Annotated in this window: 117 protein-coding genes, 1 tRNA gene and 3 pseudogenes (2 of these 121 only partly in view); 84 read left to right on the plus strand and 37 right to left on the minus strand. The window is 70.4% G+C overall.

Going from position 1 to position 112,170, the window contains the following annotated elements:
• Positions 1-201: the end of a glycerophosphodiester phosphodiesterase family protein gene (locus G7070_RS07355; RefSeq protein ID WP_166233182.1), read on the plus strand. The gene continues 660 nt to the left of window position 1, outside the view; the window shows 201 of its 861 coding nt (coding positions 661-861); its start codon lies off the left edge, out of view; the stop codon is at positions 199-201.
• A gap of 218 nt (positions 202-419) precedes the next feature.
• Positions 420-917, plus strand: coding sequence for an amino-acid N-acetyltransferase (locus G7070_RS07360; protein WP_246227469.1), 498 nt, complete (start codon positions 420-422; stop codon positions 915-917).
• Positions 918-921: 4 nt separating this feature from the next.
• Here the strand turns inward: G7070_RS07360 and G7070_RS07365 are convergent, their stop codons facing one another.
• Genes G7070_RS07365 through G7070_RS07375 form a run of 3 tightly spaced genes read right to left on the minus strand, consistent with a single transcriptional unit; the run spans position 922 to position 3,325 of the window.
• Positions 922-1,581, minus strand: coding sequence for a response regulator transcription factor (locus G7070_RS07365; RefSeq protein WP_166233184.1), 660 nt, complete (start codon positions 1,579-1,581; stop codon positions 922-924).
• Positions 1,578-2,987 (minus strand): sensor histidine kinase, encoded by a 1,410-nt coding sequence (locus G7070_RS07370; RefSeq protein WP_166233186.1) that lies wholly within the window; start codon positions 2,985-2,987, stop codon positions 1,578-1,580. The genes G7070_RS07365 and G7070_RS07370 overlap by 4 nt, the downstream gene beginning before the upstream one ends.
• A 23-nt stretch (positions 2,988-3,010) precedes the next feature.
• Positions 3,011-3,325: a hypothetical protein gene (locus G7070_RS07375; protein WP_166233188.1), complete on the minus strand. Its 315-nt coding sequence runs from the start codon at positions 3,323-3,325 to the stop codon at positions 3,011-3,013.
• 144 nt (positions 3,326-3,469) lie between these two features.
• Between G7070_RS07375 and G7070_RS07380 the strand changes: the two genes are divergently transcribed.
• Together G7070_RS07380 and G7070_RS07385 are read left to right on the plus strand one after the other, a co-directional pair.
• On the plus strand, positions 3,470-4,150 hold the full coding sequence (locus tag G7070_RS07380; protein ID WP_166233190.1) for a DUF4956 domain-containing protein: 681 nt from the start codon (positions 3,470-3,472) through the stop codon (positions 4,148-4,150).
• Positions 4,147-4,944: a polyphosphate polymerase domain-containing protein gene (locus G7070_RS07385; RefSeq protein WP_166233192.1), complete on the plus strand. Its 798-nt coding sequence runs from the start codon at positions 4,147-4,149 to the stop codon at positions 4,942-4,944. The genes G7070_RS07380 and G7070_RS07385 overlap by 4 nt, the downstream gene beginning before the upstream one ends.
• A 12-nt stretch (positions 4,945-4,956) precedes the next feature.
• Here G7070_RS07385 and G7070_RS17685 read toward each other — a convergent pair whose 3' ends face one another.
• On the minus strand, positions 4,957-5,502 hold the full coding sequence (locus tag G7070_RS17685; RefSeq protein WP_246227480.1) for a GNAT family N-acetyltransferase: 546 nt from the start codon (positions 5,500-5,502) through the stop codon (positions 4,957-4,959).
• Positions 5,499-5,774: a GNAT family N-acetyltransferase gene (locus G7070_RS17690; RefSeq protein ID WP_206080004.1), complete on the minus strand. Its 276-nt coding sequence runs from the start codon at positions 5,772-5,774 to the stop codon at positions 5,499-5,501. Before G7070_RS17690 ends, G7070_RS17685 begins: the two co-directional genes overlap by 4 nt.
• Positions 5,775-5,916: 142 nt before the next feature.
• Between G7070_RS17690 and G7070_RS18520 the strand changes: the two genes are divergently transcribed.
• Genes G7070_RS18520 through G7070_RS07405 form a run of 4 tightly spaced genes read left to right on the plus strand, consistent with a single transcriptional unit; the run spans position 5,917 to position 8,867 of the window.
• Complete coding sequence (locus G7070_RS18520) at positions 5,917-6,465, plus strand: ABC transporter substrate-binding protein (RefSeq protein ID WP_246227482.1); 549 nt, start codon at positions 5,917-5,919, stop codon at positions 6,463-6,465.
• On the plus strand, positions 6,408-7,121 hold the full coding sequence (locus G7070_RS18525; protein ID WP_246227484.1) for a type 2 periplasmic-binding domain-containing protein: 714 nt from the start codon (positions 6,408-6,410) through the stop codon (positions 7,119-7,121). The genes G7070_RS18520 and G7070_RS18525 overlap by 58 nt, the downstream gene beginning before the upstream one ends.
• A gap of 4 nt (positions 7,122-7,125) precedes the next feature.
• Complete coding sequence (locus tag G7070_RS07400) at positions 7,126-8,043, plus strand: carbohydrate ABC transporter permease (protein ID WP_166233194.1); 918 nt, start codon at positions 7,126-7,128, stop codon at positions 8,041-8,043.
• The gene (locus G7070_RS07405) at positions 8,040-8,867 is read left to right on the plus strand and encodes a carbohydrate ABC transporter permease (protein WP_166233196.1); all 828 of its coding nucleotides are present in this window, start codon (positions 8,040-8,042) and stop codon (positions 8,865-8,867) included. The genes G7070_RS07400 and G7070_RS07405 overlap by 4 nt, the downstream gene beginning before the upstream one ends.
• Before the next feature lie 87 nt (positions 8,868-8,954).
• Here the strand turns inward: G7070_RS07405 and G7070_RS17695 are convergent, their stop codons facing one another.
• The 3 genes from G7070_RS17695 to G7070_RS07415 all read right to left on the minus strand — a co-directional run bounded on the left by G7070_RS17695 (position 8,955) and on the right by G7070_RS07415 (position 11,680).
• A complete protein-coding gene (locus G7070_RS17695) occupies positions 8,955-9,737 on the minus strand; it encodes an MFS transporter (protein ID WP_206080005.1) in 783 nt (260 codons plus the stop codon).
• The gene (locus tag G7070_RS17700) at positions 9,716-10,369 is read right to left on the minus strand and encodes an MFS transporter (protein WP_206080006.1); all 654 of its coding nucleotides are present in this window, start codon (positions 10,367-10,369) and stop codon (positions 9,716-9,718) included. Before G7070_RS17700 ends, G7070_RS17695 begins: the two co-directional genes overlap by 22 nt.
• A 63-nt stretch (positions 10,370-10,432) precedes the next feature.
• A complete protein-coding gene (locus tag G7070_RS07415; protein WP_166233198.1) occupies positions 10,433-11,680 on the minus strand; it encodes an FAD-binding protein in 1,248 nt (415 codons plus the stop codon).
• 108 nt (positions 11,681-11,788) lie between these two features.
• Here G7070_RS07415 and G7070_RS19195 point away from each other — a divergent pair, with 108 nt between their 5' ends.
• Genes G7070_RS19195 through G7070_RS07425 form a run of 3 tightly spaced genes read left to right on the plus strand, consistent with a single transcriptional unit; the run spans position 11,789 to position 13,946 of the window.
• On the plus strand, positions 11,789-12,073 hold the full coding sequence (locus G7070_RS19195; protein ID WP_206080007.1) for an ATP-binding cassette domain-containing protein: 285 nt from the start codon (positions 11,789-11,791) through the stop codon (positions 12,071-12,073).
• Positions 12,073-12,702, plus strand: coding sequence for an ABC transporter ATP-binding protein (locus G7070_RS19200; protein WP_250645997.1), 630 nt, complete (start codon positions 12,073-12,075; stop codon positions 12,700-12,702). Before G7070_RS19195 ends, G7070_RS19200 begins: the two co-directional genes overlap by 1 nt.
• Complete coding sequence (locus G7070_RS07425) at positions 12,699-13,946, plus strand: ABC transporter permease (protein ID WP_166233200.1); 1,248 nt, start codon at positions 12,699-12,701, stop codon at positions 13,944-13,946. Before G7070_RS19200 ends, G7070_RS07425 begins: the two co-directional genes overlap by 4 nt.
• A gap of 76 nt (positions 13,947-14,022) precedes the next feature.
• On the opposite strand, the gene G7070_RS07430 is transcribed toward G7070_RS07425, so the two are convergent.
• Positions 14,023-14,568: a YceI family protein gene (locus tag G7070_RS07430; RefSeq protein WP_166233202.1), complete on the minus strand. Its 546-nt coding sequence runs from the start codon at positions 14,566-14,568 to the stop codon at positions 14,023-14,025.
• 206 nt (positions 14,569-14,774) lie between these two features.
• Between G7070_RS07430 and G7070_RS07435 the strand changes: the two genes are divergently transcribed.
• A complete protein-coding gene (locus G7070_RS07435; protein WP_166233211.1) occupies positions 14,775-16,058 on the plus strand; it encodes a citrate synthase in 1,284 nt (427 codons plus the stop codon).
• Between the two features lie 179 nt (positions 16,059-16,237).
• On the opposite strand, the gene G7070_RS07440 is transcribed toward G7070_RS07435, so the two are convergent.
• On the minus strand, positions 16,238-16,774 hold the full coding sequence (locus tag G7070_RS07440; RefSeq protein WP_166233213.1) for a GNAT family N-acetyltransferase: 537 nt from the start codon (positions 16,772-16,774) through the stop codon (positions 16,238-16,240).
• An 83-nt stretch (positions 16,775-16,857) separates the two neighbouring features.
• Between G7070_RS07440 and G7070_RS07445 the strand changes: the two genes are divergently transcribed.
• The 4 genes from G7070_RS07445 to G7070_RS07460 all read left to right on the plus strand — a co-directional run bounded on the left by G7070_RS07445 (position 16,858) and on the right by G7070_RS07460 (position 20,318).
• Entirely contained in the window at positions 16,858-18,132 is a 1,275-nt protein-coding gene (locus G7070_RS07445) for an aminotransferase-like domain-containing protein (protein ID WP_206080009.1), read from the plus strand.
• A gap of 8 nt (positions 18,133-18,140) precedes the next feature.
• On the plus strand, positions 18,141-19,151 hold the full coding sequence (locus tag G7070_RS07450; RefSeq protein WP_431977939.1) for a D-alanine--D-alanine ligase family protein: 1,011 nt from the start codon (positions 18,141-18,143) through the stop codon (positions 19,149-19,151).
• On the plus strand, positions 19,148-19,891 hold the full coding sequence (locus tag G7070_RS07455; protein WP_166233219.1) for an SURF1 family protein: 744 nt from the start codon (positions 19,148-19,150) through the stop codon (positions 19,889-19,891). Before G7070_RS07450 ends, G7070_RS07455 begins: the two co-directional genes overlap by 4 nt.
• A gap of 76 nt (positions 19,892-19,967) precedes the next feature.
• Entirely contained in the window at positions 19,968-20,318 is a 351-nt protein-coding gene (locus G7070_RS07460; RefSeq protein WP_206080010.1) for a DUF3817 domain-containing protein, read from the plus strand.
• A gap of 343 nt (positions 20,319-20,661) precedes the next feature.
• Here G7070_RS07460 and G7070_RS07465 read toward each other — a convergent pair whose 3' ends face one another.
• The 3 genes from G7070_RS07465 to G7070_RS07475 all read right to left on the minus strand — a co-directional run bounded on the left by G7070_RS07465 (position 20,662) and on the right by G7070_RS07475 (position 23,773).
• A complete protein-coding gene (locus tag G7070_RS07465) occupies positions 20,662-21,627 on the minus strand; it encodes a ParB/RepB/Spo0J family partition protein (RefSeq protein WP_166233221.1) in 966 nt (321 codons plus the stop codon).
• 33 nt (positions 21,628-21,660) lie between these two features.
• Positions 21,661-22,524 (minus strand): ParA family protein, encoded by an 864-nt coding sequence (locus tag G7070_RS07470; RefSeq protein ID WP_166235086.1) that lies wholly within the window; start codon positions 22,522-22,524, stop codon positions 21,661-21,663.
• Positions 22,525-23,188: 664 nt separating this feature from the next.
• Positions 23,189-23,773, minus strand: a complete 585-nt coding sequence (locus G7070_RS07475) for a TetR/AcrR family transcriptional regulator (protein WP_206080011.1) — start codon at positions 23,771-23,773, stop codon at positions 23,189-23,191.
• Positions 23,774-23,827: 54 nt separating this feature from the next.
• On the opposite strand from G7070_RS07475, the gene G7070_RS07480 reads away from it, so the two are divergent.
• Positions 23,828-24,850, plus strand: coding sequence for an FAD-dependent oxidoreductase (locus G7070_RS07480; RefSeq protein ID WP_166233222.1), 1,023 nt, complete (start codon positions 23,828-23,830; stop codon positions 24,848-24,850).
• A 64-nt stretch (positions 24,851-24,914) separates the two neighbouring features.
• Here the strand turns inward: G7070_RS07480 and rsmG are convergent.
• The 5 genes and pseudogenes from rsmG to rpmH form a co-directional block, all read right to left on the minus strand.
• A pseudogene (gene rsmG, locus G7070_RS07485) lies at positions 24,915-25,555 on the minus strand (16S rRNA (guanine(527)-N(7))-methyltransferase RsmG).
• Between the two features lie 4 nt (positions 25,556-25,559).
• Positions 25,560-26,240, minus strand: coding sequence for a Jag family protein (locus tag G7070_RS07490; RefSeq protein WP_166233223.1), 681 nt, complete (start codon positions 26,238-26,240; stop codon positions 25,560-25,562).
• Positions 26,241-26,268: 28 nt separating this feature from the next.
• Entirely contained in the window at positions 26,269-27,588 is a 1,320-nt protein-coding gene (yidC, locus tag G7070_RS07495) for a membrane protein insertase YidC (RefSeq protein WP_166233224.1), read from the minus strand.
• A complete protein-coding gene (rnpA, locus tag G7070_RS07500) occupies positions 27,585-27,926 on the minus strand; it encodes a ribonuclease P protein component (RefSeq protein ID WP_166233225.1) in 342 nt (113 codons plus the stop codon). Before rnpA ends, yidC begins: the two co-directional genes overlap by 4 nt.
• 19 nt (positions 27,927-27,945) lie before the next feature.
• Entirely contained in the window at positions 27,946-28,083 is a 138-nt protein-coding gene (gene rpmH, locus G7070_RS07505) for a 50S ribosomal protein L34 (RefSeq protein WP_166233226.1), read from the minus strand.
• 323 nt (positions 28,084-28,406) lie between these two features.
• On the opposite strand from rpmH, the gene dnaA reads away from it, so the two are divergent.
• A complete protein-coding gene (gene dnaA / locus G7070_RS07510) occupies positions 28,407-29,789 on the plus strand; it encodes a chromosomal replication initiator protein DnaA (RefSeq protein WP_166233227.1) in 1,383 nt (460 codons plus the stop codon).
• 451 nt (positions 29,790-30,240) lie between these two features.
• Here the strand turns inward: dnaA and G7070_RS07515 are convergent, their stop codons facing one another.
• Positions 30,241-30,690 (minus strand): Imm61 family immunity protein, encoded by a 450-nt coding sequence (locus G7070_RS07515; RefSeq protein ID WP_166233228.1) that lies wholly within the window; start codon positions 30,688-30,690, stop codon positions 30,241-30,243.
• A gap of 84 nt (positions 30,691-30,774) precedes the next feature.
• Here G7070_RS07515 and dnaN point away from each other — a divergent pair, with 84 nt between their 5' ends.
• The 3 genes and pseudogenes from dnaN (at position 30,775) to G7070_RS07530 (ending at position 34,055) form a co-directional block, all read left to right on the plus strand.
• A complete protein-coding gene (gene dnaN / locus G7070_RS07520; RefSeq protein ID WP_206080013.1) occupies positions 30,775-31,935 on the plus strand; it encodes a DNA polymerase III subunit beta in 1,161 nt (386 codons plus the stop codon).
• 7 nt (positions 31,936-31,942) lie between these two features.
• A pseudogene (locus G7070_RS07525) lies at positions 31,943-33,307 on the plus strand (DNA replication/repair protein RecF); the annotation flags it as partial.
• 190 nt (positions 33,308-33,497) lie between these two features.
• The gene (locus G7070_RS07530) at positions 33,498-34,055 is read left to right on the plus strand and encodes a DciA family protein (protein ID WP_166233231.1); all 558 of its coding nucleotides are present in this window, start codon (positions 33,498-33,500) and stop codon (positions 34,053-34,055) included.
• A 5-nt stretch (positions 34,056-34,060) separates the two neighbouring features.
• Here G7070_RS07530 and G7070_RS07535 read toward each other — a convergent pair whose 3' ends face one another.
• The gene (locus G7070_RS07535) at positions 34,061-34,945 is read right to left on the minus strand and encodes a VOC family protein (protein WP_166233232.1); all 885 of its coding nucleotides are present in this window, start codon (positions 34,943-34,945) and stop codon (positions 34,061-34,063) included.
• A gap of 366 nt (positions 34,946-35,311) precedes the next feature.
• On the opposite strand from G7070_RS07535, the gene gyrB reads away from it, so the two are divergent.
• From gyrB to G7070_RS07550, 3 genes are all read left to right on the plus strand, one after another.
• On the plus strand, positions 35,312-37,372 hold the full coding sequence (gyrB, locus tag G7070_RS07540) for a DNA topoisomerase (ATP-hydrolyzing) subunit B (protein ID WP_206080014.1): 2,061 nt from the start codon (positions 35,312-35,314) through the stop codon (positions 37,370-37,372).
• Between the two features lie 220 nt (positions 37,373-37,592).
• Entirely contained in the window at positions 37,593-40,241 is a 2,649-nt protein-coding gene (gene gyrA / locus G7070_RS07545; protein WP_166235090.1) for a DNA gyrase subunit A, read from the plus strand.
• Entirely contained in the window at positions 40,234-40,704 is a 471-nt protein-coding gene (locus G7070_RS07550) for a DUF3566 domain-containing protein (RefSeq protein WP_166233234.1), read from the plus strand. Before gyrA ends, G7070_RS07550 begins: the two co-directional genes overlap by 8 nt.
• A 315-nt stretch (positions 40,705-41,019) precedes the next feature.
• Here the strand turns inward: G7070_RS07550 and G7070_RS07555 are convergent, their stop codons facing one another.
• On the minus strand, positions 41,020-41,670 hold the full coding sequence (locus tag G7070_RS07555; protein WP_166233235.1) for an HAD hydrolase-like protein: 651 nt from the start codon (positions 41,668-41,670) through the stop codon (positions 41,020-41,022).
• 123 nt (positions 41,671-41,793) lie between these two features.
• Between G7070_RS07555 and G7070_RS07560 the strand changes: the two genes are divergently transcribed.
• The 17 genes from G7070_RS07560 (at position 41,794) to G7070_RS07640 (ending at position 58,727) form a co-directional block, all read left to right on the plus strand.
• A tRNA-Ile gene (locus G7070_RS07560) sits at positions 41,794-41,870 on the plus strand.
• A gap of 175 nt (positions 41,871-42,045) precedes the next feature.
• On the plus strand, positions 42,046-42,336 hold the full coding sequence (locus G7070_RS07565; protein WP_166233236.1) for a hypothetical protein: 291 nt from the start codon (positions 42,046-42,048) through the stop codon (positions 42,334-42,336).
• Positions 42,333-43,778, plus strand: coding sequence for a hypothetical protein (locus tag G7070_RS07570; protein WP_166233237.1), 1,446 nt, complete (start codon positions 42,333-42,335; stop codon positions 43,776-43,778). The genes G7070_RS07565 and G7070_RS07570 overlap by 4 nt, the downstream gene beginning before the upstream one ends.
• Before the next feature lie 86 nt (positions 43,779-43,864).
• Positions 43,865-45,874, plus strand: a complete 2,010-nt coding sequence (locus tag G7070_RS07575) for a hypothetical protein (protein ID WP_166233238.1) — start codon at positions 43,865-43,867, stop codon at positions 45,872-45,874.
• Positions 45,875-45,886: 12 nt separating this feature from the next.
• Positions 45,887-46,438, plus strand: coding sequence for a hypothetical protein (locus G7070_RS07580; protein ID WP_166233239.1), 552 nt, complete (start codon positions 45,887-45,889; stop codon positions 46,436-46,438).
• 439 nt (positions 46,439-46,877) lie between these two features.
• Positions 46,878-47,339, plus strand: a complete 462-nt coding sequence (locus G7070_RS07585; RefSeq protein WP_166233240.1) for an ATP/GTP-binding protein — start codon at positions 46,878-46,880, stop codon at positions 47,337-47,339.
• 56 nt (positions 47,340-47,395) lie between these two features.
• The gene (locus G7070_RS07590) at positions 47,396-48,061 is read left to right on the plus strand and encodes an SAF domain-containing protein (protein ID WP_206080016.1); all 666 of its coding nucleotides are present in this window, start codon (positions 47,396-47,398) and stop codon (positions 48,059-48,061) included.
• A 7-nt stretch (positions 48,062-48,068) separates the two neighbouring features.
• On the plus strand, positions 48,069-48,890 hold the full coding sequence (locus G7070_RS07595; RefSeq protein WP_166233241.1) for a hypothetical protein: 822 nt from the start codon (positions 48,069-48,071) through the stop codon (positions 48,888-48,890).
• Between the two features lie 193 nt (positions 48,891-49,083).
• Positions 49,084-50,409, plus strand: a complete 1,326-nt coding sequence (locus G7070_RS07600) for a TadA family conjugal transfer-associated ATPase (protein WP_246227781.1) — start codon at positions 49,084-49,086, stop codon at positions 50,407-50,409.
• Entirely contained in the window at positions 50,406-51,311 is a 906-nt protein-coding gene (locus tag G7070_RS07605; RefSeq protein WP_166233242.1) for a type II secretion system F family protein, read from the plus strand. The genes G7070_RS07600 and G7070_RS07605 overlap by 4 nt, the downstream gene beginning before the upstream one ends.
• Positions 51,308-52,201, plus strand: coding sequence for a hypothetical protein (locus G7070_RS07610; RefSeq protein WP_246227486.1), 894 nt, complete (start codon positions 51,308-51,310; stop codon positions 52,199-52,201). Before G7070_RS07605 ends, G7070_RS07610 begins: the two co-directional genes overlap by 4 nt.
• A gap of 46 nt (positions 52,202-52,247) precedes the next feature.
• Positions 52,248-52,436: a hypothetical protein gene (locus G7070_RS07615; RefSeq protein WP_166230675.1), complete on the plus strand. Its 189-nt coding sequence runs from the start codon at positions 52,248-52,250 to the stop codon at positions 52,434-52,436.
• Between the two features lie 10 nt (positions 52,437-52,446).
• A complete protein-coding gene (locus tag G7070_RS07620) occupies positions 52,447-52,836 on the plus strand; it encodes a TadE/TadG family type IV pilus assembly protein (RefSeq protein WP_246227488.1) in 390 nt (129 codons plus the stop codon).
• Positions 52,837-52,918: 82 nt separating this feature from the next.
• The gene (locus G7070_RS07625; RefSeq protein WP_246227784.1) at positions 52,919-53,263 is read left to right on the plus strand and encodes a pilus assembly protein; all 345 of its coding nucleotides are present in this window, start codon (positions 52,919-52,921) and stop codon (positions 53,261-53,263) included.
• Positions 53,264-53,267: 4 nt separating this feature from the next.
• Positions 53,268-53,702 carry a TadE/TadG family type IV pilus assembly protein gene (locus tag G7070_RS07630; protein ID WP_166233243.1) on the plus strand — a complete coding sequence of 145 codons (435 nt, stop codon included), beginning with the start codon at positions 53,268-53,270 and terminating at the stop codon, positions 53,700-53,702.
• Positions 53,699-56,944 (plus strand): LysM peptidoglycan-binding domain-containing protein, encoded by a 3,246-nt coding sequence (locus tag G7070_RS07635; RefSeq protein WP_166233244.1) that lies wholly within the window; start codon positions 53,699-53,701, stop codon positions 56,942-56,944. Before G7070_RS07630 ends, G7070_RS07635 begins: the two co-directional genes overlap by 4 nt.
• A gap of 382 nt (positions 56,945-57,326) precedes the next feature.
• A complete protein-coding gene (locus tag G7070_RS07640; RefSeq protein ID WP_166233245.1) occupies positions 57,327-58,727 on the plus strand; it encodes a hypothetical protein in 1,401 nt (466 codons plus the stop codon).
• 120 nt (positions 58,728-58,847) lie between these two features.
• On the opposite strand, the gene G7070_RS07645 is transcribed toward G7070_RS07640, so the two are convergent.
• Positions 58,848-59,225, minus strand: a complete 378-nt coding sequence (locus G7070_RS07645) for a hypothetical protein (protein WP_166233246.1) — start codon at positions 59,223-59,225, stop codon at positions 58,848-58,850.
• Positions 59,226-59,399: 174 nt separating this feature from the next.
• Here G7070_RS07645 and G7070_RS07650 point away from each other — a divergent pair, with 174 nt between their 5' ends.
• The 10 genes from G7070_RS07650 (at position 59,400) to G7070_RS07700 (ending at position 67,291) form a co-directional block, all read left to right on the plus strand.
• Complete coding sequence (locus tag G7070_RS07650; RefSeq protein ID WP_206080017.1) at positions 59,400-59,861, plus strand: DoxX family protein; 462 nt, start codon at positions 59,400-59,402, stop codon at positions 59,859-59,861.
• Positions 59,862-60,035: 174 nt separating this feature from the next.
• Positions 60,036-60,635, plus strand: a complete 600-nt coding sequence (locus tag G7070_RS07655) for a PDDEXK family nuclease (protein WP_166233247.1) — start codon at positions 60,036-60,038, stop codon at positions 60,633-60,635.
• Positions 60,632-61,162 carry a hypothetical protein gene (locus G7070_RS07660; protein WP_166233248.1) on the plus strand — a complete coding sequence of 177 codons (531 nt, stop codon included), beginning with the start codon at positions 60,632-60,634 and terminating at the stop codon, positions 61,160-61,162. Before G7070_RS07655 ends, G7070_RS07660 begins: the two co-directional genes overlap by 4 nt.
• A gap of 259 nt (positions 61,163-61,421) precedes the next feature.
• Positions 61,422-61,769, plus strand: a complete 348-nt coding sequence (locus G7070_RS07665) for a hypothetical protein (RefSeq protein WP_166233249.1) — start codon at positions 61,422-61,424, stop codon at positions 61,767-61,769.
• A gap of 393 nt (positions 61,770-62,162) precedes the next feature.
• The gene (locus G7070_RS07670) at positions 62,163-62,384 is read left to right on the plus strand and encodes a helix-turn-helix domain-containing protein (protein ID WP_223202753.1); all 222 of its coding nucleotides are present in this window, start codon (positions 62,163-62,165) and stop codon (positions 62,382-62,384) included.
• A gap of 78 nt (positions 62,385-62,462) precedes the next feature.
• The gene (locus G7070_RS07675; RefSeq protein WP_166233251.1) at positions 62,463-62,879 is read left to right on the plus strand and encodes an ArsR/SmtB family transcription factor; all 417 of its coding nucleotides are present in this window, start codon (positions 62,463-62,465) and stop codon (positions 62,877-62,879) included.
• A gap of 41 nt (positions 62,880-62,920) precedes the next feature.
• Positions 62,921-64,873: a heavy metal translocating P-type ATPase gene (locus tag G7070_RS07680; protein WP_166235100.1), complete on the plus strand. Its 1,953-nt coding sequence runs from the start codon at positions 62,921-62,923 to the stop codon at positions 64,871-64,873.
• Positions 64,870-65,784 (plus strand): cation diffusion facilitator family transporter, encoded by a 915-nt coding sequence (locus G7070_RS07685; protein WP_166233252.1) that lies wholly within the window; start codon positions 64,870-64,872, stop codon positions 65,782-65,784. The genes G7070_RS07680 and G7070_RS07685 overlap by 4 nt, the downstream gene beginning before the upstream one ends.
• 612 nt (positions 65,785-66,396) lie before the next feature.
• Complete coding sequence (locus tag G7070_RS07695) at positions 66,397-66,777, plus strand: DUF305 domain-containing protein (RefSeq protein ID WP_206080018.1); 381 nt, start codon at positions 66,397-66,399, stop codon at positions 66,775-66,777.
• Between the two features lie 331 nt (positions 66,778-67,108).
• Positions 67,109-67,291: a hypothetical protein gene (locus G7070_RS07700; protein WP_164987540.1), complete on the plus strand. Its 183-nt coding sequence runs from the start codon at positions 67,109-67,111 to the stop codon at positions 67,289-67,291.
• A 225-nt stretch (positions 67,292-67,516) separates the two neighbouring features.
• Here the strand turns inward: G7070_RS07700 and G7070_RS07705 are convergent, their stop codons facing one another.
• On the minus strand, positions 67,517-68,644 hold the full coding sequence (locus G7070_RS07705; RefSeq protein WP_246227490.1) for a sensor histidine kinase: 1,128 nt from the start codon (positions 68,642-68,644) through the stop codon (positions 67,517-67,519).
• A complete protein-coding gene (locus G7070_RS07710) occupies positions 68,641-69,354 on the minus strand; it encodes a response regulator transcription factor (protein ID WP_166233254.1) in 714 nt (237 codons plus the stop codon). Before G7070_RS07710 ends, G7070_RS07705 begins: the two co-directional genes overlap by 4 nt.
• A gap of 352 nt (positions 69,355-69,706) precedes the next feature.
• On the opposite strand from G7070_RS07710, the gene G7070_RS07715 reads away from it, so the two are divergent.
• The 7 genes from G7070_RS07715 (at position 69,707) to G7070_RS18540 (ending at position 78,463) form a co-directional block, all read left to right on the plus strand.
• Complete coding sequence (locus G7070_RS07715; protein ID WP_166233255.1) at positions 69,707-70,534, plus strand: M23 family metallopeptidase; 828 nt, start codon at positions 69,707-69,709, stop codon at positions 70,532-70,534.
• Between the two features lie 325 nt (positions 70,535-70,859).
• The gene (locus tag G7070_RS07720; RefSeq protein WP_166233256.1) at positions 70,860-72,365 is read left to right on the plus strand and encodes a multicopper oxidase family protein; all 1,506 of its coding nucleotides are present in this window, start codon (positions 70,860-70,862) and stop codon (positions 72,363-72,365) included.
• A 104-nt stretch (positions 72,366-72,469) separates the two neighbouring features.
• Positions 72,470-72,787, plus strand: a complete 318-nt coding sequence (locus G7070_RS07725) for a hypothetical protein (protein WP_166230678.1) — start codon at positions 72,470-72,472, stop codon at positions 72,785-72,787.
• 42 nt (positions 72,788-72,829) lie between these two features.
• Positions 72,830-75,274, plus strand: a complete 2,445-nt coding sequence (locus tag G7070_RS07730; RefSeq protein ID WP_166233257.1) for a heavy metal translocating P-type ATPase — start codon at positions 72,830-72,832, stop codon at positions 75,272-75,274.
• A 103-nt stretch (positions 75,275-75,377) separates the two neighbouring features.
• Positions 75,378-78,023, plus strand: a complete 2,646-nt coding sequence (locus G7070_RS07735) for a heavy metal translocating P-type ATPase (RefSeq protein ID WP_166233258.1) — start codon at positions 75,378-75,380, stop codon at positions 78,021-78,023.
• Positions 77,938-78,147 (plus strand): YHS domain-containing protein, encoded by a 210-nt coding sequence (locus tag G7070_RS07740; protein ID WP_166233259.1) that lies wholly within the window; start codon positions 77,938-77,940, stop codon positions 78,145-78,147. Before G7070_RS07735 ends, G7070_RS07740 begins: the two co-directional genes overlap by 86 nt.
• Before the next feature lie 112 nt (positions 78,148-78,259).
• Positions 78,260-78,463: a metal-sensitive transcriptional regulator gene (locus G7070_RS18540; RefSeq protein ID WP_246227497.1), complete on the plus strand. Its 204-nt coding sequence runs from the start codon at positions 78,260-78,262 to the stop codon at positions 78,461-78,463.
• Between the two features lie 101 nt (positions 78,464-78,564).
• Here the strand turns inward: G7070_RS18540 and G7070_RS07750 are convergent, their stop codons facing one another.
• Positions 78,565-79,164, minus strand: coding sequence for a DUF305 domain-containing protein (locus G7070_RS07750; protein WP_165490022.1), 600 nt, complete (start codon positions 79,162-79,164; stop codon positions 78,565-78,567).
• 258 nt (positions 79,165-79,422) lie between these two features.
• On the opposite strand from G7070_RS07750, the gene G7070_RS07755 reads away from it, so the two are divergent.
• The 9 genes from G7070_RS07755 to G7070_RS07795 all read left to right on the plus strand — a co-directional run bounded on the left by G7070_RS07755 (position 79,423) and on the right by G7070_RS07795 (position 86,803).
• Positions 79,423-80,187 carry a prolipoprotein diacylglyceryl transferase gene (locus G7070_RS07755; protein ID WP_431977940.1) on the plus strand — a complete coding sequence of 255 codons (765 nt, stop codon included), beginning with the start codon at positions 79,423-79,425 and terminating at the stop codon, positions 80,185-80,187.
• A 28-nt stretch (positions 80,188-80,215) separates the two neighbouring features.
• The gene (gene lnt, locus G7070_RS07760; RefSeq protein WP_246227502.1) at positions 80,216-81,799 is read left to right on the plus strand and encodes an apolipoprotein N-acyltransferase; all 1,584 of its coding nucleotides are present in this window, start codon (positions 80,216-80,218) and stop codon (positions 81,797-81,799) included.
• 46 nt (positions 81,800-81,845) lie between these two features.
• Positions 81,846-82,307, plus strand: coding sequence for a hypothetical protein (locus G7070_RS17710; protein WP_051208216.1), 462 nt, complete (start codon positions 81,846-81,848; stop codon positions 82,305-82,307).
• A gap of 184 nt (positions 82,308-82,491) precedes the next feature.
• Complete coding sequence (locus G7070_RS07770) at positions 82,492-83,667, plus strand: YibE/F family protein (RefSeq protein ID WP_246227786.1); 1,176 nt, start codon at positions 82,492-82,494, stop codon at positions 83,665-83,667.
• 100 nt (positions 83,668-83,767) lie between these two features.
• Entirely contained in the window at positions 83,768-84,388 is a 621-nt protein-coding gene (locus tag G7070_RS07775; RefSeq protein ID WP_129459424.1) for a DUF305 domain-containing protein, read from the plus strand.
• Between the two features lie 139 nt (positions 84,389-84,527).
• Positions 84,528-84,842 carry a glutaredoxin family protein gene (locus G7070_RS07780; protein ID WP_246227504.1) on the plus strand — a complete coding sequence of 105 codons (315 nt, stop codon included), beginning with the start codon at positions 84,528-84,530 and terminating at the stop codon, positions 84,840-84,842.
• Positions 84,842-85,819: a cytochrome c biogenesis CcdA family protein gene (locus G7070_RS07785; protein WP_166233265.1), complete on the plus strand. Its 978-nt coding sequence runs from the start codon at positions 84,842-84,844 to the stop codon at positions 85,817-85,819. Before G7070_RS07780 ends, G7070_RS07785 begins: the two co-directional genes overlap by 1 nt.
• Positions 85,820-85,824: 5 nt before the next feature.
• A complete protein-coding gene (locus tag G7070_RS07790) occupies positions 85,825-86,445 on the plus strand; it encodes a peroxiredoxin family protein (protein WP_166233266.1) in 621 nt (206 codons plus the stop codon).
• A 112-nt stretch (positions 86,446-86,557) separates the two neighbouring features.
• Entirely contained in the window at positions 86,558-86,803 is a 246-nt protein-coding gene (locus tag G7070_RS07795) for an SHOCT domain-containing protein (protein WP_206080019.1), read from the plus strand.
• 31 nt (positions 86,804-86,834) lie between these two features.
• Here the strand turns inward: G7070_RS07795 and G7070_RS07800 are convergent, their stop codons facing one another.
• Positions 86,835-88,049 (minus strand): IS110 family RNA-guided transposase, encoded by a 1,215-nt coding sequence (locus G7070_RS07800; RefSeq protein ID WP_166233267.1) that lies wholly within the window; start codon positions 88,047-88,049, stop codon positions 86,835-86,837.
• 281 nt (positions 88,050-88,330) lie between these two features.
• On the opposite strand from G7070_RS07800, the gene G7070_RS07805 reads away from it, so the two are divergent.
• From G7070_RS07805 to G7070_RS07830, 6 genes are all read left to right on the plus strand, one after another.
• On the plus strand, positions 88,331-88,609 hold the full coding sequence (locus tag G7070_RS07805; RefSeq protein WP_166233268.1) for a heavy-metal-associated domain-containing protein: 279 nt from the start codon (positions 88,331-88,333) through the stop codon (positions 88,607-88,609).
• Between the two features lie 136 nt (positions 88,610-88,745).
• Complete coding sequence (locus tag G7070_RS07810) at positions 88,746-89,144, plus strand: cation efflux transmembrane domain-containing protein (protein WP_246227514.1); 399 nt, start codon at positions 88,746-88,748, stop codon at positions 89,142-89,144.
• Positions 89,145-89,329: 185 nt separating this feature from the next.
• Positions 89,330-89,626: a hypothetical protein gene (locus G7070_RS07815; RefSeq protein WP_166233269.1), complete on the plus strand. Its 297-nt coding sequence runs from the start codon at positions 89,330-89,332 to the stop codon at positions 89,624-89,626.
• A 272-nt stretch (positions 89,627-89,898) separates the two neighbouring features.
• The gene (locus G7070_RS07820; protein ID WP_166233267.1) at positions 89,899-91,113 is read left to right on the plus strand and encodes an IS110 family RNA-guided transposase; all 1,215 of its coding nucleotides are present in this window, start codon (positions 89,899-89,901) and stop codon (positions 91,111-91,113) included.
• Positions 91,114-91,326: 213 nt separating this feature from the next.
• Positions 91,327-92,418, plus strand: a complete 1,092-nt coding sequence (locus tag G7070_RS07825) for a hypothetical protein (RefSeq protein WP_348981492.1) — start codon at positions 91,327-91,329, stop codon at positions 92,416-92,418.
• A 181-nt stretch (positions 92,419-92,599) separates the two neighbouring features.
• On the plus strand, positions 92,600-93,004 hold the full coding sequence (locus tag G7070_RS07830; RefSeq protein ID WP_166233271.1) for a 4'-phosphopantetheinyl transferase family protein: 405 nt from the start codon (positions 92,600-92,602) through the stop codon (positions 93,002-93,004).
• Here G7070_RS07830 and G7070_RS07835 read toward each other — a convergent pair.
• Positions 92,988-93,641 (minus strand): hypothetical protein, encoded by a 654-nt coding sequence (locus G7070_RS07835; protein ID WP_166233272.1) that lies wholly within the window; start codon positions 93,639-93,641, stop codon positions 92,988-92,990. The two genes, G7070_RS07830 and G7070_RS07835, sit on opposite strands and share 17 nt — an antisense overlap.
• A 48-nt stretch (positions 93,642-93,689) precedes the next feature.
• Complete coding sequence (locus G7070_RS07840; RefSeq protein WP_166233273.1) at positions 93,690-94,649, minus strand: HoxN/HupN/NixA family nickel/cobalt transporter; 960 nt, start codon at positions 94,647-94,649, stop codon at positions 93,690-93,692.
• Between the two features lie 149 nt (positions 94,650-94,798).
• On the opposite strand from G7070_RS07840, the gene G7070_RS07845 reads away from it, so the two are divergent.
• The 3 genes from G7070_RS07845 (at position 94,799) to G7070_RS07855 (ending at position 96,680) form a co-directional block, all read left to right on the plus strand.
• Positions 94,799-95,185, plus strand: a complete 387-nt coding sequence (locus G7070_RS07845) for a GntR family transcriptional regulator (protein WP_166233274.1) — start codon at positions 94,799-94,801, stop codon at positions 95,183-95,185.
• Between the two features lie 65 nt (positions 95,186-95,250).
• Positions 95,251-96,039 carry an ABC transporter ATP-binding protein gene (locus G7070_RS07850; RefSeq protein WP_166233275.1) on the plus strand — a complete coding sequence of 263 codons (789 nt, stop codon included), beginning with the start codon at positions 95,251-95,253 and terminating at the stop codon, positions 96,037-96,039.
• Positions 96,036-96,680, plus strand: coding sequence for an ABC-2 transporter permease (locus G7070_RS07855; RefSeq protein WP_166233276.1), 645 nt, complete (start codon positions 96,036-96,038; stop codon positions 96,678-96,680). The genes G7070_RS07850 and G7070_RS07855 overlap by 4 nt, the downstream gene beginning before the upstream one ends.
• 16 nt (positions 96,681-96,696) lie before the next feature.
• On the opposite strand, the gene G7070_RS19410 is transcribed toward G7070_RS07855, so the two are convergent.
• Together G7070_RS19410 and G7070_RS19845 are read right to left on the minus strand one after the other, a co-directional pair.
• Positions 96,697-96,819, minus strand: coding sequence for a hypothetical protein (locus tag G7070_RS19410; protein ID WP_284690959.1), 123 nt, complete (start codon positions 96,817-96,819; stop codon positions 96,697-96,699).
• Positions 96,820-96,887: 68 nt separating this feature from the next.
• Positions 96,888-97,397: pseudogene (locus G7070_RS19845) on the minus strand (aspartate/glutamate racemase family protein); the annotation flags it as partial.
• Between the two features lie 99 nt (positions 97,398-97,496).
• Here G7070_RS19845 and G7070_RS07865 point away from each other — a divergent pair.
• From G7070_RS07865 to G7070_RS07880, 4 genes are all read left to right on the plus strand, one after another.
• Positions 97,497-98,378 carry a LysR family transcriptional regulator gene (locus G7070_RS07865; RefSeq protein ID WP_166233277.1) on the plus strand — a complete coding sequence of 294 codons (882 nt, stop codon included), beginning with the start codon at positions 97,497-97,499 and terminating at the stop codon, positions 98,376-98,378.
• Positions 98,379-98,570: 192 nt separating this feature from the next.
• Positions 98,571-99,779 carry a hypothetical protein gene (locus G7070_RS07870; RefSeq protein ID WP_166233278.1) on the plus strand — a complete coding sequence of 403 codons (1,209 nt, stop codon included), beginning with the start codon at positions 98,571-98,573 and terminating at the stop codon, positions 99,777-99,779.
• A gap of 25 nt (positions 99,780-99,804) precedes the next feature.
• Positions 99,805-100,236 (plus strand): DUF6325 family protein, encoded by a 432-nt coding sequence (locus G7070_RS07875; protein WP_166233279.1) that lies wholly within the window; start codon positions 99,805-99,807, stop codon positions 100,234-100,236.
• A gap of 24 nt (positions 100,237-100,260) precedes the next feature.
• Positions 100,261-100,584: an SHOCT domain-containing protein gene (locus G7070_RS07880; RefSeq protein WP_166233280.1), complete on the plus strand. Its 324-nt coding sequence runs from the start codon at positions 100,261-100,263 to the stop codon at positions 100,582-100,584.
• A 17-nt stretch (positions 100,585-100,601) separates the two neighbouring features.
• On the opposite strand, the gene G7070_RS07885 is transcribed toward G7070_RS07880, so the two are convergent.
• On the minus strand, positions 100,602-100,832 hold the full coding sequence (locus tag G7070_RS07885; protein ID WP_166233281.1) for a LapA family protein: 231 nt from the start codon (positions 100,830-100,832) through the stop codon (positions 100,602-100,604).
• Between the two features lie 171 nt (positions 100,833-101,003).
• Here G7070_RS07885 and G7070_RS07890 point away from each other — a divergent pair, with 171 nt between their 5' ends.
• The 3 genes from G7070_RS07890 to G7070_RS07900 are packed head-to-tail and all read left to right on the plus strand — an operon-like array spanning position 101,004 to position 104,862.
• A complete protein-coding gene (locus tag G7070_RS07890; RefSeq protein ID WP_166233282.1) occupies positions 101,004-101,486 on the plus strand; it encodes a DUF1269 domain-containing protein in 483 nt (160 codons plus the stop codon).
• A 4-nt stretch (positions 101,487-101,490) separates the two neighbouring features.
• On the plus strand, positions 101,491-102,468 hold the full coding sequence (gene glsA / locus G7070_RS07895; protein ID WP_166233283.1) for a glutaminase A: 978 nt from the start codon (positions 101,491-101,493) through the stop codon (positions 102,466-102,468).
• 12 nt (positions 102,469-102,480) lie between these two features.
• Positions 102,481-104,862: a P-type ATPase actuator domain-containing protein gene (locus tag G7070_RS07900; protein WP_166233284.1), complete on the plus strand. Its 2,382-nt coding sequence runs from the start codon at positions 102,481-102,483 to the stop codon at positions 104,860-104,862.
• Positions 104,863-104,898: 36 nt separating this feature from the next.
• Here G7070_RS07900 and G7070_RS07905 read toward each other — a convergent pair whose 3' ends face one another.
• From G7070_RS07905 to G7070_RS07920, 5 genes are all read right to left on the minus strand, one after another.
• Positions 104,899-105,639 carry an META domain-containing protein gene (locus G7070_RS07905; protein WP_166233285.1) on the minus strand — a complete coding sequence of 247 codons (741 nt, stop codon included), beginning with the start codon at positions 105,637-105,639 and terminating at the stop codon, positions 104,899-104,901.
• 123 nt (positions 105,640-105,762) lie between these two features.
• Complete coding sequence (locus tag G7070_RS07910) at positions 105,763-106,764, minus strand: S1C family serine protease (protein ID WP_166233286.1); 1,002 nt, start codon at positions 106,762-106,764, stop codon at positions 105,763-105,765.
• A gap of 42 nt (positions 106,765-106,806) precedes the next feature.
• Positions 106,807-108,300 (minus strand): AbgT family transporter, encoded by a 1,494-nt coding sequence (locus G7070_RS07915; RefSeq protein ID WP_206080020.1) that lies wholly within the window; start codon positions 108,298-108,300, stop codon positions 106,807-106,809.
• Positions 108,213-108,461 (minus strand): AbgT family transporter, encoded by a 249-nt coding sequence (locus G7070_RS19205; protein WP_206080021.1) that lies wholly within the window; start codon positions 108,459-108,461, stop codon positions 108,213-108,215. Before G7070_RS19205 ends, G7070_RS07915 begins: the two co-directional genes overlap by 88 nt.
• The gene (locus tag G7070_RS07920; RefSeq protein WP_166233287.1) at positions 108,458-109,951 is read right to left on the minus strand and encodes a leucyl aminopeptidase family protein; all 1,494 of its coding nucleotides are present in this window, start codon (positions 109,949-109,951) and stop codon (positions 108,458-108,460) included. The genes G7070_RS19205 and G7070_RS07920 overlap by 4 nt, the downstream gene beginning before the upstream one ends.
• 132 nt (positions 109,952-110,083) lie before the next feature.
• Here G7070_RS07920 and G7070_RS07925 point away from each other — a divergent pair, with 132 nt between their 5' ends.
• Complete coding sequence (locus tag G7070_RS07925; RefSeq protein ID WP_206080022.1) at positions 110,084-111,646, plus strand: SLC13 family permease; 1,563 nt, start codon at positions 110,084-110,086, stop codon at positions 111,644-111,646.
• A gap of 7 nt (positions 111,647-111,653) precedes the next feature.
• Here G7070_RS07925 and G7070_RS18550 read toward each other — a convergent pair whose 3' ends face one another.
• Positions 111,654-112,170, minus strand: partial view of a helix-turn-helix transcriptional regulator gene (locus G7070_RS18550; protein ID WP_284690966.1) — the end only. 956 nt of this gene lie beyond the right edge of the window; 517 of the gene's 1,473 nt are visible here — the last part of the coding sequence; the start codon falls outside the window, past its right edge — the gene reads right to left on this strand; the stop codon is at positions 111,654-111,656.

Consider the following 112,170-nt stretch of genomic DNA (forward strand, 5'->3'; position numbering starts at 1 on the left):
CTGCGCCGCCAGGGCCTGCTCACGTGGGTCAACAGCGAGACCATGACCACCGGCGTCCCGCTGTTCGCCGACCACGACGACGAGCGGGCCGTCGCGGAGAGCCCGTCGGCGGCCTGGTCGCGCATCCTCGACCTCGGCGTGGACGCCGTGCAGACCGAGTACCCGTGGCTGCTGCACGACCTGCGGGAACTCCGATCGTGACGCTCACGCCCGAAAGCCCGGCCGGCCCGGACTCACCGCGCCGCCCGCCCCGCTCGGGGCGGCGACCCGCGCCATCCTCGCGGTGGCCGGCATCATCGCCGGCCTGTGCCTGCTGGGCGGCGTGCTGCTGGTGGCGGCGGCCTTCTTCCTCATCTAGGGACCCGCCCGGCCGCCGTCCTCAGGGGCGCGCTCCCGGGGTGGCGTTTAGGCTGTCACAGGTGACGATCAGCATCCGCCCCGCCCGCACCTCCGACGTCCGCGCCATGCAGGACCTCATGACGCCCTACGTGCGCCGCCGCATCGTGCTGGGCAAGGAGACCGTCGCGCTCTACGAGATGATCCAGGAGTTCCTGGTCGCCGAGAGCGAGGGCGAGGTCGTCGGCTTCGGCGCCCTGCACGTGATGTGGGAGGACCTCGGAGAGATCCGCACCCTGGTGGTCAGCCCCGACGCCGGCGGCCAGGGCATCGGCCGCCGCCTCGTCGCCGCCCTGGAGGCGCGCGCCGTCGACCTCGGCCTGTCGCGACTGTTCTGCCTCACGTTCGAGGTGGAGTTCTTCGCCCGCAACGGCTTCGCGCCCATCGGCGAACACGTGGTGGCCCCCGACGTCTACGCCCAACTGGTGCGCAGCCCCGACGAGGGCATCGCCGAGTTCCTCGACCTCGCCCACGTCAAGCCGAACACCCTGGGCAACACCCGGATGCTCAAGCACCTGTGAGCGCTCAGGGCACCATCCGGTAGCCCACCCCGCGCACCGTCTCGATGCGGCGGTCCCCCACCTTGGCGCGCAGGTAGCGCACGTACACGTCGACCACGTTGGAACCCGGGTCGAAGTCGAACCCCCACACCCGGCTGAGCAGCTGCTCGCGACTCAGGACCTGGTCGGGATGCCGCATCAGCGTCTCCAGCAGGCCGAACTCGCGTGCGGTCAGCTCCACCTGCCGCCCAGACGCCTCCGCGCGGCGCGTCCGCAGGTCCAGCGAGAGGTCCCCGCAGCGCAGCACCGTCTCCTCGGGCTTCGCCGCCGCGCGCAGCCGCAGCCGGACGCGGGCCAGCAGTTCGTCGAACGAGAAGGGCTTGCGCATGTAGTCGTCGGCGCCGCCCTCGAGGCCCGCGACGGTGTCGTCGACCTCGCCGCGCGCGGTCAGGATGATGACGGGGATGTCGTGGCCCTCGGCCCGCAGCCGACGCAGCACCGCGAAGCCGTCCAGGTCGGGCAGCCCGATGTCGAGGATCATCAGGTCGAAGTCGCCGCCGCTGGCCAGCGCGTAGGCGGCGATGCCGTCGGTGGCGAGCTCGGTGGTGAACCCGCTGCGACGCAGCCCCTTGTCCAGGAAGGACGCGATGCGCTCCTCGTCCTCGGCGATCAGGATGCGGTTCACAGCGGTGCCTCCTCGGACGGGTCGACCGGCCGCAGCGGCAGGTCGAGGGTGAAGGTCGCGCCCGCCCCGGGCGCGCTGGTCAGGTCGACGTGGCCGTCGTGCGCCTGCGCGATGCTGCTGACGATCGACAGCCCCAGCCCGGTGCCGGTGCGGCGGGCCTCGCCGGCACCACGCGTCCGGCGATCGAAGATGCGCTCGGCGTCCTCGCGGGTCACGCCGGTGCCCTCGTCGCGCACCCACAGCCGCAGCCGGTCGCCCTCGACGAGCGACCCGATCCCGATCGTCTGGCCGGGCCCGGTGTGGGCCGCCGCGTTCGAGATGAGCTGCATCAGGGCCTGCGTGAGCCGTTGCTCGTCGCCCAGGAACGTCGCGTCCGCCACGTGGTCGATCACCCAACGGCGGTCCGCCAGCGGACGCGCCTTCGCCATCACCTCGGCGACCAGGTCGGCCGGGTGGACGCGGTCGAGCCGCACGAACCCGGGCTCCTCGGACTGCGCGAGCACCGACAGGTCGCCCACCAGCCGGTCCATCCGCTCGATCTCGTCGATGACCAGGCCCAGGGTCTCGCGCTGTTCGGCGGGGTCGTCGCCCATCAACTCCAGGTGGCCACGCATGATCGTCAGCGGGGTGCGCAGCTCGTGGCCGACGTCGTGCAGGAACTCGCGCTGCCCCACGAAGGCGGTCTCGAGCCGGTCGAGCATCGCGTTCACGGTGGCGGCGAGCGCGGCCACGTCGTCCTGCCCCGTCACCTCGATGCGTCCCGACAGATCGGACTCGCTGATGGACTGGGCAGTGGTGCGCACCTGCCGGATCGGCGCGAGGATCCGGCCGGCGATGAACCAGTTGGCCAGCGTCGCGAGCACCAGCGCCAGTCCGCCGACCACGGCGAGGATCCAGGTCGCCTCCACGGCGTGCCGGCGCTCGTCGGCGGTGAACTTCGCGATGACGAACGTCGCCGCGCGCGGGTCCGCCGGCACCTCCACCGGCATGGCCGCGACGTAGGCCTGGCCCACGGGGGCGTCGACCATCCGGTCCCGCGGCAGGCGCTCCGCCGCGGCCCAGGCGACCACCTCCGGTTGCAGGTCGAGCCGCGTGGGCGGCTGATACGGGCTGCGCCGGGCGGCCGCGCCGTCGATCACGGTGAAGAAGGTCTCGTCGGCGTCGGGGACGTTGGTGCGCAGGTAGGCGGTCAGCAGGGCGTCCACGTCGGTGTACGCGCTTCCCGTGGCGGGGTCGACCGCCGTGCCGACGTAGGCGCGCAGCTTGGTCGCCTCGTGCCCGAGTTCCTCGGCCACGCGGGCGTCGCCGCGGTTGAACAGGACGGCCGCGACGATGGCCACCGAGCCGGCCAACGCGAGCGCCAGCGAGAAGCTCATCAGCCCCACCAGGCGGGCCCGCGCGCTCACGGGCGGGGAATCGGATCGGGTCATCAGTCGTCCGGGTCGTCCGGGTCGTCGACGCCGTCGTCGTCGCAGTCGTCGTCGTCATCGTCGCCCGCCACGCACACGGACCCGGCGCCCGCCGGCTGAGCCCCGGACGCGGCGGGCGACGGCTCGGTGGCCGTCGGCTCCGGCGTGGGGTTCGTCATGGGCGCGACCGGGGCCGCCGGGGCGCTCGGCGCCACCACGGCCTCGCCCAGCGCCGGGCTCACCGGACGGACGAGCAGGGTGGTCACCGCCCACACCAGGGCGATCGCCAGGGGCACCAGGAGGAGCACCGGCAGGGGGACGCGGAGCTTCGGCATGGTTCCACTGTGCCCGACGCGTCCGCCCGATCGCCCCCCGGAAGGGTGAGAGTCCTCTCATGTGGGTGAGACCACTCTCACCGTGCACTCATGAGCCGCTCACCTCGGCGCACCAGGGTGGAGACACGACCGAGAGGAGCCCCCATGCTCACCCTGACCGCCCTGGTGGCCATCACCACCGACCTGATCGCCGCCGTCGTCCTGGCGGTGGTGCTGTACTACCGCCGGCATCGCCGCCGCGACCTGATGTTCGCCTTCCTCGCGCTCAACGTGGGCGTGCTCGCCGTGGCGACGGCGCTCGGCTCCGCGCAGGGCACGGGGGTGGGGCTCGGCCTGGGCCTGTTCGGCGTGCTCTCGATCATCCGGCTGCGCTCCGACCCCATCAGCCAGGCGGAGGTCGCCTACTACTTCTGCGCCCTCGCGCTGGGCCTGATCGCCGGCCTCGCGCCGGTGGCCTGGTGGCTCACCCCGCTGTTCGCGGCGCTGCTGCTGACCGTCGTCTACGTCGCCGACCACCCGCGCTGGTCGCGCCGGGTCCGCACCCTCACGCTCACCCTCGACGTCGCGGTGCGGGACGCCGACCGCCTGGAGGCCATCGTCGGCCAGGTGGTGAACGGCCGGGTGACGCGCGCGGACGTCCGCGAGCTCGACCTCGTCCGCGACCTGACGCTGGTCGACGTGTGGTTCGAGCCGCACGAGAGCCCCGCCCGCCAGGTTCGCACCCCCGCGTCCCCGTCCCTGCCCGCGCCGTTCCCGCAGCGCACCGCCGCCTCGGTGGAGCAGGCCCGCGGCTGGACGCCGAGCCGGGCGGGGGCCACCCGATGACCGGCGGCGGCCCGCAGGGCCGGGTCGGGCGCGACGGCGCCGCGCTGGCGGGGCTGGCCGCCCCGCTGGCCCCGCTCAGCCTCGCGGAGGTGACCGAGTCCGCCGCGCTCCAGACCCGCGTCGATCGCAAGTACCTGATCCCCACGGCGACGCTCACCCGCCTGGTGGCGGGCCTGGGGCCCGGCCTGGGCGTCCTGGCCATCGACGGGCGCCGGGTCTTCGGCTACGAGTCGATCTACTTCGACACTCCCGACTTCGGCATGTTCCGCGATCACGTGCAGGGCCGCCGGCTCCGCACCAAGGTCCGGACGCGCCGCTACGTCGACTCGGGCCTGACGATGCTCGAGGTCAAGGAGAAGGGCGGGCGCGGGCAGACGGTCAAGCACCGGACGCCGTGGTCGGGCGCCGACCTCGACCGGCTCGTCGGGCGCGACGACGGCCGCGGCTTCGTGGACGCCGTCCTGGCGCCCCGGCACCGTGCCGACGACCTGCGGCCGGCCCTGGTCAGCCGCTACCGCCGCACCACGTTCGTCGACCCGGACGCCGGCCTGCGGCTGACCTGCGACGTCGACCTGTCCTTCGACGGGTCCGGACGCTCGGTGCAGGTGCCGGCGGGCCGCGTCCTGGTCGAGACGAAGTCGGCCACGGGGCGCAGCGAGGCCGACCGGCTGCTGCACCGGCTCGGGCAGCGCGAGATCCCGATCAGCAAGTACTGCGCGGGCGTGGCGCTGACCGCCGGGCTGCCCGCGAACCGCTGGCACCGGACGCTGACCCGCTACCTGGCGGCCGCCTGACCCGGCGGCGGCCTACAACGGGGGCTCGGAGCCCAGCGGCAGGGCGGCCAGCGCGGCGAGCGCGTGGTCGTCGACCCGCTGCACGGTCCACTCGTCCATCGCGAACGCGCCCAGCGAGCGGTAGAAGTCCAGCGACGGGGTGTTCCAGTCCAGCACCGTCCACTCGAAGCGGGAGTAGCCGCGCTCGATGGCCAGGCGGGCCAGCGTGATGAGCAGGTCGCGCCCGAAGCCGCGGCCGCGGTGCTCGGGCTCGATGAACAGGTCCTCCAGGTACAGGCCGTTGCGCCCGGTCCAGGTGGAGTAGTTCAGGAACCACAGCGCCATCCCCACGACCCGGCCGTCCTCCTCGACCACGTGGCCGAAGACGCTGGGGTGGTCGCCGAACATCACCCGCGTCAGGTCGTCGGGGACCGCCACGACGGCGTCCGGCTCCTTCTCGTACTCGGCCAGCGCGCAGATCAGGCGGTGCAGGTCGGGGACGTCGCCGGGCTCCGCGAGCCGGATGCGCACGGCCGAGTCGCCCGGTCGGTCCACCGCCGGGCTCGACTCCGCGCTCACGCGACCAGGTCCTGGTACTCGGGGTGCCGGGCGATCCAGCCCGCCACGTACGGGCACTCGGGCACGATCGTGACGCCCTCCGCGCGCGCCTCGTCCAGGGCGGCCCGGACGAGTTCGCCGGCCAGACCGCGGCCCTCGAACGCCTTCGCCACCTCGGTGTGGGGCAGCACCCACACGCCGTCGCCGGCTTCGTAATCGAGCTGACCGGCCATTTCGCCGTCGACCCAGACCTCGAACCGGTTCTCCTCGGGATTCCTCAACACGTCGGCCATGGGTCCAACCTAGCCCGTGACCACGCCCGTTAGCGTCTGCGTCAACCTCGTCCGTTTCAACTAAACTCCGCCGCATGGCACTCACTCGACGCACCCTGTTCGCGGTGGGCGGCGGCCTCGCCGCCACGACCGCGCTCGCCGCGTGCGGCTCCAACACCGGCCGCACCCCGCCCCCACCGCCGGTGGGGACACCTCCAAGCCGACGATCTCCAGCTGGTACCACCAGTACGGCGAGGACGGCGTCGAGTCGGCACTGCGCACCTGGGCCGGCGAGTACCCCAGCGCGAAGGTCGACGTGAACTGGGTGATGTCGGACTACGAGAAGGCCCTGTCGGCGGCGCTGCTCACGCCCACGGCCCCCGACGTGTTCGAGAACGCCAACGGCCCGACCCTGGACATGATCAAGTCCGGCCAGGTCACCGACCTCACCGACGTGGTGGGCTCGGCCCGGGCGCAGTTCACCCCGCCGGTGCTGGCGCGGATGACCTACCAGGACAAGATCTGGGCGGTCCCGCAGACCGTCGACATGCAGCTGCTCTACTACCGCAAGTCGGCGCTCGCCGCGAAGGGCCTGCAGCCCCCACCACGCTCGAGGAGCTCACCCACGTCGCCAACAGCGTCGCGACCCCCGAGATGGGCGGCTTCTTCGCCGGCCAGGACGGCGGCATCGGCGTGCTGGGGCTGCTCCTGATGTGGGCCGCCGGGCTGAGCGAGATGAACCCCGAGTTCACCAAGGCCACCTTCAACGACCCGGCGCTGTACGCGTCGGTGGCCGAGTTCAAGAAGCTGTTCGACTCCCCCGGCATGGTGAAGTCCGCCTCCGCCGACTGGTCGGACGCCTCCCCCTTCATCAACGGCGAGACCGCGATGCAGTGGGGCGGCCTGTGGGACCTGACCAAGGTGACCGCGGCGCACGGCGACGACGTCGGCGTACTGCCCTTCCCGGGCTCCGGCGCGACCGGCAAGCAGGTCGTGCCGTTCGGCGCGTTCAGCGCCTGCGTCTCGGCCAAGAGCGCCAACGTCACCGTCGCGAAGAACTTCGTCAAGTGGCTGTGGGTCGACTCCGACGACAAGCAGGTCGAGTTCAGCGACGCGTTCGGCGTCCACATCCCCGCCAAGCCGGCCCTCTACGACAAGGCGACCAAGGTGGCCTCGGGCCCGGGCGCGGACGCCGCGGCGTTCGTCACCGATCTCGGCCGCTCCAACGCCCTGTTCTGGACGTCGGCCTCCGGCGAGGCGTACTCCACGGCCCTGTCGAACGTGGTGAAGAACGGCGCCGATCCCGCGGCCGAGTTCACCGCGGCGTCCGACAAGGTGGACGCCGAGCTCAAGCGCGTCAACGGCTAGCCCCGTGCCCGGCCCGCGCGCGGGCACGACGCTCGCCCGCAGCAACCGGCGGTGGTTCTGGGTCTTCGTGGCCCCGTTCCTCGTCGGTCTGCTGGTGTTCGTGTACGTCCCCCTGCTGTGGAGCCTGGCGCTGTCGCTGTTCGACGCCCGCAACACCGTCACGCCGACGCGGTTCGTCGGGCTGGACAACTACGCCTACCTGCTCAGCGACCGGCTGTTCCTGTCCTCGCTGGGCACGTTCATCGTGTTCGCGCTGTTCATCGTGCCGGTCACGTTCGCGTGCTCGCTCGCGCTGGCCCTGCTGCTGCAGCGGATCACGGTGCTGCGGGCGTTCTTCCGGTCGGTGTTCTTCATCCCCACCGCGGTCAGCTACGTCATCGCCGCGATGGTGTGGCGGATGTCGTTCTTCAACGGGGCCCGATTCGGGCTGGTGAACACGCTGCTGGTCGCCGTGGGACAGCAGCCCGTGAACTGGCTCGGCGGGGAGAACGACTGGTACTGGTTCGTCCTGGTGTCGCTGCGGCTGTGGCTGCAGGTCGGCTTCTACATGATCCTGTTCATCGCCGGGCTGAACCAGATCGACCCCCAGCTCTACGAGGCGGCGGCGCTCGACGGCGCGGGCGCCTGGAAGCGGTTCTGGTACGTCACGTTCCCGCTTCTGCGGCCCACGGCCGTCGCGGTCTCGATGCTGCTGCTGTTCAACGCCTTCCAGGCCTTCGACGAGTTCTACAACACCCTCAATACCGCGGGCGGCTACCCGCCGTACGCCCGGCCGCCGCTGGTGTACCTGTACCTGATCACGTTCGGCGGCGGCAGCCAGGACCTCGGCGTCGGCTCGGCCGGCACCATGATCCTCACCCTGGTGATCCTGGTGTTCTCGTTCCTGCAGAACCGGCTGCTCGCGATCGGGGCGGACAAGTGAAGCCCCGCCGCAGCGGCCAGGTCGCCGCCTACGTCGCGGCGTCGCTGCTCGCGGCGCTGTTCCTGCTGCCGTTCTACATCATCGTCCGCAACGCGTTCTCCACCCAGCAGGCGATCGTGTCGCCGCGCTGGCGCTGGTGGCCGGACGCCGTGGACGGCTCGACGCTGGCGTCCGTGCTGGGGAACCCGAACCTGGGGATCGTGCCCGCGCTGGTGAACTCGGCCGTCGTGTCGGTCGCCCAGACCGCGCTGACGGTCGTGATCTCCCTGATGGCCGGCTACGCGCTGGCGCGCTGGCGGACGCGGGCGTCCAAGGTGGTGCTCGGGCTGACGGTGTTCACCCTGATGGTCCCCGCGATGGTGACGTTCATCCCCACGTTCGTCATGGTCAGCTCGCTGGGCTGGATCAGCAGCTACCGCGGCCTGGTGGTCCCGGTGATCTTCTCGGCGTTCGCCACGTTCATGTTCCGGCAGGGCTTCCTGGACTTCCCGCGCGAGCTCGAGGAGGCCGCCGCGATCGACGGCGCGAACACGTGGACGACGTTCTGGCGCATCGTCGTCCCCAACGCGATGGGCACGGTGGCGGCCGTGGGCACGATCACCTTCATCGGCGCCTGGAACGCCTTCCTGTGGCCGCTGCTGATCGCGCAGGACCCGCAGATGCGCACCATCCAGGTGGTGCTGAGCCAGTTCATGACCAGCCAGGGGACGCGCTACCCCGAGATGTTCACCGGCGCGCTGATCGGCATCGTCCCGGCGCTGCTCGTCTTCGTCTTCCTGCAGCGCTGGCTGGTCCAGGGCGTGGAGCAGTCTGGCCTGAAGTGAGCCCGCCCGGGTGGGAATCTCCCGGCCCGGTGCCGCCGACGCGCCGCCGCTCCACGGCGGGGGCCCACCCGCGGCGTCCGGCTGGAGTCAGGGCCGAGCATCGGACGCGGCCCCGCCGGGCGTGCCGGGGCCGGGCAGCCCGAACCAGCTGATCACCCCGCCCAGACCCAGCGCCGCCGCGCACCACAGCATGGCCGCGTGGTGGGCGGCGGTCAGCGCCACCGGGTCCGCGTAGGCGCGGCCGCTCAGCCCCACGACCGCGGGGAGCGCCGCGACGGCCAGCAGCGACCCGGCGCGCGCGACCGCGTTGTTGACCCCGCTCGCCGTGCCGGACATCGTCTGGGGCGCGGCCGCGAGCACCGTCGCGGTGAGCGGCGCCACCAGCAGCGCCAGCCCCAGCGCGAACAGCGTCAGGCCCGGCAGGACGCCCCGCACGTAGGTGGTGCCCGGCCCGATCCCGGACAGCAGCGCGACCCCCACCGCGCACAGCAGCGGGCCGACCGTCATGGGGATCCGGGGCCCGATCCGCTGCGAGAGCGCGCCGGCCCGGGACGAGAGCAGCATCAGCGCCAGCGTCACCGGGAGCGTCGCGACGCCGGCGATCAGCGGCGACCAGCCGACCGAGATCTGCAGTTGCAGCGCCAGCATGAAGAAGACGGCGCCCATGGCCCCGTAGACCAGGAACGTCATGAGGTTCGACGTCGTGAACGTGCGGTCGGAGAAGAGCCGCAGCGGCACCAGCGGCGTCGCCGCCGCGCGCTGCCGCAGGACGAAGCCGACGGCCGCGGCGACGCCGATCCCGCCCGCGATCCAGCTCTCGCCGCCGCCCGCCGCGGTCAGGGCGTACGTCACGGCGGCCAGCGCCACCACCGACAGCAGCGCGCCGGCCAGGTCGAACCGCTCCCCGCCTCGGGGTTGGACGACTCGGGCGCGAACTTCAGGCAGACGACGATCACGACGACGCACAGCGGCACGTTGAGCCAGAAGATCGACGGCCAGCCCGCGTGCTCCAGCAGCCAGCCGCCCACGAACGGGCCCACCGCCGACGCGATCCCCGAGACCCCCGACCACGTCCCGATGGCCGCGGCGCGGTCCTCGGGGGCGAACCCCGCCTGGATGATCGCCAGGGCGCCCGGGGTCACCAGCGCCGCCCCGACTCCCTGCAGGATGCGGAAGGCGATCAGCCAGCCCACCCCCGGCGCCAGGGCGCACAGCGCCGACCCGACCGCGAAGACCACCATGCCCGCGAGGTAGACCCGGCGCCGCCCCAGCCGGTCGCCGAGCGCTCCCCCGACGAGCACGAGCGACGCCAGCGCCACCAGGTAGCCGTTCACGACCCATTGCAGGGCGTCGAGCTCGGCGTTCAGGTCGTCCCCGATGGTCTTCAGGGCGATGTTCACCACCGAGCCGTCCAGGATGCTGATGCCCGAGCCGAGGGTGAGCGCGGCGAGCGTCAGGCGTCCCGCCCGCTCGGAGCGCCGCAGCGGTGCCGGGGTGGTCATGGGCCCATCGTCTCTCCGCTGGCGCCCGCGCACCATCCCCGCGGACGCCTCGGGGCGGTCCCGTCAGCGGGGCTCGCGCAGCCCGACCCGGATCACGTGGTCGTTGACGAAGCGTCCGGCCGGGTCGACGCGCTCGAACACCGCCCTGGCGTCGGCCAGCCGGGGCACGACCCGCTCCAGCCCCGGCCGGTCGAACAGGTGCAGCTTGCCCCAGTGCGGCCGGGCGGCGTACGGCTCCAGCGCCGCCTCGACGCCCACCAGGGCCGCCCGCACGGCGGCGTCCCGGTTCTGCCAGGTGAAGTGGAGGGCGACGCTGTCCCGCTCGTACGCGGGGCTGAGCCACAGCCCGTCGGCGGCCGCGGTGCGGATCTCGCTCACGATGAGGTGCTCGCGGAACCCGTCGGCGACCGCCCGGACGGCCGCGAGCGCGGCCGGGGCGTCGGCGCGCGCGACGAAGTACTCCGATTGCAACTCGCCGCCCCACGAGGGTTCGGCGTCCGCCCGGAAGTGCGGCACCCGCAGGTACCAGGGCCCGGCGACGCCGAGTCGGGTGATGTTGTCGCCGCTGCCGATCGGGGAGACCGCGTCCGGGGACCGGCGGGCGTCCAGCACCGCGTCGGGGACCGGCGACGTCTCGTCCGCGACCCGGCGCTTCACCCACAGCTGGCCCGCGCCGTCGGCCTCCCAGCGCGTGAACAGCGAGACGCTCTCGGCGAACGAGGTCACCGCGTCCAGGTCGGTCAGTAGCGCGTCCCAGCTGAGCCCGTGGTACACGTCCTGCCGCACCAGGTGGCGCGGCACCACGTCGAGCGTCAGGTCGGTCACGACGCCGAACGCGCCGACCCCGACGGCCAGGGCGGCGAAGTCGGCGTCGCCGCGCGCGACCTCGTGCAGGATCCCGTCCGCGTCCAGGAAGCGCAGCGAGCGGACCGCCGTCGTCAGGACGCCCAGGCGGTCCCCCGAGCCGTGGGTGGCGGTCTGCGTGGCCCCGCCGACGTTGATGTGCGGCAGCGAACCCATGTTGTGCAGGGCCCGGCCCGCGGCGTCGAGGTCCTCGACGATCGCGGCGTACCGGGTGCCGGCGGTGACCAGCGCGGTGCCCGCGTCCGGATCGATGATCGCCGGCGCCTCCGTTCCGGTGACGTCGATGAGGGTGCCCGCGGTGTCCGGGAGGTCGGTGAAGGAGTGCCGGGTGCCGAGCGCGTGCACGGGGCCCGGACGCCGCAGCACGGCCCTGATCTCCCCCACGTCGCGGACCCGCACCAGCGCCGGCGCCGTGTACCGGTGCGATCCCGCCCAGTTCTGCTCCATGCCGGTCCCTTCCTCCGAGGTGGCACGACCCTAGCGGCACGTCCGGGCGCCGCGCCGCCGTGACTGCGGCCCTGGGTCGGCGGCGGGAGGGGGTGGTTGGATGGACGCATGACCGCCCCAGTGATCGACGTGCGCGATTTCACCATGACCTTCGGCGAGAAGGACGTGGTCCACGACCTGTCCTTCGAGGTGGCCCGCGGCGAGACCTTCGGGCTGCTCGGGAGCAACGGCTCCGGCAAGACCACGACGCTACGGGCGCTGCTGGGCATCTACACCCCCACCGCCGGCGACCTGCTCGTCAACGGCCGCCGGTTCGACCCGGCCGACAACAACTCGCTGGGGTACCTGCCCGAGGAGCGGGGCTGTACCGCAAGGAGAAGGTCATCGACGTGATGACCTACTTCGGCCAGCTCAAGGGGATGAGCCGCGGCGCGGCCACGCTGTGGTCGATGGCGTTCCTGCAGCGCGTCGGCCTGGGCGACCACGCCCGCGTCCGGCTGGACAAGCTGTCGGGCGGCCAGCAACAGAAGGTGCAGGTCGGCGTCACGGTCATGAACAACCCCGACATCATCATCCTCGACGAGCCCACCAAGGGCTTCGACCCCGTCAACCGCCGGCTGCTGCTCGACATCGTCGAGGACCAGCGCCGCGCCGGGGCCACGATCGTGATGATCACCCACCAGATGGAGGAGGTCGAGCGGCTCTGCGACCGCGTCCTGCTGCTCAAGGACGGCCGCTCGGAGGCCTACGGCACGATCGAGCAGGTCCGCGAGGCGTACGGCGGCCACGTGGTCCGGCTGCAGTACTCCGGCGAACTGCCGCCGCCCCGGGGCTGGGTCGTCACCACGCAGGAGCGCAACTACGCCGAACTCCGGCTCGCGGACGGCGTCGACGACCAGGCCGTGCTGCGCGACCTGCTGGACGCCGGCGTCGTCGTCCAGCGGTTCGACGCCACCAGCGCGAGCATGGAGCAGGTGTTCCTGACCATCTACGGGCACGCCCCCGAGGAGGCCGCCGCATGAACGCCCACAACTTCGGCACCGTCCTGGCGTTCGAGCTGCGCCGGACGCTGCTGCGCCCGGTCTACTGGCTCACCACCCTGAGCGTCCCCGTCCTGATGATCGCCATCATGGCGCTCACGATCTTCAGCAACTCCTCGGCGGCCAGCCAGGCGGAGTCCGCCGCCGAGGGCGTCACCTTCGCCTACGCGGACGCCTCCGGCATCATCGTCCCCGAGGTCGCCGCCCGCCTCGGCGGAACCCCCGCGCCGGATCCGGCCGCCGCCGCGCAGGCGGTGCGCGACGGCTCCTCCGACGCGTTCATCTCGGTCCCCGCGGACCCGACGGCCGAGCCCGTCAGCGTGGTCGCCCGCGACGACGGCCTGTTCAACTCCGGGCACTGGGGCGCGCTCGGCGAGCGGCTCGTCCAGGAGTCGGCCGCCGCCCGGATCGGGGACCCCCGGCTGGCCTCCCTCACCCGCAGCGTCCCCGTGACCCTGGAGCTGTGGAAGGACGGCCGGCTCAGCCCCGGGGTCGCGGGCGCGATCCTGCCCGGCTTCTTCCTCGTCCTGCTGTACGCGGCGATCCTGATGCTGGGCCAGCAGATGCTCAACATCACCGTGGAGGAGAAGGAGAACCGGGTCACGGAGATGATCCTGACCACGATCAAACCCAGCGTGCTGATCCTGGCCAAGGTGGTGGCCGTCATCATCGCCGGGGTCGTCCAGGTCGCGGTCTTCATGATCCCGGCGCTGGTGTGGCTGGGGGTGACCGGGGGCGCGGGGATCCCCAGCGGGCCGTCCGGGGCGGGCGCGGCGCTGCCGAGTACGCTCGTCGTGGACCCCGGGGCGATCGCGATCGCCGCCCTGCTGTTCGTGGGCGGCTTCAGCCTGTTCACCGCCCTGCTGGTGACCGTGGGCGCGATGATGCCGACCGTCAAGGACGCGAGTTCGGCGTTCGCCGCGGTGATCCTGCTCATGTTCCTGCCGCTGTACATGCTGCAGGTCATCGCGAGCGATCCGTCGGCCGTGGTCACGCAGGTGCTCACGTACTTCCCGATCACCGCGCCCATCACGGCCCAGATCCGGAACGCCACCGGGACGCTGAGCCTCCCCGAGGCCCTGATCGCGATCGTCGTGCTGTACGTCAGCGCGGGCGTCCTGTTGTGGCTGGCCGTCCGGTTGTTCGGGCAGGGGTCGATCTCCTACAACAGCCGGCTGCGGTTCTCAGCGCTGCGCGACGCGGTGCGCGGCCGCAAGACGGCCTGAGAGCACACGCACGAGGGGCCCGGTCGTGACGACCGGGCCCCTCGTGGTGTCGGCGGCGGGGTGCGCCGCTGCGCGATCAGGCCTGCTTGATGGCCGAGACCTCGAACTCGAGGACGACCTTGTCGGCGACCAGGAAGCCGCCGGTCTCCAGGGCGGCGTTCCAGGTGAGGCCGAAGTCGGAGCGCTTGATCTCGGTCGAGCCCTCGAAGCCGACGCGGGTGTTGCCGAAGGGGTCCTTGGCCTCGCCGGTGAACTCGAAGGGGACGGTGACGGGCTTGGTGACGCCGTGCACGGTCAGGTCGCCGGTCACCGAGACGGTCTCGCCGTCGACGACGAAGTCGGTGCCGGTGAAGGTGATCGTCGGGAACTTCTCGACGTCCAGGAAGTCGGCGGAGCGGACGTGGGCGTCGCGGTCGGCGTTGCGGGTGTCGAGGCTGGCGGCCTGGATCGTGACCTGCAGCGTGGAGGACTCCGGGTTCGCGCCGTCGACCGTCGCGCTGCCCTCGAACTGGCCGAAGGAACCGCGCACCTTGGTGATCATCGCGTGACGGGTCACGAAGCCGATCTCGGTGTGGGCGGGGTCGAGGACGAAGGTGCCCTTGAGCTCGTTGAGCTGGGTCATGGTGGGTGTCTCCTTGTTGGGTGTGGACGCCACCAGCGGGGTGGGGGCGTCCGGCGTGCGGTACGTCTCCAGGTTACGTCGTGATAGTTGAAGTGTCAACTAACACTTCGCCCGGTTTGGCCCTGGCTTCCCGCAGGCCTGTAGTGTGACGCGTGACTAGGACACGGTCTCTAGCTGACTACGACACGGTCTCAAGGAGGAGCTCTATGCCGGATCCCGCAACCCTGACCACGGGTGAGGAGAACCTGGAGTTGCCGTTCGTTGAAGCCACTCAGGGCAACAACGGATATGACATCAGCAAGCTTTTGGCGAAGACGGGTGACACCACCTTCGACATCGGCTTCGCCAACACGGCGGTCTGCAAGTCCGCCATCACGTACATCGACGGAGACGCCGGCGTCCTGCAGTACCGGGGTTACCCGATCGAGCAGCTCGCCGAGAAGTCCACCTTCCTGGAGACCTCGTACCTGGTGCTCTACGGGGAGCTGCCCACCACGGAGCAGCTCGCCGACTTCACCGAGAAGATCTCCCGCCACATGGTGATCGACGAGCGGCTGCGCGAGCTGTTCCGCATCTTCCCGCGCAAGTCGCACCCGATGCCGGTGCTGTCGGCCGCCATCACGGCGCTGTCGACGTTCTCGCGCGACACGATCGGCTTCGAGCCCGACACGATCGAGGCCGCCACCCACCAGCTGATGGCCAAGGTGCCGACGCTGGCGGCGTACTCGTTCAAGAACTCGACCGGCACCCCGACGCTGTTCCCGGACTACTCGTTGTCCTACATCGAGAACTTCATCCGGATGTCGTTCGGGACCGTCACCGAGCCCTACCAGTTCGACGACACGATCACCCGTGCCCTCGACGTGCTGCTGATCCTGCACGCCGACCACGAGCAGAACTGCTCGACCTCCACGGTCCGCCTCGTCGGCAGCTCGCAGGCCAACCTGTACGCGTCGGTTTCCGCCGGCGTCCACGCCCTGTCCGGCCCGCTGCACGGCGGCGCCAACCAGGCCGTCCTGGAGATGCTCAAGCAGATCCGCGACGACGGCGTGACGGTGCAGGACTACCTCGACAAGGTCAAGAACAAGTCCGACCACACCAAGCTGATGGGCTTCGGCCACCGGATCTACAAGAACTACGATCCGCGCGCCGCCATCATCAAGAAGCACGCGGACGCCATCCTCAAGGCGCGCGGCGGCTCCGACCAGCTCCTGGACATCGCCCTGGAGCTCGAGGAGGCGGCGCTGAGCGACGACTACTTCGTCGAGCGCAAGCTGTACCCGAACGTCGACTTCTACACCGGCCTGATCTACCAGGCCATGGGGTTCCCGGTCGACATGTTCACGGTGCTGTTCGCCCTGGGCCGCCTGCCCGGCTGGATCGCGCAGTGGCGCGAGATGGTCGCCGACCCGACCAACAAGATCGGGCGCCCGCGCCAGATCTACGTCGGTCACACCAAGCGCGACTACGTTCCGATGAACGAGCGCTGACCCGCAGCACACGCGAGGGCCCGGACGAGCGCTCGTCCGGGCCCTTCGCCATGCCCGACCGAGATCCGCGTCCCGGGCGGCCTTCGGTCATCGGGTTCGGAGGGTCGGTGCCCGGACGCGCCGGATGTCGCGGCGCCTCGGCGGATGCTCGGGTCCGTACCCGTCGCCCGGCGCGCGGCTCAGTGCGGGGAGGAGGGCGAGGGCGGCACGCCGCGCGTGGTGCGCCCCGCGGGTGCCGGGCGGCGGCCGTCCAGCAGCCGCCCCATCAGCGCGGACGCCGACCGCACCGCCTGCTTCACCCGGGCCGTGCGCCGCAGGTCCAGCCGCCACTGGACGCCGGGCACCGACTCCGTGAACCCCAGCGCACTCAGGAACCGCGCGGGGAGGTGCCGGCAGTCCGACGGCCCGTGCGTGCCGCCCGCGACGAGGTAGCGCAGCCGCCGCGTCCCGACGACCACCGCGGCGGCCCGCTGGACGAGCTGGCTGCCCACCAGCTCCCCCACGTCGTCGGGCCGCACCCACAGCTGGGTGATGACGACCGAGGCGACCGGGTAGAGGCCGCCCAGCTGGTCGGCGGGGCTGCAGGTGGCCAGCCCGATGACCTCGCCGTCGCGCACGACCTTGAAGCCGAACGCCGAACGAGGGGCGGGACGGCCGCACCACGGACACCGCAGTGTGGCCAGGTCGTTGCTGTCCACCGCGACGAGCGACCGCATCGCGCACCTCCTTTGGACCCGTCCCGTCCAAGTGGGAGACTGGGCGGGTGAGCTCTCTCGAACCGTCCCACCGCGATACGCGGATGGATCCGTACATCGACCAGTATGCAGACCGCACGGGGTCCATGACCGTGTCCGCAGTCCGAGCTCTCTTCTCCGTCGCCAACCGACCCGAGGTGGTCTCGCTGGCCGGCGGCATGCCCAACATCACCGACCTGCCGCTGGGCAGGCTGGGCGACTCGTTCGACAAGCTGGTGCAGACCAAGGGCGTCCAGGCCATGCAGTACGGGTCGGGCCAGGGCGAACCGTTCATGCGCGAGAAGGTCGTCGACGTCATGGCCGAGGAGCAGATCCGCGCCAACTCCGACGACGTCGTCATCACGTGCGGCTCGCAGCAGGCGCTCGACCTGGTCACGCGCATCTTCATCAACCCCGGCGACGTCGTGCTGTGCGAGGCGCCGAGCTACGTCGGCGCCCTGGGCACCTTCAACGCCTACCAGGCCGAGATCCACCACGTCGCCATGGACGAGCACGGGCTCGTGCCCTCCGCCGTGAAGGAGGCCGTCACCACGCTGCGCGCCGCGGGCAAGAGGGTGAAGTTCCTCTACACGATCCCGAACTTCAACAACCCCACGGGCATCCAGCAGCCGCTCGAGCGCCGCAGGGAACTGCTCGCCGTCGCCCACGAGCTCGACCTGCTCGTCGTCGAGGACAACCCCTACGGCCTGCTCACCATCGAGGGCGAGCCGCTGCCCGCGCTGCGCTCGATGGACCCCGACGTCATCTACCTGGGCTCGTTCTCCAAGACCTTCGCGCCCGGCTTCCGCATCGGCTGGGTGCTCGCGCCGCACGCGGTGCGCGAGCGGCTCGTGATCGCCCAGGAGGCGGCCGTGCTCAGCCCGCCGGTGTTCAGCCAGTTCGCCATCACCGACTACCTGGACAACTTCGACTGGCGCGGCCAGATCGTCGCGTTCCGGGACATGTACCGCGCCCGCCGCGACGCGATGCTGCAGGGCCTGTCGGACCACATGCCGGCCGCGGCGACGTGGACGCGTCCCACCGGCGGCTTCTTCGTGTGGCTCACGCTGCCCGAGGGCCTCGACTCCCAGGCGCTGCTCGCCCGCGCGGTGAGCGAGCGGGTCGCCTACGTCCCCGGCAACGCCTTCTACGCCGACGGCTTCGGCAGCCGCAACATGCGGCTGTCCTACTGCTTCCCCACGCCCGAACGGATCTACGAGGGCACCCGCCGGCTCGGCAAGGTGATCCGCGACGAGCTGGAGATGCGGGCGACCTTCGGGCTGCCCGCCACCGAGGTGCCCCACACGCAGGTCGGCGGCCCGGCCCCGGACCTGAGCTGAACGAGAGGATTTCCGTGTCGAACAACGTCATCGTCCTGGCAGGCGGCCTCTCCCATGAGCGGGACGTCTCGCTGCGCTCGGGACGCCGCGTCGCCCAGGCCCTGCGCGACAGCGGCCACAACGTGATCGAGGCCGACGTCAACGCGACGCTGCTGGAGACCCTGGCCTCGGTCGAGGATCCGGTCGTCTTCCCCGTGCTGCACGGCGGCGCCGGCGAGGACGGCGCGCTGCGCGAGGTGCTCGATCTGCTCGGCGTCCCCTACGTGGGCTCCAACGGACCGGCGTCCCGGGTGGCGTTCGACAAGGCCGTGAGCACCCCCATCGTCACGTACGCCGGCATCGCCACCCCCGCCCAGTCGGCGCTCCCCCACGGCATGTTCCGCGAGCTCGGCGCCGCGAACCTGGTGGACGCCCTGGCCGCGAAGATCGGCTTCCCGATGATGGTGAAGCCCGCCCGCAGCGGCTCCGCGCTCGGCAGCGCCAAGGTCGAGGACGCCGCGGGCCTCCCCTCGGCCGTCGTGGGGGCGTTCTCCTACGGCGACATCGCGATCGTGGCCGAGTTCATCGAGGGCACCGAGGTCGCCGTGTCGGTCATCGACACCGGCGACGGCCCGCAGGCGCTGCCCGCGGTCGAGATCCGGCCCAGCTCCGGCGTCTACGACTACACGGCGCGCTACACGGCCGGCGCGACCCGGTTCCTCTCCCCCGCCCCGATGGACGCCGACGTCGCCGCCGCCTGCGCGGAGATGGCGCTGACCGCCCACCGCGTCCTGGGGCTGCGGGACCTGTCCCGCACCGACATGATCGTGCGCGACGGCGTCCCCTACTTCCTGGAGGTGAACGTCGCCCCGGGCATGACCGAGACGTCGCTGCTGCCGCTGGCGATCGAGGCGTCCAGCGCGACGTTCTCCGAGGTGTGCGCCCGCCTGGTCGAGGCCGCCCGGACCCGGGCCGCCGCCGGTGTGGCGGAACCGGCGCCGCAGATCGCCACCGACGACCCGGAGGACGCTCCTGCATGAACACCCGCGCGAAGCAGGTCGGGCTGGTCACCCTCGGCGCCGTCGTGGCGGCCGTGATGATCTTCCTCGGCCTGTGGCAGATGCAGGTGTTCGTCGACAAGGGCAACCGGTCGGTGGAGGATCGCGCGGCGCAGCCGCCAGTGCCCCTCGCCGAGCACATCGCCACGACGGGTGAGATGGGCGACATCTACGGCAAGCAGGTCACCTTCACCGGTACCTTCCTGCCCGAGCAGGAGGTCCTGATCCCCACCGGGGACGGGCGGCGCGTCCTCACGGCGCTCGAGTTGACGGACGGCCGCGTCCTGCCCGTGGTGCGGGGGCTGGCCCCCGGCGAGGCCACGTTCGCCGAGCCTCCGGCCGGCACGGTGACCGAGACCGGATTGTTCCTGCCCGGCGAGGGCGACCCTGACGGGGTCGTGCCCGACGGCGTCCTGCGGACGGTGCGGATGCCGCTGCTGGCCCAGCAGTGGCCCCAGCAGCTCGTGTCGGGGTTCGTGACCCTCAACGCCGAGGAGTCCGCGGCCCAGGGGCTCGAGCACGCCCCGGTGACGCTGCCCGGCGGCGAGGGCTCGGCCCAGAACGGCGGGTACGCGTTGCAGTGGTGGGTGTTCGCGGCGTTCGCGCTCGGGATGTCCATCAAACTCGCGCATACCCTGGGTGTGCAGGATCGCAGGCGTGAAGAGGGAGAGCTCGCCGCTCCCCCGGCGCCCGCGCCGACCAAGGAGGACCAGACCGCATGAGCATGTCGCTGGACAACGCACCGCTGGAGCCCGAGGACGTCCCCGGCATCAAGGGGCGCTGCTGCGCTACCGGGTGATGGCCTGGATCGTCGGCGTCCTGCTGGTGGTGCTCGTCCTGGTCGGGATGCCGCTGAAGTACTTCGGCGACAACGACGCCGTCGTGGTGGCGACCGGCGTGCCGCACGGCTGGCTCTACATGGTGCTGCTGATCACCGCCTACGACCTCGGACGCCGCGTCAAGTGGCCCTGGGGCCGGCTGATCCTGATCGCGCTGGGCGGCACGGTGCCGTTCATGTCGTTCGTGGCCGAGCACTACGCCACCAAGGACGTGAAGACCCGCCTCGCCGCCGTGGAGACCGCCCAGGCCCAGGCGCCCGCCCCCGACGTGGTGCCCGCCCCGACGACGAGCGCTGACGCACCGCCCTGATCCTGGGAGCCGGCTTCACCGCGTTCTCCGAGCGCGGACGCGTCCCTGTGATCGCCCCTCGCGGCAAGCCGGCGCAATGACCCTCGTGGTGGTGAGCGCAGAGGCACCGGTTCCGCGCCGCTCCGCGCCGGCGTCCCGGCCGACGGCCAGATCGGGGACGGGAGGCGTCTGAACCGCGTGCCCCGCAGGGTCCCGCCATCGTGCCGAGAGGTGCCTCGATGCTCCGGGGTCGTGGTTCGGCATGCGCGGTGTCAGGCCTGCCTCTCCGGCCACGGCCCCGATCCCTCGGGTGAGGCCCTGACGGAGCCAAGAAGGAGCTTGACCGACCTATGGGTTTGTCGATTTATTCCTCTGTCGCTACTCCCTGGCGGAGCACCACCAGGATCCGGTCGAGGTCCTCTTCGCCGGCGAACTCGATCGTGATCTTGCCGCGGCTCTTGCCGATCTGGACGTTCACCCTGGTGTCCAGGCTGTCGGTCAGCGCCTGCGTGAGTGCGGACGCCCGCGGCGACGGCGCACGCGTGACCGTCCGGCGGGCGCGGGGCGTGCCATCGCGCTGCCCGAGCGCGATGATCTCCTCCACGGTCCGCACGCTCAGCCCCTCGGCGACGATCCGCTGGGCCAGGCGCTCCTGCTCGACCGGGTCCCCCACCATCAGAAGCGCCCGGGCGTGGCCCGCTGACAGGACACCGGCCGCCACACGCCGCTGCACGGGCGCCGGGAGGCGCAACAGCCGGATGGTGTTGGAGATCTGCGGGCGCGAGCGCTTGATCCGGGTGGCGAGTTCCTCCTGCGTGCAGCCGAAGTCGTCGAGCATCTGCTGATAGGCGGCCGCCTCCTCCAGGGGGTTGAGCTGCACCCGGTGGAGGTTCTCCAGGAGGGCGTCCCGCAGCAGGTCGTGGTCGGCGGTCTCCCGCACGATCGCCGGGATGACGTCCCGCCCCGCGGCCCTGGTCGCGCGCAGACGCCGCTCCCCCATCACCAGTTCGTAGCCCTCGCCCAGGGGCCGGACGACGATGGGCTGCAGCAGGCCCACCTCCTTGATGGAGTCGACCAACTCGGCGAGGTCGTCCTCGTCGAAGATCTGCCGCGGCTGCTTGGGGTTGGTGGTGATGAGCGCCAGGGGGATCTCCGCGAATGCGGATCCCTCCGGCGCTGCCACCAGCGTCTGCGGCGGCTCAGGGCTTCTGCTCTCCGCGGTCGCGGCGGGCGCGGGATCCGGGGCCGATGCTGTGGTCTCCGGCCCGGTGGGGCGGATCAGGTCGCCCAGGCCCCGGCCCAGTCCGGTGCGCTGTCGTGGTGCTGGCATGGTGGTCTCCTCTGTGGTCGTGCGGCCGGCGGGTCAGATGGTGGGGGTCACGCCGCGTTCGGCGATCTCCCCCGCCGCCTTCACGTAGGCCTGTGCGCCCACGGATGCGTACTGGTAGGTCAGGACGGTCTGCCCGAAGGACGGCGCTTCCGCGACGCGGACCGACCGCGGGATCACCGTTTCGAGCGTCTCGCGGGCGAAGTGGCGCCGAACCTCGTCGGCCACCTGCGACGCGAGCTTGGTCCGGCCATCGAACATGGTCAGGATGACGGTCGAGAGCATGAGCCCGTCGTTGAGTCGGCCCTTCACCAGGTCGATGGTCCTCAGGAGCTGCGTCACGCCTTCGAGCGCGTAGTACTCGCACTGGATGGGGATCAGAATCTCGTGGGCGGCCACGAGGGCGTTCAGGGTAAGCAGTCCCAGCGACGGCGGGCAGTCGATGAGGACGTAGTCGACGTAGTAGTCGTCGAAGAAGGCGTCCAGGGCGGACCTGAGGCGTGTTTCACGTGAAACGGCCGCCACGAGGCCGATCTCCGCGCCGGCGAGGTCGATGGTCGCGGGCAAGACCCAAAGACCCGGCACCTCCGGGCATCGCGCGACGGCATCAATCAGCGGCAGTTGATCCACAAGGACCTCGTAGGTGCCGACCGTGCCCTCGTCGTGCGGCACGTTGAGGGCCGTGGAGGCGTTGCCCTGGGGATCCACGTCGATCAGTAGGACGCGGAGCCCGCCTTGGGCGAGGCCCGCGGCGATATTGACAGCCGTGGTGGTCTTTCCCACCCCGCCCTTCTGATTCGCCACGACCATGATGCGTGGGGCATCCGGCTGGGGGAGCGACGGCGTTTCACGTGAAACATCCGCCAGGTCGTCCGGACGCTCCAGCGGTGGCAGGTCCATCGACGACGGCTCCGTCGCGCTCACATCGCTGCTTGTCGGGTCCACACGGCCTCCTTGTCGAACGAGCCCGCTCAGGATATCGCTCCGTCCGACCCGACACACATCCGCCTTCCCGGGCGTGCCACATATCTCGACCCTCCACAGCCGGCCCGGCGCTCCCGGCCCCCGTCACGCACATCCACCCAAGTACGGCGGTCGTCCTGCCCGCACCGGGGGAGCGCAAGAGGATGGCCCTTGCGCTCCCGGGGGAGGACGTCGGCTCCACACGGTTCCACAGGGGAGCGGGCCTGGCACTGCCAGCCACCCGCAGCGGTTCCGTCTCCACCCGGCTCGGAGCTGCGGGCCAGTTGGCGCAGCGAGCACACGTCTCGTTCACCTACGCCGTGGCTGGTCGGACCGCCCCACAGCCGCCGTCGTCCGCGGGCACCCGTCCTCCCGTAGGTCAGGGCGAAGCGTGCCGCCATCGAGAGCAGCGATAAGACGACGCTCGCCGAGACGTTAGATTGTTTTACGTGTATATAGCGTTGTCGACATACCGTTATATGACTTTGACGGCGTGCGACCGGCACGTCGGTGCGGGGAGTTGTCATGGGCGGGATCGAGCCCTGGCCGACGGCGATCAGGTCCCGTGCAGGGGAGTCGAGGGCGCCCTGACGGCGACCAGTCACCGCGGGGCCGTCGAAGCCTCCATGGACGCGAGCAGGGAGCGGAGCGTCGCATGGTCGTCGGGGGAGGCCTCGCTGCCGGTCAACCGGTGCAGGATCATCCCCTCGACGGTCGCCATCACCGTGGCGGCCGCGCGCGGACGCAGTTCCCCCTGCGAGGCGACTCCGAGCGCCGCGCCCAGCAGCGCTGAGCCCAGGGCCGTCAGGTCCTCGCGTCCGGCCAGCACGAGACCGCCGAGCCGCTCGTCGTCCGCGAGTTCCACGAACATCGCGTACCGCGCGCGCGTCAGCGCGCGGTTCACCGTGACCGAGCGCTCCACGTAGCGGAGCATCATCGTGGCGAGATCGTCGACCGAACGCGGGTCGGCGCCCCCCAACGCGCGAACGCTCTCCTTGTCGCGCTCCACGAGGCGCCCCAGCGTGCCCTCCAGCAGCGCCCGGCGCGTCCGGAAATGGTTCGAGGTGGTCCCCAGCGGGACGCCCGCCTCGGCGTCCACGCGGCGGTGCGTCAGCGCGCGCATGCCGTCGCGGCCGATCAGCACCAACGCGGCATCCACGACCCGCTCGCGTCGATCGCTCACCATGGGACAACACTACATCAGTAGTGTTCTTCACTACACCAGTAGTAGTCTCGCCGCATGAAGGCACAGAGTGCAGCCGTGATCGGCGGCGGGATCGGCGGGCTGACTACGGCCAACACCCTGGTGCGCGCCGGGTGGCACGTCACGGTGTACGAGCGTTCCCCGGGGCTTCCCGCCACCGGGACGGCGCTCGGGCTGTGGCTGCCTGCCCGTCGGGCGCTCGCGCGGATCGGCGTCGAGCAGGCCCTCGCCGCCATCGGCGTGGAGCAGCGCGCCGGGGAGATCCGTCGTTGGGACGGCACTGTGCTGGGCCGCGCCGGCTCGGGTCGTGCCGCCGTCCTGCTGATCTCCCGCCCGGAGCTCACCAGGGTGCTCGCCGAGGCGCTTCCCCCGGGCGTCCTCCGCCTGGGAGAGCCCGCTCCGCCGCTCGCCGACCTCGCTGAGCACGACGTGATCATCGGGGCGGACGGCATAGGGAGCCGGACGCGAGCATCGCTGTTCGGCGAACGGTCAGCCCCGCGATCGCTCCGGATGACCGCCTGGCGGGGCTGGGTTCCCGGGGAAGCCGCCACGACGTCGGAGTCGTGGGGGCCGGGGGCGCTGTTCGGCATCACGCCGCGCGACGGCGGGCTGACCAACTGGTTCGCCGCCGTCCGAACGCCCGCCGCCGCGGACCCCTCCCTGGAGGCCCTCAGAACCCGCTACCGGGGCTGGCATCCCGCGGTCCAGGACGTCCTGCGCCGTGTGGACGAGGAGTCCATGCTGGTGCACGAGCTTCTCGAGACCCCGCGGCTGCCCGCCTACGTCCGGGGTCGCGTGGCGCTGCTGGGGGACGCCGCCCACGCCATGTCGCCCAACCTGGGGCGTGGCGCCTGCGAGGCGATCGTCGACGCGGTCGTCCTCGGTGAGGAGTTGGCCCGCCACCCCGTCCCGCTGGCGCTCCGGCGCTACGACCGCAGGCGGCGCCTGCCCGACACCGCGATCGCCCGCGCCTCGCGGGTGATGGGTCGGGTCGCGACGGCCACCTCGGGCACAGGGCTGCGGGACGCCGCCCTCGGGATCACGATGCGGCTGGCCTGACGCCGCCCCAGGAGACCAAGATCCTCCGCGGACGCGAGCGGGATCACCCTCGTGTGGGCTCAGCTCAGTCCGCGATCCGGTGGCAGATGACCAGCCAGGTAGGGTCGGCGTCCGGGTAGGCGCGCTCGTCCCGGACCTCGGCGACGAGCCCGCGCTTGCGCAGGGCGCCGCGGGCCTCCTCGACCTCCTGCTCGGCCGAGGATCCCTTGAGCGCGACGATCCGGCCCTCGGGCGCCATCAGCGGTTCGCACCACTGCACGAGTCGGGGGAGTGCGGCCACGGCGCGGGACGTCACGACGTCGTAGCTGCCGTGGTGCACGAGCGGATCCCTGTCCGAGGCCTCCGCGGCGCGGCCGCGGATCACGGTCACGCGGTCGGAGAGCGCCAGTTCCTCCACCACGCCGCCGAGGAAGGTGGCGCGGCGCTGCAGCGGTTCGAGCAGCGTCACGCGCAGGTCGGGTCGGGCCAGGGCGAGCGGGATGCCCGGCAGGCCGGCGCCGCTGCCCACGTCGACGACCGTGGCGTCGGCCGGCACCTGCGGCGAGACGGCCAGGCTGTTGAGGACGTGCCGCTCCCAGACGCGCTCCACCTCGCGGGGGCCGATCAGGCCCCACTCCGCCCCCGCGTGGCGAGCAGCTCGGCGTAGGCCTCGGCGCGGCCGAGGTCCTCACCGAACAGCGCGCCCGCGATGGGCGGGGTCTCCACGGCGTCAGCCCTTGGGCAGCACGACGACGCGCCGGCGGGGCTCCTCGCCCTCGGACTCGCTGGAGAGCCCGGCGGCGGCGACCGCGTCGTGAACGATCTTGCGCTGGTAGGGGTTCATGGGGGAGAGCCGGACCGGCTCGCCGGTGCTCTCCACCTCGGAGATGGCGTCGGCGGCCAGGTCCTGCAGCGAACGGCGCTGCTTGTCCCGGTAGCCCGCGATGTCGAGCATCAGGCGGCTGCGGTGACCGGTCTCGGTCATCACGGCCAGGCGCGCGAGCTCCTGCAGGGCGTCCAGCACCTCACCGTCCTTGCCGACGAGCACCTCCGAATCGGTGATCACCGAGACGTGCGCCCGGCCCGACTCGTTGAAGGTGTCGATGTCGCCGTCCAGATCCGCGATGTCGAGGAGCTCCTCGAGGTAGTCCGCGGCGATCTCGCCCTCGTTGTTGAGGGACTCCTCGCGCTTGCTGACCCGGGGCGCGGAGCCTTCGGCCGGCTCCTCCTCGTCGCCCTCCGCAGCCTCGGCTGCCTGCTCCGAGCGCTCACCGTCGGTGGCCTCGGCCTCGGTGCCCTCGGCGTGGGGGACCTCGACCTCGGCGTCCGACGATGCGGCCTCGGCGGCCTCGACCTCGGTCACCTCGACGTCGGCGTCGACCTGCGATGCGGTCTGCACATCCTCACTCATGGTTGTCACTTCCTCGTGGGGGCCAGCCCTACTGGCCGGGCCGTGCCTGCTTGCGGTTGGCGCGCGATCCCTTGTTCGGCTGCTGCCGCTGGATCCGCTGCTTCCCCGACTCATTCGTGGGCGCGGACGCGCCCGGCTGGTCGGTGCTCGTGGACTCCTTCGACGTCGTCGAGGAGGTGTTCTGGCGGGCCACCTTGGTGGGATCGCCGGCGACGGCGGGGCCCTTCTTGCGGCGCATCTTCGCGCGGCGCTCGGCCATGATCTTGTCGGGATCCTTGCCCTTGGCGCGCGTGCGCTCCTCCCAGTCGATGAACGCGGGCGTGCCGGGCGTGGGGTTGTTGTGGATCAGGATGTACTGCTGGCCCAGCGTCCACAGGTTCGAGGCGAGCCAGTAGATCATGACGCCGATGGGGAAGTTCACGCCGGTGAACAGGTAGATGGCCGGGAAGATGTAGAGCATCATCTTCTGCTGCTGCGCCATCGGGCCGGTCAGCGCCTCGGGCGGCATGTTCTTGCGGAGCAACTGCAGCTGCGTGATGAACAGCGTCGCCGTCATGCCGATGATGAGGACCACCGCGACGAAGAACGTCGAGTTGAAGTTGGTGAGGCCGTTCACGGCCAGCGTCGCCGAGATCTCCGCGCCGAAGATCTGCGCGTGCTGCAGCGAGCTGGCCAGGTGCGGGGCCTGCTCGAAGAAGTAGCCCTTGGGCTGGCCGTGCGCCGCGCCGTTCAGCACGTAGAACAGGCCCAGGAAGATCGGCATCTGGATCAGCAGAGGCAGGCAGGAGGCGGCCGGGTTGACGCCCTCCTCCTGGTACAGCTTCATGACCTCTTGGCCGTACTTCTCGCGGTCGTTGCCGTACTTCTCCTGCAGGGCGCGCGTCTTCGGCGCGACCAGCTGCATCTGGCGCGAGCTGTTGATCTGCTTCACGAAGAGCGGGATCATCAGCATCCGGACCACGATGGTCAGGGAGACGATCGACAGCGCCCACGTCCACCCCGAGTCGGGATGCAGGATGTGGCTGTACAGCCAGTGGAAGCCGACCAGGATGCCCGACATCGCGGCGTAGATCGGCTGCATGATCGTGTCGAGAAAACCGAGGATCCCGTCAAACACGGTGCACCTTCTGAACGTCAGTGGTCGGCACGGGGTCGAAGCCCCCTGCGACCAGGGATGGCAGCGCACGAGGCGCCTCATGGTGAGCCAGGTGCCCTTGATGGCCCCGTGTCGCTGGACGGCTTCCAGCGAGTAGGCCGAACACGTGGGGTAGTACTTGCACACGTCCCCGTACAACGGGCTGATCACCGCGCGGTAGGCCTTGAGCAGGCCGATCAGGACGTACTTCATGCCGCCACGCCGAGCTTGCCGAGCGCGGAGTCCCACGCGGCGGCGAAGTCCGGCCCGAGGCGTCCGGACGCGGCGGCCGGCAGGGCCCGCACCACGACGGCGACGGGTTGCGGGGTGTGCGGCAGCCGCGCGGCGACGAGGTGCCTCAGCTGCCGCTTCACCCTGTTGCGGGTGACGGCGTCGCCGACGGCCTTGGAGACGACGAAGCCCGCCCTGGACGGCGGGTCATCGGTGCGGCGCGCGTGGACCACCAGGGTGTGCCGGCCCGCCCGGACACCATCGCGCACCACGGAACGGAACTCGTCCGAGGTGCGCAATCTGTGTTCGGGAGGCAGCACCGCTGCGGTGGGTTCGGCGTCAGCCGGCGAGGCGGACGCGGCCCTTGCGACGGCGCGCGGCCAGGATGGCGCGGCCGGCGCGGGTGCGCATGCGCAGGCGGAAACCATGGGTGCGGCTGCGACGCCGGTTGCTCGGCTGGAAAGTGCGCTTGCTCACGCCTGTTCTCCCTCATGATCACGGTTGGATCGGATCGACTGTGCCCACGGTGGACACAGGCATCGTCGAGGCGACGACTACCCAACGATACGCGGCGACGTCCGATTCGGGCAAACCGGAGCCGCCGAACGGGACAAGTCGAGGCGACACGCCGAGCGGGGGTGGAATCCGCCGGCATCATTTGCCGGGCCCTGTGGACACGGACTACCGTGGCACCCCAACAGCACATGCGGATCCGCCTTTCGCGCGGACGCGCGCTTGTCCACACCTGTGGACGACGGTTGTGGACACATATCCCTCGGGGGATTGAGGAGAGATTTTCGATGGCCGACGACGCTCTCGCCTCAGCGTGGGATCACGTCATCACCTCGGCTCCGACCCCGGTGAAGGTGTGGGTCAAGGCGGCACAGCCGCTGGCCCTGCACGAGTCCACCCTCCTGGTCGCCGTGCCCAACGACTTCAGCCGTGAGCGCATCGCCTCGCGCAACCGCGCGCTCATCGAGGACGCGCTGTCCAGCTTCTACGGCCGGCCCATCCACATCGCGGTCAGCGTCGACGCGTCGCTGGAGCCCGACGAGAACGACGCCGACACCGCCGAACCCGAGCTTCCCCTCGACGTCGCCTCGCACGGGCTGGGGGCCTCGCAGGTCGCGCCGTCGAGCCTGAACGGCGACCGGCTCAACCCCAAGTACACGTTCGAGAACTTCGTCATCGGCAGCTCGAACCGGTTCGCGCACGCCGCGGCCGTCGCCGTCGCCGAGGCCCCGGGCAAGTCGTACAACCCGCTGATGATCTACGGCCCCTCGGGGCTGGGCAAGACCCACCTGCTGCACGGCATCGGCCACTACGTGCGGCAGTACTTCCCCCAGGTGCGCGTGAAGTACGTCTCGACCGAGGAACTCACCAACGACTTCATCAACGCGATCTCGGAGAACCGCACCGTCGAGTTCCGCCGCACCTACCGCGACATCGACGTCCTGCTGATCGACGACATCCAGTTCCTGGAGAGCAAGATCCAGACCCAGGAGGAGTTCTTCCACACCTTCAACACCCTCCACAACGCGCAGAAGCAGATCGTGATGACCTCCGATCGCCCGCCGAAGGCGCTGGAGGCGCTCGAGCCGCGGCTGCGGAGCCGGTTCGAGTGGGGCCTGCTGACCGACATCCAGCCGCCCGACCTCGAGACGCGGATCGCGATCCTGCGCAAGAAGGCCGCCGCCGAGCACCTCATGGCCACGCCCGAGGTGCTGGAGTTCATCGGCGGCAAGATCGCCACGAACATCCGCGAACTGGAGGGCGCGCTGATCCGGGTGACGGCGTTCGCGTCGCTGAACCATCAGCCGGTCGACCTGCGCCTGGCCGAGGAGGTGCTGCGCGATCTGATCCCCGAGGGGGTCGAGGCGCAGATCACGCCGCCGCTGATCATGAGCCAGACGGCCAACTACTTCAACATCACCATCGACGACCTGTGCGGCCCCGCCCGCACGCACGTCCTGGTGACCGCGCGGCAGATCGCGATGTACCTGTGCCGCGAGCTGACCGACTTCTCGCTGCCGGCGATCGGACGCCTCTTCGGCGGCCGCGACCACACCACGGTCATGCACGCCAACAAGAAGATCCGCCAGCTGATGGCCGAGCGCCGCACGATCTACAACCAGGTCACCGAGCTCACGAACCGGATCAAGCAGGCCGCCTCGGCCCACTAGCCGCCCCGCCGCGCGGCAGCCTCGTCGACGGTGCCCGCTGCTTCGCTCCACCCCTGCGTCGCCGCATCCCCACAGCGACTCGACTGACCTGTGCCGCAGCCGCGTGTTCATCGACCGGTCACCCCGCCGACGCCGGGTTGGCCGGGACGCCGGCGTCCGTTCACCGCGTCCTGGCCGACGCGTCACCCACCGTTGGCCGGCCGCCGAGTTCTCCCCAGATCGCCTGTGGACAACACCGTCGTTCTGTGGACATCAAGACAGTCCCGCCGCTCACCCACAGATCCTCCCCGTGTAGTTTCGAGTTCTCCACACGATCGCCGAGGCCGAAACGCCGAGCCGACAGGCGCATTCGAGCGCTGTCCACGAGATCCACAGCCGTGATGATGACAAGGAGTAGTTACACATCTCCTTCTCTCCTAAGTCTGGCGGTGGGTACATGTGGGCAACAGGCTCACGGACGCGTCAGGCACACCGACGACAGCGTCGGCAGGTCGAAGTGCCGGGCGTGGGCGAACAAGCGGGCGTCCGGTGCGATCGCGAAGCTCGCCCGATCCGGGACGCCGACCAGCTCGGTGCCGGCGGGGCCGCGTTGCGCGGTGACGCCGACGGGGTAGCCCTCCGGATGCCACTCACCCCGGCCCTGATCGGAGCGCCAGACGGCGGCGAACTGCACCAGCAGGAAGCGGTGCGCGTCCGCCAGGGCGGCGAACCGGGCCCGCGTGACCTCCGTGCCGCGCGACCAGCGCACCACCGCGTAACCGCCCGCCTCGTCGGCGCGGAGCGACCACTCGACCTCCAGGTCGCCCCAGCCGAGCAGCGCGGGCGCGGGGCTGCGGCGCACCATCGCGACGCGGCGGGCCCACGTCTCGATGAGTTCGGCGGCGAACGACGAATCGGGCACGGCCCCTCCCCCGTGATGCTGGCGGCTGCGCGCCGTCGGTCTGGATATGATCGGACAGCAGCCAACCACGACCTGGGAGCATCAGTGAAGATTCGAGTCGAGCGCGACGTTCTGGCCGACGCCGTCCAATGGGTAGCCCGCAGCTTGCCGAACCGCCCCAGCGTCCCGATCCTCGCGGGTCTCCGCCTCGAGGCGGCGGGTGGCGACGTGGTGCTGTCGACGTTCGACTACGAGACGTCCGCGAAGGTCACCATCCCGGCCGACGTGAAGGACGAGGGCGTCGCGCTGGTCTCGGGCCGGCTGCTCGCCGACATCGCCCGCAGCCTGCCGGCCAAGCCGGTCGACCTGACCTCCGACGACACCAAGCTGGAGATCACCTGCGGCAGCGCCCGCTTCACGCTGCAGCTGCTGCCCGTGGCCGAGTACCCCGACCTGCCCTCGATGCCGGCGTCCACCGGCACCATCACGCCGGACATGTTCGCCCAGGCCGTCTCCCAGGTCGTCGTGGCGGCCGGACGCGACGAGCTGCTGCCCGTGTTCACCGGCGTCCGGCTCGAGATCGAGGGCGACACGCTGTCGCTGCTCGCGACCGACCGCTACCGGATGGCGCTGAAGGAACTCCCGTGGAACCCCGCCAAGCGCACCGACGACGCCGCCGCCCTGGTGCCCGCGCGCGTGCTGTCGGAGTCGTCGAAGTCCATGACGGCCGGCGAGAAGATCTCGCTGTCGCTGGCCGGCGGCGACGCCGGTGACGGGCTGATCGGCTTCGAGGGCGAGGGCAACAACGGCGTCCGCCAGATCACCACGCGCCTGCTGGACGGCGAGTTCCCCAAGGTGCGCCACCTCATGAACGTCCAGCCGGCGGTCACCGTCCGGGCGAACACGTCCGAGGTCGTCGCGGCGGTGAAGCGCGTCGCGCTGGTCGCCGAGCGCAACACGTCGCTGCGCATGATGATCGCCGAGGACCACATCACCTTCGAGGCCGCGACGGGCGACCAGGCCCAGGCCGTCGAGGCCGTCGAGGCGACCGTGGTGGACGAGACCGGCAACGGCCTGGCCATGAACGCGGCCGGGTTCAACCCGCACTACCTGCTGGACGCCCTCAACGCGCTCGACACCCCGTACGTGAACTTCGGCTTCACCGCGCCCGGCAAGCCCTGCCTGCTGACGCCGCTGGTCGAGATCGACGGCGAGCCGTCGACCGACTACAAGCACGTCATCATGCTCATGCGCCTGCCGCAGTGAGCGGGGCGTGTTCGTCACCCACCTCAGCCTGGCCGACTTCCGGTCCTGGCCGTTCGCCGAACTGGAGTTCGGGCCCGGCGTCACGACGCTGACCGGACGCAACGGCCAGGGCAAGACCAACCTCGTCGAGGCCGTGGAGTACCTCGCCACGCTGGGGTCGCACCGCGTCGCCTCGGACGCCCCGCTGATCCGGTTCGGGTCGCCGCGGGCGATCGTCCGGGCGCGGGTGCAGGCCGGCCTGGACGACCCGCGCGCGCTGGCGCTCGAGATCGAGCTCAACGCCGGCAAGGCCAACCGCGCGTCGCTGAACCGGGGCCCGCTCAAGCGGCCCCGCGACCTGCTCGGGGCGCTGCGGGTCGTGCTGTTCGCCCCCGACGACCTGGCGCTGGTGAAGGGTGACCCGTCGGATCGTCGGCGGTTCATCGACGAGCTCGTCACGCAGCGGTGGCCCCGGATGGCGGGGGTCCGCGCCGACTACGACCGCGTCCTGCGGCAGCGTTCGGCGCTGCTGAAGTCGCTGGGCGGCCGCCGCGGACCGGTCGGCGGAGACGTGGCGTCGACCCTCGACGTGTGGGACGAGCAGCTCGCGCGCCTCGGCGGGGAACTCCTGCACGCGCGGCTGCAGACCCTGGTCGACCTGGCCGAGCCGGTCGCCGAGGCCTACCTCGCCATCGCCCCCACCAACAACGTCGCCCGGGTCGCGTACCGGTCCAGCTCGCTGGGCCTGGATCCGCAACCCGGCGAGGGGCTGCCCATGGTGTCCGCACCGGGGGCGACCCACTCGATGGCATCCGAGGCGCCTGACGCGATGGCGTCTGACCCGATGGCTTCTGGCCTGGAGGGGCTCGAGCCGACGGCGTCTGACCCGATGGCGTCCGAGCGGCCGGCGTCCGACGGCACGGCATCCGGGTCGGCGACCGAGGCGTCGGCTCGTGGGGCGGAGCGCACGCGTCCCGCGGCCCGCGGCTCCGTGCTGGACGCCTCGCCCGACGACCTGGCGGCGGTGCTGCGGGAGCGCATGCTCGCCCGCCGGCAGGAGGAGATCGCCCGCGGCGTCACGCTCGTGGGGCCGCACCGCGACGATCTCGTGCTGTCGCTGGGGCCGTTGCCCGCCAAGGGGTACGCCTCGCACGGGGAGTCGTGGTCGTTCGCGCTGGCGCTGCGGCTGGGCGCCTACGCGATGCTGCGCGCCGACGGGGTCGAGCCCGTTCTGGTCCTGGACGACGTCTTCGCCGAGCTGGACGAGGTGCGGCGGGCGCGGCTGGCCGAGCGGATCGCCGGCGCGGAGCAGGTGCTGATCACGGCCGCGGTCGCCTCCGACGTCCCGGAGTCGCTGGCCGGGCGCCGCTACGGCATCGCCGACGGCGCGGTCACGCTGCTGGACCCGGGCGCCGCGGCCGCGCAGACTGACAACGTGACACCAGCCCCGTCGCCGGCCCCACCGAGCGGCGGACGCGGCGCGCAGACTGAAGATGCGACCGCTGGCCCGGCGCCCGCCCCACGGAGCGGCGAGGGCGGCGAGGGCGGCGCGCAGGACGAGCAGGAGGGGGAGGCGAGCCCGGATGGGGACCGACCCGACTGACCCGCGCGCTCCCGGGACGCCCGGGGAGGGCGACGAAGGCTTCGAGGAGGTCGCCTTCGAGCCGACCGGGCTCGACCTGGCCCGGCAGATCGCCGAAGCGGCCGGACGCGCGGTCCCGGTGCAGCAGCCGCGGAAGAAGAAGCCGCGCGCGCGGCGTCCGGGACGCCAGGGCGATGCCGGCCGGGGCGACCCGATGCCGCTGGGGGACGCGCTGGAGCGCGTCATCTCGGAGCGGGGCTGGTCCGCCGAGGTGAACGTGCACCTGCTGATGGGGCGGTGGGCCGAGCTGGTCGGCCCGATGGTGGCCGAGCACAGCGCGCCCGAGGCGTACGCCGACCGGGTGCTCGTGGTGCGCACGAGTTCGACGGCGTGGGCGTCCCAGCTGCGCCTGATGGCGCCCCAACTGCTCGCCAAGATGAACGCGTCGCTGGGCGACGGGACGATCAAGCGCGTCCAGATCATCGGGCCGCGGGCCCCGAGCTGGAAGCACGGCCCCCGCTCCGTGCAGGGGCGAGGGCCGCGCGACACCTACGGCTGAGCCGCTCAGGCGCTGAGCCGCACCAGGTTGCCCCACGGATCGTCGAGCTCGACCGCGGACGAGGCGTCGGTCCGCACCTGGACGCCGCGGGCGCGTGCCCGGGCCGTCAGGTCGGCGACGTCGGCGTCCGTGGGCAGCACGACGTCGACGCGTCCCAGGCCCATTCCCGGCGTCCGGAGCCCGACGCCCTCGGACTGCCAGGTGTTCATCGCCATGTGGTGGTGGTAGCCGCCCGCGGACACGAACAGGGCGCCCGGTAGCTCGGCGGTCACGTCGAAGCCGAGCGTGTCGACGTAGAAGTCCAACGCCTGGGCGGTGTCGCCCACCTTGAGGTGCACGTGGCCGACCGTGGTGCCGGCGGGCAGCGCCGCGCGGGCGCCGGGGTCGGTCTCCACGAAGTCGCGGGCCTGCGGGGTGAGGTGGTCGCGCAGGAAGCCGTTCGGGTCGATGTAGAGGGTGTCCATCCGGACGCGGCCGTCGACCCACGTCCACTGGTCGCGCGGCCGGTCGTGGTAGAGCTCGACGCCGTTGCCCTCGGGGTCGTCGAGGTAGAAGGCCTCGGAGACGAGGTGGTCGCCCGAGCCGGTGAACAGCTCGGGGCGGGCCAGCGCGAAGGACGCCAGCGTGGTCGCGAGCGCGCCGGGGGAGTCGTGCAGGATCGCGGTGTGGAACAGCCCGGCCGTCCGGCGCTCGCCGCGGGGCAGGTCGGGGCGGTGCCGCAGCGTGACCAGCACGTCGGAGCCGCGGCCCAGGTCGACCTGGTCGCCGCGCTCGGCGATCTGGTCCAGCAGCAGGACGTCGCGGTAGAAGGCGGTCATGGCGTCCAGGTCGGCCACGTCGAGGGCGACGCCGCCCATGCGGGTCGCCTCGGGCAGGGTGCTCGTGCTCATGTCACTCCAAACAGTTGATACGTCAACCATATTCCCCGAGGTGGGCTCGCGCCAGCCCCGACGCCCGTTCCGGCGGCGGGCACAACGGCGTGAGGGAGCGGTTACCGGCGGGGGCGCAGGGACGCCGTGGGCGCGCTGCAACCCCCCGGAGCCGTACCCGGGGTCGGATCACGGGGGGCGGAGACGCCCAATCGGCCTGCAAACGCGTGTGAGCGGCACTTCCGCGGCGCGACACCCCCCGCATTCGCGGTGGTCAAGTCGTGGTTTGCCCCCCGCCTCGGGTAGAATGGAGGGGTTGAGTGGTCGCCGCCCCCGCACCCCCGGTTCGCGGTGCGGCGTCCGTGTGCCAAGGGAGAAGAGAGCGCCTTGACGGCAGAGAACAGCACCGCGCACCGGACGGCCGGTTCGGCCACGACCGCGGTCGAAGAGGGCAGGTACGACGCCTCGGCCATCACCGTCCTGGAGGGCCTGGAGGCCGTCCGTAAGCGGCCCGGCATGTACATCGGATCCACCGGCGAACGCGGCCTGCACCACCTGGTGTATGAGATCGTCGACAACTCCGTCGACGAGGCGCTGGCGGGCTACGCCGACACCATCACGGTCACGCTCCTGCCCGACGACGGCGTCCGCGTCACCGACAACGGCCGCGGCTTCCCCGTCGACCTGCATCCCAAGGAGAAGATCCCGGCGGTCACGCTGGCGCTGACGGTGCTGCACGCCGGCGGCAAGTTCGGCACGGGCGGCTACAAGGTCTCCGGCGGCCTGCACGGCGTGGGCGCGTCCGTGGTCAACGCGCTGTCCGATCACCTCATCGTCGACGTCAACCGCGACGGCTACCACTGGCACCAGGCGTTCTCCCTCGGCGTCCCGGACGCCGACCTGCAGCGCCTCGACCCGCTCACCGACGAGGACGAGATCGGGACGACCGTGACGTTCTACGCCTCGCCCGACATCTTCGAGACCACGCACTACAACTGGCAGACGCTGGCCAACCGGTTCCGCGAGATGGCGTTCCTGAACAAGGGCCTGTCCATCACGCTCATCGACGAGCGTCCGGCCGGCTCCCCGAGCACCGAGGACGCCGAGAGCGGCCTGGACGAGTTCGTCGACGACACCGCCGACCACCCCGCTGAGATCACGTTCCGCTACGACGACGGCCTCATCGACTACGTGAAGTACCTCACGGGCAACAAGGAGGTCATCCACCCGACGGTCATCGCGATCGACGCCGAGTCGAAGGCCGACGAGCTGTCGCTCGAGGTCGCGATGCAGTGGAACAGCTCCTTCACCGAGGGCGTCCACACCTTCGCCAACACGATCAACACCCACGAGGGCGGCACCCACGAGGAGGGCTTCCGCGCCGCGCTGACCAACACCGTGAACCGGTGGGGCGAGACGTGGGGGATGATCAAGAAGAAGGAGGATCGTCCCTCCGGCGACGACATCCGCGAGGGGCTCACGGCGATCATCTCGGTCAAGCTGGGCAACCCGCAGTTCGAGGGCCAGACCAAGACCAAGCTGGGCAACACCGAGGCCAAGAGCTTCGTGCAGAAGGTCGTCAACGACCTGCTGGGCGACTGGTTCGAGAAGAACCCCGCCGAGGGCAAGGACATCATCCGCAAGTCCCAGGCCGCCGCGACCGCCCGGCTGGCCGCGCGCAAGGCCCGCGACATGGCCCGCAACCGCAAGGGGCTGCTCGGCTCGACGTCGCTGCCGGGCAAGCTGGCCGACTGCAGCTCCCGCAACCCCGTCGAGTGCGAGGTGTTCATCGTCGAGGGTGACTCCGCCGGAGGCTCGGCCAAGGGCGGACGCGACCCGCGCACGCAGGCGATCCTGCCGATCCGCGGCAAGATCCTGAACGTCGAGAAGGCGCGCCTGGACCGCATCCTGGCCAACAAGGAGGTCGAGGCGATCTTCAACGCGCTCGGCACCGGGTTCTCCGACGAGTTCGACATCGAGCGCCTGCGCTACTACAAGATCGTCCTGATGGCGGACGCCGACGTCGACGGCGCGCACATCCGGACGCTGCTGCTGACGCTGCTGTTCCGGTTCCTGCGTCCGCTGATCTCGGCCGGTCACGTCTACCTGGCTCAGCCGCCGCTGTTCCGGCTGCGCTGGACGAACGCGCCGCACCAGCTCGCCTACTCCGACGAGCAGCGCGACGAACTGCGCGACGTCGGCCTCGCCGAGGGCAAGAAGCTGCCGCAGGTCAACCCGATCCAGCGCTACAAGGGCCTGGGCGAGATGGACGCCGAGGACCTGTGGAACACCACCATGGATCCCGCGCAGCGCACGCTCGCGCAGGTGACCCTCGAGGACGCCGCGGCGGCGTCCGACATGTTCAGCATCCTGATGGGCGAAGACGTCGAGCAGCGCCGGAGCTTCATCCAGCGCAACGCCAAGGACGTCCGGTTCCTCGACATCTGACATCGGTCAGAGACGACACAGTGGTTAGGAAGACGACACAGTGAGCGACACGCCCAACGAACCGCCCATGGACGACGCGGACCTCCCCGTCAGCCCGGACTCGCCGCCGGACCTGCCCGAGTCGGTGAGCCACGAGATCGACAAGGACAACGCCTTCGCGCCCGACGCCGGCGAGTCGCCGGTGGCGCAGGTGGCGGCCGACAAGGCGCACCTCGCGCACATGACCGGGCGCGTCGAGGAGATCGACCTCAACGAGGAGATCCAGAAGTCCTACCTGGACTACGCGATGAGCGTCATCGTCGGCCGGGCGCTGCCCGACGTCCGCGACGGCCTCAAGCCGGTGCACCGCCGCGTCATCTACACGATGTACGACGGCGGCTACCGCCCCGACCGCGGCTGGAACAAGTGCTCGCGCGTCGTCGGCGACGTCATGGGTAAGTACCACCCGCACGGCGACACCGCGATCTACGACACCCTGGTGCGCCTGGCGCAGCCGTGGGTGATGCGGCACAAGCTCGTCGACGGCCAGGGCAACTTCGGCTCGCCCGGCAACGACGGCGCCGCCGCCATGCGGTACACCGAGTGCAAGATGAACCCGCTGGCCATGGAGATGGTCCGCGACATCGACCAGAACACCGTCGACTTCCAGCCGAACTACGACAACAAGGACACCGAGCCGGTCGTCCTGCCGGCGCGGTTCCCGAACCTGCTCGTCAACGGCTCCACCGGCATCGCGGTCGGCATGGCGACGAACATCCCGCCGCACAACCTGCGCGAGGTCAACGACGCCGTGCAGTGGATGCTGGACAACCCCGAGGCGTCCAAGGAGGAGATCCTCGAGGCGTGCATGGCGCGCATCAAGGGTCCGGACTTCCCCAACGGCGCGCTGATCGCCGGCCGCAAGGGCATCGAGGACGCCTACCGCACCGGCCGCGGCCTGGTGACGATGCGCGCGGTGATCGAGGTCGAGGAGGACGCCAAGGGGCGCACCTCGCTGGTGATCACGCAGCTGCCGCACATGTGCAACCCGGACAACCTGGCGACCAAGATCGCCGAGCTGGTGAACTCGGGGCGCCTGACCGGCATCGCCGACATCCGCGACGACAGCTCGGCGCGCACCGGGCAGCGCTTGGTGATCGTGCTCAAGCGCGACGCCCAGCCGCGCGTCGTGATGAACAACCTGTACAAGCACACGCCGCTGCAGGACACGTTCGGCTGCAACATGCTGGCCCTGGTCGACGAGGTGCCGCGCACGCTGCGCCTGGACCAGTTCCTGGGCTACTGGCTGCGCCACCAGATGCAGGTCATCGAGCGCCGGACGCAGTTCCGCCTCGACGACCTGGAGAAGAAGGCGCACCTGGACCGTGGGCTGGTCAAGGCGCTCAACATGCTCGACGAGGTCATCGCGCTGATCCGCGCGTCCCGCACCGTCGACCTGGCGCGCGACGGGCTGAAGGAGCTGCTCGACGTCGATGACGAGCAGGCGATGTACATCCTCAACGTGCAGCTGCGCCGTCTCGCGGCGATGGAGATCCAGGCGATCATCGACCGCCTGGCCGCCATGGAGCTGCAGATCGCCGACCTGAAGGACATCCTGGCCAAGCCCGAGCGGCGCCGCGCCATCATCGGCGAGGAGATGCAGGAGATCACCGACCGGTTCGGCGAGGAGCGGCGCACCCAGATCGTCGCCGCCGACGGCGACATGGCCGACGAGGACTTCATCCCCGACGAGGACATGGTCGTCACCATCACCTACGGCGGCTACGTCAAGCGGACCCGCTCGGACCAGTACCGGCTCCAGAAGCGCGGCGGCAAGGGCGTGCGCGGGGCGTCCCTGCGCAGTGACGACGAGGTGCAGCACCTGTTCACCACCACCAGCCACCACTGGCTGCTGTTCTTCACCAACTTCGGCCGGGTGTACCGGGCCAAGGTCTGGCAGCTGCCCGAGTCGTCGCGGGACGCCAAGGGCGGCCACGTCGCCGGCCTGATGAGCTTCCTGCCCGAGGAGAAGATCGCCGGCGTCCTGACCATCCGGTCCTACGCCGACAAGCCGTACCTGCTGCTCGCGACGAAGAAGGGCCTGGTCAAGAAGACCGACCTGAGCGCCTACGACAGCTCGCGGCAGGCCGGCCTGATCGCGATCAACTTCCGCGACGAGGACGACGAGCTGATCGGGGCCGGCGTCGCGTCGGCGTCCGACGACCTGCTGCTGATCTCGAAGAAGGGCCAGGCCATCCGGTTCCCGGCTTCGGACGAGCAGCTGCGTCCGATGGGGCGGGCGACGTCCGGCGTGACGGGCATGAAGTTCCGCGCCGGCGACGAACTGCTGAGCATGTCCGTGATCGACGCCGACATGCCCGAGGACGACCGCTTCGTGTTCACCGTGACCGACGGTGGGTTCGCCAAGCGGACGGCCGTGAGCGAGTACCGCATGCAGGGCCGCGGCGGCCTGGGCATCAAGGCCATGAAGCTCAACGAGGACCGCGGGTCCCTGGTGGGCGGCCTGGTCGTCAGCGAGACCGACGAGGTCATCGCGATCAAGCAGTCCGGTCAGGTGATCCGCTCGTCCGTGCAGGACGTGCCGTCGAAGGGCCGCGACACCATGGGCGTGAAGTTCGTGGGGCTGTCCAACGGTGATTCCGTCACCGTGATCGCGCTCTACCCCGAGACCGCGGTGCTGGCCGAGGCCGCCGCCGAGGGTGAGGTCGTCGAGGGCTCGGTCGTGGGGGACGTCGTGGGCGACGTCGTGGAGGGGGAGGTCGTGGAAGCGTCCGACTCATCCGAGGGTGTGACGCCGATCGACGCCGAAGCGGCTACCGTTGACCCAGTCGTCAGCGAGGGCGACGATGAGGAGGACAGCGGTGACTGACACCCAGCAGCGCACCACGTCGGGCTTGACCCTGGCGCCCGCCAAGCAGGCGTCGGCGTCCGAGCCGGATGGTCGCGTGCGCCCCAGCACCCGGACGCGGCGGGCCCGCCTGCGCATCTCGCGCGTGGACCCGTGGTCGGTGATGAAGACCTCGTTCCTGTTCTCGATCGCGCTGGGGATCATGATGTCCGTCGCGGTGTACATCGTGTGGACCCTGATGGGCGCCTCGGGCATGTTCGAGGCGATCAACCAGGCGCTCACGATGCTGTTGTCCTCTGACCAGGACCAGACCAGCGTCCGGTTGGAGGACTTCGTCAACACCAACAAGGTGATGGGGTTCACCGCGCTGTTCGCCGTGATCAACGTGGTGATCCTGACCGCGCTGGGCACGATCTTCGCGTTCCTCTACAACCTCTCCGCCAACATCCTCGGCGGCCTGGAGCTCACGCTCGCCGAGGACTGATACTCGCGCACGAAGGCCGGCCCCCTCTGGGGGCCGGCCTTTCTGCTGTCTGGGCGCCGACCCGCGAGCCGCGGTGGGTGTCCGGCTCGCTCAGGCGGGACTCGGACTGCGATCCCCGCTCGGTGACTCCGTCTTGGTCAACGCCGGGCCCGGGTTTGGAGCTCTGCGGCCTGCGCCCTGTCGTTCTGGTGCCCCGAGACGCGCCGTTGGGGAGTCGAACCCCTTGTCGTGACTCGGCGGTGCGGCACTGGTGGCACCAGAACGACACGCGTCGGCGTTGGTCGCCTTCGCTGCGCGCGGCCGGTGTCGGGTCGCTCAGGCGGCGAGTTCGGCGAGGAAGCCGCCCAGCTGGGTGGGGTTGTGGGCGATCGCCGCGGCGTCCCGCCCCTCGGCGAGAGGGCCGTACCCCCAGGTCACGAAGACGCTGCGCAGCCCCTGGTCAGTGGCGCCCTTCACGTCGTGCAGGCGGTCGCCGACCATGATCGCGCCCTCGGCGTCCACTCCCTGGTCCTTGAGCAGGCCGAGCGCCCGCCCGATCACCCAGCCCTTGCCGGCGTTCTCCTCGGTGATGTCGGCGCCGGCGATCGCCGCGAAGTAGCCGGCGATGCCCTTGGCCTCGGCGATGCGGGCCGCGAGGTCCTCGCGCTTGGAGGTGGCCACGGCGAGCGTCCAGCCGTCCTCGGTGAGGTGCCTCAGCAGGTCCTCGATGCCGGGGTACAGCGGCGCCTGGGTCATGGTCTCGACGTAGATGCCGCGGTAGGTGTCGCGGAACTCCACGGCACGGTCCACCGGGACCCCGAGCACCTGGGTGATCCCGGTGAGCAGCGGGGGACCGACGAACCCCTTGAGGGCCTGGTCGTCCGGGACGGGGAAGCCGAGCCGTGTCAGGGCCTCCTTGGCCGCGCCGATCACGGTCGGGCCGCTGTCCACGAGGGTGCCGTCGAAGTCGAAGAGTGCCACGCGCATGCGTCCACCCTAGGCGGACGCCGTTCGGTCCCCACGGCGAGCCCACCACGCAGCCGCCGGGAGGTCGGATTTTGAGGGTGGGGCTCCGAGGCGGTAACGTTCTGCTCTGCGTCCAGCACGCGCGGGCCTATAGCTCAGACGGTTAGAGCGCCGCCCTGATAAGGCGGAGGTCACTGGTTCAAGTCCAGTTAGGCCCACCACGAAAAACCCCCTCCCACTAGGGCAGGGGGTTTTTTCGTTCCTCAGCGGGGAACTCATGGGGAACTTTGAGGCGCTTGTTCCGCTCCCCTCGAGACCTCATGTCCTGCCCGGTGTCCGCCAACACCCCTCCTCGGCACTTCTGGTTGGCGAGAGCTACTGGAGGGACGGGGCGTCGTGGATGAGTCGTGGGCGCTGGGTTTGGCGTTGGGTCATGTGCGGAGCGCGGTGGCCGCGTTCGTGGCGGCAGAGGATCCGTCCGGGGAGTCGTTGTTCCTGGCGGCGGAATGCCTCGAGTTGGAGGGGTTGCTCGCCGATCTGCGTGTTGAGCCCGCGCTGGTCGATCCTGGCGTGGACGCGATCGCCTCGTTGGACGCGGCGTCCGAGGCATTGGTCGCGGCGCGGCCGGTGGTTCCGCTGGCGCTGTGGGCCGGTCTGCAGGCGGTGCGGGCGAGGGCCGCCCGATGACCACCACGGTCGGGATGCTGCTGGACGACGTCCACACCCGCGCCTGGGACCTGTGTGCGGAACTCGAGGACCGGCGTGCCGAGAATCGCTACGGCGAGCGCGGCCTGGAGGTTCTGGCGGTATGGCCCAGGTTGGCGACCGCAGCTCTCCGCGTCCTGGACGCGGTGCCACTGGAACCGGCATGGCTGGACGACATGGGGTCCGTCCGGTTGGTGTTGGGCCAAGTCGGGCGAGGGGTGCTCGAGGCCACGGCCGACAACGGTTCCGCAGCAGCGTCCCTGAAGCCCGATCCAGCGGTGGGCGAGCTGGCGCTCCGATTGGGGCTGATCGCGGACCTGCTGGTTGGCGAGAAACCGGCGCGCACCGATGTGGACCGGGCTGCTCTGGAGGGCTTACAGGCCAACGTCGTCTCGATCGTTCACGCCGTGGCCACGGTGTCCCTGCCACTCCTGCAGGACCGGGACCATCTGCAGGCGCCTCGATCGGTGCTGGCTGCTGTCAAGGCCCGCACGGAACGGTTCGCGATGATCCCCGCCGAACGACGGAGCGGCCGATACGAGGACGTGGGCGCGGTCACGTCGAAGTCGTTGGACGCTGCGATCTCGACCTGGGTGCACGCCACGGTAGACATCCTGAGCTCGCGCCGGGGGGTGAGCCAGGCGGCCCTCCAGGTCGCCGCGGGTGACGCCTTGATCCTCACCGCGACGGCAGGAACGGTCTGCGCGGCGGCCCGCCGGCTAGGACTTGTGGACGCAGACCGGGCAGCCGTGGCCACCTCGGCGCTGGGAGCGGCGCACGCCGCTTGGCGGCGGCCGGCAGCGTGGCCGGAAACGGTCCGACTGGAGGGAGTCCGTGACCCCGAACATGTCCACGCGTCGCGTCAGCTCCGGAAGCTGGTCACCGACAACCTGCGCCAGGGGCGGGACTGGTTGCCGCCCGAGCGCATGGCTGACCGGTTCGACATGGGGCTACTACTGGGCACGATGCGCCGCGGCGTTCATGGGGTAGGAAACGTGGCGTTGGCCCACTTCCAAGCTCTCGACACGCTGGTGCGTGGACGCGGCCGACTGTGGATCGCTGCATCCGCAGTCACCCAAGCGGCTTACCGCGGGCCAACGACCATTGAGGCCGCTCTCCGTCACGGTTGGGTCCAGATGCCGCTAGGCGAGCCCGCCGGTCGTGCACTCCATGCCGACGCGAAACACGCCCTCGACATGACCACGATGGCCCTTGCTGCTCTGGACCGCACCGCAGCCTCTGTCACCACCCGTCAGTCCGACGGTGGGCTGCGGTGGGACCGCGCCCGGATCGTGGCAGTCGAGACGACGGACCAGCCCGTCCTGTTCGAGACCGTTCGTTCCTCGCCCTTGGCCGGCTTCCGGGCCGAACAGCGGAACCCGATCCAGCTCGGCGGCCGTCCCGCGCCGGGACCGCGACGGTGACCCCTGCCATCCCCCCGCCGCGCAGCGACGCTCCGCGCGGGGAGGTCGACGCTTGGGTGTTGACTGGTCGGATCAGCCCGCGACGCGTGGTGCGCTCCGCAGGGGTGGATGGCGATGGTCAGCCGCTCAACAGCTACCCGCTGGTCCATCCCATCGCAGGGGCACGACCCCGGACGCCGTGGGCCGTGCACCTCGCCGACGCGACCGGTCGCTATCGACTGTTGTGCGTCGATTTGGACGCTAACGGTTCGTCCGAGGCCGCCGCCGCGGACGCCACTCAGTTCGGCGAGCTGGTGTCCGAACTGGGGATCGAGCACCTGGTGTGCGCGTCCGGACCCACGGGCGGCCGGCACGTGTGGATCGGACTGCGCGACGCACTGGACGCCGAGGCGGTCCGCGCCCTGGCGTACCTGCTGAAGGCCTGGCTGCCCTCCCTCGATGTCGCACCGCTGACCAACCCGACTTCGGGATGCGCGCGCCCCCCGGGTGCACCGCATCGCCTCGGGGGTAACTCGCAAGTGATCGCCGGATCGGTGGCGGTGCTCACCGAACCCACCGTCACCACAGGCCAGATCCACGCGCTGATGAGCCGGGTCGCCGACCACGTCCATGCAGTCGAGCCGGCGACCCAGCCGACGCGATCCCGTCCCGTTGCGGTGGTGGACGGAATGCCGTTCCTGCCCGGGACCAAGCGGGCCCTCTCAGCGTCCTGCCGAGGGCTGCTGGAGGCGACCCCGACCGGAGACCTGTCAACCGTGCTGTGGCGGGTGCTCTGCGGCGCAGCGGCGGCCCGCTGGCGGTTCAGGGACGTCTTGGCGCTCGCCGACGCGCCAGGGCTCGAGCACGCCCGCACCCTCCGCGCGGGGGCAACCCGGATGCCACGCCCGACACGCGGGCCAGCGTCCCCAACGGCGATGCTGCGCCGCCAGTGGACCCGCGCCGTCCAGGCAGTCGCCCAACTCGGCCCCGGCCAAGCCATTGAGGGCACCGATAAGGGCTTCGACACCCGCGCTGAGGTCGTCACAGAACTCGTCCGCACCGTGCAGCGTCGAGCGGACGCCACTGCCGGTCGGTGGGGCCGCTCCCGAGCGTGCCACGCGCAGCGGCGCGTCCTGGATGCGCTGTGCCTGTTCCACCTCCAAGGCGTCCGTCCCGACGAGGTCGAGGCCGACATCCGCCGCCTGGCAATGACCTGCGGCCTCGACCGCGAGACCGCCCGGCGATCCCTGCTCGCGCTGACGACCGACGGCTGGATCACCCGAACCCAGTCCGCCGCCGGGCGCCGCGGTGCTCGCTGGTCCATCGACCCGGGCGGCGCCGTCCACAGCCGCATCAGCGAGCTGCTGTCACAAGCGGACCCGCGCCCCGCTGGCACCGGCTCCGCCCTGCGCTCCGCGCTCCTCAACCAGCTCGCGGACCGGCTGAACGACAACGCACACGATGCCTTCGCCACCAACGGTGGCCTGGGCCCCGACGCCGGCACCCTCTACGGACGCTTGAGGGAACCGATGGACGCCGCGGAGTGCTCCTACCTTCTGGGGTGGTCAATCGACAAGACGACCATCATGCTTGATCGGTTGAATTCGGTCGGCCTGGTTGAGTGGCGCGAGCGATGCTGGCGGCGCGTTGACACCGCGCAGATTGACCAAGTCGCGATCGCCCTGGGAACCAACGGAGTAGGGCAGCGACGAGCCGACCTCTACGCCGTCGAGCGGACCCTGTGGGCTTGGTGGTGCACCGAAGTCGAGCAGCTGCGCACGGTGCGGTCTCAGCGTGGCTCCCAACGCGTCCGACAAGCGCGTTCATGGCCTCCCCACCCCCGACGTCACAACGGACGAGCTGACTTTGCGGCCGCTCGACGGACGCTTCGCCGCCGACCAGAAACGCTAGTGGGACTGGTGTCACTCCGTGGGACGCCCGAAGCCGCACCGATTTCGCGGCCTACATTCGGGGCACTGTCCCCCAGGACGACGCTCAACAGAACAGGACCAGGGCTCCCTGGCCGAGTCACCCCCGGCTCGAGTGAACGAAGTCGTTCAAAGAATTTTGCCCCGGGGTGTCCGCCAACGGCCCTCCTCCTTACTTCTGGTAGGTGAAGGAGAAACCCCATGGTGAACAAGAACACCCTCGGACGGGCCCTGCTCGCGCTCGCGCTAGCGCCCGTGATGGCTGCCTGCACGGCTGCGCCAGCATCGAGCCCTTCCGCATCCGTCGCTCCGACGCCGACGCAGACCGCTCCGACGCTGTCGCCGGCTGAGCAGGACCTCGCCAACGCCAAGCAGGCCGTGACGAACCTCTGGTCAGTCGTTGATCGCTTGACCAATGACCCCCAAGCATCACTGCAGGACCTCGACACCGTGGCGTCCGGTGAGGCGTTGGAGTTCTTCCGCAAGAACCTCACCGGTTACCGACTCGAGCAGCTCACCGGGTCGGGCAGTTCGGTTGTTGAGCTCCAGTCAGCCCAGCCGTCCGGGAACAACAGCCAGGGCGTTCCCACGTGGACCGTCACCGCTTGCGTCGACACGAGTGACACCAAGCTGGTGGACCCCTCCGGCAAGAACGTCACAGCACCGCCGTACCGCTTCCAGCACCGCTCGGTCGTGGTGGAAAGGTCAGGGGCCCTGCGGGTCGACCAAGACGAAGTGCTGGGCACATGCTGACCCGCGCGTTCGCGGCGATCGGGTTGGCTGTCGCATCGGTGCTTCTGGGAGCCGTCCCGGCGATCGCGGCCGGGCCGCCGGTGGACTGCGGCTCCGACGCTCAGTGGGACGGCCGCCAGTGCAAGATCACCGCCACCAACCCCGGTCGGTCTGGCAAGACACCGCTCAGCGGCGGTGGCGGAAGCGGGGAGTCGGCACCCCGAACCTGCGCCTACGGTTCGATCCCCATGCCTTGCCAAGATGCCGAATTCGGCTGGTGGTCGGATTCCAAGAGCTGCTACGTCCAGCTCACCAACCCCCAGCCACCGGCCACCGCGCCTGCCTGGGAAGGCCACACCGACGGCGCCATTTACGACTGCTCGCTCCCACGTTCAGGGGGTTTTGGCGGGCTTCAGTACAGGTTCTGGTCCGCCACCGCCCCGCGGGTCCTGATCCCGTCGTGTTGGCGCAACAGGCGATCGCGAGCATGAACTTGAGGCCGATCTCGATCGGGATCGTGCCGGAGGACCGACCGGGCTCGGTGGGTCTGGTCGGGATGCCGGTCTGGTTGTGGGCATCCAGCCCGGACGCGCAGTCGTGGGGCCCGATCACCCGCAGCGCGTCGGCGTCCGGAGTGACCGTGACCGCAACGGCCAAGGTCCAGCGGGTCCGCTGGCAGATGGGCGACGGCGCCGTGGTGGTCTGCGCCGGGCCGGGCACTGCCTATGAAGACCGGTTCGGCAAGAGCGACTCACCCACCTGCGGCTACACGTACAGCAAGCCGGGCACCTACACCGTCCAGGCCGAGACGCAGTGGTCGGTGGCATGGTCGGGCATGGGCCAATCCGGGACGATCCCCGTCACCTTGAACCAAGCGACCACGATCACGGTCGGAGAATTGCAGGTCCTCACGACGGGCTGACCGAGCCCTCCCCCTTCCGTGCACGCACCCCCACGAGAGCGAGCCACCCCATGTCAGTGACCACCCGCCCGTCCACCACCAAGCCGGCCGCCGCGCCGGCTCAGGAACCGCCGGCGCTGGCCACGCCACCGAAGTTGCGCCGACGACCCGTCGCCCTGCTGGTGTCGGTCGCCACCATCGTCCTCGGCTCGCTGGGCGGATTGTGGTTGTGGACCGCCGCCGGCCACACCACCGAAGTCCTCGCGGTTCGCACGCTGGTACATCGCGGTGAGGTGATCGACCGCGACGACCTGATGACGGTGCGGGTCAGCCTTGACCCGGCAGTCCAGACAGTGGCAGCCACCCAAGCGGACGCCGTCGCCGGCCAACGAGCCGCGCTCGACCTCGCACCCGGCGGCCTGCTCACCCCCAGCGACTTCGCCACCTCGGTGCTGCCGGCACGAGGAACCTCGGTGGTGGGCGTCGGCCTTGCGCCGGGCATGTTGCCAGCTGAGCCAATCGCGCCGGGCGACGCGGTGCGCGTCGTGCAGACCCCTGGCGCCCAGGGTGAGGTCGCCGATGCACCGGTGACAGTCTCGGCGACCGTGGTGGGCGTGCATCCGTCGGAGACGGGCGACCAGACGATCGTCGATGTGGTGGTCCCTGCGGAGGCCGCGGCGGATCTGGCGGCGCGGGCGGCCACCGGCAAGGTGGCTCTGGTGCTTGATTCCAGGGAGCGGTGAGTCGGCCATGGCGATCATCGCGTTGACGGCAGGCTCCGGCTCCCCGGGGGTGTCGACCACGACCGTGGGCCTCGCGCTGTGCTGGCCGCGTCCGGTGGTGCTGGTGGAGGCCGACCCGACGGGCGGGTCGGGGATCTTGGCCGGCTACTTCCAAGGCCAGGTCGCCCACGACGGCGGCCTGATCGAATTGGCGATGGCCCAACGTGAGGACCTGGTTGCCGCCGAGCTGCCGCACCAGCTCCTCGATCTGCCTGGCTCGCAGGCTCGGCTGCTGCCCGGCAGCCGCTCCCACGCCCAGGCAGGCAGCATGACCACCTTGTGGCCGGTGCTGTTGGATGCGTTACGGGATCTGGAGGCAACCGGACAGGACGTGTTGGTCGACGCGGGCCGCCTCGGCTTGGTCGGCTCTCCGGCCCCACTGTTGTACGGCGCGGACCTGACGTTGCTGTTGACGCGCAGCACCTTGCCCGCGGTGATCGCGGCCACGTCGTGGGCCGAGACCCTCCGCGACCAGACCGAGGCCACCGCCACCCGCGTGGGCGTGGTGGTGATTGGTGAGGGCCACCCGTACTCGGCCCGCGAGGTGTCCGACGCGCTGGGTCTGCCTTGGTGGGCACCCTGCCGTGGGACCGCCGCTCGGCCGCGGTCTTGTCCAGGGCCTGCGGCTCCTTCTCCAGGCGCGCTCCATTGCGCTCGGGGTTGTCGGCCTTGGGAGAGGCGATCCGCGTCCACGCCTCAGCAGGAGTGGGTCGTCCGGTGTCCCCGCTGGCGTGGTTGGCCCGTTCTGTTCCGCAGACTTTGGGAGGTTCCCGATGACGCTGCCCCTTGACGAGAGGCGACCCGACCCGCGGTCGTTGCCGTTGTTCGCGTCCCGCGCCCGGCGCGCTGACGCCGGTGAGGAGCACGTGGGGCGGCCGGCTCGGCCGCGATCGGCTTCCGGGCTGCATGCCGTGCCCGCCGGCGAGCCTTCGGGCACGCCCACCCCGCGCCGCGCCACGGGATCTGAGGTGGATTGGGAGTTGGTGGCCGCGTTCCGGTCACAGGCCTCGGAGTTGTTGACCAAGCAGCTCGGCGGCGATCGGCTGCACCTGGACAAGGCCGCTCAGGAGGCTTTGGGCCGCTCGATCATCGTGGAGCTGCTGGAGGCTGCGGCAGCGGACGCCGTGACCGCCGGCCGGCCATCGTGGACGCCTGTCCAGCAGGACGAGTTGGCGCAGGCGATCTTCAACGCCTTGTTCCGCATGGGTCGCCTGCAGCCCTTGATCGAGGATGACAGGATCGAGAACATCTCCATCGTCGGGTTCGACGGGGTGTGGCTTGACCTGGCCGACGGCAGCCGGGTCCCGGGACCGCCGGTCGCTGACTCGGACCAGGAGTTGACGGACTTCCTGACCTTCCTGGCGTCCCGGTCGGAAATTTCGGCTCGCCCCTTCAGCGAGGCCCAGCCAAAACTGCACCTCCAGCTGGATGACGGGTCGAGGCTGGCGGCCACCGCCTGGGTGAGCCCACGGCCGCTCGTGTTGATCCGCCGGCACCGGCTCACCGAGGTCAGCCTGCAGGACCTGGTTGATCGTCAGGCATTGTCGCCGTTGACCGCGTCGTTCCTGACCGCAGCGGTCCGGGCCAGGTTGTCGGTCGTGGTGGCGGGGGCGCAGGGGTTCGGGAAGACGACGATGGCCCGCGCCTTGTGTGGCGCATTCGACCCCAAGGAGTCGATCGCCACGCTGGAGTCGGAGTTCGAGCTGGGTCTGCACGAGATGCCGGACCGGCACAAGATCGTGTACGCGTGGCAGTCGCGGCCCGGCTCGGGGGAACGCGGCCCGGACGGTCGACAGTCGGGGGAGTTCACGCTGAATGAGGCCCTGCACGACTCGTTTCGGTTTACGGCGGGGCGCACGATCGTGGGGGAGGTCCGTGGCCCGGAGGCCTGGCTGATGGTCAAGGCGATGGAGTCCGGGTCGGGGTCGATCTCGACGACCCACAGCGTGAACGCGCGCGGTGCAATGCGAAAGCTCGTCACCTGCGCGATGGAGTTTGGGCCGCAGGTCACCCACGAGCTGGCCACCCGCAAGCTCGCCGAAACCATCAACCTGATCGTGCAGCTGGACATGGAGGTCGAGGAGTTGCCGGACGGCACCGAACGGCGCCACCGGTGGGTGTCCGAGATCGTCGCCATCAGCCCCGGCGAGAAGGACCTCGGCTACGCCACCACCACGGTGTTCGACGCCCATGAGGGCCGGGTCGCGGTCGCGCACACGCTCCCGGACGAGTTGCGGCGGCTGGAGCGTCACGGGTTCGACCTGGCTGGCTTCCTCACCGAGGCACGCTCGAGCGGTGTGATCGCATGACCGCCCTCCTCGCTGCGCTCTCCGGCGCCTTGGTGACCGCTGGCGTCCTGGGTGTCATCGCGTCACTCCGCCCCCGCCCGGTGGCCCCGCCCACCAACCCGCGCCGAACCGCTGCCCTGCGGCGGCGCGTCCGGAAGATCCCGACCCGCACCCGCGTGTTGGCGCTGGTCGGCTTCGGCGCCGGCGCGTTGGTCGCGGTGCTGTCGGGCTGGCTGGTCGCGGTGGTGGCGATCCCGCTGGCCGTGGTCGGTCTGCCCAGCCTGTTGCGGTCCCCGGCTGAGACGGCCCAGATCGAACGCCTCGAGGCGATGGCGGAGTGGACGAGGAACCTCGCCGGCGTCCTCACCGTCGGGGTCGGGTTGGAGCAGGCACTGGTCGCCACCCTGCGCTCCACCCCCGAACCGATCAAGCCGGAGGTGTCCAGGCTGGTAGCCCGGCTGCGTGCCCGCTGGTCGACCGAGGACGCCCTGCTGAAGTTCGCTGACGAGCTGGACGACGCGACCGGGGACCTGGTGGCCGCCTACCTGATCCTGGGTGCCCGGCGACGCGGCGCCGGCCTGGCCAGCGTGCTGCAGGGGTTGGCCGAGTCGGTGGCCGACGACGTCACCGCCCGCCGCAAGGTCGAAGCTGACCGGGCCAAGCCCCGCGCCACCGCCCGCAACGTCACCTTGATCACTCTGGGGGTGCTCGGGTTCCTCGCCTTCAACGGCCAGTTCATGGCCCCCTATGGCACCCCGCTGGGCCAAGCACTGCTGGCGGTGTTGCTGGGCGCGTACGCCGGCACATTGGTCTGGCTACGGCGGATGTCGGTGGGTGAGCCCCTCCCGCGGTTCCTCGGCGAAAGCCAAGGCTTCGCCGCTGAAGTCGATCTGGTGGCGGACCGTGCGGGGAGGGCGTCATGACTGGCGCCCAACTCGCCCTTGCCTCCGGCGCACTGATCACCCTCGGGCTGGTACTCGCGGTGTGGCGGCTCGTGCCCGCTGCGCCGGACCTGGGCGACGTCGTCGAGCGGCTGTCGCCCACCTACGGACGCCGCCGGCGCGGCGCCGTTGACGTGCCGGTCACCGGCGGCAAGGAGCGTGTCGGCCTCTGGGCGATGCGGAACCTGCCGGGCGGTGTGTGGGGCAGGGTGCCCAACCGGGAACTAGCGCTGCTGCGCATCAGCCTGCCGCGCTACTACGGTGAGAAGATCACCTTCGCGCTGCTCGGCTTGGTGTTCCCCAGCGTGCTGGTGTTGGTGGTGGGACTATTCGGCTTCCAGGTACCGGTGGTCGTGCCCGTGGCCGCGAGCCTCGCCCTGGCTGGGGCGTTGTGGTTCCTACCGAACCTGAACGTCCGTGACGATGCCAAACGGGGCCGGCTGGAGTTCCACCGCGCGCTGGGCGCGTACGTCGACCTGGTCGCCCTCGAACGCAACTCCGGCTCGGGGCCGAGGCAGGCGATGGAAGCGGCCGCCGGCATCGGCCACAGCTGGGTCTTCCACCGCGTCGGCGAAGAACTCGCCCGATCCCGCTGGTCCGGCCAAGCACCCTGGGACGCGCTCACCACGCTGGCTGACGAGGTCGGCGTCCCAGAACTGGCCGACCTGGCCGACATCATGCGCCTGTCCGGGAGGAGGGCGCCCAGGTGTACGCCACCCTCAGGGCTCGCTCCACGGCGCTCCGCACCGCCCTGCTCACCAACGCCCAGGGCAAGGCGAACGAGTTGTCCGAACGGATGGTGGTGCCCGGCAGCTTGCTCGGAGTCGTCTTCATCGCCCTGCTCGTCACCCCGCCCCTGCTCCGCCTGTTGACCTCCTGACCTCCCGCAACAACCCAACCCAACCGAGAGGAAACCCCATGTTGACCACCCGCCTGATGACCACGTTCCTGCTGATCAAGGCTTGGCTCGACCCGAAGCTCCGCGACGAGCGCGGCAGTGTCAGCACCGAACAGGCCGTGATCACCGCGGCAGTCGTGCTGCTGGCCATCGCGATCGGCGCCGCGATCACCGCGTACGCCCAGGGCAAGATCGCCGCCCTCGGCTGAACGCAGCATCGTGAAGGGTCCCCGGTCCTTCCGCGCCGACGAGCGCGGTTCCGCGTCGGTCGAGTTGGTCGTCCTGATGCCGCTGCTGCTGCTGATCCTCTTCAGCGGCGTCCAAGGAGCGGTGTACTACCACGCCAGCACGCTCGCGTTGGCGGCGGCCCAAGAGGGCGCCCGCGCAGCCGCGCGCGAGAACGCCACCCTCGCTGCGGGAACCTCCGCAGCGACCGCGTTCGTGACCGACACCGCTGGGGACTCCCTGAGCTCCGTCGCGATCACCGGATCACGCACGGCCGTTACCGTCACCATCACCGTCCGTGGGTCCAGCCTGAGCCTCGTACCTGGCTGGACCCCCACGGTGGAACGTTCCGCCAGTCTTCCCGTCGAACGGATCACCCGATAATGCCCAGAATGAAGCGGGACGAGCGGGGTCAGCCGCGGTCGAAGCCGTCATCGGCGTCCCCGCGCTGCTGCTGCTGGTCGGCCTGCTCGTCCTCGGTGGCCGCACCGCGATCGCCCAACAAGCCGTTCAGGCCGCCGCCGCGGACGCCGCTCGATCGGCCTCCATCGCCCGGACCCCGGCCGCAGCACGCAGCAATGCGAGCCATGCTGCCCACAGCAGCTTGGCCAACCAGGACCTCGACTGCGCCACCACTTCGGTGAGTGTCGACACCGCGGCGTTCGGCACCCCGGTGGGGACGCCGGGACAGGTGTCCACGACCGTGACCTGCGCGCTGCGACTGGACGACATCGGGCTGCCGGGACTCGGCGGCACCAAGACCATCACTGCCACCATGTCCAGCCCCTTGGACACCTACCGGGGAAGGTGACCCCATGACCGTTCGCACTCGACGTTGCCATGACGAGCGCGGCTCGGTGAGCGTCTGGCTCGCGTTGGCCGCATTGACGATGGTGTTGTGCGTCGGGATCGCCGTCGATCTCGGTGGTCACGTCCATGCCCAGCAGCGGGCCCGCAGTCTCGCCGCCCAAGCTGCCCGCACCGCCGGGGAGGAAGTCGCGGCCGCCCAAGCCGTCCGCGGCCAGACCCCGACCGTCGACGTCGCGGCCGCCAAGCAAGCTGCATCGGCCTACCTCGCTCAAGCCGGGGTCACGGGCAGCGTGGGTGTCCGGTCCGGGAACGTCCTGGAGGTCACCGTGACCGACAGCTACACCCCGATGTTCCTCACCTCGATCGGCGTGCGCTCCCTCACCGTCACCGGCCACTCCACGGCCCGACTGGTCCGCGCTGTGCAAGGCACCGAACGATGATCCGGCAACGACTCACCGGACTGGCCGCCACCGTGGGCATTGCCGTCCTGCTTGTCGGCCTGCCCGCCCTCCTGCTCCAAGTTGGCCTCGGCAACCTGCCGACCATCACCGACTGGAGCGACGTGGTTGCCCTGCTCCTGCGACGCGATGACGGCACTCTCGCGCTGGTGGTGATCAAGGCCCTCGGCTGGGTCACGTGGGCGATGCTGGCAGGACTGATCCTCTTGGAGATCGTGACCCGGATCCGCGGCGTCCAACCCCGCGATCTACCCGGCCTCCACCTGCCGCAGGTCGCCGCCCGCCAGCTCGTCGCGGCCGCGGCGGCCCTGTTCGTTGCCCTGCCAGGCCCCACGCTCGCGTATGCCGATCCCCTCCCGGCGCCCACGTCCATCGTGACCGCGCCTCCCACGCCGCAGGTCACCGCCTCCCACACGGCGCCTCACACCGTCGAGGACACCGCGCCTCCGGTTCAGACCAGGCAGCACACCGTCAAGCGCGGCGAGTCGCTGTGGTCGATCGCAGCCGCCGAACTCGGCAACGGACGCCGCTACACCGAGATCGCCGCCCTCAACACCCGCCTCCTCGACGGCAAGGGAGACGACTTCCTTCGTGCCGGCTGGGTCCTGGCCCTCCCCGTCGGCGGCACCGACTCCACCACCAACCAAGCTCCCACCGAGACCTACACGGTTCGCGAGGGCGACACCCTCAGCGAGATCGCCCACGACCACCTCGGCGACGCCCAAGCGTTCCCCAAGATCGTCGAGGCGTCCCGGACCATCACGCAACCCGGCGGCCGCCACCTCACCAACCCTGACGTCATCGACGTCGGCTGGACCTTGGCGATCCCTCAGCCGAGACCCGACACTGGCCAGAATCTGGCACCAGTTGCACCACCCACCCAACCGACGCGCGACGCGGTGACTCCGGAGCCGGTCGTGGAAGAGCCAGTCACGCACGAGCTCCCCGCGCCAGCTGAACCGGCGGTGATGCCTGCAGCATCGCCCATCCCGTCCGCCCCCGAACCGGCGCCGGTGCAGACGACCCGAGCCGTCGAGGCGGCCGACACCTCCACCGTGACCGTGGACGAGGCGGCACCCATTCCCGGCTGGCTGGTGCCCGGGCTGGTCGGTGCGGGCAGCCTCCTGGCCGGATCTCTCTGGGTGGCGTTGGGCCACCGCCGTGCCGCACAACTGCGCGCCCGGCGTCCCGGCCGGATGATCGCCACCCCGCCCCCCGCACTCGACCCGATCGACAAGACGCTGCGTACCGAAGGTGCCTCGGCCGCGCTGGACGTCGCCTTCCTCGACGAAGCACTCCGGCGCCTGGCGTCCCGTCGCGGTCGAGCCGGCGAGCCCATGCCTCACCTCGCCGCCGTGGAACAGGCCGACGACGTGATCCGGCTGCATCTCGCCGACCCGGCCGACCTACGCGAACCCTGGCGGCACGCCCCGGACCGGCTGCGCTGGGAACTCCCTATCCAGAGCGACCTCGTCGAGGTGGGTCCGCTCGACGGTGCACTACCCGCGCCCTACCCGCAGCTGGTCACCCTCGGCCTGGACGAGGGCGGCCACCGCTGGCTGTACAACCTCGAAGAGGCCGGCGTCCTTCGTGTCATCGGCGACCCCGATCGGGCACGCGACTTCGTCCGCCACGCCGCAGCTGAGCTCGCGGTCCACCCCTGGACCCGAGACGTCCACGTCGAATGCGTGGGCATCGCTGCCGAAGCCGTCGCCTTCAACCGACGACGCGTCCGCCACCACGACACGGCCGACATCACCGCTCACGTCATTGCCGACACCGTCGCCATGATCGACCGCACTCGCGAAGCCGGTCTGGACATCCACACCGGCCGCGCCACTCTGCTGGACGACCCCCTGTGGGACAGCCGGCTCCTCCTCCTGGACACAGACCGCACCGACCTCACCGAACAACTGGCCCGTCTCCTCAACGACCAACCCCGCCAGACAGGCACCGCGCTCATGATGATCGACGTCGACGGAGGTCACGAAGACATCGACGCTGAGGTGCTCCGGGTCACAGGTGACGGCCGCCTTCAGCTGCCCGGGGTCGGGCTCACGCTGACCGCCGCCGGGCTCACCGCACGGGATACGGCCGGGTGCGCCGCGATCTTCGCCCAAGCCGACGAGCCCGACGTCGAGTACCCCCAGCACCCCGAACCTGCCGAGGGATGGAGGGCCCACACCAACCAAGCAGGCCAACTGTTGCCGGAGCACATCGTCGCGCGTGACCAAGTCCCTGACGAGCCTGTCACCAACGTGCTGCCCGAGATCGATGAGGTCTACGTCGACGCCGCGGCCGTCACTCCTGACGACCTGACCGCCCTCGCCCCCCACATCCCCGAGAGCGTCCGCGAGCTGGTTGAACAAGACGACCCGACCCTCGACGACGACGTCAGCACGTGGTTCGATCCGAGCTGCGACCTGCCCAAGCTGATGCTGCTGGGTCCCCTCACCGTCCGGGTCGCCCCCACCGGGACGCCAACCGCAGCCGTGGACCGCAAACCCTACTTCAGCGAACTGCTCGCGTTCCTGGCCACCCGCCCGCACGGCGCTACCACTGAGGAAGTCGCCGACGCCATGGGCATCCCCTCCGGACGCGTCCGCAAGGACGTCCTCGCCCTCCGCACCTGGCTGGGCGTCAACCCGCGCACCGGCCGTCCGCACGTGCCCGACAGCCGCCAAACCACAGCAGCGAGCGTCCGAGGACGAGCTGCTTATCAAGTCGAAGACCTTCTGGTCGACGCGGACCTGTTCCGTCGCCTCCGCGCGCGGGGTGAGGCGCGAGGTTCTGCCGGCCTGGACGACCTTCGTCGGGCCCTGAGTCTCGTCAGCGGCACGCCATTCGGACAACTCCGCCGGAACGGTGGCACCTGGCTCAGCGAAGGGCAGCGGCTCGACCAGGTCCTCCTGTGCTCGATCGTCGACGTTACCCACCTCGTCACGACTGCCAGCCTCGCCCTGGGCGACCACGCCGCGGCCCAAAAAGCTGCCCAGCTCGCCGTCCGTGTCGCGCCAGCCGAGGAGACCGCCCAGCTGGATCTCGCCGCCGCGCTTGCGTCCCAAGGACACCATCGCGCCGCCGAACAACTGCTCCGCGAGAACGTCTTCGACCGCAGCGACGACGAAGATGAGGCCCCTACCGAGATCCCCGCCCGCACCGAACAGATCATCGACAACAACCCCAAGTGGCTCGCCCGTCGAAGCACCAGAGCGTCAGCCTGATGAGCGGGCTGCCATGGATGGGCCCTCCTACCCCTGCATCGGGACGCCGTTAGCGTCATCGCACGCACCGGCAACGCCCAAATCGGGATCACTGGATGGGCGGCGTGCGAGGTGGCCCAGATGGGGGAACGAGCAGCAGCCAGGAAGCCAGGCGCCCCTCGCGGCCGCGCTCGAATCCCGACATTCGACGCCCCCGAGCGGGATCGCCTGCCGCGTGTAGTCTCGTGGGGTCAGCGGCGCGCCCTGTGTGTTCTCCTGGGGGTGGGTAGGACCCGGGGCGCCGTCGCTGGCCACCCACGCTGACCGTCCACCATCTCGGAGAGGTGAGGATGACGTCTCCCCCGCACGGCGTTTCCGTTCGCCACGGCGAACGACGATGGCCATGCGCACGGTGATCGGCGCGGACGGCGTCCGACACCCGGTCAGCGCGGAGGTGGAGGAGTTCCTCGCCGGTCTGGATGACCTGTCGGTGCGCGAGCTTGTGCTGGTGTTGGCGTCCTACAGTCCCGAGGCCATGCGCGCGCTGCAGCTGCTGGCCACCCCCGACAACACCCACGTCGAAACCGAGCTCGTCAGGATGGTCGACGCCGCCATCTCGGGCGTCGACCTCGATTATGGCGATCCCTTCTCCTATGACGAGGACGATGATGACGGCATCACAGCCGTGGACGAGGTCCTCGACGAGTTGGAACGCCACCTCGACCAGGGCGCACACCCCATTGTCGGACAGGTGCTGGAGCACCTCCTCGCCCGGATCGGCGACCTGGGTCAGTCAAGCGACAACGCTGGCGCACTCGTGGGTGTCGCCGAGCGCGCCTGCGAACTGTATGCCCGCGCAGTGGAGGGACACCCCGACCCCACCGCGCTGGCCCGCTGGATACTCGGGTTCCGGATGGAGTACGGCTGGCCGTCCTTGACTCTGGCTACCGTCGCCCACGCCCTGGACGACCCGGCCTGGGTGGCCTACCGCGACAGGGTCGCCGCACTCGCTGGTAACGCGCCGGCGGGTGACCCGTACCGCGATGAGGTGGCGGCCATGCTGCTGGAACTGGCCGACCACGATGGGGACACCGACGCCGCTGTCACCCTGCTGTCGTGTGGACCCACCCCCTATTACGGGGAGATCGTGGGCCGGCTCCAGGCCGCCGGACAGACGGCGTTGGCCCTGCACTGGCTCGACCGTGCCGTCGCAGCCCACGCCGTCGGCCACCCATGGCAGGCCTTGCACACCACGGTTTCCGCGCCGGTCGCGACCCGCGCCTACCTGGACGCGGGGCGTCCCGACGCAGCCCTCGCGGTGGCCCGAGACCAGTTCGCCGTCGACCTCAGCGAGACCGCCTACCGCCTGTTGTGCGCGGTCGCCGACGAGTCAGGCGACCTGGCCGAACAACGCACTTGGGCCATCGAGGAGGCCACCAGCCGCGCGGGCGCCGGCGGCCACCATTTGATCTGGCTCCACCTGAGCGACGGGAACCTCACCGACGCCTGGGCAGCAGCGGACGCCCACGGTGCCGGTCAGGCCTGGCGCGAACTCGTGGACGCCTCCGAGGACGACTACCCCCTCCGCGCCGCACGGTTGTGCCTGGCCCAAGCAGAGGCGCAACTCACCACTCCGAACTCGAAGCAGTACCCGTCAATCGTCGCTCTGCTGGTGCGGGCGCGCTCCCTGTACGACAAGGCCGGGCACAACGAGGAAGCAGTCAGCCACCTCATCAGGCTGCGCGAGGCCTACCGGCGCCGACCTGCCCTCATGGCAGAACTCAACCGCGCCCACCTGCCCTGATGACCCCCCGCGCCACACCCACCAGGCTGTATTCCCGCACCAGGATCCGCGGCGTGTGTGACTCTCCCACGCGCGGCGCGGCGCGGCGCTGCGGATGCGAGTGGTCGCTGTCGTGCTCCGCTATCGCCGGCGGGCCACCTCGGCCCGGAGCGCGCGCGGCCCGAGAGTCGTCACGCCGAGGGGATCGAGCCGTGACAACAGGCCACGGTCGGCCGATGCCACCGTGACTGCGTCGCCGCTTGCCGTGTGGTCGCGGCACTGTGCGACGACTTCGTCGTCCCCCACACCTGGCGCGTGCACGGTGGTGACACCCGCAACCTCGCCCTCCGGCACGCCAGCTCCAGCGCTCCCCTCAAGCACCAGGACGACCCAGTCGAACGACAGGTCCGCGTTCTGGAGCCCAGCATGGAGCCTCGCAGCCGCCCCCGCCCGGTCACGCCACCAACCGTCGGGGACAGAACCAACGACATTCGCCCCGTCAACCACCAAGACCTTCACCGGACGATCCTTCCACCTGATCCTCCACACCAGGAGCGGCTGATCAGGTCGTTGGCCGTCACCGTGAGATCCCGCTGATCTGGCGCCTCCGAGGTCCCACAGACGGTACGTCAGGGCCCCGCCAGGCGAGTGCGGATCCATGCCGAAAGTGCCAACCACCGCGATACTTCGGGGATGGACTCCAAGTCGCCGCGCTCGGCCGAATCGCTCCAAGGCCGGTCCTCCCCGCTCAGGACCGGGGGTCGCTTTCTGCTCGGCGGGTTCTTGGCGACTGCCGGGATCGGTCACCTCACCAGCCTGCGGCAGGAGTTCCAGGCTCAGGTGCCGCCGTGGATCCCGCTGGACCCCGACTTCGTCGTCGTTGCCTCTGGCGTGGTCGAGGTCGGACTCGGGGCCGTGCTTCTCTTGGCGCCGCGTGCCCTGCGTCCGGCGCTCGGCTGGGCGACGGCGGCGTTCTTCGTGGCTGTCTTCCCGGGCAACGTCGCGCAGTACCTGACCCGTCGAGACGCCTTCGGGCTCAACAGTGACGAGGCACGACTGGTGAGGCTCTTCTTCCAGCCGGTCCTCGTGGCTTGGGCATTGTGGGCGACCGGAGCTTGGAACGCATGGCGGACCTCTCTCCGTGCGAACCGCTGACACCAACGAACGCTGCGCCCGTCGGGCAGGACCAGCCCACCAGACCCCGATCGAGTGAGGAACCGCGCGCCCGCAGCGGCAGAAGCGGTCGTTCGGAGCGGGCAAGTGGCCGTCGCTGTGACTTGGATGCCTCCGGAGGAGCTGCCGATAGAGTGCGGTCGAGAGGGAGGCCCGATGCCGCGTCGTGTGTTGGTAACGCGCTCTGAGCAGTCGTTCGACCTGATTGAAGCGCCCGCGCCGAGCGAGCACCACCTCCAGGAGGTAGTGAAGACGAGCCCCCAATTGATTCCGGCTGACGACCTCGGGCTCGACGGGGATCTCTTGGTGGTGGGCAGGGAGACGAGTCTCGCCTCGGGCTATATCGATCTGCTTTGTTTGGCGAGGTCAGGTGACCTGGTGCTTGTCGAATTCAAGACCGGCCCGCAGAACCCTGATTTCCGCCATGCCTTGGCGCAGGCGATCGACTATGGCTCGGATCTATGGCGTCTCAGCGTCGAGGACTTCGACCGCGGCGTGGTTCAACGGTATCTCGCCGGCGGGAGAGTGGACGCGGCCTTCCGCGGTGCACGAACGTTGTCCGAGGCGATCGAGCGGACCTCATGGGACCTGACCAGTGATGATCGAACGGCGCTCTTCGAACGGCTCACCGAGGTGCTCCAAACAGGCGATTTCGCCTTTGTTATCGCCGCGCAGCGATTCACCGACTCGATGAAGAACAGCCTCGACTACCTTAACGCCACCATGCGACGCGGGCGCTTCACCTCGTGGAGGTGATCCAGCTGACCGGCGCAGAGCTCATCGCACACGCCACCCAGGTCGTTGCAGCACCAGCACGCTGGAACGCTGCCCGATCAACAACAGAAGGCGCAAGGAAGGATGTCGAGGAGGCCGAGTACCTCTCCAGCATCGGAGATCCCGCATACCGCGACGCGGTTCGCAGCATCATCGCACGGTGCGAGACCCTCGGCATTGAGGTGAAGTGGCGCTCACGCGGAGCGGCGCTGCGCATCGACACACCTGATCGCCGCCAACCACTCGCGATCGGGTGGGTGCTTTCCGAAGGGAGCCATTGGCAAGCGGCGCGGTACGTCACCCTCGGCGTAGACCCGACGTCGCTGGCACAGACCCCGTCCGTCGCCAACGCCGTCCTCGCGTACGCCGAGCGTGTGAAGTCGATCCCAGGAGGGGTAGCGCCAAAGAGCGCACTCAACGCAGCAACGTTCCCTCCGGCAGTCCTGCCGGGAGTGCTTGGCGAAGTGGACGGCGCACTCACAGCGCTCGTCGAACAGCTCGGCGCCTAGCGGCAGCACCCAAGCTCCGGAGTGCGTCTGGCGCCCGTGGCGCCGGGCCGCGGTGGTGCGGGTGCGGCCAATCTCAGAAGCGGCCATGACTGGCTCCAAGCTCTCCAGGGCGGAATCTTGTACGGGAAGACTAAGCATGGATCTTGGGGATTTCGAGCCCCATCCCTTCCGAACGTTACCACATCTACACCGTTTAGCGGTATAGATTGCTGATCGTGTCTCGTCTCCCCTTGCCGCGGACCACTGAAACAATGGGCGCGTGCCTGCCTACTCCGACGCCCCGCTCCCTGTCGGGTTGGACGCGTTGGTCGGCATGGGCATGAACCGCGTCAAGCTCGCCATCGCCGTCGCGCTGGCTGAGCACGGCGGCACCCTGAGTACCCCCGGCCTGGTCGCTGCGCTGGAGGGAACCGTCGCCGGCACCACGATCGTTCGCAATCTCCATGAACTCGAAGACCACGGCTACGTCAGCGGCGACCCTCCCCTCAGGGACCGCCGACGGCGCCTCACGCGCTGGACGCTCAACAACGCCAAGCTCCACGCGGACCTACGGGCGCTCATCCAGGCCACCACACCTTCCGCCCAATCCCCGACTGCGGCAGGTTGACGGGCGGCCGGGTGCAGTTCCAATCACCGAACGGGAACCGGTGCGTGCGAGTTGGGCTACGGACGCCGCCTGCCCCCCGACGCAAACGGCCTAACTCCTTCTTCACAAGGCGTGACGTTCGCGTGAGGCCGTGCCCAGCGACAGGGCGGTTGTTGGGCACGGTCACCGGGCCAGCCGTCCGGCACAAGAACGGCCTGGCCTTGACCTTGGTGCCGTTAAGGCCTCGCGGTGCGCGCAACCCCGCTCCCACAAGGGATGACTGCTCGTCGCTCGCCCAGGAAGCGACCTGGGGAGTCATCGGAGACCGAGCCGGGGCTGCGGCCAGGAGTTCGTCGAGCTGGTCTTGTGTCCCTAGAGGCCCACGTGGGCCCAGAAAGGGACAGCGCCATGACCATGCGAACCTACGAGTCGTTGCCCACGGCCGCTGCGCGCATCGGGGTCAGCGTGAAGACCATCCGCCGCCGGATCGCCGAGGGCGTCCTCCCCGTGTACCGCTGCGGCCGCATCCTCAGGCTGGACCCAGACGACGTCGATGCCATGTTCAGCCGGTATCCCCAATGGTCGACAGCGCCGCAGGCCTCAGCGAGGGCCCGGACCGCTCAACGGGCCTCATAGCCTGGCTCGACGGAACGGGCAGCCAGTCCCGCTTGAGCACCACGCGACACTAACGATGCATGACGCTACTATCGTCACATGACGATACCGACTGGCGCTGAGAGTGCGCCCGATGGTGGCGACCTGCAGGTCGCGGCTGCCTTGTTCCACAGCCTGTCCGACCCGTCTCGGCTGGCCATCTTGCAGCACTTGATCTTCGGAGAACATCGAGTCCGCGATTTGACCGAGCACCTGGGGTTGGCGCAATCGACGGTGAGTGCCCACCTGGCGTGCTTGCGGGAGTGCGGGCTCGTGGCGTCGCGTCCACAAGGGCGGGCATCGGTCTTCTCGCTGGTGAGCGCACCGGAGTTGCTGGCGGCATTGGCTGCAGCGGAGCGACTGCTGGCTACCACCGGCCAGGGGGTGGCGTTGTGTCCGAACTACGGGGTGGGCACCACGACGAACCCCACACCGGAAGAGCTGAAGGTACATGCCACGGTCGGGGCGGACCGGTGAGCGGGCAGGAGGATCCGCACGGCGACGAGCGCGAGGAAGGCATGTCGGCGTGCGGGTGTGACGCCCCCATTGCCAAGGCGCCTAGCGACGACGACGACGCGGTGGAGCACCTGTGGCAGGTGCGCGACATCCAGTTCGGGTTGGCATCGGGCGCCCTGCTGCTGGCCGGTTTCCTGACCGGCCTGGCCGGATGGGAGACGGTCAGGCTCGTCCTCAGCTGGGTGGCGTTGCTGGTCGGCGGGTCGACGTTCGTACCGGGTGCGTTGAAGAAACTTGCCAAGGGCAAGCTGGGGGTTGGTCTACTGATGACCATCGGCGCCGTGGGCGCGACTCTCCTGGGCCAGGTCGAGGAAGCAGCGACCCTGGCGTTCCTGTTCTCCCTCAGCGAAGGCCTGGAGGACTACTCGCTGGCCAAGACCCGGCACAGCCTGCGCGCCCTGCTCGACCTGGTCCCGCGTCAGGCCACCGTGCTGCGCGACGGTGTGGAGGTCGTCGTCGATCCCGACGAGCTCGTCGTGGGCGACCTGATGGTGGTCAAGCCGGGCGAACGGCTCGCCACCGACGGCGTCATCCGCACCGGACGGACAGCCTTGGACACCTCGGCGATCACCGGCGAATCCATGCCGATCGAGGTCGGCCCCTCCGACGAGGTGTACGCCGGTGCGATCAACGGCACCGGCATCCTCGAGGTGGAGGTGACCTCGACCGCGGACAACAACTCGCTGGCCCGAATCGTGCACATCGTCGAGGCCGAGTCGTCCCGGCGCGGGACCACCCAACGGCTCGCCGACAGGATCGCGAAACCGTTGGTACCGGGGATCCTGCTTGCAGCGGCCTTGACTGTGGTCGCCGGCTTCGCCGTGGGCGACCCCGGCCTGTGGCTGCAACGAGCATTGGTCATGGTGGTCGCCGCGTCCCCCTGCGCCCTGGCCATTTCGGTGCCGGTCACCGTCGTGGCATCCATCGGGGCGGCCAGCCGGCGCGGCATCCTCGTCAAGGGTGGCGCCGCGATGGAGGTCCTCGGCAAGGTCCGCACCGTCGCCCTGGACAAGACCGGAACCCTCACCCGCAACCAACCCGTCGTCATCGAGGTGACAACCACCGGCCCGCACACCCGCGAGCAGGTGCTCGCCTGGGCCGCCGCGCTTGAGGCACGCAGCGAGCACCCCCTCGCCAAGGCCATCCTCGCCGCCACCGAAACCACCACGACCGCCGACGACGTGCAGGCGGCCGTCGGCGCCGGACTGACCGGCACCCTGGACGGGCACAGCCTAAGGTTGGGGCGTCCCGGCTGGATCGAGGCAGGCCCACTCGCCGGCGACATCGACCGGATGCAACAAGCCGGGGCCACCGCCGTCCTCGTCGAGGTCGACGGGCAGACCACCGGCGCGATCGCGGTCCGCGACGAACTCCGCCCCGAAGCCGCCCATGTCGTCGCCCACTTCCGCTCCCACGGCTACGCCGTCGCGATGCTCACCGGGGACAACACGGCCACCGCCCAGGCGCTCGCCGCCGAGGCCGGGATTACTGACGTGTACGCCGACCTGCGGCCCGAGGATAAGTCGACCATCATCCACAGGCTGCGGGAAAGGGGCCAGGTCACGGCGATGGTCGGCGATGGCGTCAACGACGCCCCCGCGCTGGCCAGCGCCGACTTGGGCGTGGCCATGGGCGCCATGGGCACCGACGTCGCCATCGAAACCGCCGACGTCGCCCTGATGGGCGACGACCTGCGCCTCCTGCCGCACGCGTTCGATCACGCCCGCTACACGCGCCGGATCATGCTGCAGAACGTGGTCCTGTCGATCGCGTTGCTCGCGGTCCTGATCCCGCTCGCCCTTTTCGGCGTCCTGGGGTTGGCGGCCGTGGTGCTGGTTCACGAGGTGGCCGAGGTGTTCGTGATCGCCAACGGTGTCCGCGCGGGCCGCACCACCCACCTGCCCACCCTCACCGCATTGGCCGACAGGCCCGCCCTGCAAGGAGCGACAGCGTGAGCACGGGCCACGACCACGCGCCGCAGGGCACCCATCGGGGCAAGTTGGCGATCGCGTTCGGGATCACTGCCACCATCCTGGTCGCCGAGCTCATCGGCGCGTGGTGGACCAACAGCCTGGCGCTGTTGGTCGACGCCGGCCACATGCTCACCGACGCCTCGGGCCTGCTGATGGCGCTCATCGCCGCAAACCTCGCCCTTCGTCCACCCACCCCCGAACGCACCTGGGGTTGGCGGCGCTCCGAAGTGCTGGCCGCTGGAGCCCAAGCCGCGGTCCTGCTCGGGGTCGGGGTGTACGCGTTCGTCGAGGGTGTTCGGCGCCTGTGGACGCCCCCGGAGGTCACCGCCGGCGGGCTGCTGGTGTTCGGCGTCGTCGGTCTGGTCGGCAACATCGTCTCGATGCTGGTACTCAGCTCGGGCCGCGGTGCGAACCTCAACATGCGCGCCGCCTTCCTTGAGGTCGTCAACGACGCCCTCGGGTCGGTGGCGGTGATCGTGAGCGCGGTCGTCATTGCGCTGACAGGGTGGACCCGGATCGACGCCCTCGCAGGCATGCTGATCGCGACCCTGATCGTGCCGCGGGCGATCACCATCCTGCGGGAGGCGGGGAGCATCCTGCTGGAGTCCACTCCTCCGGGGTTGAACCTCGAAGAGGTCCGTCGTCACATCCTGGAGGTGCCGCACGTGGTGGGGGTGCACGACCTGCACGCTTCCACCATCGCCACCGGTCTGCCGGTCCTCACCGCCCACGTTGTGGTCGAGGAGGCCTGCTTCGCCGACGGCCACGCCGCCCAGATGCTGACCGATCTCCAAGCGTGTGTGGCCGACCACTTCGACGTGAGCGTCGAGCACTCCACCTTCCAACTCGAATCACCCGACCACGCGCAACGCGAACACACCACACACAGCTAGTTCGATCCCTCAGTCCCGACCAGCGCCAGGAGCGCAATCGTGCTCCCGCCCCGCGGCATGAGAGTGCACGACTGTAACCACTACCAATCGGTCGCGAGTTCGTGGAGAAGCGTGTCCCATACGCCCGGGCGAACGGATCGTGGCGGGGTCTCGCTCAACTCTTTCGCAACCTCTTGGAACACGAACTGCGTGAGCCCGACAACTGCTGGGTGGGTAGACAGGCTGCCGGCCCCTCCCACGCGCAGCTGTTCGGTGTCCAACGGGGTGTACCTGACCACCCGATCGCTTGACCCCACCGGCCACGGAAAGGCACGCTGGGTCGTCAGGTGGAAGCCCGCCCTGAACGCCTTCGCGATCACCTTCGCAGGCAGGTTCGAGAGAGCCACTCACTAGAAACCGCCGGGCCTCACACACCGTTTATCTGACAGACCCTAGTGATCCGAAGGAGATGCCATGAGTAGCGAAGACGATCGATCCTCAGAGCGGGCGTCGCATCAGGGGACAGGCCACACTTCACACGATCGTTCGGGGAAGGCCAGTGACCCCGGCCTGGGTACTTACGTGCGTTTCGGTCTGATGATCTTGACCTCTTCAGTGGTGATGTACATCGTCATGTACCTGAACACTTACTCGATCGACCACGTCTTCTGGAGTTGGACGCGGTTCTTCATGACGATGATGTCCGCGGCGACCATGACTGTCGTCATGTTGACCTTCATGCTGGGGATGTACCGCAACCGGATGGTGAACGCGGTGATCGTGGTGGGAGCTGTCGTGGTGTTCGGTGCGGGCCTTGCCCTGGTCCGCACCCAGGCCACCGTCGGCGACGTCGCGTGGATGCGGGCGATGATCCCGCACCACTCGATCGCGATCCTCACCAGCGAGCGCGCCCACCTCGAGGATCCGCGGGTCCGTGAGTTGGCGGACTCGATCATTGAGGCGCAGCGCAAGGAAATCGAGGAGATGAAGGCCTACATCAAGGAGTTGGAGTAGGGGAACGGGCTCCCGGTGCAGGCGGCCGAGGCGACGCGCGATGCTCGGCGACGTCCCGTGCACCAGCCCGCGTGGTGATCGTGGAGGGCGATTCCGTGCACGGGCCGCAACCCGAACGCGTGGTCAGCGAGGCCGATCTGCTGGTGGGGCGCGAGTGGAGGGCTTGGAGGCCGCCAGTTGACCAGCTCTGTGAGGTGCGATCGGTGGCGGCATGGAGGGAGCTGAGGAACGCCGACAGATAGTTGGCGTGGGTCTTGCCACTGACCGGAGCGCGCGTCGGCGATTTGTGCGTTGGACCGGCCTCTCGGCGACGGGGCCGAGCACCTCCGCCGTGATCGAAGGCATCATGATATTGGTCGCTGTGGCGTTCATCCTGTGGACCTCGGTGGTGCTTTCCTCAACCCGCTCCAGTTGGAGAACGTGGGCGTCGGGCTGGCATTCGGTGGTCGCGTCCGCCGTCAACGGCGCCGTCGCCGTCGCCGTGGTCCTCATGCGAGCCGCATGCGCCGCTTGATCAGGCTGACTGCTGACGGAAATACCTGATGACCGACCTGTGGACCTCGGCCCGGAGTCGTGCCGGGTGTCATATGGAAGCGGACGTTCTGCCTACTGTCTCTTGGACGACGCGGACGGCTTGGCGTCAGCTCGCAGGCCACCCGGACGAGGGCGTGACGCCGGCGCAATGAGCGGCTGTCCGGTCAGCGTCCACAGCGGAGGAGCGGGTGTCACGGTCTTGCCCTCACCGCCCCGATTGGTGCGTTTCCCTGGGGAGGGTGAGTCGCAGGGTGGCGCCGGTGCCCTCCCCGTCGCTGGTGGCGGTGAGGCTGCCCCCGTGGGCTTCGGCGAGTGCTTTGGCGATGGTGAGCCCGATGCCGGATCCGCCCTTGTCGGCCTCCCTGGCGGCGTCGCCGCGGTAGAAGCGCTCGAAGATGTGCGCGAGTTGTTCGGCGGTCATGCCTTGGCCTGTGTCGGCGACGCTGATGGTCACGGCGTCCGGGGTCGAGGTTGACGTCACGTCGACTCGTCTCCCCTGGGGGGTGTGTCGGAGGGCGTTGGTGAGCAGGTTGCCGAGGATCTGGGCGACGCGCTGGGGGTCGGCTCGGACCGGCACGTCGTCGACTCGGACGGTGAGGGTGACGCCTTTGGTGTCGTAGGCGTGCCTGGCCTGACGGATCGCCGGCTCGACCAGATCGGTGAGCGGTTGCACGCTGGTCTGGAGTTCGATGCGTCCTTCTTCGGCTCGGGACACCTCGTCGAGGTCGCGGGCGAGCCGAGTGAGGCGTTGGGCTTGTTGCTCGACGACGGCTTGGGTGTTGTCGTCCCAGGTGAGGACACCGTCGGCGATCCCTTCGAGGTGGGCGTTGAGGGTGGCGATGGGGGTACGCATTTCGTGGGCCAGGTCGGACAGGAGGCGCCGGCGGGTGTTCTCGACGTCGCCGAGGCGGTCGGCCATGGTGTTGAACGTGTCGCCCATGGTGCTCAACTCGGGGCCGCCGCCCGTGACGGTGACCCGGGCGTCGTAGTCGCCACGGCTGAGCCGGCCGGCCGCCTGGGTCAGGAGCTCGACGGGATGGCCGATGCGGCGGGTCAGGTACCACGAGATCCCGAGGGAGGCGGCGAGCGCGACCAGCAGCCCGACGGTGAGGGAGATCATGCTGGCGTCGGCGAAGGCGCGTTCGATGTGGACGATCTCGGGAGAGTCGGGCGGGTGGCCCGTGTCCAGGAGGTGGGCGTGGAACAGCGGTGGCCCGATGATCGCGGCGGTCAGGCCGGCGCTGGCCACGATGGCGAACAGGACGATGGCCTGGGCGACGAACAGCCTGGTGCCGAGCCGCCAGGCGCCCACAGCGTGGAACGGGCGGGTCACCCTCGTCCCATTCGGTAGCCGACGCCGCGGATGGTGGTGATGTAGCGCGGTTCGGTGGGGTCGTCGTCGAGTTTCTTGCGGAGGTTGGCGACGTGGACGTCGACGACGTGTTCGTCGCCGACCCAGGCGGTGTCCCACACGGTGTCGATGAGTTGGCGGCGGCTGAGTGCGACGCGGGGTTGGGCGGACAGGACGTCGAGGATGTCGAATTCGGTGCGGGTGAGCGCGACGGGGTGGTCGGCGATCCAGACTTCGTGGCCGGCGGCGTCGATGCGCAGGTCGCCGAACACGCGGTGTTCCTCCATTGCGGGGGTGGCGGCGGGAGGGCGGCGGGGGCGCCGCAGCACGGTCTGGACGCGGGCGACGAGTTCCCGGTTGCTGAAGGGCTTGGTGAGGTAGTCGTCGGCGCCCACGGACAATCCGATGAGCCGGTCGACCTCGTCCCCGCGGGCGGTCAGGATCAGGATGTAGCAGTCCGAGAAGGTGCGGATCTGGCGGCACACCTCGATGCCGTCGAGCCCGGGCAGCCCGAGGTCGAGCACGATCACATCGGGGTCCTCGGCCCTCGCCTGGGCGACGGCGTCGGGACCGGTGTGGGCCTGAGTGACGTGGTGGCCTGCCCGGGTGAGGTAGGACGCGATGACGGCGGCGAGTGCGCGTTCGTCATCGACGACCAACACCTTGGTCGGCTGTACACCTTCGCTGTTCATGTCAGCCAGTATGGCCGCGACCCGCTGAGCACTGGTGAGCTGGGTCGGGCTCCCGGGCGGGTCTTGATGCGATCTTGAGACGATCCCGGTCGAACGGTGAGGCAACGCCGGGATGCTGAGTCAAGCCCGTGTTCGACCCGAGGCCGGCGTGCTGCCTTCGGTCTCTAGCCGGGGCCTCGTCGTGGGGCCGCACGGGGTCTTCCACAACGAGGAGTCAATTCGCGTGACGTCGTACCGTGCTGTCCGTGCCGTAGCCATGACACCCAGCCGATCCGCAGGTGAGCGCCCGCGAGGTCCTTTGCCGGGAGCTGGCCCTCGGCGTGCGGCGCCTGCTGCGCAGCGCCGTCCGACGGTGGTTGCGCTGTCCAGCCTGGGGTTGGCGGCGGCCGTGGTCGCTAGCGTGGCGGTGGTCGGTCTGGGTGCGGCCACCTCGGTGGCCGCGGTGCCGCGTCCGGACGCCGTGGGCGCCCCGCTGCCCGTGGCGGAACTGCGCGGCGTGCAGACCAGCCGCGGCGAGACTCGCGTGACCAGGCAGGGGGATGCAATGCTGCCGGAAGGCCCAGCGGTGGGCGACGCCCGCGCTGCACGCAAGGCGGTGGCGGAGCGGCAGGCTGAACTGGAAGCCACGGCGGAGGCGATCGACCGGGAGACGCAGCGGCTCTCCGATGTCGCTGCGCAGCAACGGCAGCTGGCTGCGCGGGAGGCTGAGCGGGAGGCTGAGCGGGAGGCTGAGCGGGAGGCTGAGCGGGCGAAGGCGGCCGAGGCTGCTTCGAAGGCCTTCGTGTGGCCCACCGCGGGTGGGGTGTCCAGCGGGTTCGGGTACCGCGTCCACCCGATCCTGAAGAAGCGCAAGCTGCACAACGGCGCCGACATCGGCGGGGCCTGCGGGCAGCCGATCGTGGCGGTCCGCGCCGGCGTCGTCACACGGGCGGAGCGATCAGGGTCGAATGGTGGGGCCGGCCACAATGTCCGGATCGACCACGGCCCGGTCGGCGGCGCCGAACTGGAGACGGCCTACCTGCACATGGACGACGTGGCGGTGAAGGTCGGCCAGCGGGTCGAGACCGGGCAACGGTTGGGCACGGTGGGCTCGACGGGTCTGTCGACGGCCTGCCACCTCCATCTCAGCCTCTACAAGGACGGCGCGGGCAGCGACCCGCTCGCCTACCTCACGAAGTAGTCGCGATCTTGACCGAACCTGAACCCGCGCCACACGGCGACTCCACAGCAGGCGGCCACAGTGGCAGGACGTCAGGAGAGGGGATTGCTATGGGCTGGGAGATGTGGGTCCTCATGCTCGTCGGCATGGCCGGCTTCTGGGCAGTGGTCCTGTTGGGCATCCGCGCGCTGTTCCTGGCGGGCGGAAAAACGCCTGAGCCGCGATTCCGCGATGCACCCGAGAACGACGCCACCGCCGGGCGCTCGCAGCCTCGGGCTTCGGCCGAGCCGCCGGCCCGGACCGACTCCTCCTCAACGTCTCGAATAGCACCCATCGAAAGGCACCCATGACTGGCATGTCCCGACGCACGCTCCTGCTCGGCGGACTCGGCCTCGGCGCCGCCGCCCTGACGGGCTGCACCTCCGCGCCGGCCGCCGGCCCCGTCCCCTCCGCGTCTGGCCCGATGCCGACGCTCCCGCCGGCCACCCCGAGACCCGGGCAACGGATCGTCGAGCAGGTCTTGACCGCCAAGCCTGTGACCCTCGACCTCGGCGGACCCACCGTCCCTACCTGGGCCTACGGCGACACCGCGCCCGGTCCGCTCGTGAGGGCTACCGCGGGTGACTTCCTCCGGATACGTCTTGACAACCAGTTGCCCGCGGACACCACCATCCACTGGCACGGGATCCGGCTGCACAACAAGGCCGACGGGGTGCCCGGCATGACGCAGGACCCGGTCCCGGCCGGCGGGTCGTTCACCTACGAGTTCACCGCTCCGGATCCCGGCACGTACTTCTTCCACCCGCACGTCGGCGTCCAACTCGACCGCGGCCTGTACGCCCCCCTGATCGTCGACGACCCGAACGAGCCGGGAGCCTACGACGCCGAGTGGGTGGTCGTGCTGGACGACTGGGTCGACGGCACCGGCCGCACCCCCGACGACGTCCTCGCGAAGCTGATCGCCGACGGGGGCCCTGCCCCCAGCGGCGGCATGGGCGGCATGGGTGGGATGGGGGGCATGGACCACGGCGGTCACGGTGGCGGCAACGCTCCGCAACCGTGGGGGGATGCCGGCGACGTCACCTACCCCTACTTCCTGATCAACGGACGCGTCCCCACCGCACCCGCCACGTTCGAGGCCAAGCCGGGCCAGCGCGTCAGGATCCGGCTCATCAATGCGGCGTCCGACACGATCTTCACGGTCGCGCTCGGCGGCCACCGCCTGACGGTCACCCACAGCGACGGCTTCCCCGTGGAACCGCAGGAGGTCGACGCCCTCTACCTCGGCATGGGCGAGCGCTACGACGCCCTCGTCACCCTCGACGACGGCGTGTTCCCCCTGGTGGCTCGTCCGTTCGGCAAGACCGAGGGCGGCCAGGGCTTGGCCCTGGTCAGGACCGGTTCGGGTCAGGCCCCCGGCCCCGACGTGTCGCCCGCCGAACTGGCCGGGCGCATCCTGCTGGCCACCGACCTGCGTCCCCACGAGTCGGTGAGGCTGCCTTCACGATCGCCGGACGCCACCGCGCACATGTCGTTGGAGGGGTCGATGAGCCCGTACCGGTGGGGCATCAACGGGGCCCCGTTCGGGCAGAACCAGCCGCTCACCGTGCGTGAGGGGCAACGGCTACGGCTCAACGTGATGAACATGACGATGATGACCCACCCCCTGCATCTGCACGGGCACACGTTCGCGCTGCCGTCGGGGCTACGGAAGGACACGGTGCTGTTGGCGCCCATGCAGTCGATGGCGCTCGAGCTGGACGCCGACAACGTCGGTGACTGGATGGTCCACTGCCACAACATCTATCACGCCGAGGCCGGGATGATGATCGGCCTGCTCTACCGCGGCTGAGCGGGAACGTTGACGCGACCTTGACGGTTCCCACAACCAGACCCGACCTTCGTCGACCAGCCTCGTTGGTGTAACGATCCGACCAACGTCAAGGAGTCCCTGCCATGAATCACGACCACACCGACCATCGCACCGCCCCGCCGGCCGGCAGCGACCCGTACGACCGGTTCGCCGCCGACCCGTTCGCGCCGACCACCCCGGCACCGCCCGTTGGGCAGCCGGCCCCCACGGCCCAGCCCGTGCGGCACCGGTGGTGGATGCACCTGCTGATGTGCGCCCCGATGCTGGCCGTCGTCGGATTCCTCGTCGCCACCGGGGCGGCCGGGTTCGGCGCCATCGGCTACGCCGTACTGTGCATGGCGATGATGGGCGCGATGATGCTGTTCATGAACCAGGGCTCCGCTGGCGGCCACAAGCATTGACCCCGGCACCCCCACGCCCGTCCGCCCTGACAGGAGAATGTGATGAACCTGAACTCCACCGCCGAGTCGGTCGTGCTGCACGTGGGTGGCCTGCACTGGGCCACCACCGCCCACGGCGTCGAACAGACCCTCCTGACCCGGCCAGGCGTGCTGGCGGTCGACGCGAACGCGATCTCGCAGACGGCGACCGTCACGTTCGACCCGACGCGGACCGACGTCGCCGAACTTCAGGGCTGGGTGCGCGAGTGTGGCTACCACTGTGCCGGCGAGTCACAGCCCACCCACGTGTGCGTTCCCCGCATCGAACCGGCAGGTCATCCCGGCGGGCACGCAGCCCCGGACGCCCACGCGCGGCACGGCGGCCCCGGAACCACGGTGCCGCACGGTCATGGGGGGCACGACCAGGCGGCGAGCCACGCCGCGGGGGTGGTGATCTCGCCGCATGACGCGATGGGTCATGGCGGTCATGGGGGGATGTCGATGGACGCCATGGTCGCCGACATGCGCAACCGGTTCCTGGTCGCGGCGGTGCTGTCGGTGCCGATCACGTTGTTCTCCCCGATGGGACGCGACATGCTCGGCTTCGGGCTGCCGGCGCCGTTCGGGTTGCGGGACGAGGTGTTCGCCCTGGTGTTGTCGCTGCCGGTGGTGTTCTACGCGGGCTGGATCTTCTTCGACGGGGCTTTCCGCGCCCTGCGGAACCGGACGCTGGACATGATGGTGCTGGTCGCGATCGCGATCGGCGCCGGGTGGCTGTACAGCCTGTACGTCACGCTCACCGGTGGTGGCGAGGTGTTCTTCGAGGCGGCCGCGGTGCTGACCACGTTCGTCTTGTTGGGGCACTGGTTCGAGATGCGGGCCCGCGGCGGCGCGAACGACGCCATCCGGGCGTTGCTGGACCTGGCGCCGCCGATGGCGACGGTGATTCGTGACGGGGTCGAGGCCGACGTGCCCACCAGCGAGGTGCTGGTCGGCGACCTGGTGCTGGTCCGTCCCGGCGCGAAGGTGCCCGTCGACGGCGTCGTCCGGGAGGGCCGTTCCGAGGTGGACGAGTCGATGGTGACCGGGGAGTCCTTGCCGGTCGACAAGACGGTCGGTTCAGCGGTGGTGGGGGCGTCGATCAACACCACGGGGACGCTGCGGGTGGAGGCCACCAAGGTGGGCGCGGACAGCGCCCTGGCGCAGATCGTCGCGCTGGTGCAGCAGGCGCAGAACTCGAAGGCCCCCGGCCAGCGGCTCGCGGACCGGGCGGCGTTCTGGCTGGTGCTGGTGGCCATCATCGGAGGAGGGCTCACGTTCGGGGCCTGGCTGCTGGCCGGCGCGTCGGTCCAGACGGCGATGCTGTTCGCGATCACGGTGGTGGTCATCACCTGCCCCGACGCCCTCGGACTGGCGACGCCGACCGCGAGCATGGTCGGCACCGGTCTGGGCGCCAAGCGAGGAGTGTTGTTCAAGAACGCCACCGCCCTGGAGACCTCCGCGAAGGTCAACACGGTGGTGATGGACAAGACCGGCACGCTCACCCGCGGCGAACCCGAGGTGACCCAGGTCATCGCCGTCGGGGGCGACCCCCACCTCGACCTGGTCGCGGCGGTGGAGCGCGAATCCGAACACCCGCTCGCGGCCGCCGTGGTCACCCATGCCGACGCCCTCGGCGTCGCGACCCGTAAGGCTGCCGAGTTTCGCAACGTGCCCGGCCACGGGGCCACCGCCGTCGTCGACGGACTGGACGTTGCGGTCGGAAACCGGCGGCTCATGGAGTCCCTCGGTGTCGACCTGTCGGCGGCGGGGCCGATCCGCGAGCGGGTCGCCGCCCAGGGCCAGACCGCCGTGTTCGGAGCGGTGGACGGCCGCATCGTGGCGGTCATCGGGTTGGCGGACGCCCCCCGCGAGACCTCCGCCCGGGCGGTCGCGGCGTTGCACGACCAGGGAGTGCAGGTGGTGATGCTGACCGGGGACAATCAGGCGACCGCACAGCGGATCGCCGCCCAGCTGAGGATCGACACGGTGATCGCGGACGTGCTGCCCGGCGACAAGGCCGCCCATGTGGCCGATCTACAACGCCAGGGGCGGGTGGTGGCGATGGTCGGTGATGGTGTCAACGACGCCCCTGCTCTGGCCCAGGCTGACGTGGGGGTCGCGATCGGGGCGGGCACCGATGTGGCGATCGAGACGGCCGACCTGGTCCTCATGCGGTCGGACCCCCTCGACGTGCCGACCGCCCTGACCATCGGCCGTGGCACGCTGCGGAAGATGCGGCAGAACCTGGGCTGGGCGGTCGGTTACAACGTGGTCGCCCTGCCGATCGCGGCCGGCGTGTTTGCCGGCGTCGGGCTGACCCTACGGCCAGAGATCGCTGCGCTGTCGATGTCCGGTTCCAGCCTGATCGTCGCTGTCAACGCCCTGCTGCTGAAGCGGTTGCGGCTTCCTGACGAGCACCACCGCCGACCAGGCACCCCGGCCGCGCAGGCTGCGTCGGGATCTTGACGCGACCTTGATCCGATCCTGCCGATCCGGACACGAGACCCACCTAACCTGACACCAGAAGCGGTACCCCTGGGGGGTATCAGGACAGGGTGAGGTGGTTGTGATGAGTTGGCTCGTCATCGGCGGCGCGGTGGTCGTCACCGGGTTGTTGTGGTGGTTCTTCTTCGGTCCGAAGCGGGCCGGACAGGTGAGCCTGGAGGACGGCGTCCAGGTGGTGCGGGTCACCGTGGACGGTGGCTACAGCCCGGACGTGATCGAGGGCGTCCGCCCGGGCGTACCGGTCAGGCTCCTGTTCGACCGGCAGGAGAGCGGTGAGTGCACCTCGCGGGTGGTCATGCCCGACTTCAAGGTCAACGCAGCGCTGCCGGCGTTCCGGACCACGGCGGTGGAGTTCCTTCCCACCGAAACGGGGGAGTACCGCTTTGCGTGCGGGATGAACATGGTGTCCGGGGTGGTCCGGGTCAGCGGGAGCCCCCCGGCCGATACCCAAGGCGGCGGCACCGTGGTGGAGCAGGCCTCCCGGCCGGTGGACGGAACGACCGCGGCCGGCGGCACCGCCCCCGACGCGGAGGCGGAGGAGGCTGAGCGTGCCGCCGAGATCCGCGACTTGACCCGCCGCCTGCTGGTGGGTGCGGTGCTGTCGGCGCCGGTGCTGGTCGCGGTGATGGCGGTGGAGTTGTTCCAGGCGATGTGGGTTCCCGAGTTCCTGATGAACCCGTGGCTACAGCTGGCGTTGATCGCTCCGGTGATGTTCTATACCGGCTGGCCGATCCACCGGACCGGCTGGAAGGCGCTGTCGCACCGGACCGCCGACATGAACTCGCTGATCACCTTGGGCACGTTTGCCGCCTTCGGCTACAGCCTGGTGGTCACGTTCCTGCCCTGGCTGCTGCCCGACGCGCTGCGGCACGTGTACTACGAGGCCGTCGGGGTGATCATCACCCTCATCCTGCTCGGGCGGCTGCTCGAGACGAAAGCGAAGGCCGGCACCGGTGAGGCAATCCGAGCTCTGATCGGGCTGCAGCCCCGCACCGCGCGCGTCGCACGCGACGGTGCCGAACTCGAGGTCGGCGTTGATGAGGTGCGGGTCGGCGACATCGTGCTGATCCGGCCCGGGGAGAAGCTCCCGGTCGACGGCGAGGTGACCAGCGGCTCCTCCTCGATCGATGAGTCGATGGTGACCGGCGAGTCCATGCCGGTGACCAAGTCCGTCGGTGACACCGTGATCGGCGCCACCATCAACACCACCGGCGCCCTGCGCTACCGCGCCACCAAGGTCGGCGCCGACACGATGCTGGCCCAGATCATCAAGCTGGTCCGCGAAGCCCAGGGCTCCAAGGCGCCCATCCAGCGGCTCGCCGACCAGGTGTCCAGCTACTTCGTGCCCGCGGTGATCGTGATCGCGGTGTGGACCTTCGTCGCGTGGGTGCTGGTCGGCCCGCCGCCGGTGTTCATCTTCGCGCTCGTGGCGGCCGTGTCGGTGCTGATCATCGCCTGCCCGTGCGCCCTGGGGCTGGCCACTCCCATGTCGATCACCGTCGGCACGGGCAAGGGCGCCTCGCACGGCATCCTGATCCGCTCCGCCGAAGCCTTGGAGACCGCGCACAAGCTGCAGACGATCATCCTCGACAAGACCGGCACCCTGACCCGCGGCGTCCCGGCCCTCACCGACGTCATCCCCGTGACCGACGGGGGTGAGGACCGCCTCCTGGCCGCTGTCGCCGGGGTCGAGCGGGCCTCCGAGCACCCGCTGGCGGCCGCGATCGTGGCCGGGGCGACCGAGCGCGGGCTCGCTGTGCCCGAGGTCGACGGGTTCGAGTCCGTCACCGGCCAAGGGGTGATGGCGCGGGTCGACGGGCGGCGCGTGCTGGTCGGCAATCGCCGGCTGCTGGACGCGTTCGGGGTGGACGCGGCCGTCCTGCTCGCCGCCCACGACCGGCTGGCCGCCGAAGGCAAGACCGCGATGCTGGTCGCGGTCGACGGACGCCCCGCCGGCGTGGTGGCCGTGGCCGACACCCTCAAGGAAGGCGCCCCGGCGGCGGTCGCAGCCCTCCAGGCCCGCGGCATCGAGGTCGTGATGATGACCGGTGACAACCGGCACACCGCCGCCGCGATCGCCCGCCAGGTCGGCATCACCCGCGTCGTCGCCGAGGTGATGCCCGACCACAAGGCCGCCGAGGTCCGGCGCCTGCAGGCCGACGGCAAGGTGGTCGGCATGGTCGGCGACGGCATCAACGACGCCCCCGCCCTCGCCCAGGCCGACGTCGGGTCGGCGATCGGGACCGGCACCGACGTCGCGATCGAGTCCTCCGACATCACGTTGGTCTCGGGGGCACTGGTGGGCATAGTGACCGCCGTCGACCTGTCCCGGGCCACCATGCGCAACATCAAGCAGAACCTGGTGTTCGCGTTCCTGTACAACATCCTGGGCATCCCGATCGCCGCCGGCGTGCTCTATCCGGCGTTCGGGATCACCCTCAGCCCGATCATCGCCGCCGCCGCGATGGCACTGTCGTCGCTGTCGGTGGTCGCCAACGCGAACCGGCTCCGCCGGTTCACCCCCCGTCCACTGGCTGCCACCACCCAGGTGGCCGGCGTCGACCCGCTCGTCGAGGTGGGCGGCAGCGTCGAAGCCTCACCACACCCAACGAAAGGAAACCACCATGTTCGGCCTGTTCGGCAAGAAGAAGGACACCACCACCGCCAAGGTCGTCGACCCGGTCTGCGGTATGAAGATCAACCCCGCTGACGCGGCCGCCACCCGCGACCACGACGGCACCACGATCTACTTCTGCTCCAAGGGCTGCGCCGAAACCTTCGACGCGGACCCGCACCGTTACGCGCATGGACCCTCCGGCGCCGGCCACCACTGACCCGGGCGCTGCAACACCCGCAGCCCAGCGGAGCGCGTCGGGCCCACGGACCCGACGTGCCCTGCTGGGCCGGCTGCGGCGCATCGAGGGGCAGGTCCGCGGGATCGCCCGGATGGTCGACGGCGACGCCGACTGCATCGAGATCCTCACCCAGGTGGCCGCAGTCACCCACGCCCTCGAAGCCGCAGCCCTGATGCTGGTCGACCAACACCTCCGCGACTGCCTGCAGCGGGGGGCAGCCACCACCCTGGCCGACGAGCAGACAAAACAGGTGGAGCAGGCCCTCCGGGCCGTCGAACGGCTGCTCCGCACTTGAAGCTGGTCCTGCGTGTGAAAAGGGCGGGTGGGTCGCGAACGCGACCCCCCGCCCTTGCGCGTCACGCCTCCGTCGGGCCGCCCGCGGGGGCAGGGCCTCGATCAGGCTGTGCCGACCGGTCGGCCGCCCGGCAGGTCATACCACTCCTGCAGCCAGTCCTGCATCTGGGCGATCTCTGCCAGTTGGGCGTCTCGGATGTCGCTGCACAGGGTCAGCAGTTCGTCGTGCTCGGCGTTCGCCAGGCACTTCTCGGCCTCCCGGATCGCACCCCGGTGGTGGCGGATCATCGACCGCAGGAACGCGACCTCGAACTCCTCGCCGTCCAGGTCGTGGAACCGGTGCATCGACTGCATCCCAGTCATGTCCGGCTCGTGGGAGATGCCGTACCAGTCCTCCAGCCACTGCTGCATGGTCGCGATCTCGGCCGACTGGGTGGCCACGATCGACTCACACGTCGCTGCGAGCTCGTCGTGGACCGCCTTCTCGACGCACATCTCGGCCATCATCACGGCCATGTGGTGGTGGTCGATCATCCCGGTCAGGAAGTCGACCTCGAACCGGGCCGCCTGATCGGACGCCGCCGGTGCGCTCGCCTGTGCCGGTGGTGCGGCCGCCACCGCCACCCCGGTCAGGGCGCCGGTCGCCAGCAGGGCCGCAGTCAAGCCGGACGCCACCCGTCGGGTCAGGTTCGTGTGTTCCATCATGCCTCCCTTGGTTGTTCGCCTCAGGTGTGAGGATGGGCATCGACGCTACCCACCGGGGTTTCGCGGCGTCGAGCCCCGGATCGGGGTTCTTGGCCGAATCTTGAGGTTTTCGCCAGGCACCCCCGCCCAGTTTCATCGGCTTCTTGACGTGATCTTGGCTGCCGCTCAGGGGGCCCTTGACCCCGGCCCGCGACAGTGGGAGCCGGCGTGCCACGCGGGTGCGTCGCTTGATGGAGGAGTCTCCCCGTGTGGCCGGTGTTGTTCTCAGTGTTCGGAATCCAGATCCAGTCGTACGGGGTGAGCAAGGCCCTCGCGGCGCTGGTCGCCGCGTGGCTGCTCGGCCGCGCCTTCCGCAAGCTCGGCTTCCCGGTCGACCAGGCGCACTCGCTGGTCCTGTGGGCGGCGGTGTGGGGGTTCGTGGCCGCCAAGGTGTACTTCCTGATCGACAACCGCGCCCAGTTCAGCTGGCACCTGCTCGGTAGCTCCGGGTTCGTCTGGTACGGCGGACTGATCGGCGGCATCCTCACCGTCGTCGTCCTGACCCGCCGCTACCAGCTGCCTCTGGCCACCGTGGCCGGCGCGACCGCGCTCCCGCTGTCGGTGGCGTACGGGATCGGCAGGATCGGCTGCTTCCTGGCGGGCGATGGCACCTACGGCACGCCGACCGACCTGCCCTGGGGGATGGCCTTCCCGAACGGCGTCGTGCCCGTGACCGTCCCGGTTCACCCCGCCCAGTTGTACGAGGCTGCCGGCGCGTTCGCGATCGCCGCCGTGCTCTGGCTGCTGGCCCGCCGCTGGCTGCCGCTGTCGGTGTTCGGCGGCTACCTCGCCCTCAGCGGGGCCGCGCGACTGCTGGTCGAGATCGTCCGGGTCAACGACCGCGTCCTGCTCGGCCTCACCGAAGCGCAACTGTTCGGCGTGCTCAGCATCATCGCCGGCGTCATGCTGATCGCGGTCGACCGCCGGCAGCGGACCCCCGAGCCCGCCGCCGCACACCCGGTCGAGCCGGCGCGCGTGTGATTCGCTCGGTGGACTGGCCTCGCCGGCGATGACGACCCTGCGGACCGCACGGGACGCGTCATGGGCCCGGCAGCGGTGGCCGCGTCACTGGGCACCGCTGGTCGCGGCGGGGGCGGCGGGTGCGGCGGGGTTGGTGACGGGCACGGGTGTCGCACCGCTGGGCTGGTGGCTCGCCCCACCGGTTGGCGTCATGGTGCTCACCGTCGCCGTGCACCGGAGCACGTCGCTCCGGGCTGCGGCTGCCGTGGGGCTGGCCTACGGCCTTGGCCTGTCCGGACCAACCCTGGGCTGGATGGCCGCCATCCACCCGGCCGCCCTGGTAGGGCTGCTGTTGCTCTCCTCCAGCTGGTCTGCGGTCACGGCCGTGCTGGTCCGCGCCGCCGGCCGGAGCCGCGGCTGGCCCGTACTGGCAGCCCTGGCCTGGTTGGGCGTGGAGTTCCTCGCCGCCCGCGTCCCGTTCGGCGGCTTCGGCTGGCTGCGGCTCGGCTACACCCAGATCGACTCGCCCCTGGCCGGGCTGTACCCCTTCATCGGGGTGGCCGGCGTCAGCTTCTCCGTGGTCCTCACGGGACAGCTGGGCGCCTGGATCCTGCTGGGGCCCTCCAGGCGGCGCCTGGCCTGGTCCGCGGCGTGGCTGGTCGTCGTCACCGGCGCCGCCACCGCCGGTACCGTGACCCCGACCCCGCCCCCTGACGGCGTCGTCACCGCGGGCTGGGTCCAGGGTGGCGCACCCGGCGGCGGCGTCTACGGCCTCGGCCCGCCTCGTACCATCACCACCAACCAAGCACGGGCCACCCGCGAACTGGCCGCCGCGATCGACGCCGGCCGCCTGCCGGCCCCCGACTTCGTCGTGTGGCCCGAGAACGCCACCGACCTCGACCCCGACACCGACCAGCGCACCGGCCAGCTCGTCGAGCAGTCCGTCGCGGCCGTGGGGCGTCCCGTGCTGGTCGGCGCCATCCTCGACGGTCCCGGACCCCGCCAGCGGCGAACCGCCGCCCAATGGCGCGAACCCGACGGCCGGATCGGGCCCACCTATCAGAAACGCTCGATCGTCCCGTTCGGCGAATGGATCCCGTTCCGAGACGTGCTGCTGCCGCTGATCCCTGCCCTGCGCTACGTCGGCGCCCAGTCCGTGGCCGGCACTGATCCGGGTCTTCTCGACGTACAGCTCCCCGACGGACGCTCGATCACCCTCGGCGTGCTGGCCTGCTTCGACGTCGCCTTCGACCCCGTCGTGCACGACCTCGCCACCGCGCAGGCCGTCATCGTGCAAAGCAACAACGCCATGTACCAGGGCACCGCCCAGATCGAGCAACAGTTCGCCATCACCCGGGCCCGGGCAGCGGAACTGCGCCGCGACACCCTCGTCGTCACCACCAGCGGCATCACCGGACTCATCGATCCCACCGGGCGGGTCACCATGAAGGTCACCGAACCGGGTCCCGCCGTTGGAGTGGTGCAACTCGGCCTGCGCACCGGGACCACCACCGCCAGCTGGCTCGCCACCCCCCTGGAGGTCACCGCGACCGTGGCCGCCGCGCTCTGGATCACGGCGCTCACGCTGACGCCTTCGCCGCGCAGGCGCTTTCATCCCTTGGTCGGATCTTGACCAGAGCCGGGCCGACACCACACCGACGTCACGCACCCTCGACGGTATGGACACCAGCCTGACCGACCCCCCGGCATCTACTCTGGCCGCCGACAGCGTCACCGCGGCCACCCCGTGGCGGGCCCGCGCCGCCGGGGCGTGGGCGGCCACCCGAGCCACGTTCGGGGCCCTGCTCGGGCTCGCACCGCATGTCCTGCACCACGTCGGATTCCTCGCCGGCGCCGCCCTCCTGACCGGCGTCGTGGGCAACACGGTGCTCTACGCAGCCGGGATGCTGCTCAGCATCCCGATGCTCAACCGCCTCCGGAAACGGTTCGGCACCTGGAAGGCGCCAGCGCTGGGGGCGATCGCCTTCACCAGCCTGTTCACACTGTCCGCGTTCGTGATCGGGCCCGCCCTCAACCCGACACCCGTCGCACCCCAGCCCGCGGCGACCACTGGCCCCACCGGCCAGCCGCTGGAGGAACACGACGGGCACCACCCAGACACGAACCAGACCAGATCTTGACCCGGCCTTGACCTCCGGCTCATGCGCTGGCTGCCACGCTGGACGATCGTGACCACACCTCGCCTCGTCCCTCCGGTGGCCACCCCATGAGCGGGGATCACCATCACCACGGGCATGATGGGGGGGACGCCGACGTGCGCGTCTCCCGGACGGCCCGCTCGCGACACTAGTGCTGTTGGCCGTCGTGGCGGCGATCACCATGGCGGGCTTGGTGTGGTTGTGGCCCACGGAACGGGTGTTGCCGGAGGGTTCGGTGCTGACGGCCGAGGGGATCGTGCCCGTGCGCGGGCAGGTCACCGCGATCGAGCCGGGCCCGGCGGCCCCGGACGCCCCGCCGACCGGGGCGGACGCCGGCGTCCAGCACGCCTGCCTCGTCGCCCAGGTCGAACTCGACCGCCGTGCGGGCGAACTCGTGGACGTGGAGCTGGTGGGAGTGACCGCGTGGAGCGGCCTGCAGCCCGGCGACGGCGTCCACGTGGCCGAGGTCGGCGCCACCGAGGGGGTGCCCGGGGGATGGTCGTTGATCACGGTTGACCGGATCCCGGTCCTGGCGATCTTCACGATCTTGTTCGTGGTGGCGGTGCTGGTCGTCGCCGGCCGCAAGGGCTTCTTCGGGCTGCTGGGGCTGGTGGTGTCCGGGGTGGTGCTGTTCGGGTTCATGATCCCGGCCCTCACGTCGGGACAGCCGGCTGTGTGGGTGGCGATCGTGGGGTCGACCGCCATCATGTTCGTGGTGCTCTATCTGGCCCATGGGGTGTCGTGGCGGACCACGTCAGCGTTCGTCGGCACCTGGTTGAGCCTGTTGGTGACCACCGGCCTCGGCGCGCTGGGCGTCTCGATGGCCCGGCTGAGCGGCATCTCCAGTGAGGAGACCCTCGCGCTGACCAACCTGCTCGGTGACCTCGACTTCCCTGACATCCTCACCTGTGGTCTGGTGATCGCGGGCCTGGGCGTGCTGAACGACGTGACGATCACGCAGGCGTCGTCGGTGTGGGAGGTCCGGGCCGCCGGGCCGCACCTGAGCCGGGGGCAGTTGTTCGCCTCGGGCATGCGGATCGGGCGTGACCACATCGCTTCGACGATCTACACCATCGTGTTCGCGTACGCCGGCGCCGCGTTGTCGCTGTTGCTCCTGCTGTCGTTGTACGAGCAGCCGCTGAACCTGCTGCTGTCGACCGAGCAGTTCTCCGAGGAGATCATCCGCACCCTGGGCAGCGGCATCGGGCTGGTGTTGAGCGTGCCCCTGACCACCGGGGTGGCCGCTCTCACCGTCGCCGGCGCGGCTGGGGCGGCTCGCCGATCGGGTAGAGGAGCCGACGACCCCGAGCGGGCCGCCCCGGGCCCCCGGCGAGCGATCTAGGTCAAGGTATGGCCAAGCTTCGTTGCGCAGCCTTGAAAGACGGCGGGTGCCCCGCTTCCCTCGGGGGTGCGGCCGATTGTCTGCGAGAAACAGGAGAACCATGAGCGCAACACCGAAGTGGGTCACGATCGTGATGGGCGCCGCGGTAGCGGCGACCATGCTGGGGGCGTGCTCGGCCACGCCGGCGGCCACTCCCAGCCCAGCCTTGACGACAGCAGGGTCAGCGAACCCGAGCAATGCGGCCGCCCACAACGAGGCAGACACGGCGTTCGCGCAGATGATGATCGTGCACCACCAGGGTGCGATCGAGATGGCCGACCTCGCCGCCCAGCAGGCCCAGAGCGCGGACGTCCAGGCCCTGGCCGAACGCATCTCGGCGGCTCAGGGCCCCGAGATCGAGACCATGAGCGGCTGGCTTTCGGCGTGGGGCGAGGATCCGATGCCGGCCGACAGCGACATGGCCGGGATGGACCACTCGGGCATGGACATGGACGGCAGAAGCCAGGAAGAGGTGATGGCCGAGCTGCGAGGCTTATCGGGCGCCGACTTCGACCGGCAGTTTCTCACCTCGATGATCGCCCACCATCAAGGAGCGATCGAGATGGCCCAGACCCAACTCGCCGACGGCCGGGACCCGCAAGCCATCGAGCTGGCGCAGAAGATCATCGCCGACCAGGAAGCAGAGATCGAGGAGATGCAGGGATTGCTCGCATCAGCGTAGGAACCCGACCGTGGCGAGGGGCCGGCAGGTGCTGCCGGCCCCTCGCCCTCGGACGACCGCACATGCTGTTCTCAGGCCAGACGAGATCTTGAGGCTGCCTTGACCGGTCCCCCCGGTGAGGGGAACCACCATGGTCGTCGTGAACACGACGAACAACACTTGGGCCCGGGTCGGCCACCAGACCGACCGGGCTGCGTCGCCCATGGTCACCCTGGTAACCGCAGAGGCCTGCCACCTCTGTGAGGACGCCCACACGGAACTCCTGAACCGCGCGACCCAAGGGCAGCTACTGCTCGACCAGGTGGACGCCGAATCACCGCAGGGCCAGAAGCTCCTCCATCAACACCGCCCGGCCATGTTCCCCCTCGTGCTGCTCGACGGCGCGTTCCTCAGCGCCGGACGCCTCCCGCGCCGCAAGCTCGACCGCGCCCTCGCGGCACGGAAGGCCTCGTGATGGGCTCGGAACTCCTGGCAACTGGCAGCATCCTGGCCGCCTTCTTCGCGGGCACGGTGGCACTGTTCGCACCCTGCTGCATCGTCTTCCTCGCCCCGTCGTACCTGGCTGCTGCGGTCAAGAACAACCGGTGGCGCCTCCTCCCGCTGACCTTCGTCTTCGCGGCAGGCCTGGCGCTCGTCCTGGTCCCGATCACGCTCGGGGTGAGTCTGCTGGCCGGTGCGATCGCCAAGTACCACGTGATCCTGTACTGGGCCGGTGGCCTGCTCATGATCGGCCTCGGCCTGCTGGCCCTCAGCGGCCGGATGTGGTCGATGCCGTCGATGCTGCGCGCCCCCGACACCACCCGCGGCGACACGGCGACCTTCTTCAGCCTCGGCGTGTTCTCCGGGATCGCGTCCAGCTGCTGCGCCCCCGTCCTGGCAGGCGTGATGACCCTGTCCGCCCTCTCGGGCAACCCGCTCGGCGGCCTGGTCCTCGGGCTGGCGTTCGTGTTCGGCATGGTCATCCCGCTGCTCGTCATGGCACTCGTGTGGGACGCCGCCCGCCTCAACGAACGACGCTGGGGCCGGGCGAAGCCCATCAGGGTGACCGTCGCCGGCCGCACGCTGCACACCAACAGCGTGAACCTGCTCGTCGCGGGCGCGTTCGTCAGCATGGGCGTCTGGGTCATCACCCTCGCTGGCACGGCGACGATGACCGGGTCGGGCACCTGGGTGCAGCTCGCCGCCGGCGACTGGGTCACCCAAGCCGCGCAGGCCGTCCTCGGCTGGCTTGCCCCGGTCCCTGAGCCCGTCCTCGGCCTCGCCTTGTTGGGGCTGGCCGGGGTGTTCGTGTGGACCACGCTCCGCGACCGCCGCCGCGACGCGCGCCAGGGAGCCGAAGAGCACGCCGACGCCGACCCCACCCTGCCGCACTGCCACAGCACGACCGACGCCGACCACCCGATCGCCGACCACGACACCGCGAGGAACTGACGACCATGCCCAGCAACCAGCGCACCACCATCAGCCGCCGGCAACAGCTCCGAGACCAACGGGCACGAGAATCAGCCAAGGAGACCAAGCGTCGCCGCCTGTTCAGAATCGCGACCGGGCTGCTGACCACGCTCATCGTCGCCCTCGTCGGGTTCGGCCTGTGGAGCGCCCGCCCCGTCGAGGGTGGCCCGTCCGGTCAGGCGCCCGCGTTCACCCTGCCGACGACCGCGGGCACCACCGTGTCCCTGGCCGACTACCGCGGCCAGCCCGTGCTTCTCTACTTCAACGAGGGCGCCGGCTGCGGCTCCTGCACCCAGCAGATGGCCCTCATCGAGCAGGAGCCGGGCTTCGCCGCAGCCGGCATCACCGTGCTCCCCATCGTGATGAACACCGCCGCCCAGATCCAGCCCGACCTGGACCGCTTCGGCGTCACCACCCCCTACCTGCTCGACGACGGCACGGTCTCGAAGGCCTACGACACCCTCGACAAGGGCATGCACCCAGGCCTGCCCGGGCACGGCTTCGTCCTGATCGACGCCGACGGCAACAAGCTCTGGCACGGCAACTACCCCTCCATGTGGCTCGACCCCGCCGAACTCCTGCACGAAGCCACCAGCCGCCTGTGAACGGGCGCGAACGCTGCGCCGCCGACCTTGTAGCGATCTTGACCGACCGCAGACGGGCCGCACGCCGTCGACGCAGCACCATGGACCTAAGGCCAGCTCAAGAAGGGAACCAATGATGATGTGGGGAGACAACAGCGGCTGGGGGATGTGGTTGGGAATGGGGATCAGCACGCTCATCCTCGTCGTCCTGATCGCTCTGTTGGTGTGGTCCATCAGCAGGATCGGCCGCGTCGAGGCGCCCAGGCCCCAGCGCGAGCGGCCGACCGCGTTGGAACTGCTGGACGAACGCCTCGCTCGCGGGGAGATCGAACCCGACGACTACCAGCAGCGCCGACGGATCCTCAACGACCAACGCTGAACCCTGCCGGGGGGTGTCCCTATGTTTCTCGTCAAGCTGCGAGGGGTTGTGGCGTCGGGTTGGGGGCCCGGTAGGGCTCGCGGTTTCTGAGCATGGCGAACAGGACATCGACTCGGCGCCGGGAGAGGCAGATGAGTGCGGCGTTGTGTTTCTTGCCTTGGGCTCGTTTCCGGTCGTAGTAGGCCCTGCTGACGGGATCGGATCTGAGCGCGGCGAACGATGACAGGAACAGGGCCCGTTTGAGGTGCTTGTTTCCCGATCTGGCTGGGAACTCGCCCCGGATGCTGGTTCCGGAGCGGTGCGTGACGGGTGCGAGGCCGGCGTAGGCGGCCAGGTGTCCGGCGGTCGGGAACAAGGAGGCGTCGCCAACGTCGAGCAGGATCCGTGCTGCGGTCCTGACCCCGACGCCTGGCATCGAGGTCAGGACCTCGGCAAGAGGGTGAGCATCAACGACCTTCTCGACCTGCGCAGCCAACTCGGAGCGCTGGTCCCACGTCTGGGGCAGGGAAGCGGCGAGCTTCGGCAGAACCTGTTCGGCCGCGGCAGTCCCGGCAACAACAACGGTCTGCTCGGACAGGGTCTGGGTGATGGCGTCGGCGAAGTTCTGGGCGTGACGCGGGTTGGCTTTGGTGATGACCCGCAGCAGCTTGGACTTCGATGCTGCGGTCATGCCTTGGGGTCCGCCGAGCTGCTCGATCACAGCGAGGCCTTGCCTGGTGGCCAATCGGGGTCCGACAACGCGTTCCAGCGCGGGATGGATCTGCGTGAGCAGTCCCCGGATCCGGTTCGACAACCGAGTCGCTTCCGCAGCCAGGTCCTCATCGAACCCGACCAGAACCTTCAACTCCGCCAAGGTCTCTTCGCCCAGGTCGACCCGGCGAAGGGTGTGCGGCATCGTTCGAGCGGCGTCGGCGATGACGAACGCGTCGCGCGCGTCGGTCTTCGCGTTGCCCGGATAGAGATCGGCGGCCCTTCGCATCGCGAGGCCTGGCAGGTAGGCGACCTGGATGCCCATCGACCGGGCGACGGCGATGGGCAGCGCGCCGATCGTGTTGGGCTGGTCGACGATCACCAACACCCGACCGTGCTCGGACAGCCTCGTGAACAAGTCTTCGAGCTTGGACTGGTCCTGCGGCAAGGGCTTGTCGAACACCTTCTTGCCGGCGGCGTCGAGGGCGCAGGCATGGTGGGCTTGCTTGCCCACGTCGAGCCCGCACCAGATGTCGAAGCCGAGGTCGTTGTGCATGACGGCCACCATCCTTCCATCGAAACGACGGTCGTCGGAGTGGTGATGCGTCAGCTGCCGGCACCCACGTTACGAAGAGACCTGTGTTGAGGCCGTGTCCCTATCAGCGGTCATCTGGCGCCACCAGGTTCGGTGACAACACCCCCCGGATCATGCGTGAGACAGGGGCAGTAAGTCATGCCGGGCCCGGCGACCGTAACCCCGCCCTACGGGGTCACCAGAAAGGTAACGGGGCGCCGACCCGCCCCCCTGCATGCCACGAACTACCCAAGGAGCGCACCGTGACGAGGACTACGATCAGGAGAGTCAGCACGTTCGGGGTGAGCGGTCTGACCTGCCCGGACTGCCTCGTCCTGCTCATGGAGCGCGTCCGACACCTGCACGGGGTTCGGGAGGTGACCGTCGACCTTGAGCCTGCGGGTGAATCGTCCCTCACGATCGCCCCCGCGGAAGCCGTGAGCGCCGAGGAAATCCGAGCCCTGGTCGACGAGATCGGCTTCGACTACATCGCCCGCCGGAGTCACCGCCGGCCCCTCCGGGGACAGGACGTTCGCTCGTGATCTCCCCTGATCCACAGCAAAGCTGGCGGACCCGAGTTCACGCACCTGCCCTGAGGCCCGCCCTGGACAGAGCACCAGCATGAGCGCCGACCACGCCCACGCGTCGTAGGGCACCCATCGCAGCAAGCTCACGATCGTGGTCGGGATCACTGCCGCTATCCTGGTCGCCGAGGTCATCGGGGCGTGGTGGACCAACAGCCTCGCGTTGTTGGTCGACGCCGGTTACATGCTCACGGCGGCGTCGGGGCTGCTGATGGCGCTGATCGCCACCAACCTCGCCCTTCGCCCACCCACCCCCGAACGCACCTGGGGCTGGCGGCGTGCCGAAGTGCTGGCCGCTGGCGCCCAGGCCGCGGTCCTGCTAGGGGTGGGGGTGTATGCAGTCGTCGAGGGTGGCGTTGCCCCCCGAGGAGTGGGGGAGCGTGCGTACCGGAAAGCGTCAGCGGCGCCCGCGACAATCGAGACGACCAAACAGGCGAGGAAAGGCGGACGTGGTGAGCCAGGACTTCGAGTACGTGACCATCGGCCCCAGTGACGAGTTCAGCGTCGGGACGTCTCCCGATGGGGAGCCCGGCATCCTGATCGAGCAGACGGCGTTCGAGGAACCGGATCGGTGGCTGTGCTTCGGTGAGGGGTTCGATGACGTGCGGCGTATGCGCGAACTGGCCGCTGCCCTGCACGACCTGGCCGCCCGCGCCGAGCGGGGGAGTGGCGGACGGCATGAGCGCCGAGAACGAACCCGCGGCCGACCCGGGCCAGTTCCTGCGCGAGGTCGCCAACGCCGATGAGGGCTGGTCGGAACGCTACGGCGGTCCGGAAGGGATCGCCCGCTGGACCCTGAACCTGCAGGACGCCCTCAAGGAACAGGCCAGCGACCTGGCAGCGGTCCGAACCGCCGCCATCCGGGAGATGCTGACCACCCGCTCCCTGGCCGACATCGCCCAAGCCCTCGGCGTCAGCAAGCAAGCCGTGTCCAAGGCCGCCAACAGCCCCACCTGGACCGACCCCCGTTGGTGACGTGGCTGGCCACTACGAGGCCAGCAACCGAGGCCGACGCCCGTTACCTTTCTGGTGACCCCGTAGGGCGGGGTTACGGTCGCCGGGCCCGGCATGACTTACTGCCCCTGTCTCACGCATGATCCGGGGGGTGTTGTCACCGAACCTGGTGGCGCCAGATGACCGCTGATAGGGACACGGCCTCAACACAGGTCTCTTCGTAACGTGGGTGCCGGCAGCTGACGCATCACCACTCCGACGACCGTCGTTTCGATGGAAGGATGGTGGCCGTCATGCACAACGACCTCGGCTTCGACATCTGGTGCGGGCTCGACGTGGGCAAGCAAGCCCACCATGCCTGCGCCCTCGACGCCGCCGGCAAGAAGGTGTTCGACAAGCCCTTGCCGCAGGACCAGTCCAAGCTCGAAGACTTGTTCACGAGGCTGTCCGAGCACGGTCGGGTGTTGGTGATCGTCGACCAGCCCAACACGATCGGCGCGCTGCCCATCGCCGTCGCCCGGTCGATGGGCATCCAGGTCGCCTACCTGCCAGGCCTCGCGATGCGAAGGGCCGCCGATCTCTATCCGGGCAACGCGAAGACCGACGCGCGCGACGCGTTCGTCATCGCCGACGCCGCTCGAACGATGCCGCACACCCTTCGCCGGGTCGACCTGGGCGAAGAGACCTTGGCGGAGTTGAAGGTTCTGGTCGGGTTCGATGAGGACCTGGCTGCGGAAGCGACTCGGTTGTCGAACCGGATCCGGGGACTGCTCACGCAGATCCATCCCGCGCTGGAACGCGTTGTCGGACCCCGATTGGCCACCAGGCAAGGCCTCGCTGTGATCGAGCAGCTCGGCGGACCCCAAGGCATGACCGCAGCATCGAAGTCCAAGCTGCTGCGGGTCATCACCAAAGCCAACCCGCGTCACGCCCAGAACTTCGCCGACGCCATCACCCAGACCCTGTCCGAGCAGACCGTTGTTGTTGCCGGGACTGCCGCGGCCGAACAGGTTCTGCCGAAGCTCGCCGCTTCCCTGCCCCAGACGTGGGACCAGCGCTCCGAGTTGGCTGCGCAGGTCGAGAAGGTCGTTGATGCTCACCCTCTTGCCGAGGTCCTGACCTCGATGCCAGGCGTCGGGGTCAGGACCGCAGCACGGATCCTGCTCGACGTTGGCGACGCCTCCTTGTTCCCGACCGCCGGACACCTGGCCGCCTACGCCGGCCTCGCACCCGTCACGCACCGCTCCGGAACCAGCATCCGGGGCGAGTTCCCAGCCAGATCGGGAAACAAGCACCTCAAACGGGCCCTGTTCCTGTCATCGTTCGCCGCGCTCAGATCCGATCCCGTCAGCAGGGCCTACTACGACCGGAAACGAGCCCAAGGCAAGAAACACAACGCCGCACTCATCTGCCTCTCCCGGCGCCGAGTCGATGTCCTGTTCGCCATGCTCAGAAACCGCGAGCCCTACCGGGCCCCCAACCCGACGCCACAACCCCTCGCAGCTTGACGAGAAACATAGGGACACCCCCCGGCACCGAGCCTCCCGCCGGACATCCCCGCCCGGGGCGGCACCCTCGCGCACGCGTGCGCCGCCGAGCCGTCGCCCCCGCCCCCACCCCGCGCCACCCGCATCCGGGTCGCCGGGCTCGATCTGGCACGCGCGCTGGCGGTGCTGGGCATGATGACGGTGCATCTGACGCCCCTCGTATCGGACGACGGGATGCGCCCCCTGGCGTGGATCGTCGCCTCGGGGAACTCGGCGGCGCTGTTCGCCGTCCTGGCCGGTGTCGGGGTGGGCCTGACCACCGGACGCAACCACCCCCCGAGCGGGCGGGCCTGGACCGGCGCGGCCCTCAACCTCGTGGTGCGGACCCTGTTCATCGGGACGCTCGGGTTGTTGCTGGGGTTGCTCGTGGATGCGGACCAGGCCAGCATCATCCTGCCCACCTATGCGGTGCTGTTCGTCATGCTCGTCCCGATCCTGCGGGCGAGCGCACGGTTCGACCTGGTCCTGGGTCTGCTGGCCGCCGTCGGTGCGCCGCTGGTCAGCCACGTCATCCGGCGAACCTGGGAGCTGCCAGGTTCCGCGGCGCTGGCGTCGAACCCGAACCTCACCCTGGTGGATCTCGCCGCGGACCCCGCCGGGAGCCTGGTCACCGTGATGCTCACCGGCACCTTCCCGGCGTTGACCTGGTTCGCGTACGCCTGCGTCGGGCTGGGGATCGGCCGCACCGCCATCGGACGCCGCCACGTCGCCGCCTCGCTCCTCGCGTTGGGGGCGGCCCTCGCCGCGTTCGCCTCCCTGGCGGGCTGGCTGCTTCTCGACGTGGTCGGTGGTCGCACGCAACTCGCCGCCGTGGCGTCGCGGAGCATGTCCCTGGAGGCCTACACCGACATCCTGGTGTGGGGGGCGGGCGGCACCTTGCCGACGACGACCCGGTGGTGGAATGCGGTCCTGGCGCCCCACACCGGCACCCCGCTCGATCTGCTGTTCACCCTGGGCATCGCCTGCGGCGTGCTTGGCGCCTGCCTCATCGTCGGGCGCGTGGTCGCCCGTCCGCTGCGCCCGCTCACCACCCTCGGGTCGATGCCGCTGAGCGCGTACGTGGGGCACCTCCTCATGCTGCAGGTTCCGGTCCTGGCCGACGCCTCCTGGCTGTCGCTGCTGGTGCAGTTCGCGATCCTGCTGGTGGCGGCGGGGTTGTGGCGGCTGTGGTTCTCCAGGGGGCCGCTGGAGATGGTCCTGGGGGTCTTCACCTCGACGGTCAAGCGCTGGCTGCCGTCCGAACCACCCGCTCCGGCGCGCGGGTGAGGGCGCCGCGCTGCGACGTCTGGCTGGTGCGCGGCTCCCTGCGGGGGCGTCGCCTCCTGGACGTCGTCCTGGCCCCCTCGGTCGTCGCTCCCGGCTGGGAGCTGAGGCGCCGGTGCGGGGTCTGCGGGGGACCGATCACGGCAGGCCCGTGCTGCCGTGGCCGGGGGCGCCCTCGGTCTCCTTGTCGTACACGGACGGCTGGGGGGCGGTCGCGCTGGCAGGCGGCCCCGTCGGCGTCGACGTCGAACGCCGGTTCGGGCGGTCCGGACTGGAGGCCCTGGCCGAGTGGGTCTGGACTCCTGCGGAGCGCGTCCGGGCACGGGGGGTGCCCGACTGGTCGGGACGGCTCTACCGCGATTGGACGCGCAAGGAGGCCGTGCTCAAGGCGCACGGGGTCGGACTGAGCGTCCCCATGTCGACGTTCGAGGGTGGTCGTCGCCTCGTCCGGGTCCCCGGGTTCCGGCCCCTGGCGGTGTTCGGGCTGGGCCGGTGGTCGCCGCCGGGGGTGGTGGCCGCCGTCGCGGTCGCGCCCGGGGTCGAGGTGAGGGTGCGGGTCGTGTCGGGCCCGGTCACACCTCGTCGATGACGAGGGATCCCTGGTAGCTGTCGATCAGGTGGCCGCCTGCAGGCTGGCGGGCGAGCCAGTAGGTGGGCCGGTTCTTCGCGTGGAGCCGCACAGGACGCCCCTGGGCGGACATCTGCACGATGGCCCGGTAGCTGAACCGGACGGTGATCTCCTCGGTCGTGGCGTCGTAGTCGACGGCCCCGCGTTCGATGGCCTGGGTCCGCAGCATCGTGTCCCGGCCCGGTTTGGTGACCTGGGCGCGGGGGCTCCAGCCGCTGAACTGCAGCACGTTGAGGTTGCCTCGAGCTGTCGAGTCGCCCTGGACGACGAGGGCTGCTTGCTCCGTCAAGTACGGCTTCGCGGTCTCGCTGAGGTCATCGAGCACCGTTCGGGCGAGCTGGTCGGCGGTCGGCGGGTTCGCCGGATCCATCAGGTCTTCCTGGAACTGGTGGGTGAGGGCGAAGTCGACGGCGAACCGCCAGGCCGCGGCCGCCTCGTCGGCGCCGACGGCTTCCACGACGGCCGCCGAGTAGCTGGGGTCGCGTACCCAGCGGACAGGCGTGACCGCATCCGGGTCGTAGACGGTGGCGCAGCCGGTCAGGGTGAGGGCGAGGAGCGCGGCGAGCAGCAGGCTGCCGAGCAGGCGAAGGCGTGGCATCGGGGTTTCCTTCAGGGCGGGGGTGTGCCGAGCAGGGCAGTCCTCACTCTATCGCTTGAGGGGAGGGTGGGGCCCGGTGCACCGGGCGAGGTAGCGGAGCCAGCCCAGCCACAGGGCGCCGAGCGCGGCCAGGGCGGCGAGACCCCACCCGAACCAGGTGGTGTCGAACTCGGGCACGGCGATGCCGGACCAGGCGCCGACCAGCCCGGTGAGCGTCGCGCCGGCCACGAGCACGGCCGAGGTGATGGAGACGATCAGCAGCGCGATGTTGAGCCGTCGCCGGGCCGAGGTCTCGGCCGCGGTGTAGACCCGCAGCATGACGTGAGCGTTGATCGAGTCGCCGAGGGTCATCGCCGCGGCGAACGCGAGCGGCAGGCACAGCAGGGCGACCGGGGGGACCCCGGCGAGCGACGCCGACGCGGTGAGCATGAGCAGGGAGATCGTGGACGCCGTGTCGAAACCGAGCCCGAACAGCAGTCCGAACGCGTACACGTGCCCCGCGTGGCGCACCCGCGACAGCGGCGTCATGAGCAGGCGGCCCCACCAGCCGGTCGGGGCCAGCGCGTGGGTGTGCCCCACCGCGTCCGCACCGCGCACGGCCGCCACCAGCAGCGGGGTGTTGGCGGCGGCGACGGCGAGCAGGTAGGCCGCGGAGACTCCCGCACCGATGCTGCCCAGGACGGTCGCGAGCTGGGTGTCCGGGTCGATCGCCTCCCTCACCCAGGCGGCGCCGAGCACCACGGCGACGCCGGCGGCCAGCACCACCGTCGAGTGGCCCAGGGAGAACGCCAGCCCGACCCCAGCCGGATTGCGCTGCTCGCCGAGCAGCTTGCGCGTGGAACCGTCGATCATCGCCAGGTGGTCGGCGTCCAGGGCGTGGAGCAGCCCCCGGCTGTAGGCGAACGCGATCATCGCCAGTCCGGCGGTGCCCAGGAGGTGGCCGCCGAGGAACAGTGCCAGCGCAGCCACGTGCAGGGCGGCCACGGCGGCGATGTTCCAGCGGACCACCCGGCGGAGCGCGGGGGTTGCGGGCCTGGCGGGGTGGTCATGGCGGCACCCTAGCCGTGGCGGGGTTGCGAGCGAGCGGGGGCGTCGCGGAGCGTACCTGGCTCAGTGAACGCGTTGACCCAACTGTATATATGCAATATATTCAGTACGTGCACATCGTCTTGTCCGCCACATCGGGAACCCCGATGTACGAGCAGATCAAGGACCAGGTCCGCAGCGCCGTCTACGGCGGCGCCCTGGCCCCCGGTCAGCCGCTCCCCTCCCAACGCGAACTCGCCCGCGACCTGCAGGTGAGCCTGATCACCGTCACCCGCGCCTACAACGACCTGGTGGCCGAAGGGATCATCGGCGCGCGCCAGGGCCGCGGCACCGTGGTGCTCGACGTCGACCCGCACCGGGTCCGCGCTCACCTCGACGACCGCATCGACCAGGCCCTGCGCGCGGCCATCATCGCCGCCCGGCTGGGGGGCCGCCCGATCGACGATCTGACTCAACGACTGTCCCGCCTCTGGGACGAGGAGCAACCACACCCATGACCACGCCCGTCGCCGCGCAGTTGCGCGGCCTTGTCAAAGACCGAGGTCGCTTCCGGCTCGGCCCCGTGGATCTCACGCTGCCCTACGGCTACGTCACGGCGCTGCTCGGGGCCAACGGCTCCGGCAAGACCACGTTGATCAAGATCCTGCTGGGCCTCATCGCGCCCGCCGGCGGAGGCGTCACGATCCTCGGGGCCGATCCGCGCACCCTGCCCGCAGGCGTCCGCGCCGTGCTGGACACCTCCTACTTCGTGCCCGACTGGCGGGTCGGGGAGGCCCTGCGCGCGCTGCGCCCCACCGCGGACGCCTGGGACGACGCGCTGGTGCGCCAGCTCGTGGAGCGCTTCGACCTGCCCCGGGAGGGCCGGATCAAGGAGCTTTCGCGCGGCGAGGCGAGCAAGCTCAAGCTCACGGTCGCGCTGGCCGCCCGTCCTCAGTTGCTGATCCTCGACGAGCCGACCAGCGGGCTCGACCCGCTGGCCCGCGAGCAGGTGCTCCAGGTCATCCGCGAGTTCATGGTGGACCCCACGCACTCGGTGCTGTTCTCCACCCACATCCCCTCCGACATGCCGGGGCTGGCGGACCAGGTCGTGGCCCTGCGGCAAGGGCAGGTCGTGCTCGACCGGCCGATGGATCAGCTCACCGACGACTTCTTCGCGGTAAGAGGCGTGCGCGAGGAGCTGGATCACCTGCCCGACGTCCTGATCGGCGTGCGCCGCACGGCCACCAACTTCACCGCCATCGTGGCGGCGGACCAGACGGCAGGCCTCCCGCCGAGCGTGCTCGTCGAAGCGGCCGACGTCGACGACGTCGCGAAAGCCCTCGCGGTCCCCGTGGAAGGAATCGACCTGTGAACACCCTTGGCTTCATGGCGCTGGACGTCCGCTCGGTGCGTCCCTACACCCTCCCCTTGATCGGGGCGGCCGTGCTCGGCGTGGCCGTCGGGCAACTGGGCAGCACCGGCTACCCCACCGCCACGCTGTCGATCGCCGCGGTCATCGTCACGATGCTGGTCAGCTCGTATCTGTTCTCTTTGGACGAGCGCTCCGGGCTCGACACGCTCTACGGGCTCGCCCGCCTCACGCGGGCCCAGGTGGTGGTCGGTCGCTACGCGACGCTCCTGACGGCGGCGCTGGTGAGCACGTTGCTCGGCGTCCTGGCCTACCCGCTGGCCGCGTGGCGCGCGGGGGTCGACGCCTGGGCGGGCCTGCCCGAGGCCGCTCTCGGGGTCTGGTGCGGCGTCGGATGGATGATCGCCGTCCAGGCGCCGGTGTGCTTCCGAAGCGGCTACACCAAGGCGCGCTTCATCCTGCTGGTGCTCGCCTTGGCCATGTTCTGCGTCGTCATGGGCGGCGCCTCGATCCTGCAGTTCTCGGTCGCCACGCAGTCCGGTCTGCCGGGCTGGGGACTCCCGGCGCTGGTGCTCACCACCGCGGCCGCGCTGGTCGGCTCGGGTGCGCTGTCGATCCGCTGGTACCGGCGCCGCGACCTGTGAGGTGGCGCGGCGCCTGTCAGGCGCTGACGGGCTCCAGGCAGACCTCCGCGGCCGCCAGGGCGTGCGTGGCCATGGAGTCCAGGACGGGCAACGGCGAGTCGGCCGGGGAGATGAGGAGTTCGATCTCCGTGCAGGCCAAGGCGACGGCTTGGCCCCCCGGGCGGCCAGCTTCTGGATCTCGGCGACGAACATCGCGCGGCTGGCGTCGGTGACGACACCCTGGGTGAGCTCGTCGAAGATGATCGCGTCGAGCGCGTCGTGCCGTTCCGGGTCCGGGGTGAGGGCCGTGATGCCGAACCCGGCCAGCCGGTCGGCGTAGAAGCTCTCGCCCATCACCCACTTGGTGCCCAGCACGGCGAGCCGGTCGTAGCCGTTGCGCCGCGCGGCCGCGCCGACGGCGTCGGCGATGTGCAGCAGCGGGACGTCCAGTGCGGCCGTCACGGCCGGAGCGACCTTGTGCATCAGGTTGGTGCCGATCAGCACGGTGTCGGCCCCCGCGTCCTGCAGCCGCCGTCCGGACGCCGCCAGCATGGCCCCCGCAGCCTCCCAGTCCTCGGCGAGCTGGCAGGCGCGCACGGCGTCGAAGTCGAGCGAGTCGATCAGGATGCGGGCGCTGTGGTGGCCGCCCAGCACCTCCTGAACCCGGGCGTTGATGATCCGGTAGTAGTTGATCGTCGAGTACCAGCTCATTCCGCCGATGATGCCGATGGTCTGCATGGCGTTCTCTCCTCTGCGTCGCTCGGGAACGATCCTGGTCGCGCTCCTCAGATGCCGGAAGGCCGAGAAACTCACCCGGGCATAAGCGACACTTATGGCATGGACGCACGTCGGCTGCTGCTGTTCCGGGTGATCGCCCGGGCAGGCTCGTTCTCCGCGGGAGCGCGGGAACTCGGCTGGACCCAGCCCGCGGTGAGCCAGCACATGTCCCGGCTCGAACGCGAGATCGGCACCCCGGTGTTCCGCCGCACCACCCAGGGCGTCACGCTCACCGACGCCGGTCAGACGCTGCTGAGGCGGGCCGACGAGGTGGCGGCCCTCCTGACCGCAGCCGAGTCGGAGATGGTCGACTTCCCCCTCGCCGGCGCAGGCCGGGTCCGGCTGGTCGCGTTCCCGTCCGCGCTGGCCACGCTGGTGCCGCGCGCGCTCGCCGCGCTGGAGCGCAGCCACCCGGGCGTCGCGGTCGAACTCAGCGAGGCGGAGCCTCCCGAGGCGATCGAGGCGCTGCGTGCCGGTACCGCGGACCTGGCGCTCACGTTCCGCTACGAGCACGAGGACGCCGCGCCCGGGCTGGTCGGAGTCCCGCTCGCGGTCGAGGCCGTCCGGCTCGTGATGCCCGCCCGCGGCGACGGCGCGGCGCCGGGAGCCGTCCACGACCTGCGGGATCTGCGGGAGGCCGTGTGGGCGGCGGGCTGCCCCCGCTGCCGCGCCCACCTGCTGCGGATCTGCGCGTCCGCCGGGTTCACCCCGCGCATCCACCACACCACCGACGACTACGTCGTCGTCCAAGCCCTCGTCGCTCAGGGGCTGGCCGTTGCGGCCCTGCCCGCCTCCTCTCTGGACGCCCACGCGCACCCCGGCGTCACGGCCGTGGACGTTCCCGGGCTGGGGGCGCGCACCATCGAGGCGGTCGCGCTTCCGGGCGTCGCCCGGGTCCCTTCCTGCGCGGCCCTGCTGGCGGCGCTGTCGGCCGTGGCCTGAGGCGTGCCGCGGGCGCTCGCCCGGGCGGTGGACGCGGGTGCCGGGGGCGCTGACCCGAACGGTGGCCGCGCGTGCCCGACGGCTCCGTGGCGCCCCGTCCGTCAGGCCACCCCCTGTGGGTGATGCCGCGGCACCGGGGTTGCTTCGACAATGCAGCGTGATGTCCGGCAACCTTCAGGAAGGGACCCCTCGGTGAACGCCGTCCTCGCCTTCTCCATCGTCATGGCGGTATGGACCGTCAGTGACTTCATCGCCAAGAAGACCAAGTCGCTGCTGTCCTCGCTGTTCGTGGCCTCGATCATCTTCCTGATCGGCTTCCTCAGCGGGATCTTCCCCGAGGACCTGCTGGCCAGTTCCTCGCTGCTCGGCCTCGGCGGCACCATCGTCGGTTTCATCATCGTGCACCTGGGCACCCTCATCAGCATCGACGACTTCAAGCGCCAATGGAAGACCCTGGTCGTGGGCATCATGACCGTCGTCGGCATCGGCGTCCTGTTGTGGATCGCGGGCTTCATCTTCGGCGGCGGTCCGCGCGTGGGCGCCTACGAGGGCGTCGTGCAGGCGATGGACTACGTGGTCGCCGGGATCGGCGCGATCAGCGGCGGCACCATCTCGGTGCTCATCATCCAGGAGGCCGCGCTCGGCGTCGGGCTCACCAGCGTCGCGATCTTCCCCGTCCTCATCGCCGCCCTGCAGGGCATCATCGGCTTCCCGCTCACGTCCCTGATCCTCCGGCAGGAGGCGGCGCGGCTCAAGGACGAGTACCGGGCCGGCAACCTGGCGCCGGTCGTCGTCGAGGAGACCGACACCCCGCAGAACACGGGCAAGCTCCCCGCCTGGCTGTCCACCACTCCCGGCACCCTGCTCGTCGTGGGCGTCGTGGTGCTGCTCTCGACGCTGATCAACGACCTCACCGGCGGCATCCTGAACACTTTCGTGGTGGCGCTCGTGTTCGGCATCGCGCTGCGGGCCTCGGGCATCTTCAAGCCCGGCATCCTCAACGGCACCGACGCCTACGGCCTCATGATGCTGTCGATCATGATCCTGGTCTTCGGCCCGCTCGCGACGGTCGAACCCGCCGACGTGGCCGCCCTGGCGTTCCCGCTGCTCATCGCCTTCGTGTTCGGCATCGGCGGCATCGCACTGTTCGCCGGTGTCACCGGCAAGCTGCTCGGCTACAGCGTGCCCATGTCGATCGCCATCGGCCTCACGTCGCTGTACGGCTTCCCCGGCACCATGATCCTGTCCCAGGAGGCCGCCCGCGGGGCCGGGGAGACCCCCGAGGAGGTCGCCGCGATCGAGGGATCCATCCTGCCGAAGATGATCGTCGCCGGGTTCTCGACCGTGACCATCACCTCCGTCATCGTCACCGGCCTGATCGCCGGACGCATCGGCGCCTGACCCCTCCCGCGAAAGGACACCTCCCATGACCCTGGCACCTGTCGAGTACGCCGTGATCGAGTTCGGCGACAGCACCGTGACCGGCGACCTCGTGCCCGCCCTCACCGAGCTCGTCGAGACCGGGCTCGTCCACGTCATCGACCTGGTCTTCCTGAGCAAGGACGCGGACGGCACCGTCACCGTCCTCGAACTCGACGACCTGCCCGAGGGGACGGCCGCGGCCTTCGCCGGGCTGGAACACGACATCGACGATCTGGTCAACGAGACCGACCTGCAGGTCGAGGCCGAACTTCTCTCCCCGGGAACCTCGGCGGTGGTGATCGTGTGGGAGAACCTGTGGGCGCAGCGGTTCAGCGACGCCGTGCTCGCCTCAGGCGGCGTCCTGCTGGACTCGCAGAAGGTTCCCCAGGACGTCGCCGCCGCAGCCCTGGCCGCGCACCTCGCCTCGCTCGACTGATCGCCATCACCTAAGGAGACGCCCATGTTCCGTCCACGACGCCGCGGCCCCGGACTCATCGGGACCGCCGCTCGCACCGCCGTCATCGCGGGCACGGCCACTCGCGTGTCCGGCAACGTCGCCGCCAAGCAGCAGGCCCAGGCGCAGCAGGCGGCCCTCGCCGACCAGGCGCGGGTCCAGCAGGCGGCCGCAGCTCAGGTGGCGGCGGCTCAGCCAGCCGCGCCCGTCCCCGCGCCGCAGGGCGGGGACACGCTCGGCGACCTGGAGCGACTTGCGGCCCTGCACCAGCAAGGCGCCCTCACCGACGGCGAATTCGCCGCAGCCAAAGCGCGCCTGCTGGGGTTGTAAGCCTGGCCGCGGCCGGGCTAGCTGCGGCGTCCGCGCAGCAGCATCCCGGCCGCCAGCCCCGCCACGAACACCACCGTGAGGGTGATCCACAGCGGCGAGGCCACCTGGAACACCAGGAGGTTCACCTGGGCGCTCTCCCGGTTCTGCAGGATGAAGGCGATGGCCAGCGCCGCGATGATCACCCCGAGCCACGCCCGCGGGTTCTTCGCCAGCTCACGCCAGCGGCTGCCGCCCGTCGCCTCCGTCATGCCCGTTCTCCTTCGTGTCGTCGCTCCCGAGCCTCGGCGAGCACGGCCATGGTGCCCATCGGGGATCCCCTGCGGGATCACCCGGTGTGGGTGATGTTTGCCCTCACCGCCCCGGGCACCATGGCGCGTGTGCTCCGCGGCGTGCGCCCGCGGCCGACAGAGAGGCAACACATGTCCGAGCTCATCATCATCGGCTACGACGACCACGAGGTGGCCGCTCAGGCTCACGACCGCGTCCTGAAGCTGCAGCGCGACCACATCGTGAACCTCGCCGGGCTGGCGGTCGTCCGCGTCGACGCTGACGGCAAGCAGCACGTCGACACCCCGGCCAAGAGCATCGTCGGGGCCTCCGCGGCGTCCGGTGCGCTGTGGGGCATGATCTTCGGGCTGTTGTTCCTCGTTCCCGGTGTCGGCCTCCTCGTCGGCGGCCTGTGGGGCGCGCTGATGGGACGCCTGGGCAAGTCGGGCATCAACGCCAGCTTCCGTGAGCGCGTCGACGGGCTGCTGGAGCCGGGCAAGGCCGCCGTGGTCGTGCTCGCCACCAAGCTCACCGAGGACAAGTTCGCGGCGGGGATGGCCGAGTTCGGCGGCACCGTCCTGCAGACCTCCCTGTCGGACGAGGACGAGAAGGCCCTCGCCGAGGAACTCGCCTGACCCCATGACCTCTCACGGCTTCGTCTCCACCGGCAGCCTTCCGGCCTCCGCCGACGTGGCGGCCGCCGTGCAGGAGGTCCACGCGCGCTACCGGGACACCGCGGACGGCCTGCCGTCGGCGGTGTACCCGGCGCTGGCGCGCGCCAACCCGAACCACTACGGCGTATGCCTGGTCGACGTCTACGGCCGCAGCCACAGCGCCGGTGACGTGGACACTCCGTTCACCATCATGAGCGTCGCCAAGCCGTTCGTGTTCGCCCTGGCCTGCCGCGCCTGGGGCCCGGACGCCGTCCGTGACCGCATCGGCGTGGATGCCACCGGGCTGCCGTTCAACTCGCTCACCGCCGTCGAGGCGAGCCCGGACGGCCGCACCAACCCCATGGTCAACTCCGGTGCCATCGCCACGACGGCCCTGGTGCCCGGCGCGACCGCCGAGGAACGCTGGGAGGCGCTGCGGGACGGGCTGTCCGCCTTCGCCGGACGCCCCCTCGCCCTGGACGCCGAGGTCTACGCCTCCGCGTCGGCCACCAACGACCGCAACCGATCCCTCGCCTGGCTGCTGAACGCGCGCGGCCGCATCGAGGGCGACCCGGACGTGGCGCTCGACCTCTACACGCGGCAGAGCTCCCTGTCCGTGACGGCTCGCGATCTTGCCGTCATGGGCGCGACGCTCGCCGACGGCGGGGTGAACCCGGTCACCGGCGAGCGGGTCATGCCCGCAGAGTTGTGCCACCACGTCCTCGCCGTCATGGTCATCGCGGGGCTGTATGAGACCTCCGGCGACTGGCTCTACCGCGTGGGGCTGCCCGCCAAGAGCGGCATCGGCGGGGGCATCGTGACCGTCTCGCCCGGCAAGGGCGGGCTGGGCACGTACTCGCCGCCGCTGGACGCGGCGGGCAACAGCGTTCGCGGGCAGTTGGCGGCGCGCCACCTGTCGACGGGCCTGGGCCTCGACCTCCTGGCGTCCGCGCCGGCCACGTAGAACGGGAACGGGATGGCCGAGGCGTCCGCCGGCCTGACCGAGGCCGAGGCCCGCGTGCGGCTGGCGGCAGGTCAGGACAACACCACCAACGTGAAGCCGCGGCGCACCCTCCACCAGGCGCGCCGCGAGAGCGTCTTCACCGTGTTCAACCTGAACATGGTCGGGCTGGTCGTCATCCAGATGCTGCTGTCGGAGTGGATCGGCGCCGGCGTCACCGTGCTCATGTTCGGGGTCTCCCTGGCACTGCGGACCCTCCAGGAGTCGCTGGCCGACAAGCGCATCGACGCGGTGAGGGATGCCGCCCGGGTCCGCGCGACGGTGATCCGCGACGGCCGGCAGCGCCCGATCAGCAGCGACGACGTCGTCCCGGGTGACCTGCTCGTGGTGACCGCCGGGGACCAGTTCCAGGTGGACGGCGTCGTGACCGGCACGGGCGTCATGATCGTGGACAGCTCACCGATCACCGGTCGGCGAGGCTGGACCCGCGTCACCGCCGGGGACGAGGTGCTCGCCGGGAGCATCTGCCTGTCGGGTCGGGGCCGCTACGTGGCCACCCGCGTCGGCGACGAACGCCTCATCCACGCGCGGCTGGCGCTGCGCAGCGAGGCCGCGTCCCGGCCCACCCCGTTGGAACGCGTCGTGGCGAAGATCCTCACGGCGTTGCTGGTCGTCGTGGTGGTCTACGCCGGCATCCTGCTGGCCAAGTACTTCAAGCTGGACGTGGGGGAGCCGGGCGACGCGTTCATCGACGCCGCGCCGGTGATCTTCTCCCTCATTCCTACCGGCCTGTACCTGATGATCATCGTCGCCTACGCCACCGGCACCGCCGACCTGGCACGGCTCGGAGCGATCGTCCAAAGCGCCCGCTCGGTCGAACTGCTCGCCGAGTCGACGGTGCTCTGCGTCACCGACGTGGGGCTGTTGTCGGGGACGTCCATGCGGGTGACGCCGCTGCTGGCGCCGCCGGGGGAGCAGGACTGGCCCGATCCGTCGGATCTGCATCGCACCCTGGGCGACGTCGCGCGCAGCACCTCCCATCCCGGGCCGGTGTCGGAGGTCATCGCCGGCTCCTTCGACGGGGAGGCCGTCGCCGTCGCGGTGGAGCAGCCGCACCTGGCGACGCTGGGCTGGTCCGCGCTCGCGTTCGACGACCCCGACGACGCCTACGTCTATGTGCTCGGCGAGCCGCGCCTGTTCGACATCACGCCCGGCAGCGAGGACTCGCTCGTCTTGGCGCGCGGGCCCCAGGACGCGTCCTTCCGGGACGCCGACGGACGCCCGCAGCTCCCCGCGGGGCTGGTGCCGCTGGGCCTGCTGGAGCGCAGCCCCGTCCTGCACCCCGAAGCGCTGTCGGTGGTGCGCGGGTTCGTCGAGTCCGGCGTCCGGATCAAGGTGTTCGCCCCCGACGAACCCGGCGACGTCTTGGCGGCGTTGCGCCAGGCCGGGCTGTCGGAGGCCGACGAGCGCCACCTGCTTCCTGAGGGCGGGCTCTCCCGCGCCCAACTCGAAGCGCTGCCCCGGGACCAATGGGCCCAGGCCGCCCGGGATCACCGGCTCTTCGGCGGGCTCACCCCCGATCAGGTCGGCGACCTGGTGAGCGAACTGCGCGTCGGCGGCGCTCAGGTGACGGTCGTCGGCGACAGCCTCAGCGACCTGCCCGCCATGCAGGCCGCGCACCTGTCCGTGGCCCAGCGGGCGAGCTCCCAGGCGGCCCTCGGGCTGGCCGACATCGTCTTGCTGAACGACACCACGGATGTGCTGCTGTCGGTGCTGCGGCGCGGCCAGGCCATCGTGCGGGGGCTGCTCGATGTGATCAAGCTCAACCTGTCCATCGTCGTGTGCTCGGCGCTCCTGATCGGCTTCGTCCGGCTGTTCGGGGTCGGGTTCCCGTACGTGTCCGGCCAGGGGTCGATCATCTCGATCCTGGCCGTCACCGTGCCCTCCGTGCTGCTGCCGCTGTGGGCTCGGCCCGCACCGGTCTCCAGCGGGCGCTACCTGCCGTTGCTGGCCCGTTTCGTGCTGCCTTCCGGTGTCCTGCTGAGCCTGGCCACGTTCGGCGTCTACCTGACCTTCATGGCCCGCACCGGGGATGTCCGGCTGGCCCAGTTCGCCGTCACCTACACGCTGCTGTACGCCGGGCTGGCGCTGTCGGTGCTGATCCAGCCGCCGCTGCCCGGTCCAGGAAACGCGCACACCTGGCGCACGGCGGCCCTGGCGGCGGGACTGGCGTTGGTGGGCACGCTCGTGCCGCTCGTGCCCCTGGGGCGTCGTCAGTTCCGGATCGAGTTCCTGCCGCACCTGAGCGACTATCTCGTCGTCGGGGCGGCGGTCGCGTGCTGGGCGTTGCTCCTGCACCTGGTCTGGCGGGCGATCCCGCGCGCCGACCTCGCCTAGGCCGGGCACCCGCTGCGGGCACCCGGCCACCGAAGCTCAGCCTCGCGAGGCCGTGACGGCGAGCGCGCCGTCGGCGCGGCGCAGCGTGAGGACGTCACCTTCGACGACGAACGTGGTCGCCGACTCCAGGGCGGCCGTGAACGCGACCTCCTGCTCCAGGACGCCGGGCATGGTGCAAGCCATCTGGGTGGTCGCGACGGGACCGACGTCGATGCCGGCGCCGTCGACGCTGTAGCTGCCGAGGATGCGGTTGCAGCCAGCCTTGCCACCCAGCGTGCCGTCGGTGAACGTCACGGTCGGGGACCACCCGACGACGGGGCTGACGATCGCGGAGGCGCCATTGTGATAGCCGGTGACCTCCCAGGAACCGGCCAGCGACTGTGATTGCGCCGCGAACGTGATCACGGCCGTGCCCGCCTCGTTGGTCAACGTGAGCCGGTCGCCGGTCACCGAGAAGCTGCGGGCGGCGGCCAGGGATGCCAGGAACGTCGACTCCTGGGCCATGACGTCGCTGGCGCAGGCCATCATCGTCGACCCGATGGCCTCGTCGACGCGGATCTCGGTGCCGGTGACGGTGTAGCGGGTCGTGAAACGGTTGCACCCGCCCGACCCGGTGAGCGTGCCGTCCGCGCCGAACGCGGCCGTGGGCACGGCGGCGGCCAGGGCGGCCGTCCCGGCGATCTCCTCGGCGGTCCAGCGGGTGTCCGCCAGCCCGGCGGTGGCACCGGGTGCCGCGGGGAGGGGCTCCCGGGGGTGGCGGCCGTCCCGGAGGCGCACCCCGCCGTCGCCAGGGTCAGCAGGAGCATCAGCGCGCCTGTGCGTCGGTGTCGTGCGGTCATGGCTGTGCCTCTCCGTGGTCGGTGCCCTGCCGGGCGCTTCTACGATGCCCGATCGGGCGCGTCACGGTGCCTCACGAAGCACGACGGTGACGCTGGAACGCTCCCCGTCACGCAGCAGGTCGACGGCGACGTCGTCGCCCACCGATGCCGTCGCCAGTAGCCGACCCAGGGTGAAGGCGTCGGCCTGCTGCCCGTTGAGGCCCACGATCAGGTCGCCGCCGCGGATGCCCGCCGTGGCGGCGGGGCCGCCCGCGGCGACCGCCTGCACGAACAGCGCGGAGGGGACGCCGACGCTCTGGGCAGCGCTGGTCGGGAGGACGGCGTGCGAGAAGCCGAACCACGGGTGGGTGGCCCGGCCGTCCGCGACGAGCTGGTCGGTGATCCGCTGCACGGTCGCTGCCGGCACGGCGAACCCGAGCCCGACGCTGCCGCCGCCTGCGACGCCCGAGGCGTCCGGCACGGTGGAGATCACGGTGTTGATGCCCACGATCCGGCCCGAGCAGTCCACCAGGGGGCCACCGGAGTTGCCGGGGTTGATGGAGGCGTCAGTCTGGATGGTGTCGACCAGCACCGTCGTGCCGCCGTCGGCCACGGGGGCGACCACGTCACGCTGCAGGGCGCTCACGACGCCGGACGTCACCGTTCCCGACAGCCCCAGAGGGGCACCCACGGCGATCACCTGCTCGCCGACGCGGGGCACTTCGCCGAGGGCGAGCGTGGGCAGGCCGGAGGCCTCGATCTGCAGGACCGCCAGGTCGGTCTTCGGGTCGGTGCCCACCAGCGTGGCGGGCTGCTGCTCGCCGGTGGCCAGCAGGACGCTCAGCCGGGACGCCCCGGCGATGACGTGATCGTTGGTGACGATGCGTCCCCCCGGGGTGAGGATGGCGCCGCTGCCCGAGCCGCCACCGCCGGTGGCGTTCTCGGCGAACACGGTCACCACCGCTGGGAGCGCACCGTTGGCGACCGCGACGGTGGTGCAGGCGCCGCTCACCGGGGTGGTGCGGGCCACCAGGAAACCGGCCGTGCCGCCGGCCAGCAAGCCGGCGGCGAGTCCGATCGCCACCAGGCCCGCCACCGGATGCCGAGGTTGCCGCTGCGCCACGGGTCAGCCCACGACCGGGAGGTACCCGGGCCCGAGGGGGATCCCCAGCAGGAACCACACGAGGAAGACGACCGTGCCGGCCACGAAGATCGCCAGCGAGTAGGGCAGCATGAGCGCCACCACCGTGCCGATGCCGGCCTTCTTCTGGTAGCGGGCCGCGATCGACGCGATGAACGGCAGGTACACCATGAGCGGCGTCAACGCGTTGACCGGCGAATCGGCGACCCGGTAGGCCGCCAGCAAGGTCTGCGGGGCGACGCCCAGCCGCATGAACAACGGCACGAAGATGGGGGCGAAGATCGCCCACTTCGGCAGAGCCCCCGGCATGATGAAGTCGAGCAGCACGATCACGACGATGAATCCCAGGAGCAGCGGCACCGCCCCGATGTTGGCCTGTTCCAGCAACTCCGCCAGGGAGCCTGCCAGGACGCGCGGCAGGTTCGTCCAGTTGAAGAAGGCGATGAACTGGCTGATCATCAGCAGCATCAACACCATGCCGCCCAGACCGGAGAAGGTCTTGGTGATGGCCTTGATGACGTCGCCACTGCCCTTCATGGTGCCCGCGCCCACCCCGTAGCAGACGCCCGAGATGAGGAAGAGCAGCATGATGATGAACAGCAGGCTGTCCATGAACGGTGTGTTGCCGATGATGTTGCCCGTCTCCGGGTCGCGCAACGGGGCGCCAGGCGGGAAGGTCGCCAGGGCGACCACGGCCACCATGATGCCGAACCCGATCAGCGCGAAGCGGGAGCCGCGACGGTCCGCCTCGGGCGAGATCTCCGCGGCATCGACGTGCCCCGCGCTGCCCTCGGACGGATCCCAGGTCCCCAGCCGTGGCTCGACGATCTTCTCGGTGACGAGGGCGGCCACGAGCGCCAGGATCAGCGACATGGCGACCATGAAGTAGTAGTTCGCCACGATGGTGATCGGCTGCCCGCCCGCCAGCGAGATCGCCTCGTTGGCGATCTCGGTGATCATCGCGTCGGTCGGGGTGAGCGAGACGTTCACCATGAAGATGGCGGCCACACCGGCGAACCCGGACGCCAGCCCGGCCAGCGGATGCCGGCCGACGCTGGCGAACGCCGCCGCCGCCAGCGGGATGAGGATGAGGTACCCGGCGTCGGAGGCGACCGACGACAGCACGCCGACGAGGATCAGGATGAAGCTCAGCGCCCACCGCGGTGCGGCGCCGACGAGCTTGCGGATCAGGGAGCCCAGCAGGCCGGACTCCTCGGCGACCCCGGCCCCCATCATGGCGATGAAGGTGACTGCGACCACGCCGAACCCGGCGAAGTTGTTGACGAACGAGGAGAAGATGAACCGGATGCCGTCGGTCGACAGGAGGCTCTTGATGGCCACCGTCTCCTCGACGATCGTCCAGTCGTCGGGGTAGGCGCCCTCGGGGGCGGTCACCCCCGGCTGGGTGGTGTCCTCGTAGTAGTCGATCTGCGGGGCACCCTGCTCCACCGGAACGGCGACGCTCTCGGTGATGGACACCCCGCCAGGTTCAGACCCCAGGACAGCACGATCACGAGCAGGATCAGGTAGGCGAACATCAGTGCCGGCGGCGGCACCTTGTTCCCGATCCGCTCGATGGCCGCGAGCATCCCCTTCTCCGACGGCCCGGAGGCCTCCGTGTCCGGCGTGGCGGCGGTCATGACGCTGCGGGGACGCGGAAGTGGAGCGCCAGGTCGATGAGCAGCCGGGTGCCGAACCCGGTGGTGCCCTTGTTGCGCCACTTCGTCGCCGCGTTGGCCTGCGCGGTTCCCGCGATGTCGATGTGCGCCCACGGCACCTCACCGACGAACTCGTTGAGGAACAGGGCGGCCGTGATGGTGCCCGCGTTCGGCCCGCCGAGGTTGCGCAGATCAGCGATCTCGGAGTCCAGCTCGCCGCGGTAGCGGTGCGCCAGCGGGAGCTCCCACACCGGCTCGTCGACCCGTTCCGCGGACTCCTTCACCTGGTCCAGCAGAGGGCCGTCGTTGCCGAGGACGCCGGCGATGTCGGTGCCGAACGTGCGCAGGCAGGCGCCCGTCAGGGTGGCGATGTCCACGATCGCGTCGACGGGCTCCTCGGTGGCCAGCACCAGGGCGTCCGCCATGACGAGGCGTCCCTCGGCGTCGGTGTTGATGACCTCCACCGTGGTGCCGTCGCGCATCGAGATGATGTCGCCCAGCCGCAACGCCGATCCGCTCGGCATGTTGTCGGTGCACATCAGGAAGCCGGTGACCTGGCTGGTGCAGCCCAGCTCGCCCAGGGCGGTCATGGCACCGAAGATCGCGGCCGCGCCGGTCATGTCGTTCTTCATGGTGGCGTGCACCTCGTCGCCGGGCTTGAGCGCCAGACCGCCGGCGTCGTACATGATGCCCTTGCCGACCAGCGACAGGCGGCCGGTGGCCTCGCCGGCGGGACGGTAGACCAGCTTGATCATCACGGGCGGCTCGACGCTGCCGAGGTTGACGCCCAGCAAGCCGCCGCAGCCCAGTTCGACGAGGGCCTGCTCGTCGAAGACCTCGACCTCCAGCCCGGCGGCGGTCCCGATCTCGGTGGCTACCTCGCCGAACTTGGTGGCGGTCAGCATGCCGCCGGGGAGGCCGCACAGATCGCGGGTGAGCTTGGTGGCGCCCACGAGCACCTCACCGCGCTGCAGTCCCGCCGACAAGGCGGTCGCGCGCTCCGCGTCGGCCACGAGGGTGAGCGAGGTGAGGATCGCGTCGGGGCGTTCGGCGCCGATCCGGTGGACGTAGCGCGCCAGCGCGGTCCCTTCCAGGACGGCGGAGGCCAGGTCCTCGTCGGAGAGGGAGGTCTGCGGCAGCACCAACGCGATTTCGTTGTGACCGGGCACGGCGCGGGCCACCAGGGAGGCCGCGTCACGCAGGGAGGCAGCGTCGGCGTCGGCACGCTTCCCAGCGCCCACCAGAGCCACGACGGGGCCCTGGGCGCCGGGCAGGACGAGGGAATCGCCCGGCTTGCCGGAGAACCCGAGGGCGGCGGCCCGCGCGGCGTCGATGCCGGTGGCGGCGGGCGGCTCCTCCCCGGAGAACACGAGGTACCCGACCGCCCCGGAGGCGGGGACGGTCTGGCTGACGGCCAGCGTCAGCTGGCGCTGCGGAAGGCTGAACGGCGGGTACGGCGCAGGATGAGTCATGCTTCGGATGCTAGGAAGTGGAAGCGGGGGTGGGCATCACCCGTGCCGGGTGATGCCCACAGACTCCGGGATCGGCATGCTCGGTCTGGGTCCGCAGACACCCTGCGGCGTCGGATGTGCGAAAGGTTCACCGTGAGCGCTGCCCTGATCACGCTGATCGTGTTGGGCGTGACGGTCGCCTTGTTCGTGTGGGATCGGCTTCCCGTCATGGTGGTGGCGTTGTGCGTCCCGGTCGCGTTGTGGGCGACGGGCGTGCTGGACCTGGGCGAGGCGTTCGGTGGTTTCGGGGATCCGACGATCATCTTCATCGCCTCCTTGTTCGTGGTCAGCGAGGCGCTGGACGCCGCAGGCGTCACCACGTGGGTGGGGGGCGTCGCGTTGCGGCTGGCGGGGGAGAGCCGGGTGCGGCTCGTGGTCGTGATCCTCGTGCTGGTCGCCCTCGTGACCGCCGTCATCACCCCCAACGGCTCGGTGGCCGCGCTCACCCCCGTCGTGGTGGTGCTCGCGATCCGGGCGAAGCGTTCCCCCTCCGAACTCCTCCTGCCGCTGGCCTTCGGCGCGCACGCCGGCTCGCTGCTGATGCTCACCGGCTCACCGGTGAACCTGGTGATCGCCGACTATGCCGAGGCCGCCGGGGTGGGCCCCTTCGGGCTGTTCGCGTTCGCGATCGCCGGGGTGCCGCTGGTCCTGATCACGATGATCATCGTGGTGCTGCTCGGCCCGCGCCTGATCCCGCATCGGTCTCCGGGACGCTCGCTGCGTGACCTCGGCGCCCAGGCGGCGCTGCTCACCGAGCACTACGCCCTCGGCGAGGACGACGCGCTGCGGTTGAGCCGCGGCGTGGGCGTCATCGAGGCCGTCATCCCGCCCCGCTCCGCGTTCGTCGGCGACCGGGTCCATCCCGGCATGCCGACCGAGAGCGGACGCATCGTGATCCGCGCCGTCCAGCACAAGGGCGAGGACGTCCAGTCCGGGCACGCGCTGCATGCGGGCGACACCCTGCTGCTGCAAGGTGCGTGGGAGGACCTGGCCGAGGCGGCGCAGGACCCGGACATCCTGGTCGTCGACGACCCCGAGCAGATCCGTCGGCAGACCGTCCCGCTGGGAGTGGGCGCCCGCCGCACGCTGGTGATCCTCGGCGTCATGATCCTGCTGCTGGCCACGAACCTGGTGCCTGCCGCCATCGCCGGGCTCCTGGCCGCGATGGCGGTCATCGTGACGCGCGTGCTGAGCGTCCGCCAGGTGTATGCGGGGATCGGCTGGACGACGGTCATCCTCGTCGGCGGGCTGATGTCGCTGTCGACGGCGATGGTCAAGAGCGGGGCGGCCGAGCAGTTGGCCGACGCACTCGTGCGGGTGGTCGGCAACGCCGGGCCGTATGCCCTCTTGGCGGTGCTGTTCGTCGTCACCGCGGCGCTCGGGCAGCTCATCAGCAACATGGCGACGGCCTTCATCGTCGTCCCGGTCGGGTTGGCCGCGGCCGCGGAGATGGGCGTCTCGCCCGCCCCCGTGCTGATGGCGATCGCCGTGTTCGCGGCGGCCGCCCTCCTCACCCCCGTCGCGACACCGGCCAACCTGGTCGTCATGGAGGCTGCCGGATACCGGTTCGGCGACTACTGGAAGCTCGGCGCGGTGCTGATCGTCGCGTACGGGCTCGTCGGGATCTTCCTGGTGCCCCTGATCTGGACGTTCTGAGGTCGGTTCAGGGCAGCAGATCGAGGTCCCGTGCGACGCGCACGACCTCGCGGCGGGAGCTGACTCCGAGCTTGCGATGCACCGATTTGAGGTGCTGCTTCACCGTGTTGACTGAGATTTGCAGCGCCTCCGCGATCTCGGCGTTGGAGCGCATGGTGGGCAGGTAGCCGACGACGACCCGTTCGCGGTCGGTGAGCGGCTCGGCTGCCCGGGGTTTCTCGCGGGTCGCGGTGGGTGCCCGGTCCACCACCGACAGCACCTCCTCGACGAACGCCGCATGCGTGCCGACGAGTTCCAGGTGACGGCGCAGGATCTCCACGACGCGTCCGGAGCGGGACACGAGGAAGGGGGCACTGATGCGTCCGGGGGCGGCCCGCTCGAGCGCGATCCCCATCGCCTCCAAGGCGAGCGAGTCGTGGCGCATCTGATCCTCCGCCTGGGCGATCGCAACCCAGGCCAGGACGCCGACCATGCCGGGCAGCGCGCTGGCCGGCGCCACGACGTCGCGCACCTGCTGGGGGTCG

The organism is Propioniciclava coleopterorum, from assembly GCF_011393335.1.
Lineage (GTDB): Bacteria > Actinomycetota > Actinomycetes > Propionibacteriales > Propionibacteriaceae > Propioniciclava > Propioniciclava coleopterorum.

Bases quoted from the DNA above. Each gene is read 5' to 3' on its own strand.
- G7070_RS07375 (WP_166233188.1), bottom strand. From the start codon at position 3,325: ATGCCGAAGCTCCGCGTCCCCCTGCCGGTGCTCCTCCTGGTGCCCCTG.
- G7070_RS07380 (WP_166233190.1), top strand. From the start codon at position 3,470: ATGCTCACCCTGACCGCCCTGGTGGCCATCACCACCGACCTGATCGCC.
- G7070_RS07385 (WP_166233192.1), top strand. From the start codon at position 4,147: ATGACCGGCGGCGGCCCGCAGGGCCGGGTCGGGCGCGACGGCGCCGCG.
- G7070_RS17690 (WP_206080004.1), bottom strand. From the start codon at position 5,774: ATGGCCGACGTGTTGAGGAATCCCGAGGAGAACCGGTTCGAGGTCTGG.
- G7070_RS18525 (WP_246227484.1), top strand. From the start codon at position 6,408: ATGGGCGGCTTCTTCGCCGGCCAGGACGGCGGCATCGGCGTGCTGGGG.
- G7070_RS17700 (WP_206080006.1), bottom strand. From the start codon at position 10,369: ATGACCACCCCGGCACCGCTGCGGCGCTCCGAGCGGGCGGGACGCCTG.
- G7070_RS07415 (WP_166233198.1), bottom strand. From the start codon at position 11,680: ATGGAGCAGAACTGGGCGGGATCGCACCGGTACACGGCGCCGGCGCTG.
- G7070_RS19195 (WP_206080007.1), top strand. From the start codon at position 11,789: ATGACCGCCCCAGTGATCGACGTGCGCGATTTCACCATGACCTTCGGC.
- G7070_RS19200 (WP_250645997.1), top strand. From the start codon at position 12,073: ATGACCTACTTCGGCCAGCTCAAGGGGATGAGCCGCGGCGCGGCCACG.
- G7070_RS07425 (WP_166233200.1), top strand. From the start codon at position 12,699: ATGAACGCCCACAACTTCGGCACCGTCCTGGCGTTCGAGCTGCGCCGG.
- G7070_RS07430 (WP_166233202.1), bottom strand. From the start codon at position 14,568: ATGACCCAGCTCAACGAGCTCAAGGGCACCTTCGTCCTCGACCCCGCC.
- G7070_RS07435 (WP_166233211.1), top strand. From the start codon at position 14,775: ATGCCGGATCCCGCAACCCTGACCACGGGTGAGGAGAACCTGGAGTTG.
- G7070_RS07440 (WP_166233213.1), bottom strand. From the start codon at position 16,774: ATGCGGTCGCTCGTCGCGGTGGACAGCAACGACCTGGCCACACTGCGG.
- G7070_RS07445 (WP_206080009.1), top strand. From the start codon at position 16,858: ATGGATCCGTACATCGACCAGTATGCAGACCGCACGGGGTCCATGACC.
- G7070_RS07455 (WP_166233219.1), top strand. From the start codon at position 19,148: ATGAACACCCGCGCGAAGCAGGTCGGGCTGGTCACCCTCGGCGCCGTC.
- G7070_RS07460 (WP_206080010.1), top strand. From the start codon at position 19,968: ATGGCCTGGATCGTCGGCGTCCTGCTGGTGGTGCTCGTCCTGGTCGGG.
- G7070_RS07465 (WP_166233221.1), bottom strand. From the start codon at position 21,627: ATGCCAGCACCACGACAGCGCACCGGACTGGGCCGGGGCCTGGGCGAC.
- G7070_RS07470 (WP_166235086.1), bottom strand. From the start codon at position 22,524: ATGGACCTGCCACCGCTGGAGCGTCCGGACGACCTGGCGGATGTTTCA.
- G7070_RS07475 (WP_206080011.1), bottom strand. From the start codon at position 23,773: ATGGTGAGCGATCGACGCGAGCGGGTCGTGGATGCCGCGTTGGTGCTG.
- G7070_RS07480 (WP_166233222.1), top strand. From the start codon at position 23,828: ATGAAGGCACAGAGTGCAGCCGTGATCGGCGGCGGGATCGGCGGGCTG.
- G7070_RS07490 (WP_166233223.1), bottom strand. From the start codon at position 26,240: ATGAGTGAGGATGTGCAGACCGCATCGCAGGTCGACGCCGACGTCGAG.
- yidC (WP_166233224.1), bottom strand. From the start codon at position 27,588: ATGAAGTACGTCCTGATCGGCCTGCTCAAGGCCTACCGCGCGGTGATC.
- dnaA (WP_166233227.1), top strand. From the start codon at position 28,407: ATGGCCGACGACGCTCTCGCCTCAGCGTGGGATCACGTCATCACCTCG.
- G7070_RS07530 (WP_166233231.1), top strand. From the start codon at position 33,498: ATGGGGACCGACCCGACTGACCCGCGCGCTCCCGGGACGCCCGGGGAG.
- G7070_RS07535 (WP_166233232.1), bottom strand. From the start codon at position 34,945: ATGAGCACGAGCACCCTGCCCGAGGCGACCCGCATGGGCGGCGTCGCC.
- gyrA (WP_166235090.1), top strand. From the start codon at position 37,593: ATGACCGGGCGCGTCGAGGAGATCGACCTCAACGAGGAGATCCAGAAG.
- G7070_RS07555 (WP_166233235.1), bottom strand. From the start codon at position 41,670: ATGCGCGTGGCACTCTTCGACTTCGACGGCACCCTCGTGGACAGCGGC.
- G7070_RS07570 (WP_166233237.1), top strand. From the start codon at position 42,333: ATGACCACCACGGTCGGGATGCTGCTGGACGACGTCCACACCCGCGCC.
- G7070_RS07580 (WP_166233239.1), top strand. From the start codon at position 45,887: ATGGTGAACAAGAACACCCTCGGACGGGCCCTGCTCGCGCTCGCGCTA.
- G7070_RS07595 (WP_166233241.1), top strand. From the start codon at position 48,069: ATGGCGATCATCGCGTTGACGGCAGGCTCCGGCTCCCCGGGGGTGTCG.
- G7070_RS07605 (WP_166233242.1), top strand. From the start codon at position 50,406: ATGACCGCCCTCCTCGCTGCGCTCTCCGGCGCCTTGGTGACCGCTGGC.
- G7070_RS07610 (WP_246227486.1), top strand. From the start codon at position 51,308: ATGACTGGCGCCCAACTCGCCCTTGCCTCCGGCGCACTGATCACCCTC.
- G7070_RS07615 (WP_166230675.1), top strand. From the start codon at position 52,248: ATGTTGACCACCCGCCTGATGACCACGTTCCTGCTGATCAAGGCTTGG.
- G7070_RS07630 (WP_166233243.1), top strand. From the start codon at position 53,268: ATGACCGTTCGCACTCGACGTTGCCATGACGAGCGCGGCTCGGTGAGC.
- G7070_RS07635 (WP_166233244.1), top strand. From the start codon at position 53,699: ATGATCCGGCAACGACTCACCGGACTGGCCGCCACCGTGGGCATTGCC.
- G7070_RS07640 (WP_166233245.1), top strand. From the start codon at position 57,327: ATGCGCACGGTGATCGGCGCGGACGGCGTCCGACACCCGGTCAGCGCG.
- G7070_RS07650 (WP_206080017.1), top strand. From the start codon at position 59,400: ATGGACTCCAAGTCGCCGCGCTCGGCCGAATCGCTCCAAGGCCGGTCC.
- G7070_RS07655 (WP_166233247.1), top strand. From the start codon at position 60,036: ATGCCGCGTCGTGTGTTGGTAACGCGCTCTGAGCAGTCGTTCGACCTG.
- G7070_RS07670 (WP_223202753.1), top strand. From the start codon at position 62,163: ATGCGAACCTACGAGTCGTTGCCCACGGCCGCTGCGCGCATCGGGGTC.
- G7070_RS07675 (WP_166233251.1), top strand. From the start codon at position 62,463: ATGACGATACCGACTGGCGCTGAGAGTGCGCCCGATGGTGGCGACCTG.
- G7070_RS07680 (WP_166235100.1), top strand. From the start codon at position 62,921: ATGTCGGCGTGCGGGTGTGACGCCCCCATTGCCAAGGCGCCTAGCGAC.
- G7070_RS07695 (WP_206080018.1), top strand. From the start codon at position 66,397: ATGTACCTGAACACTTACTCGATCGACCACGTCTTCTGGAGTTGGACG.
- G7070_RS07710 (WP_166233254.1), bottom strand. From the start codon at position 69,354: ATGAACAGCGAAGGTGTACAGCCGACCAAGGTGTTGGTCGTCGATGAC.
- G7070_RS07720 (WP_166233256.1), top strand. From the start codon at position 70,860: ATGACTGGCATGTCCCGACGCACGCTCCTGCTCGGCGGACTCGGCCTC.
- G7070_RS07725 (WP_166230678.1), top strand. From the start codon at position 72,470: ATGAATCACGACCACACCGACCATCGCACCGCCCCGCCGGCCGGCAGC.
- G7070_RS07730 (WP_166233257.1), top strand. From the start codon at position 72,830: ATGAACCTGAACTCCACCGCCGAGTCGGTCGTGCTGCACGTGGGTGGC.
- G7070_RS07735 (WP_166233258.1), top strand. From the start codon at position 75,378: ATGAGTTGGCTCGTCATCGGCGGCGCGGTGGTCGTCACCGGGTTGTTG.
- G7070_RS07740 (WP_166233259.1), top strand. From the start codon at position 77,938: ATGTTCGGCCTGTTCGGCAAGAAGAAGGACACCACCACCGCCAAGGTC.
- G7070_RS18540 (WP_246227497.1), top strand. From the start codon at position 78,260: ATGGTCGACGGCGACGCCGACTGCATCGAGATCCTCACCCAGGTGGCC.
- G7070_RS07750 (WP_165490022.1), bottom strand. From the start codon at position 79,164: ATGGAACACACGAACCTGACCCGACGGGTGGCGTCCGGCTTGACTGCG.
- lnt (WP_246227502.1), top strand. From the start codon at position 80,216: ATGACGACCCTGCGGACCGCACGGGACGCGTCATGGGCCCGGCAGCGG.
- G7070_RS17710 (WP_051208216.1), top strand. From the start codon at position 81,846: ATGGACACCAGCCTGACCGACCCCCCGGCATCTACTCTGGCCGCCGAC.
- G7070_RS07775 (WP_129459424.1), top strand. From the start codon at position 83,768: ATGAGCGCAACACCGAAGTGGGTCACGATCGTGATGGGCGCCGCGGTA.
- G7070_RS07785 (WP_166233265.1), top strand. From the start codon at position 84,842: ATGGGCTCGGAACTCCTGGCAACTGGCAGCATCCTGGCCGCCTTCTTC.
- G7070_RS07790 (WP_166233266.1), top strand. From the start codon at position 85,825: ATGCCCAGCAACCAGCGCACCACCATCAGCCGCCGGCAACAGCTCCGA.
- G7070_RS07795 (WP_206080019.1), top strand. From the start codon at position 86,558: ATGATGATGTGGGGAGACAACAGCGGCTGGGGGATGTGGTTGGGAATG.
- G7070_RS07800 (WP_166233267.1), bottom strand. From the start codon at position 88,049: ATGCACAACGACCTCGGCTTCGACATCTGGTGCGGGCTCGACGTGGGC.
- G7070_RS07815 (WP_166233269.1), top strand. From the start codon at position 89,330: ATGAGCGCCGAGAACGAACCCGCGGCCGACCCGGGCCAGTTCCTGCGC.
- G7070_RS07820 (WP_166233267.1), top strand. From the start codon at position 89,899: ATGCACAACGACCTCGGCTTCGACATCTGGTGCGGGCTCGACGTGGGC.
- G7070_RS07825 (WP_348981492.1), top strand. From the start codon at position 91,327: ATGCGCCCCCTGGCGTGGATCGTCGCCTCGGGGAACTCGGCGGCGCTG.
- G7070_RS07835 (WP_166233272.1), bottom strand. From the start codon at position 93,641: ATGCCACGCCTTCGCCTGCTCGGCAGCCTGCTGCTCGCCGCGCTCCTC.
- G7070_RS07865 (WP_166233277.1), top strand. From the start codon at position 97,497: ATGGACGCACGTCGGCTGCTGCTGTTCCGGGTGATCGCCCGGGCAGGC.
- G7070_RS07875 (WP_166233279.1), top strand. From the start codon at position 99,805: ATGACCCTGGCACCTGTCGAGTACGCCGTGATCGAGTTCGGCGACAGC.
- G7070_RS07880 (WP_166233280.1), top strand. From the start codon at position 100,261: ATGTTCCGTCCACGACGCCGCGGCCCCGGACTCATCGGGACCGCCGCT.
- G7070_RS07885 (WP_166233281.1), bottom strand. From the start codon at position 100,832: ATGACGGAGGCGACGGGCGGCAGCCGCTGGCGTGAGCTGGCGAAGAAC.
- G7070_RS07890 (WP_166233282.1), top strand. From the start codon at position 101,004: ATGTCCGAGCTCATCATCATCGGCTACGACGACCACGAGGTGGCCGCT.
- glsA (WP_166233283.1), top strand. From the start codon at position 101,491: ATGACCTCTCACGGCTTCGTCTCCACCGGCAGCCTTCCGGCCTCCGCC.
- G7070_RS07900 (WP_166233284.1), top strand. From the start codon at position 102,481: ATGGCCGAGGCGTCCGCCGGCCTGACCGAGGCCGAGGCCCGCGTGCGG.
- G7070_RS19205 (WP_206080021.1), bottom strand. From the start codon at position 108,461: ATGACCGCCGCCACGCCGGACACGGAGGCCTCCGGGCCGTCGGAGAAG.
- G7070_RS07920 (WP_166233287.1), bottom strand. From the start codon at position 109,951: ATGACTCATCCTGCGCCGTACCCGCCGTTCAGCCTTCCGCAGCGCCAG.